We start from the raw sequence: 114,545 nt of genomic DNA, 5'->3' as shown, positions 1-114,545 counted from the left end.
AAAAACGTCATCATGCTTTGTGACAGTGTCTCTTGCTGGCTTATGGGGCAGGAGCAGACGCGGGACCGCCTCTGTAAAAAACTACAGATCAAAATGGGCGAAACCACGCCTGACGGTGAATTCACCCTTCTGCCGATTGTCTGCCTCGGGCATTGCGACCACGCGCCTGCAATGCTGATCGGCAAGGAGCTTTACGGCCCTGTCCGCCCCGAGGATATCGATGCCATCATCGATGATATCAGGAGCAAAAATCATGACCACGCCTAACCCGGAAAAGCAGCCGCTCACGGCGCTGGTCAACCGTGAAGCACCTCTTGACCCCGCGCAATATGAGGCGCGCGGCGGTTGGCGGGGCATTCGCCGTGCCCTGTCCATGTCTCCCGATGACGTCATTGAGGAAGTCAAAAATTCAAAATTGCGCGGGCGCGGGGGTGCTGGCTTTAATACGGGCCTCAAATGGAGCTTCGTCCCGAAAGAACCTGCGAAAGACCGTCTCAAATATGTCGTGGCCAATGGCGATGAGATGGAGCCGGGGACTTTCAAGGACCGCATCCTTGTCGAGGGCAACCCGCTTCAGTTGATCGAAGGCATGATGATTACCGGGCACGCCATTCAGGCGGATCACGGCATCATCTTTCTGCGCGGGAATATCATCTGGGGCTTGAGCGGCTGCAGAAAGCGGTCATTCAGGCGCGGGAGGCCGGGTGGCTCGGGAAGAATATTCAGGGCTCCGGATTTGATTTTGATATTCACGTCCATCCCAGTGGCGGGCGTTATATTTGCGGTGAGGAGACGGCGCTGATCACCGCGCTGGAAGGTCGCCGCGCCAATCCCCGCAGTAAGCCGCCTTTCCCGCAGGTGGGCGGTTTGTGGGGTGCGCCGACCGTCGTCAATAATATTGAGACATTCAGCAATGTCCCCCCAATCCTCGCGAACGGCAAGGAATGGTATCTCGGCCTGAGTAACTGTGAAGATGGCGGCACCAAACTTTATGGTGTCAGTGGGCGGGCGAAAAATCCCGGCGTGTTTGAGCTTCCGCTTGGCACGTCCCTCGGGGTGATCCTGAATGATTATGCCGGTGGGATGCAGGATGGCTATAAGCTGCGGGCCTTCCTACCCGGTGGCGCGTCCACGGCGTTTCTCGGGGCGGAGCATGAAAATATCCTGATGGATTATCCATCTCCGGAGAAAGCGGGCAGCCGTCTCGGCACGGGTCTCGCGATCCTTCTGGATGATCGGACCTGCCCGATCGGCATGTTGAAAAATCTTGAGCATTTCTTTGCACAGGAATCCTGCGGCTGGTGCACACCCTGTCGTGACGGTCTTCCCTGGGTGGAACGCCTCCTGACCGTTATTGAAGATGGCCAAGGCACGCAGGAGGATATTGACCGCCTCCATGACGCAGCGCGCATGATCGGGCCGATGGGCCGCACTTTCTGTGCGCATGCCCCGGGCGCGATCGCGCCCCTTTCAAGCGGTCTGACGCTCTTCGCAGAGGATTTTCAAAGACATATCCGCCAGCAACGCTGCACCTTCTCGCAAGGTCGTTCAGCCGAGCAGGCGGCTTAGGAGTACCGGCCCGATGGCTAAAATTACGATCGATGGCCGCGAAGTTGAAACGCGGGAAGATCAGAACCTTTTACAGGCATGTCTGGAGTCAGGCGCGGATCTGCCTTATTTCTGCTGGCATCCGGAGCTGGGTTCCGTCGGCGCCTGCCGACAATGCGCCGTCAAGCAATTTGCGAACGCTGAAGATACGCGCGGACGCATCGTCATGGCGTGCATGACGCCTGTGACGGAAGGCGCCATTATTTCGGTCGCAGACCCGGAAGCGAAGGAATTTCGCGGTGAGGTCGTTGAATGGCTGATGACCAATCACCCGCATGATTGCCCGGTTTGTGAGGAAGGTGGCGAATGCCATCTTCAGGACATGACGGTCATGACCGGGCATCGCGAGCGCCGCTACCGCTTTGATAAGCGCACCCACAATAATCAGGATCTCGGCCCCTTCGTCAAACATGAGATGAATCGCTGCATTGCCTGTTATCGCTGCGTGCGGTTTTACAAGGATTACGCGGGCGGTGGGGATCTCGGCGTTTTCGCATCGCATAATAACGTCTATTTCGGACGGCATGAAAGTGGCACGCTGGAGAGCCCTTTCAGTGGTAATCTGATCGAGGTCTGCCCGACCGGCGTCTTTACAGACAAGCCGTTCTCCAAGGTCTACAGCCGTAAGTGGGATATGCGGGGTGCGCCTTCTGTCTGCACCAATTGTGCCTCCGGCTGTAACACCATCATTAGTGAGCGCGCGGGCATCGTGCGTCGTACGGTCAATCGTTATAATAATGACGTGAATCGGTATTTCCTCTGTGATCGCGGTCGGTTCGGTCATGGCTGGGTCAATGCCGAGACGCGTCTGCGTGCGGCCGGCTATGTCGTCAATGGTGAGATGGCCGCGGCGCCCGTCCAAACCGTGCTGGAAGAGTTCGGGCGCATCGCATCCGGCGCAAAGCTTCTTGGTATCGGGTCGCCCCGCGCGTCGCTTGAGTCCAATTTCGCGTTGCGGACACTTGTCGGGCGGAGAATTTCTCGTCCGGCATGGCGGAACCGCATCATCATCTCGTCAATCTCGCGGTCGAGCTGATGCAGGAAACGCCGGCAAAAGTTGCGACGATGGCGGAGATGGAAAAATCTGACGGTGCTGTCATCCTTGGTGAGGACATCACGGCGACGGCGCCACGTATGAGTCTCGCCCTTCGGCAGATCAAACGTTCCGCATGTAATAAAGCGGCGGATCAGGCCCGCGTGCCGCAATGGCTTGATGCCTCTGTGCGCACTCTGGGTCAGGACACAGTCTCACCACTGATGGTCCTCTCCCCCGCCCAGACGGATCTCGATGCTTTCGCGGCCGCGACCTATCGTGCGCTTCCGGAGATGATCGCGCGGATCGGTTTCGCTGTGGCGCATCAGATTGATGGCGGCGCGCCCGATGTCGTCGGATTGTCGGAAGATGAAGCGGCGCGGGCCAGCGCCATTGCTGAACTTCTGATGGGCGCAGAGCGGCCTTTGATCGTCTCAGGGCTGCAATATGCTTCGGAAGCGCTGCTTCATGCGACTGCCAACATCGCGCGCGCTTTGACAGCGCGGGGTAAGTCACCCGCCATTGCCTTCGCCATGCCGGAAGCGAATAGTGTCGGTATGGCCCTGATGGGTGGCCTGTCGCTTGACGAAATTTGCGCCCAGGCAAAGGGTGCGACGTTGATCGTCCTCGAAAATGACCTCTCCCGTCGCCTTGATGATGCGCGCTTCAACGCGCTGATTGATGCAGCGGAAAAACTGGTTGTGATCGAGCATTCGGTGACGCCGACTGCCATCCGCTCCGACATCACCGTGCCTTCCGCCAGTTATGCAGAGTGCGAGGGGACGCTTGTCAGCGCTGAAGGGCGGGCGCAGCGTTTTCTGCAGGTGGTTTATCCCGACGCCCCCATCCAGGTGGCATGGCGGTGGATCGCTGATTTTGCGGAAGCGGCGCAGATCAGTGACTTCCCCAAATGGAAAACGCTGGATGATGTCGCCAGTGCGCTCAGCCGGGACATTCCCGCCCTGAGCCGTGCTTCCGAAGCCGCGCCCCATGCGGATTACCGCTTTGAAGGGCGTCAGCTCCGCAGCCAGACGGATCGCGTCAGCGGGCGCACCGCCATCCGCGCGCATATCAGTGTCAAGGATGTCGCGCCGCCCCATTCATCGGATACGCCTCTGGGCGCCACGATGGAGGGTTCCTACGGCCCCGATATGCCGGGGAGCCTCGTGCCCTATTACCGCGTGCCGGGCTGGAATTCCGAGCAGTCTCTCAACCGTTTCCAGCAGGAAATCGGTGGAGAGATGCGCGGAGGGCCGAGTGGTGTTCGCTTGATAGAGCCTCGTGCGGCTCAAGCGGGTGCCTATCGCGGCACGGCCCCTGATGCCCCGACGGCCCGCCCGGGCCAGATGTTGGTTCTGCCGGAATATCGTGTCTTCGGGACGGATGAGCTTGCACCTTTATCGCCGGCCATCAAGCAGCGAGCTGATGAGGCGTTCCTGCGCATTTCAGGCCAGGTGCCAGCGGGTGCAACAGCGGTCCTGAAGCTTGACGGGCAGGAAGTCACGCTACCTGTCCGGGGCGATACGTCCCTGCCGGAAGGGGTCGTGACCTGCCCACCGCATATGGCCGTGCGCGCTTGGAGCACACCATCATGGACCGAAATTGAACTCAGATTGCCAGCGCAACTGGATGCAGCGGGGAACGGCTGATGACTTTCCCGATTTATGTCATGATTGTCGTCACCGTCTTCGCCGTCCTTGGCGTCGCGGCTGTCTCAACAATGGTGGAGCGTCGCCTCCTCGGGTTTCTACAGGATCGCCCGGGCCCCAACCGGTGCGGGCCTTTTGGGTCTCTCCAGCTTCTGGCAGACGCCATTAAAATGCTCTTCAAGCAGGACTGGGTGCCGCCTTTCGCGGATAAGCCGGTGTTCCTGCTGGCCCCGATTATCGGGTTTCTCTGCGTTCTCCTCTCTTTCGGCGTTGTGCCGATCACGCCGAGCTGGAGCATCGCTTCGGATCTCAATGTCGGCGTTCTGTTCGTCTTCGCGATGGCAGGGCTGGGTGTTTACTCCGTCGTGCTCGCCGGTTGGTCATCTAATAATAAATATGCCCTGTTGGGGGGGATGCGCGCGGCGGCCCAGATGATCAGTTATGAAGTGTTCATGGGCCTGTCCGTCATGGGCGTGGTAATGCTTACCGGCTCTTTCAGCCTGCGCGCCATCGTCGATGCGCAGACCCATATGTGGTTCATCATCCCGCAATTTCTGGGCGCGGTGATTTTCTTCATCGCCGGTATCGCTGAAACACATCGTCTGCCTTTCGACCTGCCGGAGGGTGAAAATGAAATCACCGCAGGTTTCCATACTGAATATTCCGGTATGAAGTTCGGCATGTTCTACCTGGCGGAATATGCCGGTATGGCCATGACGTCGGCGCTTGTCACCACACTTTATCTGGGTGGCTGGCATGGTCCGTTTCTGCCGCCTTTTATCTGGTTTGCGCTGAAGGTTTTCCTGCTGATCTGCTTCTTCATCCTGCTCCGCGCCGCGCTGCCGCGCCCGCGTTATGACCAGCTGATGGCTTTCGGCTGGAAGGTGCTTCTGCCGCTATCGCTGTTGAATATTGTCGTGACCGGCGCAGTTATTTTGCTGCGCGCAGGCGGCTGAGGGCTGCATCATGTTTGGAATTATCCGCACAATCTGGCTCACCTTCCTGCACTTGTTTCAGCGTAATGAGACGGTGCCCTATCCGGAGGTCAAGCCCTATCTGTCGCCGCGCTATCGTGGTCGCATCGTTCTCACGCGTGACCCGAGCGGGGAGGAGCGCTGCGTTGCCTGCAATCTTTGCGCTGCCGCCTGCCCGGTTGACTGCATCTCCCTTCAGAAGGGTGAGCGGGATGGACGCTGGTACCCTGAATTCTTCCAGATCAACTTCTCTCGCTGCATTTTCTGCGGCTTTTGTGAGGAGGCGTGCCCGACTTACGCCATCCAGCTCACGCCGGATTTTGAGATGAGTGAGTATGTGCGCCAGAATCTCGTTTATGAGAAAGAAGACCTGCTCATCAGTGGGCCGGGGAAGGTACATGATTATAGCTTCTATAACGTGTCCGGGCTTAAGATCCCCGGCAAAGACAAGGGCGAGGCAGAGCATGAAGCCAAACCGATCGACCTTCATACATTGATGCCCTGATTATGAATTATCTTCTCGAAATATATGGGTTGGTTGCCATCTGCGCTGCGGCGATGGCGGTCACCCGGACGATCGCGGTGCATGGCCTGCTTTACATGGTGGTGTCGCTGATCGCGCTCGCCTGTGTATTTGACCAGCTTGGCGCCCCGCTTGCAGCGATGCTTGAAATCGTGGTCTATGCAGGTGCCGTGATGGTTCTCTTCATCTTCGTGGTGATGATGGTTAATCTCGGCCAGTCCGATCAACAGCGTGAGAAAGCGTGGTTGGCCCCGCATGTCTGGGCGGGCCCTGGTGGGTTGGCGGCGCTTCTGATGATCGTGCTTGTGACGAGCTTCCATCGGATGAGTGCGGCGGATACGTCCGTGATCAGTGACAGCCACGCTGTCGGGCCTGACCTGGTCGCTTACAGTCTTTATCGGCCCTACCTTCTGACGGTTGAGCTTGCCTCATTTCTGTTACTTGCAGGGCTGGTCAGCGCCTATCACATCGGCCGCCGCATCGGGAAGGATAGCTGATCATGACCGCCAGTGATCCCAATCTGGGCCTCATCATCGCCGCATTCCTTTTCAGTATCGGTCTCTTCGGCGTCATGGTGCGTCGCAACCTGCTTTTCATGCTGCTCTCAACGGAAGTCATGCTGAATGCGGTCGCGCTCGCCTTTATTTCAGCGGGGAATAAGTGGCATCAGGCGGATGGCCAGATCATGTTCATCATGATCATCGCTTATGCTGCCGCCGAAGCTTCGGTGGGGTTGGCAATTGTTTTAAGGCTGCACGCGGCAGGGCACGCAACGCTCGACGCCGACTCGTGCAACCGTCTGAAAGGTTGAGGCAATGGCATCGTTGCTCCCTGTCATCATTCTGTGCCCGCTGATTGTTTCGGTCATTCTGATCCTGACGGGCGGTCGGTTGTCGGCGCGGCCGACAACGTTGCTTGTCGGGGCCGGGATGGGTTTGTGCGCCCTTCTGTCCATTTATGTTTCCTGTGACTTCCTGACCGGCCCGGCGTCTAATGGCGCGATTCATACGACCCTCTGGAACTGGATCAGTGTCGATAATTTCTCGGCGCAGGTCGGGCTGACGCTGGACAGGCTTTCCGTCGTCATGCTGCTTGTCGTGTCCTGTGTGGGCTTCCTCATCCTGATCTATGCCTGCGCCTACATGCATGACGACAAGGATATCGGGCGTTTCTTCGCCTATATGACGCTGTTCGTCGCCTCCATGTTGCTGCTGGTTCTTGCTTCCGACCTCACAGTGCTGTTTGTTGGATGGGAAGGCGTCGGGCTGTGCTCCTACCTCCTGATCGGCTTCTGGTATCATGAGCGGCCAAATGCCCTCGCGGCGCGCAAGGCTTTCGTGGTGACGCGTATCGGCGATGCGTTGTTTCTTCTCGGGCTCTTCGTTTTTGCGACGGCGGCGGGCACGCTGGATATTCCCTCTCTCATCCATGCTGCACCTGGACTGCCGCATCAGCTTCTGACGCTGGGCATGTTCTTTCTGCTCGGCGGTGCCATGGCAAAATCCGCTCAGGTGCCGTTACAGACGTGGCTCCCTGATGCGATGGCGGGGCCGACGCCCGTTTCCGCCCTGATCCACGCGGCGACAATGGTGACGGCAGGGGTGTACCTTTTGGCGCGCCTCCACGCTGTCCTGCTGCTGACGCCCGCCGTCATGCATGTCTGCGCCGTTGTCGGCTTTGTCACGATCTTACTGGCGGCGGGCAGTGCGCTTGTCCAAACTGATATCAAGCGCATCCTTGCTTATTCGACGATGAGCCAGCTTGGCTATATGTATCTCGCGATTGGCTGCGGTGCGTGGCATGGTGCGATTTTTCATCTCGTGACCCATGCATTTTTCAAAGCGTTACTGTTCATGACGGCGGGCACAATCATCCTGCGCCTCCATCATGAGCAGGATATTTTCCGCATGGGGGGGCTGCGCCAGCGTATGCCGGGTGTGTTCGCCGCTTTCCTGATCGGTTCCGCCGCGCTGGCTGGTTTACCTCTGGTGACGGCAGGTTACTTCTCGAAAGAAATGATCCTGCAGGACGCATTTAATGTGGCGCCGCTTTATTGGGCGGGTGCGCTCCTGGGTGCGTTCCTGACGTCGGTTTATATTTTCCGCTGTGTCTTCATCGTCTTCTGGGGCGGCACACGTACGCATGATCACGGGCGCACGGGCCTGGCCATGGCGCTGCCCATGTCGGTGCTTGCCATCCTCTCCATCGCGGGCGGATGGATGCAGATCCCGGACGCGATTTACCCCGTTCATCTGTTTACGAACCTGCTGCGCCCTGTACTCGGCCCCATCGCGGAGGAGCATGGCAGCGCGCTGCTCATTATCGGGTCAATTGTGCCCTTGATCGGCGTGACGATGGCGTGGTTTCTCTGGCGTCCCGGAAACCAGGCGCCGCAGCCGGCTGGCGGCGTTCTGATCGAAACGCTGCGCGCGGATTGGGGCTTTGACGCGGCTTATAATGCGGCCGTTTCTCGTCCCTATGAAATCGTGGCGCGCATCAATCAAAGTGACTTTATTGACCGCTTTTACGGTTTGGTGGGGCTGATGGTTTACAGCCTCGGTTGGTTGTTCGCAAAATTTCAAAACGGTCAGGTCCGTCGTTACGCGTGCTGGGTAGCTGCGGCGACGGTTGTGGCCCTGTATCTGGCGGTATAACGATGCTGGCACTTCCTGCTCTCGTTCTCATTCCCTTCATCGGCGGGCTCCTGGCCTGGCTGGCCGGCCTCAATGGGGGGATGCGCCTGCCGCGATTCATCAGCGTTCTGACGGTTCTGCTGATGGGTGTGCTTTTGATCCCGTTCACTTTTCATGGCCAGCAAGGCTGGATGGCGCAGTTCCTCATCCCCTGGATACCGGCTGTCGGTATCAATTGTCATCTCTCCTTGGATGGGTTGAGCCTCATTATGTTGTGGCTCAATGTCCTAATTGCGCTGCCCTGCATTTTATTGCCCTGTGCGCAGGTCAAGGACCGCGGCGGGCTGTTTCAGTGCCTATTATTGATGACAGTCGCCGGTATGAGTGGCGTCTTCCTCGCGACTGATCTCATGCTGTTTTTCTTCTTCTGGGAGATGATGCTTCTGCCGATGTTCGCGCTGATCATCATCTGGGGCGATGAGAACAGGGGACGCGCCGCGCTCAAATTCTTCATGTTCACGCAGGGTAGCGGCCTGTTGATGATGCTGTCCATGATCGGGCTGGTGCTGCTGCATCAACATGAGGCCGGGGTCGTGACATTTGATTACGCGGATCTCGCGGGCACCGCGGCCTCGTCCCGATGGTCCTACGTGCTGATGCTGGGCTTTTTCATCGCTTTTGCTGTCAAACTGCCAATGGTGCCTTTCCATGCCTGGCTGCCCGATACTTATGCCTCGGCGCCCATCCCGGCGACATTGCTTTTGTCAGGTGTGATGGCCAAAACGGGCGGTTACGGCCTGATCCGCTTTGTTTGGGAGCTTTTTCCTTCAGCGGCACCATTGATCGCGCCAGTCGCCATGACACTTGGTGTGGTCGGTCTCATCTATTGTGCCTGGATTGCTTTCGCGCAGAATGATCTGAAGCGGCTGATCGCTTATTCCTCTGTCAGTCACCTCGGCTTCATCCTGCTCGGCATCTTCTCCGGGACAAAAATCGGGCTGGAGGGTGCGGTCATCCAGATGGTGGCGCATGGCCTCAGCACAGGCGCGCTTTTCATCATGGCGGGACTATTGGAGGACCGCCTCCAAACGCGCGACATGGGCAGAATGGGCGGCTTATGGCCTGCCATGCCGCAATTTTCCGGTCTGGCCATGTTATTCGCAGCGGCCTCGCTCGGCTTACCGGGTCTGGGCAATTTCATCGGGGAATTTCTGACGCTGCTCGGCACCTGGTCGGTCAGTCACACGATGGCGATTATTTCCGCATCAGCGCTCGTCCTCTCTTCAGTCTATTCTCTGACAATGATGCTCCGCATTTTTTACGGGCCGAAAAGCTCAGATCAGGCGCGTCCGCTCGGGCCGGTGTCCTACCGGCATGTTTCCCTCCTTGGCGGCGCGGCTGTGCTGTTGATTGCGCTTGGCGTCTATCCTCAGCCCGTGCTTGACCGTTCCAATCCGGCGCTCCCGGAAATGGCCCGTATCGCACAGGAGCAGCAGGTTCCATGATGGCGTCCTCCATGTTGACTCAAACGACTTTTCCTAATGGCGTGCTCGTCCTCGGTGCGGGCAGCCTGATCCTGATGGCGCTTGTCGCCATACGGCGTCACGTCATGCGCGATGCTGTCATTTCAGCCCTGATTCTGATCGCAGCGGCCTTCAGCCTCGCCATGCCGCAGATCCTGCCGCATCTTGAGGGGTTGACGCTGTTCCGGCTGGATTCATGGAGCACCTTTACCAGCCTGCTGATCATATTCTGCGCGATATCCGTCATCCTCATGGCGCCGGTCAAAGCGAGCGGGGGTGATGCGCAGACGGGGAGCGAATTTTACATTCTGCTTCTTATTTCCACCCTCGGTGGCGTCGCCATGACGAGCGCGGTGTCGATCGTCACGTTCTTTATCGGGCTGGAGACGTTAAGCCTGTCTCTCATCGGACTGATCGCCTTTAATAATCGCAGCCTCCTCGCCGGTGAGGCGGGGATGAAATATCTGATCCTCTCCGGCGTCGCCTCAGGGATGATGCTTTTCGGCTTCGCGCTGATCTACGCGGAAACAGGTTCACTCACCTTCCGCTTTCCCAATCTGGACAATATCCCGTCACCGGGCATCGCTTATGCGGGGCTCACGCTTCTGCTGACGGGGCTGTTCTTCAAACTCTCCGCGGTGCCATTCCACCTCTGGCTCGCTGACGTGCTGGAAGGCGCGTCCATCCCGGTTGCGGTCATTATTGCGGTCACCTCGAAAGTCGCGGTGTTTGCAGCGATGATGCGTTATTTCTCGACGATCAATCTTTTCGCGCCCGGTATTCTATATGACGAAATCGCGATTGTCGCGATCCTCAGCATGGTGGGTGGCAATCTGCTCGCCATCGTGCAGAAAGACCTTCGTCGCCTGATGGCCGGGTCTTCCATCGCCCATATTGGCTACCTTCTGGTCGCATTCCTCTCGCCAATGCCTTATGGGTTCCCGAGTGCGGCATTTTACCTGGCGGCCTACACGGTTTCGACTTTGGCCGTTTTCGCCGTGATGGCGGGTGTCATGCCGCAATCCCGCGATATTCGCCAATGGCATGGGCTCGCGCGCAAACGGCCTTTCGCGACGCTGGTCATGTCCATTGCGCTCGTGTCGCTCGCGGGTATTCCGCCTGTCGTCGGGTTTTTTGCGAAATTCTATGTTGCGGCGGCAGGGCTCGCAGCCCATCGCCACTGGCTGCTTGCGGCGCTGGTCATCAGCAGCGTGATCGGACTCTTTTACTATCTGCGCGTGATATTTGTCATGATGACGCCGGGCCGTCATGATGAAACGCATGAACTTGCGCCGCAAAGTCCCAATGTTTCCAATGTGGCGCTGATCACAATCCTCGCTTGCTTGACCGTCATGTTGGGAGCGCTGCCGAACGGGCTGATTTTGCGAAGTCAAAGCCTTGAAATCGGTGCTCCGCCCCTTGCGGCGTCGCCGACCCTTTCTTCCTACCAGACGAAGCATCCACGTGCTTTGTCCGGGCCGGAGTAATGAAGCATCAAGCCGTGTGCGGTGCGTGGGATAAAAAAGGGCGTCGGGGTGATGAAATATGCACCGTGACGCCCATTTTATTTTGCGGATAAGTTAATGCTCATCAAAGGGTGGTGCCCCGGCCTTCATAAGCCCATGGAAGCGAAAGACGGTTTCCTCATCCGTCTGACCCCGCCGGGCAGTGTCCTCAAATCGGGGCAGCTTAACATCATCGCGGAAACCGCCGCGCGATACGGGCGTGGCATTGTGCAAGTCACAATGCGCGGCAATCTCCAGATTCGCGGCCTCCGAGCGCAGTCCGTCGCCACATGCCAGCGGATTTTGATCGACGCTGCATTATCCGATCCCGCGCCATCTCTCGAACGGATCCGTCAGTCTGTTCTGATGTCTCCGCTCCACGCAATTGACCCGGAATGCGCTCCCGAGACGGCGGAAATTGCCTCGCGACTCATGGCGGCGTTGGCGCAGCATCCCCTGCCAGACAGCCTGCCGCCCAAATTCTGCTTTGGCGTTGATGGCGGGGGTTTTCTCCCTGTCGGTTCAATGGTGGCGGATATCACGGCCAGCTGCGCGGGGCATGCGTGGCATGTCCATTGTGGCCAGGAAACCCGCATTTTAGAGGCACCGAAGGTCGCGGCGGCCATGATGCGGTTCGCGGCTGAATATGCCATCTCCCAGCCAGGATGTCGCATTGTAACGCCTCGGACGGTTAGTGCCGCACCCCTGCACCGGCTTATCGGCAGACTTCCCGCAGGCTGGCGCGGCTACGGCGTTGCGCTTGGCCTGCTCAAAAGCGATGACATACATCAGATCGCGGAAAATCTGGATGAAATCCGACTTCTGCCAGGCCGCGGCTTCATGACGCCAAAAGCCCTTTCCATGCCCTGTCTGGTGACGGACCCTGATGATAAGATGGCACAGATTTTCGCATGTTGCGGCGTTGAGGGGTGCACGCACGCGCACATGGACACAATACGGGATGCCCGTTATTTTGCCGATGCTCTGACGGCGAAGACGCGTCTGCATGTTTCAGGTTGTCGCAAAGGCTGCGCTCATCCCGGCAAAGCCGATGTGACGCTAGTGGCGGCTGAAAACGGTTATACCGTCATCAAAAACGGTAACACTCAAGGCGCTGAGACGCATCAGATCATGACGCGGGAGGCGATCGGGACTATGCTGAAATCGCAAAGTGAAGCGGATGCGCTGCGCAAATGAATGACCCGATGACTGATTATTTGCGTGACGGTGCGTCGATTTATGCCGAATCATTCCGCATCATCCGTGCGGAAGCGGACCTCTCACGTTTCACGCAGGATGAAGCGCGAGTCGTTGTGCGGATGATCCATGGTTGCGGCATGGTGGGCATCGCGGACCACATCGTCTTCTCAACGGATTTCTTTGAGAAGGCGTCCCGGGCCTTACAGCAAGGTGCCCCCATTCTGTGTGATTCGATGATGGTGGCGCAGGGTGTCACGCGGGCGCGCCTGCCTGCGCGTAATGAAGTCATCTGCACCTTGCGCCATCCCGATGTGCCGGATCTCGCACAACGTATCGGCCATACGCGCTCGGCCGCCGCTGTTGATCTGTGGCTTCCTCAGGCGGAGGGTGCGCTGATCGTGATCGGCAACGCCCCGACGGCGTTATTCCGCGTGATGGCGCATATGCGCGCAGGCGCCATGAAACCAGCCGCCATTATCGGTATGCCCGTGGGTTTCGTTGGCGCGGCGGAGTCCAAGGAAGCGCTTACGGAGGGGGCTTATGGCCCGCACGCCATCGTGCGGGGCCGTCTCGGGGGGAGCGCGCTGGCGGCTTCCTGCGTCAATGCGCTCGCCTCGCCTCGGGAAGATTGAGCGCGCAGAACGCTCTTTAAACAGCGCAGAATCCCATCAACGTCGGAAAGTTTTGATCCCGCTCGATCTGTGATAAATGAGCGCTGCATTCACCGTCATTGCCCGTGGGGTTCAGCAAAATTGGCACAAATCTCGGGCGCTTCAAAACCATGACGGGAAAATTGGTCATTATCGGTGTCGGGCCGGGGGACCCGGAATTGCTGACCGTGAAAGCCGCGCGTCACATCGCATCCGCCCCGATCATCGCTTATTTCTGCGCGGCAAATTGCGCCGGACGTGCTTACAGGACGGCGAAGCACTATATCGGGCCCGACGCCCACCTCCTGCAATTTGTCTACCCGTTTACGACAGGGGTCGCGGTCACGGATACGCGCTACACACGTGAAATCCGCGAATTTTACGATCATTGCGCCCGGGAAATGGCAGCGTGTCTCGACGAGGGGCGTGATGTCACGCTTTTATGCGAGGGAGATCCCTTCCTATATGGCTCCGCGATGTATCTTCATGACCGACTGGCCGGGCGATATGAAAGCGAGATTGTGCCCGGTGTCACGGGTATGAGTGGATGCTGGTCTGCAGCGCGCCTGCCCATGGTGCATGGCGACGATATTCTAACCGTATTGCCCTGCACGTTGAGCGAGGCGCGCCTGCACCAGCTCATGCAGGCGGGCGATGCGTTTGTTTTTATGAAATTAGGGCGCAACATGCCAAAATTACGGCGCGTCCTGACCGCGTTGGGCCTTGCGGCGTCAGCAATATACGTGGAGCATGGCTCACGGCCTCAGCAACGCATTGTACCTTTCCCGCAGGCGCCTGAACGCGCGCCTTACTTCTCCATGGTGCTTCTGCCCGGGCGGAAACGCGTGCGATGAGCCGGCTTTACGTTATCGGCATCGGGCCTGGAAGCCTCGACCTCCTAACGCCGGAAGCGCGGGAGGCGCTCGGCGCGGTAACGGATGTCTATGGTTACGGGCCTTACCTCAAGCGTATTCAGCATATGGGTGCGTTTGCGTGCCATGCTTCCGATAATGGCGACGAGGTGGCGCGCGCGCGTCAGGCCCTGGCAGTTGCGGAAGAAGGTGGCGTGGTTGCCCTGATCTCCGGGGGGGATGCCGGTATTTTCGGCATGGCGAGCGCGCTTTTTGAAGCGATAGAGACGGGCCCGGCCTCCTGGCGTGAGACTGACGTTAAAGTCGTGCCAGGCGTGACAGCCGTTCTTGCGGCGGCTTCACGCCTGGGGGCGCCGTTGGGCAATGATTTTGTCGTGATGTCCCTGTCCGATAATCTGAAGCCGTGGGCCGTTATTGAGAAACGCCTCATCGCGGCGGCGCAGGGGGATTTCGTCATGGCACTTTACAATCCAAAGTCACGCGCGCGACCTGACCAATTGGCGAGCGCATTTGACTGCCTGCGCAAAATCCTTCCGCCGGAGACAGAAGTCGCCTTTGCCCACCATGTGACCCGCCCGAATGAACATCTGGAATTATCGACCCTCGCCGCCTGCAAGGCCCATCGGGCCGATATGGCGACGCTGATCCTGATCGGTGCGCGATCCACACGCCGCGTAACGCGACCCGGCGGCAGGGCGTGGCTCTACACGCCGCGCAGTGTTGCAGAAACGTAAATCACATCTGCCGCGATTCTAGGTGGACTGAAGCAAGCCGCGCCACCCATTTTATCGCACCCTCGACCGTGCTGACTTCCCCAATGGGAGGGAGAAGAGGGCGGTTGATCATGATCACGCGCAGTCCAAGCCGACGGGCAGCATCCAGTTTTGCGGCGATGGCGGGTGCGCCACTATTTTTCGTGACAAGCACATCGATTTTCAGTCGGGTGAGGAGGGCCAGCTCATCTTCCAGCTTGAAAGGCGGGCGCGCGATGATCGTCTCAAAGAAGCGCGGAAGATCCTGTGAAACCGGTTCGATCGACCTCAGAAAATAATAGTGCTGCGGCGCCTTTATAAAAGGCGCGACATGCTGCCGCCCCGTTGTCAGCAATACCCGACGCGGCTCCACGCCGAGCGCCGGGACCGCGTCATCCATCGAGGCGACATCCACCCAATGATCTCCCGGCTGTCTCTGCCATGCGGGTCGACCGAGTCGCAGAATGGGGCGGCATGTTGCCGCGCACGCTGTGGCGGCGTGATGGCTGATGCGCGCGGCGAAGGGATGAGTCGCGTCAATCACAGCGGCAATATTCTCTCGCTCGAGATAAGCAATCAGGCCCTCGACACCGCCGAACCCGCCGAGGCGTGTCTGACCCTGAGGGAGATCTGGCGCTTGCGTTACCCCCGCGAGAGAAAATATAAAACGTGCCTGTTGCGGGAAATGCGGATCTTCAGCAAGCAGACGCGCCTCTCTTGTGCCGCCCAATATCAGGATTTTCATGTTCTCTGTCTCTATCACCTCTCCTCCATGCCCCGTCTCGCATTGATGCTCAAGGCGTTTCACGTTTGACGATGCCGGCCCCCTGGTTGAGCCTGATCGGAATCGGTGAGGACGGCATGGCCGGGCTGACGCCTCCAGCACGCGCGCGATTGGAGAAGGCCCGACAGGTATATGGCGCAAAGCGTCATCTGGCGCTTATCCCGCATATGCCGCAGACGGACTATGTGGCGTGGACAGGCGATTTGCGGCAGGTTCTCGTCGATATCCGCGCGCGGAGACAACCCGGTACGGTCATCCTGGCTTCAGGCGATCCTTTCCTGTTCGGCATTGGCACCATGATGGCGGAGATTTATGACAAGGCCGAGATGGATGTGTTTCCCGCCATCTCAAGTGTCGCACTGGCATGTTCCATTATGCGTTGGTCCACGCAGGAGACACGCGTGCTCTCCATCTGTGGGCGTGATCCGCTTTTGATCCAGCCTCATTTACAGGATGATGCCCGCCTGTTGATCCTGAGCGCCGATCGACATTCCCCCGCGCAGATATGCGCGCAACTTCGCGAGGGAGGTTTCGGGGAAAGTGATGTCACCGTCATGGAGCATCTTGGGGGTGAAAAAGAGCGGGTTCAGCATTTCATCGCCGCTTCAGGGCCACCCGATGACATTGCGCCGCTCAATTTACTGGCGGTTCACATTCATGCCCAGCCCGGGGCACGCATTATCCCGCTCTGTGCCGGGCTGGAGGATGGGTTTTACCTGACGGATGGTCAACTCACCAAGCGTGAGATCCGGGCCGTGACGCTCAGCAGTCTTGCCCCGCAGCAAGGGGCGTGTCTATGGGATATCGGGGCGGGTTCCGGCTCTGTCGCCATTGAATGGATGTTGCGGCATCCAGCCAACAGCGCCATCGCCTTCGAGAAAAACAACTCCCGCCTCGACATCATCGCGGAAAATGCGCGTCGGATGGGTGTGCCGTCACTCCGCATATTGGCGGCGTGTCTGCCGGATAATGTCCCAGCATTGCCCAGACCGGATGCTATTTTCATCGGGGGGGCGTTAGCGCGCCGCACATGTTGCAATGGGCGCATGACCAGTTGCGCCCCGATGGGCGATTGGTCTGCAATGCCGTCACGACGGAAGGCGAAGCGGCTTTACTAAAGGCGTTTCACCAATGGGGCGGGCAGCTCAACCGCATATCGATTTCTCGCATTGAGGCGATCGGCGGGTTCCACGGCTTTCGGCCCGCCATGCCGGTCACGCAATATCGTCTGGTCAAATCGTGAAAATTTTCGGTATTGCCTGTCGTGTCGATGTTCATGATCCGGCCATATGGGGGGCGCTTCATGCCGCCAAGCAGCGTTGGGGCCTCCCCGATGGTCTGGCTTATCCCTTTTTCCGGCGTGATCATGAAACGTTGCAGACGGTATTGCGACAAACCGGCCTGCCTGTTTTTGAAATCGATGCGCTGAAACTCGCCTCCGTACAGCATTTATGCCTGTCACACTCGCAGCTGGCACGCGACAAGGTCGGGTTTTCCGCCGTGGCGGAGGGTTGTGCGCTGGCGGCGTTAGGGGAGGGCGCCGTGCTGGCCGGGCCGCGACTTATCGCGTTCTCCGTGACATGCGCCTGCGCATCCTCGGTAGAGGAACCGACATGACGGTGCATTTTATCGGGGCGGGGCCGGGCGCGGCGGACTTATTGACGCTTCGCGCTGTGAAGCTGCTGCGACAAGCCCCGATCTGCCTCTATGCCGGGTCCATCGTGCCTGAAGATGTCCTCGCTTTCTGTCGCGAAGATGCCCGCCTCATTGATACGGCGCCTTTGTGTCTTGATGAGATCGAAGCCGAATATGTGGACGCCCATCGTCTTGGGAAGGATGTTGCGCGGCTCCATTCCGGTGATCTGTCAATTTACAGTGCGATGACGGAACAGATCAGGCGTCTGCAGAAACATGGCATCCCTTACACCGTCACGCCTGGTGTCCCCGCTTTTGCCGCGGCGGCTGCACAATTTGGTGTTGAGTTGACTGTCCCGCGCGTGGCCCAGACCGTCGTTCTGACGCGCATTTCAGGCCGCGCCTCGCCGATGCCCTCCACGGAACAGCTTGCAACCTACGCGGAAACAGGGGCGACACTGGCCATTCACCTCGCCATCCATCGCCTTAACGAGATCATTTCCAGTCTACGTCCTATTTACGGCGGTGACTGCCCCGTTGCCATCATCGCACATGCCACCACCGCGCAGGAGCGCCGCTTTACAGGAAGCCTCGCGACAATTGCCGAAATCTTCGCGCGCGCGCCGGTGACGCGCACAGCAATTATTTTCGTCGGCCGGGCCCTGGACCCGCATGCGACGCAGGAAAGCGCCCTTTATCACCCCGATTATCGGCGGCAATTCCGGCCCTGAGCGTGGGGCATCGCGCCCGGCTTATCCAGCCTTTTACTGCTGAAAGTCTGTGACAGACACTTCCTCAACAGATCGGAAATCCACGCACGTCCCGTCACTCGAGTGCGACGGATAGCGCCCGTCTAGCCGGAGCGCGACGGGCGGAGGGCGACATGATGCTGGAAAAACACACAGTCATAAAATTCTTTTAATTTGATACTAAGAACCATTTGCAAAAACCCCCTTGCTGGATAAAAAACGAGCCAGATGCATTTCGGCGCTTCCCGGCGAATCATGGCCGCCGAATGCCTTAAAAACGAACTCCAGTAAGGTCAGGAAACGCAAATGGTTGATTATCAGGCGCTGCGAAGGACGCATGGCAAAGCGTCACGCTCAGGGAAGGCGCAGCACGGACCCAAACTTTCAAAATTGTTAGTTCTGGCCCTGTCAGCCGGGGCAGGCGCCCTTGAGGTGGGGGAGTCTGAAGCAAGATCCGACTCGGAAGACCGCAACACCAGCCAATCCGCCACTTCTTTACCGGACCTTGATGTCCAAAGTCACAAATCATCCTTCGTTGCGGATATGAGCAACACGAATGACACGCTTCTGCATGTTGATCGTATGCCCGCCAGCGTGTTCGACACGCCGCAGCAGATTAACGTTGTTCCGCATGAACTCATTCAGCAGCAGCAGATCTACACGCTTGATCAGGCCCTCTCAAACGTCCCCGGAATTACAATGTCGAGCGGTGAAGGCAATGGGGGCCCGGTAGGGGATCAATTCCGCATCAGGGGCCAGCAGGCGCGCGGTGATATTTACCAGGATGGGCTGAAAGATTTCGGCGTTTATGTGCGCGATGTGTTCAATACGGACAATGTCGAGGTCATCAAAGGTGCGAGCGGTCAATATTTCGGCGCGGGGAATGTCGGCGGCATCATCAATAATGAGCTGAAACACGCCAATCTCAAATCAGGCGGCAACGCGACACAGGCCTTCGGAAGCGGTATGCAATATCGCGGGACGGTTGACGCGAATTATCGCCTCGGAGAGCATGAGGCGCTGCGCGTCAACGGCATGTATAACAAGCAGAATGTCGCAGACCGCAACAATATCCGCACGGACCGCTATGGCGTCGCTGCGGATCTCGGGCTCGGGCTGGGGACGAAGACGACCTACCACCTTAATTATCAGTGGCTGGGCAATCGCGGCATGTCAGATCAGGGCGTCGGCATGTTACAGGTCGGTAAATTGTACCACCCGGCGACGGAATATGGGCTTGACCGAAAGACGAGTTACGCGCGCGACTTCAACCGCGATGACTCAAATATCCATATGGTCACGTCACAACTCAGTTCCAAAATCTCAGACTGGTTGACGCTCAGTAACAATACGCGCTTTTCCCATTATGACCGTGATTTCTCCGCGACGGCGCCGGGGGCCTGCACGGTCAAAACGAATTGCGCACCCACCTTCCTTGCAGGTGGCAACCCTGTCATGTCTTACGGCGCCGGGGGTGGGATGGGCTATCTCCAGAATGGTTACGGCTTGCAGAACGTCACCATGGGCAAGGCCAAGTTCAAAACCGCTTTCCTGACCCATCACCTCAATGCGGGTGTTGATATTCAATATACGAAGGATGACCGCAAGTATGCGACTTTCATCAATCGCGTGAATAATCAGGGAATGCGCGCGCCGCAATTCAATTATCCGCAAACCTATCTGACCTACCCTTCCTCAGGCGATCGCACGGCGGATTTCCGGGATCTCGGCCTGTTTATCGCAGATAAGATCGACCTCTCGAAAAAACTCTCTCTTTTCGGCGCGTTGCGCTGGGATGATTATCAGTCAAGTTACTGGAGCTCGGCTGCCGCAGCGAGTGGGGTGCAGCGCGGTCACAATAATTCCTTCAGCCCATCCGCGAGCCTCATTTACAACATCAATCACCGCGTCAATCTCTATTTTACTTTCTCCCGCTCCTATAAACCTGTCGGTACGGATGTTTCCGCACAGACAACGCTGAGAAATGTCAGCGACACGCCCACAAATGGCGTTGATCTGAAACCCCAGCGGTCAGACCTTTTTGAGGTCGGCAGCAAAATGAACTTCTTCAACCGGCGGCTTGGCATGACCGTCGCTTTATTTCAGATCAACCAGAACAACTCCTTCACCTTCGATGAATATGGCGGCATTCTCACCGGATTCTCCGATGCGGGCACGGGCCGTCTGATCCGCGGGGCGGAATTGTCAATGACGGGCAAGCTTACCGATAAATGGGACGTTTATGGCTCTTACGCCTACATGACCGGCACCATTCAGAACAGCGATGCCTACCGCAAAAACACGGCCCCACAATTGCCGCACAACACCTTCTCCATCTGGAGCACTTACGATATTTCCAGCCTGATTCTGCCGAAGAAATGGGGGCGTCTGTCTGCAGGTGGCGGGGCGCAATATGCTTCGGCTTACTGGGCGGATAATGCCAACACAGCGCGGATGCCTTATAATTTCTTCCTGAATGGCATCATTACTTATGATATTGGGCGTTACCATGTGCAGTTTAACGCTAATAACCTGACCAACCGCGTCAATTACGGCTCAGCTTTCAATGCCAGCCGCGCTGTGCCGCTTCCGGGCCGCACCTTTATCGGGTCCGTCGGTGTCGCTTTCTGACCTGCTGGAAGCCGCCCTTCCGCCATTGCGGGAGGGCGATGCAAGTGCCGCACCGGCGCTGGATTGGCTCGATACCGCACCTTATGGTCCGCCCCCGCCGGAAGCGTCTATTCAGGCGCTTCTGGTGCTTGGCCAGAAGCAGCTTGACGCTGGCGCGATGGATCAAGCCCTCATCTTTTTCGAAAAAGCGGCGCGGTCCCGGCATCCGCAAGCGGTGAATATGCTGGGACGCGCCTATGAGCGCGGATGGGGTTGCCAACGCCACCCCTCCCGCGCCGCCCGGCTTTTTCAGCAGAGCGCAAGGGGCGGTGACGGGTGGGCAATGTTCAACCTCGCCGATTTGACTTTGAAGGGTGAGGGATGTGCCCAGGATAATATCCTGGCCCTAAGGCTCTATATGGCGGCGGCCGGAAGAGGTGTCGGCAAGGCGCTGAATATGATCGGGCTGATTTGCGAGCGTGGCCTGTGTGGCCGGCGTGACCCGGCCCAGGCATTTGAGCTTTACCTTGGCGGGTCCGAAGCGGGTGATGGCTGGGCGGCGTTGAACGCGGCGCGGTGCCTCCTCGCGTCAGGCGCGCGGCGAGAGGCGGTCGCGCAAATGCGCCGGGCCGCTGAAATGGGGCGAAGCGAGATGGTGAAACATTTAGGTGATCTGGTCGCCGCGCATCCGGGCCTCGCGGCGATCTGTGCGGAAGACGTAATTCTGGGCCCCCTGAGTTTGTCCGTCTCGGCGCGGCGCGGGTCGCTATAATTCAGCCCATTGCCGAAGGAGGTTATGATACGTGTTGGTCAGGCCCAACACGGCCGGGTTGTCGTCCGAAAGAAGCTTGCGTGTCTCGATGATCGAACAATCAAATTCGTAAAGCAGGCCGCGTTTGGCGTCATCCCGCACCATGGATTGAGACCAGAAAAATGACGCCCAGCGACTCCCCCTGGTAATCGGAGAGACACGATGCAGGCTGGATGCGGGATACACCACCATATGCCCCGCCGGCAGTCTGACCGAATGCACGCCATACGTATCCTGAATTTCCAATGCGCCCCCTTCGTAACTGTCAGGGTCGGAAAGGAAAATCGTGGAGGACACATCTGTACGGATCCGCATCCCCGCGCCCGGAATAGGGCGAACGGCATTATCGACGTGGTAACCGAAATGCATGCCCGCGTCATATCGGTTGAAGAGCGGTGGGAACACGCGGTAGGGGAGGGCAAAACTGTTGAATGACGGGCTGCGACCCAGCGCTTTCAAGATAAGCTCTCCCAATGTCTCGCTGACTTCCGAGTCCTGCGGGATCTGGAGGTTCCGCTTCGCCTTCGCCGATTGCTCCCCCGCCGTCACGCGTCCATCCACCCAGGGCGATGCTTCCAGAAGCTTGCGGCAATAAGCGACTTCCTCCGCGGTGAGGATGTTGGGGATGGTGAGGAGCATGTTCTATTCTCAACGGGCAATTTGACACTGTAAGTGCGTCGCATTCTTAATTAACCCGTTGTGGGGGTGGGGGCAAGGGGGTCGTTAAGCCTGAGACGTATGTTCTCACAACGTCCCTCTTGCATTCCAAAACGCGGACTCATATTATCCGCGTATGTCACTTTACGGCGCAAGCACTGAATACGTCCTGCACAGCCTCCTCTGGCTGGTGGATCACCCGGAACCTGTCAGCAGTCTTGACCTGGCGGAATTACAGGGCATTCCGGCGGCCTTTATGGCCAAGTTACTGCCCAAACTGGAGAAGGCCGGTCTCCTGCGTGCGTCGGAAGGGTTACGGGGTGGGTATCAGCTTGCGAAATCCGCCGAAGCGATATCCGTATTGGACGTCGTCGATGCGGTGGAGGGCGAGAAGCGCCTTTTCAATTGTCAGGAAATTCGCGGTCGCTGCGCCTTGTTTGAAGACCATCCGCCCTCCTGGGCGACGCAAGGCGTTTGCGGGATCCACCATGTGATGTTGCGGGCGGAACAGGCCATGCGGCAGGAGCTGGCGCAGACATCCCTTGCAGCGCTTGCAAAATCCGTTCGGGGCAAAGCCCCGCCGCCATTTCTGGATGCGGCACAATCCTGGTTTGCGGAACGGGCGCAGACCCGTCGCACCAGTAAAGTCAGGCAGCAAAGACGGTCAGCCCCTCGCTGACCGCCCGACAAAATAGGAAAGTTGAATATGCGTAAGTTCATTGCTCTCGGCGCGTTAGCCGCCAGCTTCTGGGCCCCGGCCCTTCATGCGGAGACGAAAGTCACCCCCCTCATCACCCGAGACCTGCAAGGCATACCGGGTAAGGAAGGCGCGATGCTGACGGTGGATTATCCGCCTGGCGGGTGGGACCCGGTGCATCGGCATCATGCCTCTGTCTTCGTCTATGTGCTGAAGGGGAGCGTCGTGATGCAGGTTGAAGGCCATGCGCCGGTGACGCTCAAAGCGGGTCAGAGCTTCTTCGAAGGGCCGGATGATGTCCATATCGTCGGGCGCAATGCCAGCCAGACCGCGTCCGCGCGCTTTGTCGCGTTTTTCGTCAAAGATAAGACGACCCCTTTTGTCATGCCAGCGCATTAAAACAGGATATCGCACCATGAAAATTTTCGTTGCCGGCGCCAGTGGCGCTTTGGGGCGTCCGCTCATCACGCAATTGCGCGCGGCCGGGCATGAGGTCTGGGGTATGGCCCATCGTCCCGAAAGCCTTACGGCGCTGGAAAAGCTTGGCGCGCAAGGCGTTAAAGGTGACGCGCTTGACCGTGAAGCGATCTTCACGCTCATGGCGCAGATCCGCCCGGATGTGGTGATCGACCAGTTGACCTCCCTTCCGGCCAGCCCCTTTGACCTGCCCAAGCGCCTCCCGGCGGATCGCACTTTGCGCCTGGAAGGGGGCGGGCATGTCTTCGCGGCGGCCAAGGCCAACGGCGTAAAGCGTTATATCCAGCAATCTTGCGGGTTCTACCTTGAGGGCGGCGACGGGCTGGCGACGGAAGACTCCCCCCTCAAAATCAACGCCCCCGGCTCGATCAGCGACAGCGCCCGCATGTATGCTGCCTTGGAAGACCGGGTTTTGAATGCCGCCCCGATGGAAGGTGTGGCGCTGCGCTATGGGTTCTTTTACGGGCCAGGCACGTGGTATTGGCCGGACGGGGCTTTCAGCCAGCATGTGGGGCGGGGTGAAGTGGCGCTGGCCGGGGAAGGGCGGGGCGTATTCTCCTTCATTCACGTCGATGACGCCGCCCAGGCCACCGTCGCCGCCCTGACCGCCCCGGCGGGGACTTATAATGTGGTGGATGGCGAACCAACAAAAATCGCCGACTGGCTCCCCGCCTACGCCCAATGGGTCCATGCCCCACCCCCACCCCGCCTCGACACGCAGGAAGCGCTGAAGCTGCTGGGTGAAGAAGGGGTTTACTACCAGAACGAACTTTCCGGCGCGTGCAACCGGAAGGCGGTGGAGGTGCTGGGCCTGCGACCGCGGCGGTTGGTTTGGTTGGGGTGAGGGGGATGGACTGAGGTGATGGGACCACTTCGAGCTGATGCCGATTAACGCTGCACGACGATCCAGTCGGAGGCCACATTTGCAAAGCGATCACGTAGATTTAAATGCCGCCACAAGTGCTTGAGTTGAAGAACGCGGCGTTCAACGGATACTGACCAAACGCCGCCTCTTCAAAGCAGGTGCAAAACGTGTTAAACCGAAAAATTAAACGGCATAAAAGCTTAGATCGCTTTGTTCTCGTGGTTCAAAACGGCAAAAGATAAATCGGTCAGTGTTCTTACGCAAAAAAAAGTTCAGGGAGCATTTCGATTGTGAGAAAAATTCTAAAAATATTATTGTCAATCACGGTCGTTTTGATCACTTTTTCTTTCTTTGTAAATGAAAAATCTGATCCACACAGCCGAGAAGAAGAGGGGAAAGGTGGTTCTACAAGTAGAGTTGTGAAAGACGCGCTTTATGGTCAACAATTATCGGACGAAAAATTTGAAAAGTACCATAGTGACCTTTATCGATTATTTTCTCTTGCGAGGAAGTGTGAAGCGCGAGAGCCTGACGAGGAGGACGACTCGATGTCTTGCGAAACAGCGAATCTGCTTCTCCTAAGTTTGTCTGCGGATGGCGTTTGTTTGAAAAATCTGGACAACATGGACTGGATTACTTGCAAACCGGGGTCGGAAATCGATAGAGAGTATCCAGGTAAGACGATCAAATACTACACTACTGACGGTAACAAAGAACATGCGGCTGAAGAATTGATCGATCCTGGCGGCAGGTTGGCAATGTTTTGCCCTGAAGGCATCGAAGAAAAAGCGATCACCGATTTCACGAAAATAAACGATCCTTACGCCTTCAAAAACAAGTGCGTTATCATGTCGTTTCCGACCGCAGGCAAAATGCAGTGGCTTGATGAAAGAACCATGCTCATTTCACCCCATATGTTAGGGGGTTCGGCTGTCATCTTGAGCAGTTCTAAACACCCCAAACTTGGGAAGAAGGGTGTATTTCTGATAGGTGATCCCGTTCAATACGATAGTGCCTCAGGAACTCTGGAGACGGCAATCTCCTTTCATTTGATTTCGTATCCCATACGCCGGAGAATGAAAAATTCAGCGAGCCTTAAACCCGTTGAAAACTACCCCGGAGATTAGCAACGCTACAGTGAATCGATTTGAGAAGGGGTTACAATATGACATCATTAAATTCGGTCTGTCATTGAGGGAAGAGAGCAAAGTGGTAATAGTGCGAGCTTATAGATTTTCTTCGAAGGTAGAAAGCTTGGACTTTTTGCATTATTTGTTTGAAGATGAAAACCGGAGAAATATCGACGAAGTGATGTATCTTGCGGCGAAGTACGTAAAACATGATATGGAAATATACCACTTTTTCATAAGTGAAGGGGAGAAGTTGCTTTCTGTAAATTGAACTCTAGCGTTAGGTATTTTTAGAAGGTAGTAAAGGGAAACTGCTTCCCATGATATTTTTTGGTCAAATCTGTGACAGATGTAGTTCTTGGGAATGGTAAACAATTTGAATTCGGATAAATCATTTTGCCTCCTACAATTCCACGTCAAAAATGCGTCAATTCAGGGAAATTGAAATCGACCGTTTGCAGATGCTAATTAGAGACGGAGGCCGTAAAGCCATTCTCTTGTGCTCCAACGGAAGGATGACGCTTGAACGATGTCGAACATAAAGAAATCCCGCAGGTGCTTCCAAATCAGACATCCGAAAGCCAAATCGTTGTTTTGAGATCCCGCAGTCTTCAAAAACAAAATGAGTATAAAAAATCGGCTCACATCCTGGTAACCCGAGAACCAAGTTTTCACCACCAACCATGGTGCGAACTATGGGACTTGAACCCATACGCCCCGAAGGACTCGAGATTTTAAGTCTCGTGCGTCTACCATTCCGCCAAGCTCGCTTTGCAGCTCGCCGTCTAGCATGGGCGGGGGTTTGCGGAAAGTCTCTTTATCGCGCCAGAAGCGCGGCTGTGTTCTTTTTTAGCCATGTCTGATGATGGCGGCGCTGCGTGTCAAACTGATCGACGAAATCCCAGAAATCCCGGCTGTGATTAAAGTGTTTCAGGTGCCCCAATTCATGGATGATGATACTGTCCCGCACCGCCTCCGGCATCAGGATCAGCCGCCAGCACAGCATGATGCGCCCTTTTGAGGAGCAACTGCCCCAACGGCTGCGCGTGTCGCAGATGGTGATGGCGCGGGGCGTGACGCGCATGCGTTCCGCCCAGATGAAAACGCGCGGGGGCAGTGCCCATTTGGCCTGGGTCATGAGAGGGTGGGTCTCGCGGCTCATAAGCCCGGTTCAGGCGCGTCGCGGCGCTTTGGGCGCCCGTTTTTTCGGGCGTGGTCGCGCGGATGCGGGGGGGCGCAAGGGGTCCTCTCCCGGCCAATCAACAATATGGCGCTCCAGCGGGCCGGCATAGCGTTCACTGATGATCCGCCCACGGCCGGAAATCCCCGCCTGGTGCACCGACTCCCGATTGCCGGTAAGGAGGGGGTGCCAGTCCGGTAAGGGCTTTCCCTCATCCATCAGGCGATAGGCGCAGCTGGGGGGCAGCCAGTCAATTTCATGCACCATTTTCGGCGTCAGGGCGATGCAGTCCGGTACTTTCCGAAAGCGCTCCGCATATGACGCGCATTGACATGTATTGAGGTCGAGAAGGCGGCAGGCCACGTCGGTAAACATCAGCGTATCCGTATCTTCATCCCGTAATTTATGCAGGCAGCACAGGCCGCAACCATCGCAAAGCCGTTCCCATTCAGAGGGGGATAATTCTGAAAGACGTTTTGTCTCCCAGAAACGCTCAGTATTTGTCATCGTCAGTCACAGGTCCAGTTCAGGCCGAAATGCGAGGCTTGCCGACGCTGAAAACCATGTTTTTACGCTTAATTCAACGCCAGACGATACAGGCAACGCTTGTGAAGAGGATAAGAAGCGCGGACATCATGGCGGCGCGACAATAAAAAGGCAGGAAATCAAGTCGGAAACGCTGCCATCTGGATGCGCCCAATCCCCGCGCTGTGCGGGTGCTCGTCGGGTCACGCTGGCGCTGCCGCGCCGCGAGTGGCAGCAGGCACAGAGGCGCGGCGGAAATCCCGGCCAGGTAAAAACTCATATCATCCCGCGTCACGCAGGCAAGCTGCACCAGCGTGATCGCCATCGCCATACCGGGTAGAAGAAGAACCAGGCAGAGAACCACCGGCGCCTGACGGTGCAGGACACGCGAGATGATCAGAAGCAGGCTGAAACTCGCGATACCCAGAATAAACACGACCACATTTTCGAAGCCTCTCATCGTGACTCCACCCATTGTGCAAAACGCTGCTCAAGCGATGTGCCGTGACGCAGCCAGAAACCATCATCAATAACGAGGAGCGGCGGCGACGCAGTTTCAAGGTCGCTCGGTACCGTCAGATGCGGGGGCGCGGCCCGCAATTGCCATACCGCGGCATTATTTTCCGCTGTGCTGCCATCATGCGGCACCGCTGCCACGTAATTTTCGGCAAGCATATTGTCCGTCGCAAAGGAATATCGGTCCTCTCGCGTGGTGCTGCGCAAAACGAGGATGGATTGCGTCGGCATCAGGCCCATCAAGGCTTCACCATCCTGGATGATGCGCGCGGCATCGCGTGCGTCGCGCCACCATGTCAGGTAAGGCCGGATCTGGTCGAGTTTCTCCAGCGCACGGCTGACACCTTCATCCGTTGCCAACTCATGATAAATATCTTGCGGCTTGACGCCATCAGCCAAAAGGGCAACTTCCATCGTCAGACGCGGTGAGAGAGGGAGAGCCCGCTTACCAGGGTGGCGCGCAATGTTCCAGAAATCACTCCATGACAGACTTGCATGACCCAGGCGCTGACGGTCCCATAAAAGCACGTCACGCACTGCGCCGACTCCGACACTGCAGGGTGATGTGCCGCGGGCGGAGAGCGGTCGCTCCGGCGCGATGACACGTAGCGCGCCACTTAAACAGTCCGTGGCGATCCGATAAGCATCGTCAATGATGATCGGCGGGGAACCGGCCGTGACCGTTGAGGTCTGATAATGGGAAGATCGTGGTTCAATGAAATGATAGGGCCCGACGGAAATCATCAGTGACGGCATCGCGGTGAATAAGGGAGGGACCTGCACGGTAAAGGTGGGCGTTTTAACCGAAGGTGACGTCAAGGCGACATGCCGTGATTTACGATGCCGTGCTTTACGGACGGGTCGGCATGGCTTGTGATGGTCATTGCGCCCGCACCGCGCGCCATGCTGAGCGCTCGCCGTCTCGGACGATAAGCCGAGGCTAAGCGGGAGGGCGAGTATCGCGCATGACATCAGGAAAAGGGATAATCCCATCCGGCAAGGAATCAATTTCAGCTCCTCGCCACCTGCATGTGGTCCCGCCTTGAAGGCCGGGCTGGAGTCAGCACGTTACAGTGCACCGTAAGGCGCATCTCTTCAGTGATTGGCGTCGAGAACTGGTACATGGCTGACCCTCTCGTGCCCTCCTTTTAGCCTTCACCGGGCTCGTCATAGGGGAAGGCGCGCGCATTCCCTGCAATCCATGCAAGGTAGACCTTCTGGCCCGGTTGAATGGATGCGGAATATTGCATCGGCATGCGCCTGATGTCCACTTCCGTTCCATCACTGAGCTTGCAGCGCAGATGAATATGGTCCCCATTATGTCGTATATCCTGGATAACGGCCTCGAGCGGTGCCTGATCTTCCTCATCAAGTTGCGCGCCCGTCAGTGATAGGGCGATTTTCTCAGGCCCGACGCACAGAGTGCAAAGGTGATCCTGCTCCACCTCATCCGACGACTGGGCGGAAACCATCGTGCCACAAGGGAGGCGGATCTCCGCAACATCATCAATGTTTCGGACAACATAGCCCGTCATGAGATTGGCGTGGCCGAATATCCGGGCGACATGGGGGGAGGCCGGGCGGTCCATTAATGTCGGCGCATCCGCACATTGCTGAAGTGTCCCGCCACGCAGCACGGCGATACGCCCGGAGCCGAAAAATGCCTCGTCCCGCAGACGCGTTAAATGCAGGATTGTCAGGTTGAGGGCGCGTTGCAGCATCATTACCGACTTGGCGCACCGCGCACGCGCCTCATCACTTAGCCCTTCAAAAGGGCGATTCAGGATCAGAACGTCAGGCGCATAGGCGAGAAGCCTGCCGAACCGCGCCCGAAACTGCATTTCATCATCCGATGCGTCCGGGCGCAGATGCGTATGGGGGTCGAAGCCAAGCAACGCGCCTATCCTGCCGATGCGCTCCCTGATTGCGGCCGGTTTCTCACGGCGTGCGCGGAGGGGGAGAGCAATATTATCGTAAATGGAAAGGTGATTGAGAAGCCCATCCCGCCTGTCAAGCGCCCCGACAGCGCGTTGATCCGGAGGGAAATGCGTGCATTCGATTTCGGAAATGAGAATCCGCCCCGCGGGCACCGCAATCTGGCCCATGATGATGTCCGTCAGGCGGTCCATGATGGCCGCGTCGTCGCTCAAAACGGTCAGGTGCTCATATGGCTTGACTTCGAGCGAAAATGGGCCTGAACTCGCCGTTAAACAAATGTCGTGCAACGCGAGAGATGCAGCATCCTGCTGCTTCGGGTCATGCATGAAACCTCGGCATTCTGTCGCTCGTTTTGAAGGCTTGGCCGAATATCGGACCCGACCCATCCTTATCAGGAGAATTGCGATGAGAAAGCATAACGTCAAGCACCTCGCCAAGGAAACAACTCAATCCGCGCAGGAGCAGATTGACTCACTGAAATCGCAGCTGGAGCAGCTCCTGAACGGACGAATCAACCCCGCCCTGCTTGTCGCCGCAGAGAAAGCAGACCACGCCGTCGCCAACGCGCGCGAGATTGGTCACGCACAGGTTGAGAAGGTCGAATCGCGCGTCCGCGCCCGCCCGGTCCCTGCGATGGTGATTTCCGCCCTTGTCGGATTTGTTTTGGGCCGACTTTCCAGATAAATGGTTTTCCGTTACCTGATGACTCGCAGGGGTCACCATCTGCGTGACAGATGATGCGCCCACCTCATCGGGTGTAAAGCCCTTCATGAAGCGTCAGAAGAAGAGAGTGAGCGAAACATGAAACTCATCGACGTCGGGCAGGAAGCCGTCAAAGCGCAGGGCGATGTGATGCAGCGTGTCGCGGCGCGATGGGGGCGGCGCGCTGCGTGGTTCGTGCTGGCGGCGATCTTCGGTGTGTTTGCGCTGGTCTCCCTTCATGCTGTCCTGTGGGCCGGTGCGCTGGTCGTTCTGCATTTCAACCCTCTCACGGCGGCAGTCACGGTGCTGGGCATTGATGTCGTCATCATGTTCATTTTCTTCCTGCTCGGTACGAGGCATGTTGCGGACCCGCTGGAATTCGAGGCGCGCCTGCGCCGGGATCGCAAATTTGCGGAACTGCGCCAGACTCTTGCTCTTTCCACCTTTATTGGTTTGCTCATAGGCCCGGTAGGGCGGTTTTCGGGACGTCAGGCTTTCAAGGTTGCACGTAATATCTTTTTTCGCCGCTGATCATCTGTTTGTGCCGGGCGCGAAACCGTTCGGCCTGAAGCGATCATTGTCGCTTTCCAACGTCATAAATGTTATAAAGCCGCGCATTACCTGTTTCAGGATCATCCTGGAAAGAGAGATCGCCGCGCGACGCTTACGGCTGAATGAGCAATGCAGGCGGGAAGAGAGAGGTCGCGCGACGCGGTCCAGTCATGCTTGCTGAGTTCAATCTGTTCGGCGTTCTGATCGCGCCCATCGCCATTTACGCCCTTTTCGCCATCCCTCTGACTTTGATGCTTCGCTTCATAATCTGGCGCGTTGGTGCTATGTCGTGGTTCTGGCATTGGCCACTTTTCCAGATTGCGCTTTACATTTGCGTCCTGTGCCTGATGGTTGTCTATGTCTGAAACCCTTACCGGAAGACGCCTCTCGTTATCGCGTGACGTCGCAACGCGGAGAGAATTTTTATCATGAAAGCGCTGATCCGGGTGGCGTTGACCGCTTTCGTCCTCATCTGCGCCGCGATGCTCTTCTACACTCTGTGGCAGACTTACATGATCGCGCCCTGGACGCGGGATGGGCGGGTGCGCGTCTATGTGGTCAAGGCCGCGCCGGAAGTTTCCGGGACGGTTGTCAATGTGCCGGTCCGGGATAATGATTACGTCCATAAGGGTGACCCGCTTTTCGTCATTGATCCGATCCGCTTCCGCCTGGCATTGAAGCAGGCAGAGGCTGAACTCGCTGCGGCTCGGGAAGACCTCAAATTAAGGCAGAGCGATGCGAAGCGTCGGCGCGGCCTCAATGGGATCGTCTCACGGGAAGAGCAGGAAATTTACAATTCAAACGTTGAGACACAGATCGCGGCTGTCAATGCGGCTTCCGCGCGCGTGGATACGGCTCGCCTCAACCTTCAGCGTTCCATTATTTATGCATCGGTTGACGGTTACGTCACCAATCTTAATCTCCGCGTCGGTGATTACGCCGTCGCCGGCCAATCACGGATCGCCGTTATTGATGCCCATAGTTTCTGGATCAATGCTTATTTTGAAGAAACGAAAATGTGGGGCGTGCATGTCGGGGATGTCGCGCGCGTCAAACTGATGGGCTATCGTGACATCCTGCCCGCGCATGTTGTCTCCATCGCCCGGGGCATTAATGATCAGAACGGCCAGCCGGACGGCCTTGGCTTACAGGATGTCAACCCGATTTTCACCTGGGTGCGTCTAGCGCAGCGTATCCCCGTGCGTGTGCAACTCGACAATGTCCCGGATCATATCATCCTCGCCGCCGGTATGACCTGCACGGTGACAGTGGGTGAGCCGGGGAGGGGCCAACGCGGGCGTCTGACATCGTGGTTACAGAACCATTTATGACCATGCGCGCACGCCACCGGAAAGGGTTTGCCAGCCTCATTCTGGCGTCGGCTTTGGGACTAACTGCCTGCACGGTCGGCCCTGATTACAAGCCCGATAAAATGGAGCTGCCGGACCGGTTTACAGAAGCCCCCCATCAGGCGACGCCCGCCGATATCGCCGCGAATGAAGCCGCGTTGCGGAACTGGTGGGCCGCTTTCGGGGACCCGACATTGACGGATCTGGTGCAGCGGGCCATCACCGGCAATTACGACCTCAAAATCGCCGATCAACGCATCATTGCTGAGCGCGCCTTGCGGCAACGCGTTGCGTCCTCCTGGTACCCCCAGCTTGACATCAATGCGGGCGGGGGCACAAACCGCTACTCAATCGCGATCGGCAACTGGCCCCTCCGTCCGGGTAATCCGGCCAATCACCCACAGGCTTCCGTGCTGACCTACGGCGCGACGGCAAGTTGGGAAATTGACGTGTTCGGGCGCATCCGGCGGGAGGTGGAGGCGAGTGACCGCGCCATTGACGCCAGTATTGAGGCGCGCCGGGCCACCTTGATGGTGTTACTTTCCTCCGTCGCGCGGAATTACATCTTCCTGCGCGGCACGCAGCTCAAACTTTCCATTGTCATGGCCAATGTTGTCCGCGCGGAGGACGCGCTGCGCGTCACACAGCAACTCTACCATGAGGGCGTCAGCAACACGCTTCAAATCGCGCAGGCGCAGAGTGAGCGCGATCGGGAGCGGGCGGAGCTTGAACCCCTTCAGCTCAAATGTGAAAAACTGATCCACGCGATCAGCGTCCTGCTTGGGGAAATGCCCGGGGAATTGAGGGCGCGTCTCGATATCCCGATGGAGACGCTGCATCGCAGGCAAAGCTGGTACCTTCTGCCGCGCGTCCCGACCCTACCCGCGACACTTCCGTCAATCGTGGTGGCCAATCGGCCCGATATCCGCCAGGCGGAGCGGGAATATGCCGAGGCCACGGCTGAAATCGGTGTTGCTGTCGCCCAGTTATACCCGCAATTTTCGATCCCGCTGACGTTCAATCCCAGCGCTTCCGCCATGTATCAGGCCTTCCAGATCAATGCGATGAGCTGGAGCGCCTTGCTGATGGCGAGCCTGCCCGTGATGCATGGCGGGCGCTTGACCGCCCAGATCGCCGCGGCGCGGGCACGGGCGGAAGCCAGTCGTCAGGCTTACCGCAAATCTGTGCTGACGGGATTTCAGGAAGTCGAAGATGCGTTTTCCTCCTGGACGCATGATGCGCAATGGGTGACAAAACTTCACCGTGCCGCCCGGGAAAGCGCCATCGCGTCGGACCGCGCCCGCCGGCTTCACGCGGCGGGGCTGATCGATTTTCTGAATGTTCTGGCAACGCAGCAGGCCATGTTGGACGCGCAAAATCGTGAGGCGGATGCGCGTATTGCCAATGTCCTGGACGCTGTCGACCTCTATGTCGCCATCGGTGCCGGGTGGCAGGATAATGCCCTGCGCAATACGCAACTCCCCGTCAGTGTCACGAAGCAGAACGCTTTATCCCGCGCTTTCTCACGTTGAAAAAGGCTTGATTCAGGTCCGCGATATGCCGACATTAGTTTGTAATTCCAGTGTTCTGGATGGTGGGGAGGCGAATCCGCTTGAGTGACTTATACGCTGCATTAGGCGTGGCCCGAGGGGCATCGGATAAAGACGTCCGCAATGCGTACCGCAAGCTGGCGAAGCAATATCATCCCGACCATAATGCCGGTAAACCGGAGGCCGAGGAGCGTTTCAAGAAAGTCACCGCAGCCTATAACATCCTGGGCGACAAGGAAAAGCGCCAGCGTTATGACCGCGGTGAAATCGATGATGAGGGCAATGAGCGCGCGCCTTTCGGCTATGGCGGCGGCGGGTTTCGCGGTGGCGGGCCGCGTCAGGGTGCGCAAAGTTCCTCTTTTTCGGAAGAAGATCTCGGGGCTTTCTTCTCCGACATGTTTCAGGGCGGGGGCAGCCCTTTCGGTGGCGGATTCCATCAGGCTGGCCCGCACATGCGTCGGCCCAGACGCGGCGCTGACCGCACCTACACACTGCGCATCAGTTTTGAAGATGCTGTTTTGGGCACCTCGAAACGCATTTCCCTGCCCGAGGCCGGAACGGTCGATGTGCGCATTCCCGCCGGTATCGAAGATGGCAAAGCCCTACGCCTGAGCGGCAAAGGTGCGCCCGGGACCGGTGAAGGCGCACCATCCGGTGATGCGCTGGTGACGATCCAGGTGGCGCCGAGCACGATTTATACGCGCGAGGGCCGTAATCTGGCGGCATCCGTGCCTGTCGACCTGGCAACCGCCGTCCTTGGCGGTAAAATCCTCGTGCCCACGCCTCAGGGGCCTGTCACCATGAAGGTGCCGCCGCATTCAGACACAGGCGCGAAACTCCGCCTCAATGGTCGAGGCGTGGCAGCACACGGTACGCACAAGGCTGGTGATCTGCTCGTGACATTGCAGGTTAAAATTGGCCAGGTTGATCCGGCGCTGGAGGACTTCCTGCGTAGTCGCTCTGGCGCGGAAGGTGCGGCATGACATGAACGACGCCTCTGAGGCCGAGGCTGCGAGAACGGAACGACGGGATGAGGTCATCTCTCTCGTGGCGGCATGTGTCTTCACTGTGTTTCTGGCCATATTGACGATCCATGCCATGATCGTGTCCAATGTCGGGTCCGAGTTTTAAAGTTAACAACCGAGAGGCGGTCCCGATCATATGAAGGCAGAGTCCAGCAAGCCGCCCTCTCGGGAGCAATCTTTCTCCGTCGTTTTCGCCGTCGAATTATGGGAGCGGTTTGGTTATTACGGGATGCAGGCGATCCTCGCCGTCTATCTCGTGCAGAATCTCGGCATGACAGACCGCACGGCGCTCGCGATTATGGGCGCTTTTTTTGCGCTCACTTACATCACGCCCGTTTTTGGCGGCTTTCTGGGTGACCGCGTCATCGGTCCGCGCCGCGCGATGTTATGGGGGGCCGCGATCCTCGCCGCCGGCTATTTTGTTTTGGCGCTGGCCGATGCGCATCGGGCGTTGCTTTCGATGGCCATGGCGTCCATCTCCGCGGGTAACGGGCTTTTTAAACCGAATGCGGCCAATCTCGTGCGGCGCATCTATCAAGGCGATGACAAAAAGCTCGACGGCGTTTTCACGCTTTATTACATGGCCGTCAATGTCGGCTCGACCCTGTCCATGCTTTTCACGCCCTGGCTGCGGGACCGTTGGGGACAGGAGAGCGCTTTCCTCACCTGCTCAGCTGGGTTGGTGATCGGGATCATGTGGTATCTCTCCCGGCGACGCTGGCTGATATCTGCAGGCGCCGAACGCGACCAGCATCGATTGCCGCTTTTGACTTTAATGGGCCTTCTGGCGGGGTTTGTCGCGTTGATCGCGGCGCTAAGCATTGTCATCTTCAGCCCTGACCTCGCGCGGATCTGCGTCTGGGGGGCGTGTCTCGCTGTCGCCATTTATTGGGGCATCCTGTTTTACCGCACGGAGGCGGCGCAGCGCCCGGGCCTTAAGCTGACTTATCTCCTTGCGCTGCAGAGCATGGTCTTCCTTATATTTTATCAACAGCAGGTGACTTCCCTGACGCTTTTCGCGCTGAGAGCGGTGGATGGACGTTTTCAGATTGGTGGGGTGACATTATTCCGCTTCTCAGCAGGGCAGTTTCAGGCCTTGAACCCGATTTGGATCATGCTCGTCAGTCCCCTATTAGCACGATTCTATCACGCGGCGGCGCGGCGCAACCATCCGATCTCACTGGCGACTAAAATGTTGATCGGTTTCATCCTGGTGACAATGGGGTTTTTTGTGTGGTGGCAGGCCGCGTCGCTGTCGACAGGGCGGATTTCCGCCTGGATCATGGTGTTGGGCTACGGGCTTATTTCCGTCGCGGAGCTTCTGACAATGGCGCTCGGCCTGGCGGTCATCGCGCGTTATACCGCCGCGCGCTCAAGTGGGTTCATGATGGGATGCCTCTATCTGCTTTGGGGTGTCGCCATGTATCTCGGCAGTCTCGTCGCCATGCACGCGGCGATGCCGGGCCCGAACCTGCCGGATGTCGTGGCATCCCATATTTATGGGCTTCTTTTCCGTGATCTGTTTATTGCGGGATTAATGGCGACGCTTTGCATCGCCGCCTTACTGCCTCTGGCCAGGAGATGGGACAAAGCTCATCTTTCCACCACCGGCGCGCCGCTGGATGAGGCCGTGCAGGAGGTCGCTGGCATTCCCCTTTAAGCCACACGTCGGCAAACTCGTGTTTCAGACTGACGTTTAGACAGCAGGACGCTGCCGCCCCGTAATCGTTTCCCTGATCGCTTTTCATTGACGGTCGAGAGACTTGACCTGACACGTTTCAACGGTCAGAAGGCAACCGGACTGGGCGACCCGGATGATGGATGCAGGTCGGGCGACGACAACCGAGATGGGCGACAGATGCGGTTTATTGAAACATTCGACCCGACATCTTTCGGGGATACAACGGTAAGCTTCCTCAGCGCGTTTTTATTCGGGACGCTGATCGGCGCGGAACGGCAATACCGGCAACGCAGTGCCGGGGTGCGGACCAATGCGCTCGTGGCCCTCGGCGGTGCAGCCTTCGTTGACCTGGCCCAACGTATTGGTGGGGAGGTCGAATCCCTCCGTGTCATCGCTTATGTTGTTTCGGGCATTGGCTTTCTGGGTGCGGGGTCCATTATCAAGGAAGGTGCCAATGTGCGCGGCCTCAATACGGCGGCCACTTTATGGTGCTCCGCAGCGGTGGGGGCCTGTGTCGGCAGTGACATGCTGGCGGAAGGGTTTCTGCTGACGTTTTTCGTGATCGCCGGTAACACGATTTTGCGTTCCGTCGTCCGATTTGTGGACCGCCTGCCGATCCGTTCCCGCACAATTGAAGCCGTCTACGGGATCACAGCGCGCACATTGGATGAACAAGTGTCCTCCGTTGTGCAGAAGCTCCAAACCCGCCTGGAGGCCGATGATTACGTTGTCGGCAAATTGACCGTCCGAGAAGATGGCGCGGACCACTCCGAAATCGACTTCAACCTGCTGACCTCGTCAAATGATATTGATGTGCTGAAGAAAATCGTTTCCGAAATGGCGGATGACCCGGAAATTTCTGAAATCAGCTGGACGGTCAATGCGGAGTGAGTCTGTTGGTGAACATGTTGTCCGGGGCGCAGGGTGCGGCAGCCCCCTCCCTCGCGCCCAAAAAAACCGCAAAGAGGGACTGGACTTGCTCCCCGCTCTCATTTAAATCGAAGCCAGCTGTGTGGCGGATGTAGCTCAGCTGGTAGAGCGCCGGTTTGTGGTACCGGTGGTCGCGGGTTCGAGCCCCGTCATTCGCCCCAGCCTTTCCCTGGTATATAAAATGCGCTTCGTAGCGCGGTTGTGACGCGCCACCCCCTATCGCGACATCATCTCAACTCAGACGCGTCCATAGCCGAAACTGTTTTTCGGCACGGGTGCGAGGCGGCAACAGCCCCATCCAGCCTGGCTCATATCCGGACTGCCATCGTCAAGTGCTGGCACCAGGTCGTTAGTGGGTAACAGCACATAAGTGGGGAAGCTCATTCCCGGCGCATCAATCATGAGATTGCGCCAGATCCGCCCTTTCACAAAAATGTCTTTGAGTGTCCATGTGCCGTCAAGATAAGCGGAACTGTCGACAGCATTGGCTTCTGTCCATCGCGTCTGACTGGAGAGGCGCAATTTGCCGCTCTTTTCCCCGGGTCTGCCGTAAAGCACCAGTTCAATCGCGACCTGACCCTGCGGGGTTGAAAGCGGTTGATAACCCTGCCAGTCGCCAATAATCGGCCCGCGCATGACGGCGCAGCCCATGAGAGACGATAGAGAGAGAAGAGCTGCCCAGCGTAAACATGTCGTCTTCATCCGCACGCCTCCGTTTAAAAGAGGCGTCCGAGAAACCCGAACGCCTCAACGCCGTCGATTCTTGCCGGAGAATAGGAAGCGCAAACCCTCTTCCAATTCAATCGGCGTGACACGCAATATTTTTGACATGTCTGAAATGGAAAAGCATCTATTTTCGGTCAATCGGTCAATTTCCGCCTTTGTCACGTGCGGCACGCCAGGGATGAGGCCAAGGATCGGGATCAACGCTTTAAGGAGAAAAACCGGCACCGATATGATCGGACGCCGCCGCAGACCCGCCGCCTTGACCACCATACGCAGATAATCGCGATAAGCCACATCGCGCGGCCCAGCAATAACGATAAAGGGGGGCAGATCATCATGTCCGGACCCGGCCATCAGCTCAATCGTCGCAATCAGGGCCAGGGTGACGTCACCCTGAAAAATCGGCTGGATGCGCATTCGCCCGAATTTCGGGAGGGGAATGACAGGCAGTCTTTGCAGGATGCCGACTAGACGACGCGTTGTCACATCCGCCCGGGCGCCATAAATCATGCTGGGGAGAAGCATGATATTCGGCACGCGGCTTTCCGATAAAAGGTGGATCGCCTTGCGGATGTCATGTGCGAATTTATCCGGGAAGCGTGTGAATAACCTTGTGCTGCCCATGGCGACGAGGCGCGAGTCCTCTGGCATGGCGGCCAATACTGCGGAAGTGTAGCTCGCATTCGCGGTATTGACGATGATTTCCGCATCATGCAACGCGGCTTCCAGCGACGCCGCATCACCGTTGAGATCGGCGAACCGGGCGGGTTGCACCCCTTCCGGCAGATTGCCCTCGCGCCGTATCACCGGGATGACAACGTAACCGCGTGCAATGAGGGCCTCGCACAGTGCGTAACCCGATCTTCCAAGCGCCCCGATGACGTGGATACGAAGCGCGCTCACGGTGTCGTCGTCACCGTCCAGTCGGACGGACGCAGAATTTGATCGAATTTGACGCTTCGGTCGAGTGTCGGATCCAGTTCAAGGGGCTTTACCGGCGAGAAAATTAACCGGAGGGTGCGACCGTCATGATGATTCAGGAAATCCGACAATTTAGCCCATCCGGGCGTTTCCCGAATGGGTCGGGACGTGTATTGCGAGAGCAATCCGCGCAGGAAAGCAGGTGAGAAGGTCGATTTCTCCAACCTCGTGCCCAGACCATATTTTATCAGGCCGAGATCCCGATAGGCCATGTAGGCGTCCATAAGCCAGTAGCTCGGTATTTTCGAGGTGGTGGGCGGACGCATTGATATCGTTCCGCCCAGATTAAGCGATGCGAAGTAAGGGGCGGTCAGATTGAAATGCGCATTCAGAACCTGCGTGCGCCTGTTGCACGTTGCCTGATAGGACATTGAGAGGGAAGTCAGGTAGATGGGCAGGATAAACCCGTTAAGCCCTACATCTGTCTTGATCTGCATGGGCGGCGCGACGGTTCTGAGAATATCGCCGTCAAGAGTTGTCTCGAAATGAAACGGGTCGATATGCCCGCGAAGATTGCCCTGGGAAAAAACCAGTTTTCCGAATGACGATCTGCCTGTCAGAGTCGGGCAAAGGGCGGTGAGGTCTGACGTTGGCAAACCAAGCATTTTTCGTATTTCATCAGGCGCATCGAAGGCGACGTTCCGCAGATAGGCGATCTCGACTTCAGCGACCTCACGGCTCGGTGTCCCATCCGGCGGGGGACGCCCCCTGAGGGAGGTGATCCGGATGTTTCTTGCCTCCGTGATCGTGCTGACGGCGTGGTTAATGCCGCGAAGATCGAGCCATGCCGCCTTGAATGACATGGAATGGCGTGCTGCCGTTGCGGCGGCGACTCCGTCCGGTCCGTCGCCTTGGTCCGTGACGGCCCGCCCATGCAGATGGTCCGTCGTGAGCTGGCCAAGACGTGTCGCGATAAGCGTTTTGACATCAACAGGGTGATGATCATCCGCGTCTATCGGGGGAAGGGTGACATCGCGCAGGCGTAGTCCGTCCGCTTCAGCGCGGATCTGCAGCCAGGAGGCGCCCATACGTTGCCGCAATTCAAAATGCGGTCGGATCGCCGTCATGAGCTTAAAATGAAGCCCCGTCCGGGGGGCGCCGGACGGGGCATTGATGAGGAGACGATCGGCGGTGAAAGTGACATGCGCGTCAGAAATCTTAACCTGCGTGAAAGCAGCACCGCGGAATAATATGCGTGGATAAGCTTTTTTATAGGTAAAGGTCACGCCGGGCGGCAGATGCGCGTAAAAATTGGATATTCCGCGTTTCAACTCAGCATTGGCCTCATGACGCACGCCGGCATAACCAAGTATGACAAGTGTCCCACACAGACTTGTCAGCAAGACGGGTCGCTTCACCGGAAGATGTCCTTAAGGCCTATCAAAACTGGGATCATGCTAGCGGTGAAGAGGCGTATCGACAACCTGCTTACCGCGTTTTAATGAGGTAATATGTTACCACAGGCGATTTCGGCTTGATTTACCGCCGGTTTTGGCGCCTGCCGCACAATAAAATCGCTTGACATGCGGCGTTGATACGTCGATAAGCGCGCACCGATACCAACACATGCTGCTGGATTAACTGATACATGAAGACGACCCCTTCGCTAAAGCCTGCCGAGGTGAAGAAAGGCTGGGTCCTGATCGATGCTGAAGGGCTCGTTCTTGGCCGCCTCGCCACCATTATTGCAAACCGCCTGCGCGGCAAGCATAAACCTCAATTCACCCCTCACGTGGATTGCGGCGACCATGTCGTCGTCATCAATGCCGAGAAAATCGTCCTGACGGGCAATAAGGTCGGGCAGAAGCTCTTCCATTACCACACAGGGCACCCTGGCGGCATTAAAGAGCGTACGATCACGCAGCGCCTTAACGGCCCCAACCCGGGGAGTGTTGTCGAGAAAGCCGTTGAGCGGATGATCACGCGCGGGCCATTGCAGCGCGCGCAGATGAAAAATCTGCACGTCTATGCCGGCGCGGCGCACCCGCATGATGGACAGCAACCCGTCAAATTGGATGTTGCGTCCCTCAACCGCAAGAACACCATTAACGTGATCAAGGTCTAAGAGATGTCTGAAACTCAAGAGCTTACGGGATCTCTGCAGGATCTGGCTGGTCTTGCACCGGCCGCACAGGCAGCCCCGGTTTATGAAGTCAAGCGTGATGCGCAGGGTCGTTCCTACGCGACGGGACGTCGTAAAGACGCTGTTGCGCGCGTATGGATCAAGCCTGGCAGCGGCGAGATCATTGTGAATGGTCGCCCGGTGACAACTTATTTTGCGCGTCCTGTCCTGCGTATGCTGATTACTCAGCCCTTCCTGCTGACGGATCGCTATAATCAGTTTGACGTCTATTGCACCGTGACAGGTGGTGGGCTTTCAGGCCAGGCGGGTGCTGTGCGTCACGGTATCTCCCGTGCGCTGACATATTATGACCCGGCCCTGCGTAGCATCCTGAAGGTTGCGGGCTTCTTGACCCGTGACAGCCGTGTGGTTGAGCGTAAAAAATATGGCCGTGCGAAGGCCCGTCGTTCCTTCCAGTTCTCGAAGCGCTGATCGCGCCTCGGTTCCGTCTGGATCTATGTTTCGGAAAACCTGTCCTTTATGGACAGGTTTTTTGTTTTGGGTCATGATGCGTTAATCAATCTCGGGCGCAGCACATCCTTTAACCACCCTCTGCGTGGCCTGAGCGGACACCGCGTCCACGATGTGCAGCGCCGTTAAAGGGACAGTCATATGAATCATTCTCCCGCGACCAAAGATGCGCAAGACACGTCAGCAACACACGCCTTCACGGTGGAACATGCGACCAACCCGCTCGATGACGCGACGCGGGAGGCTGCTCTCGAAAACCCGAAATTTGGCAGTCATTTCACCGATCACATGGCGATTGTGTCTTACACGGCGGCGCGTGGCTGGCATGACGCCAAAATTTGCCCGCGCCGCCCGCTGATGCTGGACCCGGCAGCTTCCGTCTTCCATTATGGACAGGAAATTTTTGAGGGCATGAAGGCCTATCGCACGCAGCACGGCGATATTGTCACGTTTCGCCCCCGGGAAAATGCGCGGCGCTTCCGGGATTCCGCCCGGCGTATGGCGATGCCGGAACTCCCGGAAACGCTGTTTATGCAGAGCCTGGAGTCGCTCATGGCGTGTGACCATGCGTGGGTACCGCAGGGCAGGGGGCAAAGCCTTTATATAAGGCCGTTCATGATCGCGACGGAGGCGCTTCTGGGCGTGCGCCCGGCACGGGAATATCAGTTTATCGTGATCGCCACCCCCGCCGGTAATTACTTCGACAAAGCCTGCGTCGATATCTGGGTGACGGAACATTTTGCGCGCGCCGCGATGGGCGGCACGGGCGCTGCCAAATGCGGCGGGAATTACGCCGCCGGGCTGATGGCGCAGCGTGAAGCCGCGGAGCAGGGTTGTGATCAGGTCCTGTTTCTCGATGCGGCCACACGTCAATATGTCGAGGAATTAGGGGGGATGAATGTCGTGTTCGTGCGCGATGACAATACACTTGTCACGCCACGCCTGACGGGCACGATCCTGCCCGGCATCACCCGCGATGCCATCACCACCATCGCCTCATACCTCAATCTCGCGGTGGAAGAGACGCAGATTGCAATTGATGATATCTTTGAAGGTGCGCAGTCCGGGCGTTACCGGGAGGCATTTGCCTGCGGCACCGCGGCGGTGGTCAGCCCGATCGGGCGGTTGAAACGTCGGGACCATATTGTCAGCTTCGGAGATGGGGAAAGTCCCGGGCCCGTCACGTCGTCCATTCTTGAAAATTTGACGGATATCCAATATGGGCGCAAGCCAGACCCTTATGGTTGGGTTGAGACACTTTTCCGCGCTTAGAGGAGCTTATGGCGTCAGAATTGCCGATGCCGCGCCCATTCCCGCATGATCCGCCCACGTCAGAGCACGATATGACATTGTCGCAAACATCGACGCGGGAGGCGCTTGGCCGTCAGATCAAGCGCGCCCATCGTGGCGCTTCCGCACCGCTGATTATGGGCATCCTCAACACGACGCCGGACTCATTTTCGGATGGCGGTGTTTACACGCAGGAAGCATCGGCCGCCCGGCGCGCTTTGTCCATCGCGCAGGAGGGGGCGGCTATTATCGATGTCGGAGGCGAGTCGACCCGTCCGGACTCCAATCCGGTCCCGCTGGAAACAGAGCGCGCCCGTATCGCCGCCGGTCTTGAGGCATCCGTCAGGACAGGTTGCGCCGTATCCTGCGACACCTACAAGCCCGACATTGCGCGTTACGCCGTGCAGGCAGGGGCCGTGATGATCAATGATGTAGGCGGGATGACCATCGACCCGGCAATGAGGTGCGTTGCCGCTGAGTCCGGCGCCTTGATCGTCATCATGCATGGGCTACGTGAGACGCTGGCGGGCGACGTTACTGACGGTCTTTCTGTTTTTTTCGAGAAAGCCATTCATGACGCCCTTGCGGCCGGTGTCGCGCCGGAAAGTATCATTCTTGACCCGGGCATCGGTTTCAACAAGTCGGACGCACAGAATATTGCATGTTTCAACGCCCTGCCGGCCCTACGACATCGCTTCGATATGCCGCTCCTCGTTGGTATTTCCCGTAAGTCCCTTCTGGGCCGCCTGACGGGGCGCGATGTGCAGGGCCGCCTCCCGGCCTCTCTGGCGGCGGCGACCATCGCGGCGCGTCAAGGTGCGGCGATCATCCGGGTGCATGACGTGGCGCCGCATGTTGACGCAATGCGTGTCACCCACGCTCTAAGCGCGGTTACGTCAGGGCGTCACGAATGACGGTCGCCACGATCCGTCTTGAAGGCCTCACTTTTCAAGCGCGCCACGGCGTGTTCAAGGAGGAGCAGCGCGACGGTCAAAAATTCGTCGTCGATGTGACACTGAGCGTCATGGTCGATGACGCGATACGCGACGATGATCATGAAAAAACCGTCTGTTATGCCGCGGTCACGGATTGCATTGCCGACATCATGATGACGCGGCCCTACCGTCTGATCGAGACAGTGGCGGATCGCATGGCGCGCGCCTTATTATCGCGTTTTGAGAAAATCAGTGCGGTAACGTTGCGTGTGTCGAAACCCGACGCCCCCATCGCCGCCACTTTTGAAAATGTCTCTGTGACGGTGACACATGATCGTATGCGACCCGTCGGGTTTTCTCTTGGGAGTAATCAAGGCGCACGGGCTGAAATCCTGCATGACGCGATCACGCGGCTCGGGCTGGAGGACGGGGTGCAGGTCACCGCGATTTCCCCTTTATATGAGACGCAACCCTGGGGAAAAATGGATCAGCCCGCCTTCCTCAATCTCTGTGTGATTGGGCGCACGCGACTGACGCCGCATGCATTGCTGCGCCTCTGTAAAGAAACAGAGCGCCAATTAGGCCGTATGCCGGGGGAGCGCTGGGGGCCGAGGCTGATCGATATTGACCTTCTCTTTGTCGGGGATTTTCATGTGCAGGATCATTTACTGACTTTGCCACACGCGCATTTGTCGAAGCGGGCCTTTGTCCTTATCCCTTTGGCGGATATTGCCGCCGATGTGAAGATTTCTGGCAAAACCGTGCGTCAATTGCTAAATGAACTGCCTCGAGAAGCTGGCGATGTCCGCCCCTATCGTCAATTTGAGGATGACGCATGACGAAAACCCTTGCCGCGCGCACGTCCGCGCCCGCACTGCGCACCATTGAGGTGCCGGAAGATGCGACGAAAATCATCGAGCGGGCTGTGCGCGACATTCTGGGCGCTATCGGTGAATCGCCGGATCGGGAAGGTCTGTTGGAAACACCCGCCCGTGTCGCGCGCATGTATCAGGAAGTGTTCAGCGGCCTGCTGGAAGACCCTTGCGACCATTTGCAAAAGGTGTTCAAGGCGGATCAGCATGATGAAATGGTGGTGGTGCGCGATATTGGTTTCCACTCCATGTGCGAGCATCACCTCCTGCCGTTTTTTGGTAAGGCGCACATCGCTTATCTGCCGTCGGAGGGTTGCCTGACGGGCCTCAGCAAGCTGGCGCGCGCCGTCGGTGTCCTGTCTCGACGACCTCAATTGCAGGAGCGTCTGACGGCGCAGATTGCCAAAGCAATTGAGGATGCCCTGAAGCCTCAGGCGATCCTCGTTGTGGTGGAGGCGGAGCATATGTGTATGGCGATGCGCGGCGTCAAAAGCGCTGGCAGCCGGACGCTGACCTCCGTCGCACGCGGCTTGTGGCGACATGATGCAACGGCGCGGGCGGAGGTGGCGGCGCTTCTACGCCCCTGAAGCCGGCCGTCAAATCCGGGCGCTGGCCCCCACAAAGGCTTGCCGGGGTGCTGCTGATGTCAATGATGCGACATATCGATCAGACAATCCTCATTGCTTCCGGTGCCTGAGCTGACTATTGTGCACACGTTATGTATCCGACTTCATCCGTGAAAAACCCGCCGCCTGAGTCGGCTCTGGCCCCTATCGCGCTGGGTGACGTGCGCATTGAAGTGCCCGTTATTCTGGCGCCCATGTCGGGCGTGACGGATTTGCCCTTCCGCCAGCTTGCGCGGGAGTTGGGTGCGGGCCTCGTCGTCTCGGAGATGATCGCTTCCTGGGCAATGATCCGGGAAAATGAAAATACCCTGCGCATGGCGCGCATGGCGGATAACGGTCCTAACGCGGTGCAACTTGCGGGTTGTGAGGCGGAGGCCATGGCCGAGGCGGCGAAATTATCGGTCGATCAGGGCGCGGACATCATCGACATTAATTTCGGATGTCCCGTCAAAAAAGTGGCGGTCGGGCAGTCGGCCGGTTCCGCCTTGATGCGAGATGAGGTCAGGGCCGCGCGCTTGTTGGAGGCAACGGTCAAGGCCGTCAATGTGCCGGTTACCCTCAAAATGCGCATGGGGTGGGACCATACTACCCTCAACGCCCCGCGCCTGGCGCGCATCGCGCAGGAAGCCGGGATCAGGATGGTTACCGTCCACGGCCGGACGCGGCAGATGTTTTATAATGGCCGGGCGGACTGGTCATTCGTCCGCCAGGTCAAGGATGCCGTCAATATCCCCGTGATCGTCAATGGTGACATTATTTCGGTGGCCGATGCCCGGCAGGCCCTGGCGCTGTCCGGCGCGGATGGAGTCATGGTCGGGCGGGGCTGTTATGGCCGTCCGTGGCTCCCCGCGCAGATCGGCGCGGCCCTGACAACCGGCCAGATCATGCCGGACCCTTCACTTGAGGAAGAAAAAGCGATCATCCTGCGGCATTACGCCAAGATGCTTGCCCATTTCGGGGAGCAGCCGGGCCTCCGCCTCGCACGGAAGCATATCTCGTGGTATTCCGCCGGTCTGCCTTCGTCAGCGCAATTCCGTGCCACGATTAACCGAATCGACTCGGAAAAAGAGGCTTTGCGACTGATTAACGCATTTTACGATAATGCAATCATGTCCGGCGCGTGTCGTCGACGTGATGAGGACACCGATTCACCCGGGCCCGCCGACCCGGACATGGCGGCGCAAATGAAGCCGCTTATGTCACGGGACGCATTTTCGGCTGACCTCAGTCTATGAAACAGGGCTCGATCCATGGCGCTCATCCCCTCGCAAAATCCATCTGCGCCATTTCCTGACATGGGCTTGCCCTTATGACGCCGCCCGGCGCTTCGCCTGCCGGTTTCAAGGCCGCGCCGTTAAAGGACCGCGCGACTTATCTTGCGCATCATTGGGTGGGCGCTTCAGAACCGACTGAATTTCTCAGAGCATCACTGGAACGCCATCTGGACGCACCTGACCCCGTCCTCATCCACGGGGAATGTGGCGTTGGGCGCACTTTCGTGGCGCGGCTTCTCCACGCTTTTATGGACCCGGTAAAATCATGGCGCATCATCAGCCCGGGTGAGGATCTCTCACGCTGCCTGAATGGAAGGGATCAAGGCGTGCTCTTTCGGGAAATCGAGGCTTTCTCCCTCGATGAGCAGGATGCCATCGCCCATTGGCTCGAAAATCGGCCGCAAAATAAAGTGCGGGTCTTCGCAACCTCGGGGCTGACGTCCCATCAGGTGCGCCAGCATGTTTTCATTCACGAGAAGCTTGCCGCCCATTTTCTTCCCGAGATGGTTGAGGTGCCGCCCCTTCGCGCCCGGCTTGAAGATATTCCGGCCCTTTGCCAGGCTTGGGAAAAGACCGAGATGCTCTCAGGTCGACGCCTGTCGTCAGACGCTATTGCGTGGTGTCAGGCAAGGCATTGGCCGGGCAATATCCGCCATTTGCGTCACGTTCTGGGCCGCGCGGCGCGCGTCAGCAAGGAGAGGATATTGACGCGTGAGGCACTGGCAGAATCCGACGATGCATGCAGCGCCGCCTATGCACGTCCGGCACAAACCATTGAAGATCTCGTCAAGCGTTACGTGGACATGCTGGTCGGGGACGGGCGCGATGCGGGCGACGTCCATACACGCATCATTGCGGAGGTCGAGCGCCCGATGATCCGGCGCATTCTGGAGGTCACGGGCAAGAACCAGCTTCGTGCCGCGCAGCTCCTTGGGCTTAATCGCAATACCTTACGCAAAAAACTTAAAACGCTCGATATCATGCTGGATCAGCTCTGATGGCGGGTTGGACCCTGGCGCCATATTTGCGTGGTCAATGGCAGAATTTGCTCTCGCTTATCACAAGACGGCAGACGGCGTTGATTCTGATCGTCACTTCAATTGTCCTGGTTTCGACAACATTCATCGTGCTGGCGGGCGGGATGTCGATTACGCACCGTCCCGAAATCGAGGGGATGATTTTCCTCCTCGACATTATTGTGCTGGCCTTCCTGACAATGACAATCGTGTCACGCCTTCGTAAAATGCTTTCGGAGCGAAGGACAGGCCTCGCCGGGGCGCGCCTGCATGTGCGGTTGATCGCCCTTTTCGGCGTTGTCTCTGTTGCGCCCGCTGTCGTGATCGGGACAATCGCGGCCCTGTTTTTCCATTTCGGTGTGCAGATCTGGTTTTCCAACCGCGTCAATCTGGCATTAAGCGAGGCACGCGATGTCGCGGCAGGCTACTTACAAGAGCATAATGAGAATATCCGCACAGAAGCCTTCGCGATGGCGAACCAGCTTATCATCACGGAAAATGACGATATGCTCCGCCACGGCGCCTATGCGCCGGTCAATAGCGGGGAGTCGGGTCATTATGAGCTCGATTTTCTGCATAATTCGGCGCGTTTGGCGTCCATGCTGGATTTTGAAGCGACCGAACGTGGCCTGACGGAGGCCGTTGTCTACGATGCCTACACCGATAAAGTCGTGGCATCGGGAGGGCTGGCCGCCTTGCAGGGGCGCACCTTTAAGTTACCGCCGCGGGAAACCACGTCCCTCGCGCGCTCCAGCGACGCCGCCATCCTCGACGCGCCGGATGAGAAGACGGTGCGTGCCGTGGTGAGTCTGGGTTCGACAACCGGCCTGATGCTGGCCATAACCCGGCCTGTAGATGCCAAGATCCTCGGCCATATGCGGCGCACAAATGCCGTCGTCAGTGAGTATCAACGCCTCAATGCCAATCGCTCGGCGATCCAGATCAGTTTCGTGCTGATCTTCGCGCTTCTGAGCCTTCTCGTTCTTACGGTCGGCATGTTGACGGGGCTCGTCCTCGCCAATCAGATCGCGCGGCCACTCGGGTTACTGATTATCGCCGCCCGACGGGTCAGCCTCGGCGACCTGTCCGTCCGTGTGCCTGAGGGGAGGCGGTCCCGTGATCCATCGCGGGATGATGAAGTCGGCATTCTCTCCCGCGCGTTCAATCGCATGACCGATCAGGTCTCCGCGCAACGGACGGCCCTCATTGAGGCGAACGAACAGATCAATGAGCGTCGCCGATTTACCGAGAGCGTGCTGGAAGGTGTTTCGGCTGGCGTCATCGGATTGGACGCCCGTCAGGTGATTGAACTGCCGAACAAGGCCGCCTCAACCCTTCTTCAGCGCGATATTGATGGTTTCATCGGGCGGCACCTTCAGGAATGCGTGCCGGAATTCAGCGAAATCCTTGATGCTGTTCGCGATACGCCGGGACAGGTGCGCCACGCTGAAATCCAGATCGACACGCAGGGGGGGGAGGAAGTGCTCGGCGACGGGCCGCGTGTCGGGGCGCGGGGCAGAACGCTCCTCGTCCGCGTCGCGCGGGAGCAGAAAGGCGCGGATGTTGCGGGATATGTGGTGACCTTTGACGACATTACAGCCCTGCAATCTGCTGAACGTAAAGCGGCCTGGGCGGATGTGGCCCGCCGGATCGCGCATGAAATCAAAAACCCGCTGACACCGATCCAACTTTCCGCAGAGCGCCTGAAACGCCGTTTCATGAAAGAGATTTCCTCCGACACGGAGACATTCGGCCTTTGCGTCGATACAATCGTGCGTCATGTCGGCGATATTGGACGCATGGTGGATGAATTTTCAGCCTTCGCGCGAATGCCGGCGCCAGAGTTAAAGGAAGCGGATCTGGGACGTCTCCTGCGGGAAGCAATCGTCCTGCAGAAAAACGCACATCCGGAGATCGCATTTGAAACGTCCGGACTGACGGCGAAGGGGCCGATGGTCACGTGTGACCGTCGGCTGATTGGCCAGGCACTGACAAATCTGCTGCAAAATGCTGCGGATGCCATCACCATGTCATCGCAGGATCGTAGAGCCGCCGATATGGGTGAGGAAAGTGCCGATAGCTTGCGAAAAGGCGAGATAAATGTTGCACTTCGGGTCGAGCCCGCGCATGTTGACATCATGATTTCAGACGACGGCACCGGCCTTCCGGAAACGGATCGACACCGTTTGACGGAGCCGTATATTACGCATAAGCCGAAAGGCACCGGCCTCGGCCTCGCGATCGTAAAAAAAATAATGGATGACCATCACGGTACCATTTCTTTAGAAGATCGGGGTGATAAGCAGGGGACAATCGCGATTTTGACCCTTCCCCGTCATAATGTCTTGGGTCAGGGATAAGTGGTGCGTTCGATGCTGAGACCATTGATGGAAAGCACTTATGGAGCATGAAATCCTGATCGTCGATGACGAGCCCGATATTCGGATGCTCATCGACGGAATTCTGCGAGATGAAGGTTATGAAACGCGGGTTGCCGCCAATGCCGACCAGGCCCTAGAGGCTTTCCGCACGCGCCGTCCTTCCCTGATTATTCTTGATATCTGGTTGCAGGGCTCCCGCCTTGATGGCGTGGCTCTGCTGAAAATGATCAAATCGGAAGAGCCGACCCAGCCTGTTGTGATGATTTCCGGCCATGGCTCCATCGAGACTGCGGTCGTCACCCTTCAGCACGGCGCGTATGATTTCATCGAAAAGCCCTTCAATGCAGAGCGACTCGTCGTCGTCACGCGCCGCGCGCTGGAAGCTGCAAGGCTGGAGCGGGAAAATGCCGAGTTGCGTCTGCGCACAGGCAGTGACACGGCCTTGTTCGGCAGCGGCGCCGCCATCAGCGCCGTGCGCGCGCAGATTGAGCGCGTGGCGCCCACAAATTCACGCGTTCTGATTTCCGGTCCCGCAGGGTCGGGGAAGGAAGTCGCCGCCCGGATGATCCATGAGCGTTCAAAACGCGCTTCCGCGCCTTTCATCGCGCTGAATTGCGCCACGCTGGCGCCAAGCCGGTTTGAGGATGAGCTTTTCGGCGTGGAGGGGCAAAGTGACGGTTCGGCGCGACGCACGGGTGTGCTGGAGCGCGCGCATAAGGGGACGCTCCTCCTCGATGAAGTCTCTGACATGCCGTTGGAGACGCAGGGGAAAATCGTGCGCGCCCTGCAGGATCAGGCTTTTGAACGTATAGGCGGTGCGGCGCGCGTCAAAGTCGATGTGCGAGTACTGGCCTCGACCAACCGTGACCTGTCAGCTGAAATTGCGGCCGGGCGCTTCCGGGAAGATCTCTATTATCGACTTGCCGTCGTCCCGATCCGCATCCCCAGTCTGCGGGAGCGTCGGGAGGATATTCCCGGCCTCGCGCAGCATTTCCTGAAACAATATGCCGAGAATTCAGGCCTGCCGCCGCGCGAATTATCGGTTGACGCCATGGCAGCCCTCCAAGCATATGAGTGGCCTGGTAACGTCCGGGAACTCCGGAACCTCGTTGAGCATCTTCTGATCATGATGCCCGGCAGCGGCAACGACCTTATCCGAGCCGACATGCTGCCATCGACCGTCAGCCAAGGTGCGCCGTCCATGGCGCGGATGGATTCTGACGCCGATGTCATGGCATTGCCGTTGCGTGAGGCGCGCGATCTGTTCGAGACGCAGTATCTTCACGTGCAGCTGATGCGGTTCGGGGGGAATATCAGCCGGACGGCCAGTTTCGTCGGCATGGAAAGGAGCGCGCTGCATCGCAAGCTGAAACAACTCGGCGTGTCACATGACGACCGCAACCACCCAACAAATCAAGGGTAAATTTCTTTTCGGCATGGAGCCGAACCCCATCATATGCGTTTCGATTGCGAAAGCCCTGGTGACAGGGTCGCAACTCATCTAACAAATAGGCACGAACTTGGTCAAAGCAACAAAATCCTCCGCCTCCCCTCGACATGAAGGTGAGTCCGTTCAAGACAGTTTTTTGCAGTCGGTGGTCAAGACGAGAGCCAAACTGACGATCTTTCTGGTCAATGGTGTCAAGCTTTCCGGCCATATCACGCAATATGACATGAACACGATTATCCTGATGCGTGATGAGCAATCCCAATTGGTCTATAAGCACGCGGTCAGCACAATTCTGCCCGGCTCGCCCCTCCCAAATTTCTCTGAGGATGATGTCATCCACGATATTTGAGGGTTAACGCGTTTTGGGCTTGATTGAAACGGCGCCACCCGCTGGGCGCGCAGCGGTGATCTTCCCCGCTGACAGGACGTCTCTCCGCGCTGAGCTTCGCGGGGCGGATGCGCGTCTTGAGGAAGCTGTCGGCCTGACACGCTCAATCGGCCTCGATATCGTCTTTCAGCAGGTCATGCCGCTTCGGGCCGCGCGGCCTTCAACATTGCTCGGCGCCGGGCAGGTTGAGGCGCTTGCCGCCAAAGTGCATGAGGGGGGATTGATGTTACTGTCGTCGACACGCGGCTATCCCCCGTTCAGCAGCGCAATCTTGAGAAAGCGCTGAATTGCAAGGTGATTGACCGAACGGGGCTGATCCTCGATATTTTCGGGGCGCGCGCGGCGACGCGGGAAGGTGTGCTTCAGGTTGAGCTGGCCCATCTCGCCTATCAGAAATCCCGTCTTGTCAGATTATGGACCCATCTTGAACGCCAGCGCGGCGGGTTCGGCTTTCTCGGCGGGCCGGGTGAAACGCAGATGGAAGCGGATCGCCGCATGTTGAGCGAGCGCATGGTCAAGCTCAAGAAAGAGCTGGATCAGGTGCGGCGGACGCGTGGGCTGCATCGCGCGGCCCGCCAGCGTGTGCCGTTCCCGGTCGTGGCTTTTGTGGGTTACACCAATGCCGGTAAATCGACGCTGTTCAATGCGCTGACGGGTGCCGATGTTCAGGCGGAAGATCAGCTTTTCGCGACGCTTGACCCGACAATGCGTTCGGTCACGCTGCCTTCCGGGCGTCGGATCATCCTTTCCGACACTGTCGGATTTATCAGTGACCTCCCGACGGAGCTTATCGCCGCTTTCCGCGCGACGCTTGAGGAAGTGGCGGAGGCGGATGTCATTGTGCACGTGCGCAACGTGGCCCATCCTGACAGCGACGCCCAGCGTGAAGATGTCATTCAAGTATTGAATAATCTGGTGCGGGATGGCGTGCTTGATGAGACATGGCCCGAACGTGTCGTTGAAGTCCTGAATAAATCCGACATTCTTGGCGGCGTCCGGCATGTCGCGCATGTCGGCGGGGCCGTGCCCGTGTCAGCGTTAACGCAGGAGGGCCTGCCCGATCTGTTAAGCGCCATTGATGCGCAATTGACAGCGCATTTGCCCGTCATCCACGTCAAACTCAGTATCCAGGATGGTGCCGCCATGGCGTGGCTCTATGAATATGGCGATGTCATTGAAAGAACGGATGAGGAGGCGGTTATTCGCCTGACGGTGCGCCTTTCCGATAATGACCTTAAAAGGTTTGAACGCAGCTTTCCCGAGTATCTCACTTTGATTGCCTGACCTGGCGCCACCGGAGGGGGAAGACGCTGGCATGAATGAGGAAACGCCCCTCTCATCCTCACATCTCAAAAAACTTGTGACAGCCTGCATCGGGATCGCGCGAGACGTGTCGCAAAATCTGATCATGCCGGGCTTCGGGCGTCTCCGGCCGGAGCAGATCCGCGTTAAATCAACGCCGCGTGATTTTGTGACAGAAATTGATGAGCAAGCCGAAGCATTCATCGAGGCGCGCCTTCGACAACTGGTTCCCCATGCATTGATTGTGGGGGAAGAGGCGGCGGCGAAAAATCCCGACCTCGTCAATGAGCTGGCCCATGCGTCCCTTGCCTTCACGATTGACCCGATTGACGGCACTGTCAATTATGTTGAAGGGGTCGCGGCCTTTGGCGTTATGATTGCCATCATCTCACATGCGGCGCCGGTTGCTTCCATTATTTTCAACCCGGTCTCAGGCTGCGCGATGTTGGCGGCGCGGGGCGCGGGTGCGTGGCAGGTCGATGCGGACGGACGGGAAACGCCTCTCCATTACGCCGCGCCTCCCCATCATGCGGGCAGCCTCCGCGGAAAATTATCCTGGTCCCTTTACGCCGTCGATCTGACGGAGAAAGCGGCCTATGTCGCGTCAGCTTTTGAGCGGCTTTGGGATCTGAGATGCGCCTCCGTTGAATATATGATGGCGGCATCGGGACATGCGCATATTTTATATTATCGCAAAGTCATGCCGTGGGACCACTGTCCCGGATATGTCCTTCTGACAGAAGCGGGAGGTTTCGGCGCACTTCACCATGGTGAACCTTATCGCATCGGGCACAAGGCATCCGGCCTGCTCTACGCACCGGATCAACAAGTGTGGCAGGAGGTCGCCTCAGCACTGGGTCTGATCGAAAGGTGACATGCTTGACTTGAAGGATTTTTCGGCGGTGAATACATCTTGATAAACCAGATAATGGTTTAAGCGGAGGTACGAAAATGCCAGTACAAGATCCTGTTTTATACGCCGTATGTGATGGAGAGAAGGCGCGTTTCATGCGCTATGACGGTCATCAGATGCGGACAATCCACCGACTGGACGCGCACCACCACCCTGAGGAAGATGGCTCGCTGGCGACATCGATCAAAGAGCCGAAATCCGACCCGAAAGAACTGACGAAGGAGCGTTTTGCACGCACCATCGCCGCGGAAATCGAGAAAGTCCTCGCGCAGAATGCCGCGCTCAAGGGCCTCGTCCTTGCCGCCTCGCCGCATGTGCTTCATGATTTGCGGGTCATGCTGTCAAAGGCGACAATGAGAAAAATACTGAAGACGGAGAGTAAGGACCTCACCAACATCCCCGACCACGAAATGTTTTCCCATTTTGACCGCCCGGCAACGGGTTGGCCGCAATTGCCGCGTTAAATGAATATTTCGGCGCGCGGGATGGTTGCCCCCGCGCCGAAACCATCGTCAGACGGCCAGGAGAGGCTCGTCAGATTGCTCGGCGATGATGTCATGCTGGCGGGCGCGAAGGCCCTTTACCTCCACATCAACGCCGCGCGCCTGTAACTTGCTGACAATTTTCTCCAGCTTGGCGACGGCCGTAATGTCCCAGAATGTCGCCCGGTCCACATCAATGACGATTTTCTTCGCGGATGTCTGAAAATCAACCGCGTCGAAAAGCATGTCGGATGACGCGAAGAAGATCTGCCCTGAGATTTCGTAAGTTTCCTCATCACCCGCGCGCTCATGTTTGACGTTGAGCATGTTCGTCGCCCGCCAGGCGAAGAACACGCCGCTGAGCAGCACGCCCGCAACAACGCCTGCAGCGAGGTCCTGCGTGCTAACCGTCACCAGGACTGTGACGATCATCACCACCGTTGATAATTTGGGGTGGCGCATCAAATCCCGGAGAGATCCCCAGGCGAAGGTGCTGACGGACACCATAATCATAATGGCGACAAGCGCGGCGAGCGGCACAAGGGCGAACCAGCGATGCAGCACATCCATCAGGAGAAGCAGAAACGCACCGGCTGCGAAAGTTGAGAGGCGTCCGCGCCCGCCATAACGCAGGTTGCCGACCGTTTGACCCACCATGCCGCACCCGCCAATGCCGCCAAATGCCGCGACGAGCATGTTGGAGACCCCAAGCCCCGTGCACTCCATCCGCTGATTGCCATGCGTATCCGTATGCTCATCCACCACCCCGGCGGTCATGAGCGACTCAAGCAGGCCGACAGCGGCGATGGCCAGCGCGTAGGGGAAGATGATTTCAAGCGTCTCAATATTAAACGGCACATGCGGCCATGTCAGTTGCGGGAGCCCGCTTGGCAGCGCGCCGAGATCAGCAACCGTGCGGACCGGCATGGGATAGAAGATGGTGATCAGCGTCAGAACAATGATGCAGATCAGGGGGGAGGGTATCGCCGTAAAAAGGCGCGGCACGAGATAGATGATGGCCAGCCCGATCGCGATCAACGCGTAAGTATGCCAAGTGACGTGCAGCATCTGCGGCACCTGTGCTGAAAAAATGAGGATGGCCAGCGCATTGACGAAGCCCGTCCGCACCTCATCGGAGACGAAGCGCATCACGACATGCAGGCGGAGCAGACCGAAGCATAATTGCATGAACCCGGCCAGCATCGTGGCCGCGAACATATATTGGACCCCGTGATGATGCACCAGCGCACCGACCACGAAGGCGATGGACCCTGCCGCGCCGGAGATCATCCCCGGTCGACCACCTGTCAACGCGATCGCGATGCTGATGACGAAGGAGGCGTAAAGCGATATGGCAGGCGACACGCCTGAAACATAGGAAAAGGCGATGACTTCTGGAATGAGGGCAAACGTGCCGACCATTCCGGCCAGCACCTCGTTCAGGGGTGAGAAAGCCCACTGAGCACGGTACTCAGACAGTTTCACGTTAAATCTCCGAAGATAAAAGGGGGGTCGTTGTATTCAGGCCCAACGGGGCAATGGCGGGGGCATCATAATGATTTTTGTTCAAAAAGCAAATTTGGCAAGTAAGCGCTTTAACTTGCGCCTTCCCTGAGCCTGTCGGTGCGCAGTGGTTTGCTCCATCAGGGATGGTGAATGAACGGCAGGCGCCGCGACGGAAAAGCCAACGTCTCATTCGTCGCAACAAAACAATCCTGATTGGAAAAGCGTAGCAGGCAACGAAATGTTCATGATTGGATTGATCAGGCGGAGGCAAATGCCCGGCGACCATTTTATAGGTGACCACGCTTCATAAGCATTCAATACGGACGATGATCTTGATAAAATAGGTGTGGGAGGAACAAAATGAAAAAAAAACATTTCCCTATTTCCATCTTTTTAATGCCTGTCATAACTTTCAATATTTTAAGCTCGGCCTGCTTTGCGCAAGGCGACACACGCCTAAATGCCAACCCGGTTGAGAAATCGAAAAAAGCTTTTGAATTTGAAGGGTCAGCTTATCTCACGGGCGATGACTCACCCGTTATGCGGTCGGAGATCAATCAGCCGAATGGCGTCGCCGGGCTTAATGCGGGGGGTAACGTGACAGCTCCGGTCACGACGTCCGTTTTGCAGGTCGGTCAAACCTTGGACAAAATGTTTACGCCGATACTGGATGCAGACGTTGAGGGCGAAGCGCTCTCCACTGGGTTTGAAGCCTCTGTCCTTGGCGGCAACCTTATCAATTTGCCGCACTCTCCCTACGGGCAAATGGCCACGCAGCCGCACAACCTTGTCGTGCATGGCTCCACAATTGGCCCGTTCAATCCGGGCTGCGTCCTCTGCCTCTTCATGGAGCCGGTAGATGGCCGGAGGGCTGCGATCTCCGCGGAGGAATATCGGGACGGTTATGTTTCAACGCATGATGGTGTCATGCTTTATGGGCAACCTGCCAATGCGAATGCACGTCTGATACTCCCTGTAACACGTTATTCAGCTCATGATGTCACGCTCTGCACGCCCCTCACCGCGACGGAGAGGGCGCAGATCCATAAGGGCATGTATATTGTGACCAATTCTGTCCCTGAAGGGACGGTGCAGTCAGCGATCGGGACGAATTCCACCTTACCGGCATTCCGAAATTTATCGGGCCTTGTTGCAGGCGTCAGCGACGATGGGCTCAGCATCTTCGTTTATGGATGGGCCACTGAAATGACGCGGGCCGACGGAACGGTTCCATCGACGACATCTTTGGACAAAGTATGGGATCCTGGACGTACAACACCAGTCATATATATCGGCGCTTCCAATAAAACTTTCTTCCACAACGCCTTCATGTCGTATGATGGGCAGAACACCGCTGAAACAGGCGCCAGTTCCCTCATTCATGCCATGGAATGGGCGGAGATTGACGAAAATATCGTCAATGAGCCGAGAGATTATGCGGTCAGCTATCATGGTTTGACCATGACGACCAATGCAAGCTCACCCAGGAAACTGACAGATGACAGCTATCATCTTCTCCTTGCCGGGGGGCAGCGAACCTACATAAAAATGGACCCTCAATGGTGGACCATACCCATTATGTCGGATCCGATCTTCGTAAATGCTGTGCAGGGGCCGGGTCTGAAAGCTGGCTCAACCAATATGATAGCCTCATTCAGTCAATCCACGAATACCGGTCAAAATACCTGGCAGGCCCATCACATGATGCGTCTGAATTTTTACAACACCCGGATTAATGATGACCAATCGGGGACTGATTATACGAATATAACGACGAATATAGGGGTCGGCGTAGATGGAACATCGTCACAACTCGGCACGATGCAGGAACACATCGCGCTGAACCCGGCAGAATACCGTAATGGCATCTCCCTGTGCAGTTACATTGTCTGCGGGCTTAATGTCGATCGGGATGGCCTGACGTGGCACACGCAGGATGTACATGTCACCGATGGTAAAGCCGTCTTTCTTGGCGATGAGAGCAAAAAGGATATCGGCTATCTCTTTGGTCGATTAAATCCTTCTTCCGGCACGCCTGATCTGCACATCGTTGTTCCGGCGAATAATCAAGGTGTCGGATCCGTCATTGTCGATAGTGCTTTGGATGTCAACGGAGAGGCATCCTTCGCTTCCCTGTCCGTGCACGGTGCGGCCAACTTTGAAGAGGGGACGGCGATCTCAAAAGGGGCGGCTTACGCATTGAATTCAAACGCAGGCAAAACGCTGTTAGGCGCTGATAAGGTCGGGAATATCGTTTTGACACAAAAAGATTCTCGCTCCGGTGGAGGCCTCGCGCCCGCCTCTTACAGCTTGTCGTCTCTGCCGCGTTCCGGCCCGACAGATGGGGTCAGGGTTTGGTGCAGTGATTGCCTGTTAAACGGTATCCGAGGTGTAAATGCATATTGGCACAGTGCAAATCAACATTGGACGGATGGTCAGAACAACGTTCTTGTAAACTGAATTTTCGGGGATGGCTGCCTGACGGGCAGTCATCTTCAACATCCCATCTCCATTTCCTGATAAGTGCTTGATTTAAACGACGGCAGGCCCGCTGCTGAATCGGGCACAGTTTTAACGCGAAGTAAGATTTTCGTGATATCGCGGGAACCGCGATGTTCTCCCCGGACTTAAATGGCTGCAATAAAAAGGGGAGATCTGGACAATGGCACGCGCGACGAAAACAGCTTCAAAGTCGGCTCCCAGGAAAAAATCGCCTGTTAAGACAAAGCCTCCTGAAGCTGAAAATGAGGAAGCGCTCATCACCCTGACGCCGAAAGGCCGGGGGGCCTTATTTGCGAGTGTTGCGGCGCTTGCCGGATTGATGTTCGGGTTGGATACGGGCGTCATCTCCGGTGCGCTCAAATTTCTGTCAGATGACCTTCATTCCAATCCGCGCCTTGATGAGTGGATTGTGTCCTCCCTCATGTTGGGGGCGGCGGCAGGCGCAATTGCGGCCGCCTTTATCGCCCAGCGAGCGGGGCGCAAATCGGCGATGCTGGTGGCGGGTTTTCTGTTCCTCCTCGGGACGCTGCTTTGCGCGCTGGCCCCGAATGTCAGCATCATAATCGGGGGCCGCGTCGTTCTCGGCCTCGGCGTCGGGCTGGCGGCCTTTTCCGCGCCGCTTTATATTGCTGAGATCTCGCCGGAATCGCAGCGCGGCACGATGATCTCGATTTACCAGCTCATCGTCTGCGGCGGGATGCTCCTTGCTTTCCTGTCGGATAGCCTGCTGGCCTATGGCGGGCATTGGCGCTGGATGCTGGGCATCCTGCTTGTCCCGACCGTGATCTTCATCATCGCGATGTTGCAGATCCCCTATTCACCTCGCTGGCTGGTCGCCGATGGGCAGAAGCGCAGGGCGCGCGCCGTTCTGATGCAGATACGCGGTGGCCTGGCAGAGTCAAATCGCGAGATCGCCCGGATTGAGCAGCAGCTTCGGAAAGAGGAATCGGATGGGCTGATGCTGCTGAAAACCAATCGTGGCTTCCGTAAGACGTTCTCTCTCGGTGTCGCGCTTCAGGCTTTGCAGCAACTGACTGGCATTAATGTCATCCTCTATTACGCGCCGCATATTCTCGAAAAAATGGGTTTTTCCACCGCGGCATCCATCTGGTGCACGGTGATTTTCGGGGCGGTCAATCTCACGGGCGTCGGGCTTGTCATTTACTTTATCGATCGTGTGGGTCGCCGTCCCCTTTTGATGATCAGCACCTTGGCGGCCGCCATCATGTTGGGCGGTTTCGGTTTTGTCGCTTATCTGGGATTGCCGGGGATGATTTTTAAAGTGACCGAGATCACGCTTCTTGCCCTTTTTGTCTTTTTCTACGCTGTCGGCTCCGGGCCGATGCCGTGGACGCTTTGCGCTGAAATTCAACCTTTAAGAGGCCGCACCGCCGCCATCGCGGCATCAACTTTTACCAATTGGGTGACAAACTGGTTGATCGCCAATATTTTCCTGTCTGTCATGGCGGTGATCCATGATTACGGCGTTTTCTGGCTGCTCGCCGGTTTCAATCTGATTTTCTTTTTCGTCACAGTGTTTTTCGTGCCGGAGACGAAGGGTTGCTCGCTGGAAGACATTGAGGAAAATCTCAATCAGGGAAAGCGTCTTCGCGATATCGGCGCTTGAGAAATGACCTCACCAATCTGGCCCCGACATTTCGCCTGTCAGCAAACCGCTTCCCTCACTTTTTCAAATGCCGCTTCCTCAGCTTGGGAAGGTGTGCACGGATGTTGATCGACCCGGATACCGCGCTGCGCGAGAAGGGTGCGGATCCGTTCGACGCAGATTTCCAAATCGTCATCCGCGAAGGGGCAGGTGTTTTTCCATAAGGCGTCTTCAGCGGTTTCTTCATTCAGGACACGCACAATGCCGGCCTGAACGAGGGATTGATGCCATCGCTCAAAATCCGTGCCGCCGGCAATGACACCTTTTTTGATTAAAGCGCGGCGCCATCGGGGAAAAACGGCGCAGGATGCGGTTTTGAGAAGGTGGTTGAGCGTTTTACGCACTGGCAGGGGGTAGAGCCAGGTCGGCAAACCGGAACGTATGAGATCGGCCAGAAGGGACGCGCTGTCCGCCGTGACAATCACGCGCGCACTTTCAGCCAGAACATCCCGCACGCGGCGCCGGGCAATTGAGATGCCATCCCGCCGACATTGAGCCTGCATATAAGAGGCGATATCCGGCGGTGTCCGACAACTGAAAATGACCTGAAGCGCTTCACCGGCACGGTGGGCAACAATTTTGGCCAGGCGCAGCATCTCGTCACATTCACGCCGTCCAAGTGCGTGATGGGCTGTCTTCCCGCTCAGGATCAACGTCGTCTTACCCTTCCGCGCGGACGGGGTGTTGGCGCCTGCACGTTGGGTCGGCTGAAGTGACGCGCCATTCAGCGGCAATTTAAGGTGCAGCACATTATCGGCTTCAGGGTAATCATCCTGCGGCATGATGATGACGAGATCGAGCCCGGATGTCGGGTATAAACGTGGCCGTCCCAATTGAATCAAGAGCGGTTTTTTATCAAAACGTTTATGCAGGGCCAGTCCCGGCTTCAGCGCTTTACCGAAGGACAGGATGATGTCGGGCGTGGCAGGGGGTGTCGTCCAAGGGGCAATCACCTTAAATGGCATGGCCAGGGCGTGTGCGAGGGCTTCACATTGTTTTCGCTCACCTTCCCGCTTCGTATCGATAATTGCGATCACGCCGGATACTCCGTCCCTCTGAGGAAATATTGCCCCGCCCCGCCTTTTATAAAATGAAATTTAAATCGGATAGGGTTATTCATGGAGGTGTGTTGCAAAATAAACGTGAGGTGTCGCAGGCGTCTGAAATATCGCGTGCGGAGAGGGGCGGGGCGCCGCGTCATAAAATTCTCCAGAGAAACGGGCAAATGTCGCACGTCAGAACGGGGCGGGTCGAGGCCGCATATTATGTCGCGCTGACCGTTTAAAAATGGTTTTTCATCGATGTGACGGCGATCGTCACTCCATCAGGCTGACGGCATGACGCGCGATGCATGAAAGGTCGCGGCGCAAGATGTCCGGAATCCGTTCGCAAGTGTAAGGAAGCGTGAAACTTCGGAAACAAAAACTTAAGGAAGGAAAGAGTGTTTCATTTGACGGCAAAAAATAGATCATATATTCCATTGATTGTGATTAACTTCACACGGGATCTGTGATCCCGCTCGCCTTACGTGAAGCGCCATCCCCGCGCGCGACGGCCCTTTACGTGAAATTGAGCGAGCGGGGCGCGGCCCGGATGTCACTGAGGAGTGGATCTGAATATGAAAACGCATCTCCTGACCATGTCACAAGCCCTCATCCGCGCCATGATTGCGCAGAAGATTGAGACTGATGGCGAGGTCGTGCCCTTCTTCAAAGGCGTCTGGGCCATATTCGGCCATGGTAATGTGGCCGGGCTGGGGGAAGCGCTCTACGAAAAACGCGCGGAGATACCGACTTTTCGGGCGCATAATGAGCAGGGAATGGTGCATGCTGCGACCGCTTTCGCCAAGGCACAACGGCGCCAGCAAGTGATGGCCTGCACGAGTTCTATTGGACCGGGCGCGCTGAATATGGTAACGGGCGCCGCTGTGGCGCATGTTAACCGCCTGCCGCTTCTTCTGCTTCCCGGTGACGTTTTCGCCAATCGCATCCCTGACCCTGTCTTGCAACAGGTCGAGGATTTCGGGAATGGCGTGGTCTCGGCCAATGATGCCTTTATCTCGGTTTCCCGATATTTTGACCGCCTGACGCGGCCGGAACAACTGATCCCCGCCTTCCATCAGGCGATGCGCGTCTTGACCGACCCCGCTGAATGCGGGCCTGTCACGCTCAGCCTGTGTCAGGATGTCCAGGCTGAAGCTTTCGCATATCCCGACGCGTTTTTCAGGGAGCACATCCACCGCATACGCCGTCAGGCGCCCGACGCACGTGAGCTTGCGGACGCTGTGACGCTGATCCGCCAATCACGTAAACCGCTTATTATCGCTGGTGGCGGCGTGCTCTATGCCGGGGCGGAACAGACGCTGGCGGCGTTCAGTCACGCCCATGGCGTCCCCGTCGGGGAAACGCAGGCCGGCAAATCCTCCCTGCCGACCGCGCACGCGCTCAATATGGGCGGGATCGGTGTCAGTGGGGGCGCTGCCGCGAATGACATGGCGCAGGAGGCCGACCTCATCATTGCGGTCGGGACGCGCCTGCAGGACTTCACCACCGGGTCCTGGGGGTTGTTCAAAAACCCGGATATGAAAATCATCGCGCTGAACGTCCAGCCCTTCGACGCGGTCAAACATGATTCCGTGCCTGTCATCGCGGATGCGAAAATCGCCCTGGACCAGATTGCAGCGGCGCTTGAAGGTTGGAAAGCAGACGCTGGCTGGACGCAGCGTGCGCAGGCGGCGCGTCAGAGATGGCTTGAAACGGCCGACACCTATCAGGCCGCTCCGAAGGAAGAGGCGCTGCCAACCGATGCTCAGGTTATTGGCGCGGTGCAACGTGTCGCGGAACCGACCGATACGGTCGTTTGCGCGGCCGGGGGGCTGCCGGCGGAATTGCAGAAACACTGGCGGCCTGCGCAGCCGGGCGGATACCACATGGAATACGGGTTTTCCTGCATGGGCTACGAGCTTGCCGGGGGGATCGGCGTCAAAATGGCGCAGCCGGAACGTGACGTCATTGTGATGGTGGGGGATGGCTCCTACCTCATGCTGAATTCCGAGATCGCCACGTCCGTCATGTTGGGGCAGAAACTGATTATCGTTCTGTTGGATAATCATGGTTATGGCTGCATTAACCGTCTTCAGCAGGCGACGGGGAGTGCGCCTTTCAACAATCTCTGGGTCGACTCACAGCATATGGCGCAGTTCCCGCAGATTGACTTCGTGCAACATGCGCGCGGACTTGGCGCCCTTGCGGAAAAAGTCGCATCGCTGCCGGCCTTGTCCGAGGCGATTTTGCGCGCGCGCAAGGCGGATCGCACGACGGTGATCCTGATCGATACCGACCCGAAACCGACCACGGAGGAGGGTGGCGCATGGTGGGATGTCGCCGTGCCGGAAGTGTCATCGCGCCCGCAGGTTCATAAGGCGCGCACCGATTATGAACGCGCACGCGGGGCGCAGCGTATCGGAAATTGATCACGGATGTTTTGAGGTCTGTTTGAGAAGGACGGGCAATATGGCGATCAAAATCGGCGCGAACCCCATCATTTGGTCAAATGATGACCTTCGATCCCTCGGGGCCACCACGTCGCTTGACACCTGCCTGAGTGAAGCGCGGCTTGCGGGTATTGAGGGCATGGAAATGGGGCATAAATTCCCGACTTCCGCGCCTGAGCTGAAAAAGGCTCTTGCACCGCATCATATGGCGTTCATCTCCGGTTGGTGGTCAACCAATCTGCTCGTCCATGATGAGGCGGCGGAAATCAAAGCCATTTCCGCCCATCTTCAGCTGCTAAAGGAAATGGGGTGCAAGGTCTGCATCGTCTGCGAGACGTCGAATTCCATCCAGGGGGCGTTTGACACGCCGCTTTCACAACGTCCTGTGCTAGATGATGCAGGCTGGTCGCTTCTAACCACGCGCATGACGCGGTTGGGGGATTATGTGGCCCAGCATGGGATTGACCTTGTTTATCATCACCATATGGGGACGGTGGTGCAGTCAAGGCAGGATATCGCCCGGTTTATGGATGAGACCGGCCCTTCCGTGAAGCTCTTGCTCGATACGGGCCACGCTTTATGGGGTGGTTCCGACCCCGCCGAACTGGCACGCACCTACCGAACACGCATCAAACACATCCACGCCAAAGACCTCCGCCCCTTCAAACGCGCGCAGGCGGATGTCTATGAATGGAGCTTCCTCCGCGCTGTCCTCTCCGGCGTCTTTACCGTGCCGGGCGATGGCGGGATCGATTACCGCCGGATCTTCGCGGAACTGCCGGATTATGATGGCTGGGTGGTGATCGAGGCGGAACAAGACCCACAATGCGCCAACCCGCTGGTTTATGTTCGGATGGGGCGGAATTATTTGGTGGATGTGTTGGGGGGTGGGTGAGGATAAATGTAAAGTCGGTGGCTGATTTTCACGCGCTCAACGCGTCCGAAGTTGATCAGAACAACGACACGTTTATCCTTCATTCAGATCATCGCTGCCTTTCAGGGCTATTTCAAAGACAAATTTTTTGAATCAAAGTATTGTGGATTCTTGTTCAAGGGGTTTATAAGGTTCGAAATATTGGTGATGGTTACTTACGGACATTGGGCTCAGGTCGCAGTTTTGCGACGAAATCCTTGTTGGACATTAAGACGACTGGGCTTTGTCAAAACTCAACAGTCGTCTGCCGCTTAATTGAGTGCAATAATGAACGTTTCAGCTTTCATAAACGTGTGTCATCAGCGTCGAGATTAAAGGACCTAAGTTGCTCGCCTTTGAGGAATTCATTGATTGGTCCTTACCTTTCAATTATTGATCATTGATATCAGACGTGCAACGAAGACTAACATTCAGACTCTGAGAGCGCATTAACTTTCGTCTTTACTTGAATCATCGAGGAACTCAGTGGCAATTACCGATTTATACTTCAAACGTAAGAAGCGTGAACGGGGAGAAATATCGGACGTATACTCATACGATCAACTCCCAAATAGTCTCAAAGTACAAATAATCAAAATCATTTGGGATGTCGTGGGCGACGTCAATTCTCCTTACGGCGATGCGAGTTTCCAATTCTACAAAGATATCGATTCGATCTTATCCAGGGAGCTAGGTCGTTTCTCGATAAGTCGTGGAGCTGACAGCCTGCAAGAAGACTTGTTCAATTTTTTCTTGGAAGAGACCGACTTAGAGTTGAGTCTCAGTTTCGTCGAACTCGTCTTCAGCAACATGCGCTTCGTGAGGTCGAGGCCAATTTACCCCAGTCCAATGGGGTCACCGTTAACTGTGGCGGGCGCGGTAGAAGAATTGAACGGTAGATTTGATGAGCACGGCATAGGTTATAAATTCGAATCGGACATGATAATTCGCGTTGACTCGCAATTTATGCACTCTGAGGTTGTCAAACCTGTTCTCAAATTGTTGAGCGATCAAAAATTCAACGGTGCCAATAATGAATTCATAAAGGCTCATGAGCACTACAGACACAAAAGATACGAGGAATGCATTAATGAGGCGTCTAAAGCCTTTGAAAGCACAATGAAGTCAATCTGCGCGAGTAGAGGTTGGAAAGTAGAATCAACCGACGCAACAAAAAAGTTGGTCGAAACTTTATTCAAGAATCAGCTTCTGCCGGAGTATCTAGAGACCTATTTTACATCGCTGCAAACTTTGTTGAGAAACGGCGTGACTTCCGTCAGAAATAAGACTGCGGCGCATGGCCAAGGTCCGGAAATCAGAGATGTCCCCGAGTATTTAGCGCGATATACTCTACATCTTACGGCATCCAATATCTTGTTTCTTGTTGATGCTGCGCGACGGTAAAGAGCCGATTTAACACGTGTGCGACAGCATCTTCGAAGTTCCGGTAATTCTGCGACTTCGTTTACGACTATTTGGTAGGTCGCGTTCAACGAAATCTCGTGACCCCCAACCGATTTTCGTGACCCCCAGATTTGCCCCCAAATTTTTCTGCTTAAACGGATAAATTGGGGAAATCTTGGGAAAGCTATTCCATTTAGGGGAATGTTTTTCAAGCTTTCCGGGTCATGCAGCTTCAGGCCCTAAAACGCCTTTGGCGGAGAGAGAGGGATTCGAACCCTCGGTACGCTATTAACGCACACACGCTTTCCAAGCGTGCGCCTTAAGCCGCTCGGCCATCTCTCCAGCGCTGGCGGAAGATAGCAAACTTCCCGTCAAGCGCAAGGGGTTCTTGCGGCTTTTACAAACCGGGTGATCAATTCAGCGGATTTCACGCCCGGGCGGGTTTCCACGCCGGAGGAAACATCGATGGCGGGCGCGCCGGAGGTGGTGATGGCTTCAGCGACATTTTCCGGCGTCAGCCCCCCAGCAAGCAGCCAGTTTTGCGGTGCTTTCCAGCTTTTCAGCGGTGCCCAGTCCATGATGCGGCCATTCCCGCCGGGCCGACCATCTTCCGTCCGTGCCGCAGGTTCAATCACGAGGCCGTCACAAAGGGGCGCGTCGGGCAGGTCGGAAGGGGTGGTGACGGCGATGGAGACCCATACCGGCAAACCGAAGCGCTGCCGGATTTCCGCCGCCCGCTCAGGCGAGTCGTAAATCTGCAAAATTGACAGAGGTGCGGCGGCCAAAGCGCCCGCGATCTCATCATCGGAAGGTTTGACGAACAACCCCACCGCGCGGCGCACCGCCGAGTCTCCGAAGCGCGTCAGCAGCGCGCCAACCTCCTGCGGCGTCACGAAGCGCGGGGATCGCGCGTAAAACACAAAGCCGATCCAGTCCGCCCCACTCTCCAGCGCGGCGGCGACGTTTTCATGATCTTTCAGCCCGCAAATTTTGATGCCGACACTCATGTTGCGGCCAGAATCTCATCCTGAATGGCGCGGGCGGCCTTGGCGGGGTCAGGAGCCTGGGTGATGGGGCGACCAACGACTATCCAGTCCGCCCCCATTCGGGCGGCTTCACCGGGCGTCATGACACGTTTCTGATCGTGGCTCTGGCTCCCGGCCGGGCGGATGCCGGGGACGACCAATGTAGGTTCCGCCCCGAATTTCTGACGGATCGGCGTGATTTCCTGCGCGGAGCACACCAGCCCATCGGCCCCAGCCCGCAGGGCGACGTCCGCGAGGCGCAGCACCTGTTCCGCCGGCGTGGCGTCAACGCCGATCTCGCGCAAACCGGCCGCATCCATACTCGTCAACACCGTGACGGCCAATAGGGCGGGGCGGTTTTCAGGGGGGTAAGCCGCATCAATCGCCTCACGGGCCCGCGCAATCATCTCACGCCCACCCGAAGCGTGGATTGTGAGGAGGCAGGCATTGATAGAGGCCAGACTTTTCAGTCCATGGCTCACCGTGTTCGGGATGTCGTGCAGTTTGAGGTCCAAAAAAACGGGTTGGGTGCGGGACAAATCCCTGGCCGCATCGAATCCGCAGCCATAGACAAACTCCATCCCAAGTTTGATCGCATCCACCACACCCGCAAGTTGTGCCGCCCAGTTCTTCGCTTGGGTGATGTCGGCTGTGTCTATGGCGGCGATGAGGCGGGTGCGCGGCGTGGGCTGATCGGGGGGGCTCACGGATGGTAAATCGTGGTGGCGGCGTCCAGGGGCTCCGTCGGTGCCGGTTGCGGCATCGGGCGCGGCGCGGCGCCAAGGCGCTCATGCAGGTTGACGAGCTGTGTCTGGAGGGTCTGGACCTGTTGCTCAGCCTTGCGGGCGCGTTTGCGCTGACGAAATCCGCCTACTGATGACATGGCGGCGCCAAAAAGCGCACTCGCCATGCCGACGACAAGCACAAGGATACCAACTGGCAATTTGATGTCGAAATTAATTATTTTCGGCGTGGCCGTATCAAGATTGCTGAGGGCAAAAATAATCAGTATGACGAGAAAGATAATAATAAAAAGCAGGCGCAACATCGTCTCACTCCGCAGGTAACCAGATGAGAAACATCTCTCCAGCCGACACGGTTGCAACCTAACCTGAGCCGCTTCGGTCATCAAGTCTTCGTGTCAGGTGACGCCTCGCATGCCAGGCTGAAAGGATCTTTTCACCCCCGTGACCCGGCGTCCGCCTCAGGTGGGCGCTTGATATTTCGGGCTTGAAGTCTTGATTGAATGCATCCTGTTTCCGCCGGTCACCAACCGTTAAAAAATCTGCATAAACTGGGCGCGATGGGTTGTTTGGCCAAAGCCTTTCGCGATATCAATTGCAGCAAAACAATGTTCGTCTGGGTTTGACGTCAGGATGTCGATCCGATAGCCCGCGTGGCGATCTGCAGGAAAGGAATGTGGTTGGATCAGGCGCAGGAACATAAGCCGCTATGGGCGGAGTTTGACCTCACCTGGTATCGCCAGCGATACCGGCAGGAAATCATCAATATCGCGGGTGATGTCACTGATGAAAATCTGGAGGCTTTCTGGCGCAATTTCGGTTCAGCCTACGGACATTCGCCCAATCGATATTTCGATGAAGTCTTTTACCGCCGCAATAATCGCTCCGTCGGGGATGGCATTCATCGGGGCATCTTCGTGTCGGGATTTCAGCATTATGATGAGATCGGCTTCCAGGAATGCGCGCCGCACTGGATGTTCGATGAGACGGGTTATTTCATCCATAATCCTGATCTGACCATGCGTCGCCTCAAGGATGAGGGGCTGCGCAACGGTTATGATCATTATCTGCGTTTCGGCCAGAAAGAGCAACGCGTCAGCACGCCGTTTTTCGACCCTGATGTCCTGCGCATCTCACTTTTTCAGGCCCGGCAGGCTTATTTCAGCCCGCAGGGTGAGTTTACCCGGTTTCAGGAGGATGCGACCGTCGCATCGCTGCGATGTTCATGGTATTTTGATCCAGATTGGTATCTTGAGCATTATCCCGACGTGCAGGAGATGATCTCGGAAGGGGCGTATTTCTGCGCCTTGCAACATTATCTCTCAAATGATTCACCGACAGCCTTCAACCCCAATCCTTATTTTGACGATGCCTGGTATTGTGCAATTTACCAGGATGTGGCGACTGAGGTCGCGCTGGGTAAATTGCGTAATGGTTATGAGCATTTTATCCGCTTCGGCCTCAAGGAAGGGCGTTTGCCGATGGAGGGGGCGGTTCTGCAACCCCAATCCATCTGCACCATGCGGGATAACGCGTTCCTCTCCTTCGTCCGTACCGAGGGCGGGACGTCGGCGCCGGAAATCATCCCGCCCATGGCCCCTGATGCCCGCGCTGAGGTGGTGGTGCGGCGTCGGGCCGTCTTATTCGGCCAACTTAATCGCTCCCCGCTCGATTTCCAGACGGGTCGTGCACCGCGCCTGACCATCATCATCCCGGTCTATAATGATTTCGCAGGTTTGGTCGATACGCTGACCGCGCTCCACGGGGCGCGGCATTTATCATTGCAGATCCTGCTCATTGATCATTCAGGGCACCGGTTCCTCACCCAACTGGACACGCTCGCGCGCGGCGTCGAGATTATCCGGGAGGATGGTGCTGACCCGGCCCATGTGCGTGCGCAGCTCATCTCCCGCATCCACACCGATAAAATACTCTTCCTTAAAACGGGTCTCGTCGTGTCGGAGGCAAGTGCGCTCAGCATCATTGATCAGTTCGATTCCGAAGCAGATCTCGCCGTCATCGCACCTCTGATCCTCGATCGCAATGGCAGGGTTCAGGAGGCAGGCCAGCATCTTTGGCGCGACGGAAGTTTCTACAGCTTCGGGGAGGGGGCGGAAAGCACGTGCCCAGCCCTGCAATGTCGGCGACCCTGTGACTCTGTCGGCGGGGATGCTTATCTCTGCCGTAAGGAAAGTTTCGTCAGGGCTGCGCATGAAGATGATTTCGCCAAGGCCGGATACCGCTTCGCGACGCTGGGCGCCCGCCCCAGGGAGAGGAACGTCGCATGCCGGATTATTTATGACCCGCGCCTGGTCATCCATAATCTGTCCCGCGATGAAGGTTTCGAGGTGCAAGGCGATGGGGATCGCGCTGAATTCATCAAGCAATATGGAGATTTTTGCGCCTACCGACCGGTGAAAGCCGCGCATTCTGCCACTCTCGGTGCCTCTATCAAGTCGTTGGGGCGCCGGGTGGTGATCATCACCGATGATCTGCCGGAATATAAGCCCTATGCGGCTTCCCTGCGTCTGGTTTCGACCGTCAGAGACATGATCGTCCTCGGGCTGGAGGTCACAATTTTCGCAATTTCGCCCCGTGGGGCACAGGATGCGAAACTTCGAAGTTTCTTCGACGCCGATGTTGAGATGGTGCAGGCCTCTGCGGATGTGACATTGCAATCCTTCCTGAAGGCGCGCGCGCGTTGCTTTGATTATGTCTGGCTCGACGGGCTGCAACTCGCCCCTCAAATATGGGGCGCGTTGACGGCGGCGCAGGATGGTCTTCCGCTGACAGGTTACGTCTGCGATGCGCGTCAGCTTGCCTTTGAGACAGGCACGCGCAGGACACCGATGATGGGTGCGCGGGACGGATGGGAGACCCTGCCTGAGGCGGCGGTTTCAAGGGAGGAAGAACTCACCCGCCTCCTCTGGCTCTTTCAAGCCATCGTTGTCGCCAGTGAGCGTGAGGTCGAGACCCTGCGGAAATCAGGTATCGAAAAATGTTGCAGCCTGCTGATCGGTGAGCAAAGGGAGACCTCAAAATCCTTCAGGGAGCGTGCTGATCTCCTCTTCGCCCTGCCGGTGCTTGAGCGGGGCGACGTCGGATATCGCGCCCTGCACTGGACTTTACGGGAGATCATGCCGCGACTTGAGGAGAAACTGGGCTACCCGGTGCAGCTGCATGTCAGCGCGGTGCCTGAAAATATCTCTCTGCTGACCAGTCTGCGTCATTACATCCATCTCGGCGCGCCCCTGGAAGGGAAAGCACCGCTTGAAGCGCTCTGCGACACGGCGCGCCTGATGATTGACCCGTCAGATGCCTCACTTTCCCTCACCGCGGAGGCGGAATGCGCCTTGGGTCGTGGCCTCCCCGTCATCGCTTCCGGTGAAGGGTCGGAGAATGGCGTCGTCTACGTGTCCAACGCGCCGGAACTCTTCGTTGAGGCCATCGCCACGCTTTATGAAAATGAGGAAGCTTGGGACGTCTACTCTGAATATGCGCGCCGCGACGCGCCACAGAGAGAGGATAATCTCGCAAATCTGAAAGCGATCCTCATGTCGTCCAAATCGCATGAAAAGGATTGGTAGTATGTCGCAGATGTTGGCGCAGGTTCTTGAGGAAATTGATCGCACGCAGGAGGCGAGTCTCGCCCGGCTTGAGACATTTCTCAGAATTCCGAGCATCTCAACCCGACCGGAGCATAAGGCGGATTGCCGCCGGGCCGCTGATCACCTTGTCGCGGACCTGACATCCATCGGGTTCGATGCAAGGACGGAAGACACGCCGGGTCATCCTATGATTGTCGCTCATACGGCAGCAGGTCAGCATGACAACGCCGCTCACGTGCTTTTCTACGGTCATTATGATGTGCAACCGACCGACCCGGAGGATTTATGGCGTCATCCGCCGTTTGAACCGGTCATTGAAAATCAGGATGGGCGCAAAGTCATCGTCGCGCGGGGGGCCTCGGACGATAAAGGCCAGGTGATGACATTTATCGAGGCCTGTCGCGCCTGGAAGAAACTAACGGGCAAGCTTCCTGTTTCGGTGTCATTTCTGATTGAGGGGGAAGAGGAGAGCGGCGGCGAAAATCTTCTGCCTTTCATGAAGGCGCACCGCGATGAGTTACGCGCCGATATCGCCCTCATCTGCGATACAGGTATGCCGGATCGGACAACGCCCGCCATCACGACCAGCCTTCGGGGCCTGCTGGCCGAGGAAGTGACGGTAAATTGTGCGCGGCATGACCTGCATTCCGGCATGTTTGGAAACGCCGCGCGCAACCCGGCAGAGCTCTTAAGTCGCATTATCGGCTCCCTTCGGGATGCGTCCGGGCGCGTTGTTCTTGACGGTTTTTATGACGGCGTCACAACGCCTTCTCCCGAAATCCGTGCGCAATGGAAATCCGTTTTCCCCGATGACAAGGCGATCCTTCAGCCGCTGGGTCTGACAGATGCAGCGGGCGAAAGCGATTTTTCGGCAATTGAGCAGATCTGGGCGCGGCCGAGTTTTGAGGTCAATGGCATTACCAGCGGTTACACGGGAGAGGGCTTCAAAACCGTTATCCCGGCCAAAGCGACGGCCAAAATCTCCTTCCGCCTCGTGCCGGGACAGGACCCGCAGAAAATCCGGGAGACCTTTCGCCACCACGTAAAATCCATGCTGCCCCCGGATGCGGAGGTGCAATTCACATCGCACGGGGGGTCATCCGGCTCACAATTGGCGCAGGCCGGTCAATTTTTGGAAAAAACCCGCGCGGCCCTTCAGGATGAATGGGGTAAACCGGCTTTGATGATCGGTTGTGGCGGGTCGATCCCCGTCGCGGGGGAGGTCAAGGAGGCATTGGATATGGATGCGCTGCTCGTGGGATTTGCCCAGGATGATGACCGCATCCATTCCCCGAACGAACAGTACGGGCTTGAGCAGTTCCATCGCGGTATACGGTCCTGGGTGCGTATCCTTGCATCCTTTGCCGCCTGAAGCGCGCATGACGACCCGCCCGCCTCTTCCGCCGATTGCCATTACGATGGGCGACCCTGCCGGGATCGGGCCGGAACTGATCGCCCCACTTTGGCGATCCCTGCGTCAAAGTGGGCCGGGTTTCGTCTGGTTGGGCGATCCACGCCTTCTGCCGGCAGATGTGCCGCGTGAAATCGTCGAGTCACCGGACGAAGCGCTTGCATGTTTTGCCGCGCGCCTGCCCGTCATGCCGGTCACGCTACAGGAACGCGTGGAGGCCGGGCGCCCTGACCCGCGCCATGCCCCCGCGATCATTGCGTCGATAGAGCGCGCGACCCGCCTGGCGCGGGAGGGGAACGTCGCGGCCATCGTCACCAGCCCGATCAGCAAGCATGTGCTGAAAGATGCGGGCTTTGATTTCCCCGGTCATACGGAATATCTCGCGCATTTATGCGATGTGTCCGGCGCGGAGGTGATGATGCTTGTCTCGCCGCATCTTCGTGTGGTGCCGGTGACGATCCATCTCAGTCTGCGTGACGCCATCGCGCAGTTGAACACGCAGCTTATTGAAAAAATCGGCGCCACCTTGATCAACTCTTTACAGAGAGACTTCAATATCAAGACGCCGCGTATCGCGGTTGCGGGGCTCAACCCCCATGCGGGCGAGGTCGGGTATATGGGCGACGAGGAAGCCCGCATCATTGCGCCAGCGATCACAGCCCTTCGTCGATTTGATGCGGAAATTACCGACCCGTTGCCGCCAGATACGATGTTCACGCCGCAAATGCGGGGGACGTATGATGCCGCGCTTTGCATGTATCATGATCAGGCCTTGATCCCGCTGAAAACGCTGGATATGGCCCATGGTGTCAATGTCACGCTGGGACTGCCCATTATAAGGACATCGCCCGACCATGGCACGGCTTTTGACATAGCCGGGCGTGGCATGGCAGATGGGTCAAGCTTGGTTGAGGCTGTCCGGCTGGCGCATAAACTGGCAGCGCACCGACGCCGCGCGTGACGGGGATTTCGTATGATTCGTCTCGGTATCAATATTGATCACGTCGCGACCTTGCGGAATGCGCGGGGCGGCACCCACCCAGACCCCGTTCGTGCGGCGCTGGAGGCGGTGAGACATGGTGCGGATGGGATCACCGCCCATTTGCGGGAGGATCGGCGTCACATCCGGGATGAGGATATGCGGCGTCTGAAGGCCGCGCTGACCGTCCCTCTTAATTTTGAAATGGCGGCGACGGATGAAATGGTCGCCATCGCCAGCGCTTTGCGCCCTCATGCCTGTTGCCTGGTGCCGGAGCGGCGGCAGGAAGTGACGACGGAAGGCGGGCTGGATGTCGCCGGGCAGAAAGATGCGCTGGCTCCCAAAATACGGCGCCTTCAGACGGCGGGCATCCGTGTCTCGCTATTCATTGATCCGGATGCGGCGCAGATCCACGCGGCCGCAGCGCTGCACGCGCCGGTTATTGAGCTCCATACAGGGGCCTACGCGGAAGACCCGTCCGAGGGCGCTTTAACGCGCCTTCAGGATGCAGCCGATCTGGCAGGCGCGCTGGGGATCGAACTCCATGCGGGACACGGGCTCACGACAGCGAATGTTGGCGCCATCGCGCGATTGCCAGGTTTGAAAGAGCTGAATATCGGCCATTTTATCATTGGTGAGGCCGTTTTCGTCGGATTAGGGCAGGTTATCGCTGATATGCGCCATGCGATCAGAAAGGGTAGAGGAGAGACGGATCATGACCGCCGCAAGTGAAATCCCGCCGGTCATCGCGCTTACCGTTGATGAAACGCTTCCGCCGCGGCAGGCTGTTCTCTGGCCGTCCCTGTCTTTGGATGAATGTCGTGTTGAGGGCGATGCAGAGGCGCGCCATTACGGCATGAAAATCGATGGAGAGGTCATTTGCTGCTTCTCAATATTTGATATCGGCAATCACGGCGTGCGCTTGCGCAAATTCGCAACGACGGCTGCACATCAACGCAAAGGTTATGGCGGCTATCTGCTGGCGCACGTTATGCGCCTATTGCAGGCGGAGCAGGTGGCTGCGGTTGTGCTGGATGCCCGCCTCACAGCGGCGCCATTTTACGAAAAACACGGCTTTGCCGCCATCACGGAGATATTCAAAAAATCAGGTGTCGCGCACGTACGGATGGAGCGCCGCTTGACCTGAGACCGTAACCCGGCGCGCCTTGGCCTCCTGAAGGTCCGTTTGTCATTTTGCGGGTTTCCGGGGGGTGTCTGTTGCAACAATGGTCGGGGCTGGTTTCAAAACGGGCACTTCCTGAGCGGAATAAATTGCGGGCGGATGGCGGACGCAGCCGCGGACAATCACGGCGCAGATCCCGTCTGAGCCGACCACTTCATCCGAGTCACCTGTATAATGCACTTCTGAGACCCGATCATAATCCAGACGCATGACCGCCGTGCAATTCGTCCCTCCGCCGCTCAGGAGGTTCTGGATCAGATTGGCGATATCGCCGACCGGGATGAGTGTGACGCCGGAAGCCGTCTCTGCGGCTTTTGACCCCGTATATTGATAGAGCTCAATATGGTCGCCAATTTTTTCCTTTTTGGCGGGGACGCCGGCGCAGGCTTGTAATTGCTGCGATGACAGCCCGACCAATCGCGATTCTGCCAATCGTGCATTGCGCGAGTCAAAAAAGCCGCATCCGTTAAGAACCGTGAGGATCGCAGCGGCCATGAAATATGTCGCGTGTCGCATCTGGGTCCTTTTAGCCAGTGTCAGGCTTTTAAAAGCCTGAAGGCTGGGAAGTTGCGTCTCAAAGGGTAAATCGCCGTGATCCGACCCTATACGTTATCAAGATGATGACGCCGTGCGTGTCGCGCGTGTTTGCGAGAAATCGTCGAAAGGCCAGACTTTACCCGACAGGTTCATCTTCAGACGCTTGGAGGCAATCCAGACGCTGGAAGGTGTATTTTATGTCGTGAGAGCTGCGGATTTTCTCCATCGTGCCCTGCTTCCATGCCGTATTGCCCTCACGGCAGACCTTCGCCCCGTTAAACGGACTGTATCGTGCGATTGAAATCAACGCCAGCCCACCGGATGTATCATAGGCCATGCGGAGGCGGATGGCGCGACGCAGAATCGGAAAAGCCGTCTCTGGCGCATGATCCATAAGGGCGCGCAGGTCGGACCGTGGTAAGACCGGATCAGCCTTGGCGATCGCCTGCGCGACAACACGCCAGCGATTCTGCTGGGTCAACGCGGTCGCCGCAAAGGTGGCGCCTCGGTTTGCCATGACATCGGCGATGACACGGGGCGTCGCCAGCACATCCGAATGTGCATATTGCGGCGGGCTCGGCAGGAGCAGTGAATTTATGGCCGCGATAAGCTTGATCATGGGCCCTTATCGCAGGAAGGGGATGGCAAGCTCAAGGCGTAAATAGGGCCAAAAGATGGCATCGTCTCAAGGGGAGGGTTTCGGACAGGCGGGAGATGCTTTAAACAGGCGTCTTCACGCATGCAGGAAAAAATTTGACATGGCTATTATCACGTCATCTGAAATTCAACGTCTGCAGGAGACGTTGCGGCGTCTTCTGGGGTCGCCGCGCCTTACCGTTAACGCACCACCGCGGCCCGGCCTTTCCGTTGAGCTCGCCGCAAATGGGGAAGTGATCGGGACAATTCATCGGGATGAGGATGAGGGCGAAGTTTCCTACGCGATACATATTACCGTGCTGGAGGAGGATCTTCCGCCGGCAAGCTGAAGGCGCGCCGCGCCGTCGACGCATCCGTCACGCGGGCTGTGCCGCCTGATGTCGGGCCGTCTCAGCGTAAATTCTGGTGCTCCGGCGCGCGCGATGGCATATTGGTGGGATGAGCATCGGCATCCCGCATCGCGCCTCTCTGACGGCAGAATTTTCTCTCGCAAAACGCGGGCCGTGTCGTGCGCGGCGATGTTTTTCAAATTTCCTGATGCTGCTCGCCATGGGTTTCCTCATTACGCCCGCCGCGTCAGACGCGTCCCCATCCCGTAAGAAAGCGGGGCGCCATCACTATGTGGCGCATGGCGGCCATGTCACAAACAAGCCGCATGCGCGCCGGAAAGTGTCGCGCCGCGCGGCCAAACACGTTGCGGCGCACGCATCAAAGCCCATTCCTCGACCGAAAGCGAAGCAGACAGCGCTTCCAGCGGCGCCGGCCGCTCCTGGCAGCGCGACGGGGAAGGCCGCCATGGCCGCGACGGCCCCCGCGGCGGCGGCCCTCAGTGCGGAGGCGCAGGCGGAAAGGATGCCGTCAGATAAAGGCTCCCAGACCGGACTGCCACTGCCGCGCTTTGCGGCCTTACGGTCTGATAAAGTGTTTTTCCGGCGTGGACCGGGCCAGCGATATCCCATCGAGTGGATTTATCGTCGACGCGGCCTCCCCGTTAAAATTGAGCGGGAATTTGATGTGTGGCGCCTTGTAGAAGATAGTGACGGCGTCAAAGCCTGGGTGCATCAGGCCACTTTATTCGGCCAGCGGCATTTCGTCATTCCATCCGTCAATGCTCCGCTGGAAGCGGGCGCACATGTTGATGAAAAATCATCCCCCACACATGCTGACCCGCAAATCGTCGGTTACCTGACGGAGGATGAAATGCAGGCCCATGCCCAGCACGAGGCCAGGCTGTATCATAATCCCGATGCGCGATCCCGTGTTGTGGCGGTGCTGCGGCCCGGCGTCGTCGGGCGCCTGCGCGTTTGTGCAGCCGCTTCCGATTGGTGTCAGGTTAATGTAAAGGGTTATAAAGGCTGGTTAGAACGGAAAAATATCTGGGGACTTCTCCCCGATGAGGTTCTGAAGCCGGATTGAGCTTAAAAGGCGAATACGACGTTGATACCGGAGACCTTGATGACGATTTCTCGACCCACAGCGCATGTCCTTTCAGGAGGAGCTGTTAAAAAGCCTGGCCTGCGACGTACGAAAATCGTGGCCACGTTGGGTCCAGCCTCCTCAACTTATGAGATGATCCGGGCGCTGGCTGTCGGTGGCGTCAATATGTTCCGTCTCAATTTCTCCCACGGCACGCATGAGGATCACGCCGCCCGGCATAATATTGTGCGCGATGTCGAGGCGGAACTGAAACGCCCGCTGGCTATTCTGGCCGACCTTCAGGGGCCGAAACTTCGTGTCGGCACCTTCGCGGAAGGGCGCGTAAAGCTCGAGAAGGGCGCCAGATTCCGCCTTGATCTGGATCGTGCGCCAGGCGACACGCATCGCGTCTGCCTTCCCCATCCGGAAATCATCGAAGCGGCGCGACCGGAGAGCCATCTCCTACTTGACGACGGCAAAATGCGGTTGCGTGTGCTGTCCGGTGACGCGTCGCATCTCCTGACAGAGGTTGAAGTGGGCGGCTTTCTCTCCGATCGGAAAGGCGTCAACGTCCCGGATGTGACCTTGCCAATTCCGGCATTGACGGAAAAAGATCGCCGGGACCTCGATTTCGCGCTCGAGCTGGGCGTTGACTATATCGCCCTCTCATTTGTGCAGCGCCCGGAAGATGTACTCGAGGCCAAAGAAATCGCCAAAGGTCAGGCATGGATCATGACCAAGCTGGAAAAACCCCAGGCTGTGGCGCGACTGAGCGAAATCATCGCCGTGTCGGACGCTGTCATGGTGGCGCGCGGCGACCTCGGCGTTGAGTTACCGGCTGAGGAAGTCCCGATTGAGCAGAAGCGCGCCATCGCGGAGGCCCGCTTCCAGGGTAAACCGGTTGTGGTGGCGACTCAGATGCTTGAGAGCATGATCAGCGTGCCGACGCCGACGCGCGCTGAGGTCACGGACGTCTCCAATGCGGTTTATGACGGGGCGGATGCGGTGATGCTTTCGGCGGAGAGTGCCTCTGGCCAATATCCGCTTGAGGCTGTCGGCGTGATGGCGCGCGTGACCCGACGCATTGAGCAGGATCGGGAATGGAGCCCGCAGGACGAGGCTTTCCGCCCCGATAGTGACGGCACGGTCAATGGCGCGATTGCCGAGGCGGCCTGGCAGGTTGCGGAGTCGATTTCCGCGGCTGTCATCGTCGCCTATACGGCGAGCGGGCTCGGCGCCCTCCGCATCTCGCGAGAGCGACCGGAATGTCCCATTCTGGCCTTGACGCCGAACGATGATGTCGCGCGTCGTCTTAACGCGGTGTGGGGCGTTTATGCCATGTCAGTCGGGCAGGAAATGCCCGTCCTTAATGTCGAAGCCGTGGTGGATCAGGCGGTCGAGCTGGCCGTATCCGAGGGTTACGCCAAGAAGGACGACAAACTGGTCCTTCTGATGGGGCTTCCCTTCGGCACGATGGGCGCGACCAACACGTTGCGCGTTGTCACCGTTTGACTCCCGCGCCTGCGGCGTAAGCGGCCTGCCCGGGGCCGCGATGTAATCCGCTCCCGCAACGCCTGCTTTCAGCCGACTCTCAGAGGGGGCGCGCTGGCAGGTGTGCGGTGAGATGCGTGGAATCCTGCGCTTCTCCACTATCCACCAGGCTTTTCCGAATGCGCCGCCCTCTCTCTATGGCATCGATGATGCGTGCCTCATCATCATCACGGATGGCGCGCGCCAGATCTTCAACATCATCTTGAAAACGCGCCAAAGTCTCTAAAATAGCGTCTTTATTGGAGAGAAAGATATCGCGCCACATTACCGGGTCCGAACCGGCGATGCGCGTGAAATCCTTAAAGCCGGAGGCGGCGTAATCCAGCACGGCTGTGCGGTAGGTTTCCGACATTTTATCAGCCGTATCGCATATCGTGAAGGCGATCAGATGCGGGAGGTGGCTGACAATCGCGCAGATGCGATCATGCTCCGACGCTTCCATCATGCGCGTCTTTGCGCCAAGCGCCTGCCAGAAAGACACGAGACGATCCACATCCGGTTTTTTCGCCTGCGAGGTGGGGGTGACGAGGCACCAGCGATTTTCAAAAAGTGCGGCGAAACCGGCCTCAGGTCCGGAAAACTCCGTCCCCGCCATCGGATGGGCCGGGATATAAGAGATATCCTCCCGCAGATAGGGCGCGATGTCCGCGATAACGGATTGTCGTGTGGACCCGACATCAGTCAATGTGGCGCCAGGTTTCATGTGAGGGAGGGCGAAACGGGCCGTTTCAGCGATGTGGCTGACGGGCGTGCAAATCACCACGCAATCCGCGTCCTTGACGGAAGCGGCAATATCCGGCGCGTAAAAATCGGCAAGTCCCAGCGCGCGCGCGCGCACGACGACATCGGGGGCGATGTCGTAAGCTGTGCTGTGCGCCGCTATTCCTGGCTTTTCCCTGACGCCGCGCAGGATGGAGGCGCCGATCAGGCCGATGCCCAGAATGCAGATTTTATTATAGATGGCCATGATCGGGGCTTAACAGCCTGAGCGTCCGGGTCAAGTCCTTAGATGAGGCAAAGGTTACGGTTCAGTGGAAAGCTGGGCGTCATCCGCGTGCAGGTTACGGAGACTTCGCCACTCATAGATCTGCCAGATGATGATGACGGGGATGCCGATGGCCAGGTCACGCCCGCGCCTGAGGAGGGAGATCACCACCCCGTTATCGGCACTGACGCCGACGAGCAGGCCAAGGGCAATATAAGCGGCCTCTTGAACGCCCAAAGCGGCAGGGACGACAAACGAGGCAGACATAATGCCGCAGACAATGCCTTCTATGGCAATGGCCGCAATAAAGCTGATCGGCGCGCCAAGAAGATGCAGCGCGAGATAAGTGATTCCGGCACCTCCGACCCAGGCAAGCAGATGCAGGAAAGCGCTGAGGGCGACGCGGCCGGGGCGCGCCCATAAAGCTTCCAGATAAGATTGAAACTGATGAATATTGTCGTTGATCAGCGCGCCCCAACTATGAGTGATGTGATTGCTCAATGCCAGGCCAAGGCGGCGCAACAGCGCACCACCCTTATGTTGTGTCCAGATGAACCCCGCCACGCCGAAGGCGATGATGCTGATGCCAATGAGGGCGGGCACTGTAAATTGGGCGGCGCCGCTGTGACGCGTCAGGCACAAGACCGCCAGCAGGACGAAAGCGATCTGGCCAAGCACTTCAGTTGTGATGTCAACGATATTGGTGGCGGCGGCTTCGGCAAGGCCGATCGGCGGCTTACGACTGCGCGCCGGGCGCTTTTTACAGGTGGCCCGGACACCGACAATCATGCCGCCTAACTGAGAGAAGGGGAGGCAATTACCGACAGCATCCCGGACGGCACGTGCGCCGATGGCCCGGCCAAGGCCCAATTGGGGGCAGGCCGCGTACCACGCGACCCCTAGAAAAACATTGACCGCCAATTGCGCGAGGACAATTTCAACAAAGCCCCAGGCACCCAGATGTGCAAAAGCATCCAGAATGGGACGCACACCTAGTTTGGCCATGATCACTGTGATGACAGCGACGCCCAGGAGGAAGAAGAGGGAGCTGATTGTCTTCAAAGAAAAGGGTCGTCCGACTTGGTTAAAAGGCGTGGACACGCTGGTGCTGTCGCCAGCTCAACCCATTGCCTCAGACAGATACCGTCAGGGGATGCAGCCCCGAAACACCGGGCTGGCTTTACACCATATTGACGGCGGATGTCATCCTGAAATTTCACTTTACTTTACTTTCTTAACGGTTCGGTTGCCTTAGATGACTTTACTGGTATTCTACGACTCCGACGATTTTGATGAGATTTAGGGCGGGCGATGACGGATTATATCTTTGTTACGGGCGCCACAGGGTTTGTTGGCTCTGCCGTCGCGCGCCAATTGAGCGCGCGTGGGTATCGACTGAAACTGCTGGTGCGAAATGCGGCAAACCGCGCAAATATCGCGGATCTGAACGCCGAAATCGTGACGGGCGATCTGCTTTCCCCGCAGAGCTATGCCCACGCCCTCAAAGGTTGCCGCTATCTCTTCCACGTCGCGGCTGATTACCGCCTTTGGGTGCCGGACCCGACGACGATGATGCAGGCCAACGTTGAAGGCACGCGGCAACTTATGCTTGCCGCGCTTGAGCACGGGGTGGAACGGATCGTCTACTGCTCCTCCGTGGCGGCGCTGGGGTTGACGAAGGATGGACGCCCCGCCGACGAGACGACGCCCGTGTCGGAGCACGATATTATCGGGGTTTACAAGCGGTCCAAATTCCGGGCGGAGCAGGAAGTTCTGCGCCTGGTCCGGGAACGTCAGCTCCCGGCTGTCATCGTCAACCCGTCCACGCCGGTCGGGCCCTGCGACATCAAACCGACACCGACCGGGCAGATGATCCGTGACGTGATCGACCAGCGCATGCCCGCCTATGTCGATACAGGTCTCAACATCGTGCATGTCGATGACGTCGCGCATGGACATTTGCTTGCGCTTGAGAAAGGCAAGATTGGCGAAAAATATATTCTCGGTGGTGAAAATCTGATGCTGGATCGATTTTTCTCCCTGATCGGGGAAGTCGCCTGCGTCAAAGTGCCCAAAATCAAACTCAAGCAGTCCTGGCTGGTGCCTGTGGCGATCATCTCAGAATGGCTGTCCCGCGGTTTCGGGATCACGCCGCGCGTCACGCGGGAAACACTTGCCATGTCGCGCAAGAAGATGTTTTTCTCATCCCTCAAAGCGCAGCAGCATTTGGGATATGCGCCCCGTGCCGCGCGGGAGGCGGTTATTGAGGCTGTTGCATGGTTTCGTGCCCATCCGGTAGAAAAACGTTAGGACTCGCCTTCAGGTGATTTCCGTTGCGTGACGGGGTGGGCGCAGGCGGTTTCTACGTCTGCCTCGAAGCTGGTAAGCGTGGGCCTCACTTTCCTGCCTGGCGCACGACGCTTCACGCGGGTTCCTGCGTAATATTGCTGGTAAAAATGAGGGAAAAATATGCCATGTGACGCGGATCTGAGCTGGGTTGGCCCCGATGTTACCTCCGGTAAAGGGGCGGGGGATGAGAATTTCCCGGTCGGCACCTTGCTGATTTCACGCCAGCATCGCGGTCACGTCATGGCTTATTATCATTTTGCGCGCTGCATTGATGATATTGCCGATGACCCCACCCTTCCGCCCGATCAGAAAGCGGCGCGCCTCTCCGCGATGAACGCCATACTACATGGGGCCGACGCGCCGACCGGGCGTCGCGATGCGGCGACGGCGGAGACCCTTCATCAACATTTCAAGAAGCTCGACCTTCCCTATGAAGTCGCGTCCGACCTGATCACGGCGTTTCAACAGGATGTCACGAAATCCCGATATGCAAATTGGGCGGAACTGGTCGATTACTGCCGTTACTCGGCCAATCCTGTCGGGCGGTTCCTGCTGCTGCTGCACGGCGAGTCAAAGGATATCCTCCCCCTCTCTGACGCGCTCTGCACGGCTTTACAGGTTATCAACCATCTTCAGGATGTGTCGACCGATCTCAAGCGTCTTGATCGCTGTTATCTCCCGCAGGACTTCCTCTCGCAGGAGGGGGCTGAGGCGCGTGATGCGGCGCTTTCGCACAGCAAGCCCGGTTTGAGACGGGTATTTGACCGTATGCTGGATGAGGTCGACTCCCTGAATGATCAGGCCGCGACCCTGCCCCCCTTATACGCAATCGACGCATGCGAATTTACACGGCGATAATCGTCGCACTCTCCCACCATCTCGCACGCCGTCTTCGACGGGAAGACCCCGTCGCGAGCCGTGTCAAACTCTCAATATGGGACGTGGTACGGTCTTTGGGGACGGCCAGCCGCCGCCTTATCTGACGAACGCCGGCAACATCAAACCGCGTGTCACCAGGCGTCTTTTCCGACGCGTGCCGACATTATCCGAAATCCAGACGCCTTCGACGCTATTTGGCGTTTTGCCATTCTGTGGTGTAAAGGAGGGCGGATCATGCTTTGATTCTCCGTGTCAACGCCGCGTCCTCTCAAAGCGGATTATTTAACCATTCGGGGTGTTCTTTTGACTGGATCACGTATTGATCGCGTGTTGGGGTGTCACGCAGCAGATCTGGCGGCTGTCGAGGCGATCGTCACGCGGGCAGGGACTTCCTTTGCTAAAGGAATGCATATCCTTTCACGCGAGCGCCGGTACGGCATGTTTGCGATTTATGCATTCTGTCGCGAGGTTGATGACATTGCGGACGGCGATACGAAAGTCGAAAATCCAGTTGAGGAGCTTGAGGCGTGGCGCGCCCGTGTCGCACACATCTTCCAGAATGAGACTCAGAATGCGCTCGATCGGGTTCTCGCCGCGGCAATTCAGGAATTTGATCTGCAACAAAAGGATTTCGACGCTGTCATCGACGGCATGCTGATGGACGTCCCTGATCCGATCATCGCGCCGGATGAGGCGGCGCTTGATCTATATTGCGATCGTGTGGCTTCCGCCGTAGGTCGCTTGTCCGTGCGGGTTTTCGGTGAAACGTCTGAGGAGGCGGATCAAGTCGCCCACCATCTGGGCCGTGCCTTGCAGATGACCAATATCCTGCGGGATATAAAAGAGGATGCAGACCGGGGACGTTTATATCTGCCGAAGGAATTGCTGACACGTTTCAAAGTCCCGGCTGACCCTCAGGAAGCGCTTTATGCACCCGGCCTTGACGGTTTGGCGCGCGTCCTGGCCAAACGCACACATGACCATTATCGCCTTGCGTGGGCCGCCATGAAGAAATGCGGAAAAAAACCAATGCGCCCCGCGGCCATGATGGCGGCATCCTACCAGCCTATTCTTCATGCGCTTGAGAAACGAGGTTGGACACAGCCGGAAAAACCTGTGCGCGTCAATAAGGCGTTAAGGCTGGCGCGGTCGCTCATTGTCGGATTCCGTTAGACATTATGCCGGTTGTACACGTTATCGGCGGGGGGCTGGCGGGTTTATCCGCTGCCGTTGAATTTATCGGCAACGCCAATGTGCGCGTTTATGAAAGCGCCAGAAGCTGCGGGGGGCGCGCCCGATCTTTTTACGACAAAGCCCTGGATCGCCGGATCGATAATGGCAACCACCTTGTGCTGTCCGCCAACCGCGCAACATTCCGCTTTCTGGGGCTGATCGGTGCTTATGACGGCCTGACCGGGCCCGGCGCACCGATCTTTCCGTGGCACGATGTGGCGACAGGCGAGTCCTGGGTATTGCGCCTTAATGAGGGACGCTTTCCATTCTGGGCATTTTGCCCCTCTCGACGCGTGCCGGGGATGCGGTGGCGTGACCTCGCCGTTATGTTGCGGTTATTGCGTTGCCAACCGGATGACGTGGTGACGTCCTGCCTCGGAGACGATGCTCTATCCCGCCGGTTACTGGCCCCGTTTGCAGTTTCCGCACTGAATACACCGATCGACGCGGCGAGGGCGTTGCTTTTAAAAAAAGTTGTTCAGGAATGCCTTTTGAAAGGCGGCCGGGCATGCCGGCCTTTCTACCCCAAAATTGGCCTGTCAGAAACATTCGTGACACCGGCAGCGGCCCATCTGACGCACATGCGCGCTGAAGTGAGGACCGGGTGCCGCGTGACGGGGTTGCAAGTCCAAGAGGGCCGGGTGCGTGCATTAGAGGTGGGCGCGGAAGTGATGGAGGTCGCCCCGGACGATCAGGTTGTAATCGCAACGCCAGCGCCCGTGGCGGCCGGCCTGCTTCAGCCCTCATGGCCTGAATTGACTGTGCCTGACGCATTTCAAAGCATCATCAATGTGCATTTCGCCCTTCCGACATCCGCGACTTATCATGGCGCAGCCGGACGGGCCGGATTTACCGGCGTAAATGGCGGTATGACGGAATGGATTTACCTGAAGCCGGACCTCCTCTCCGTAACGGTCAGCGCGGCCAATCGATATCTGTCAATGCCGCAGGAGGCACTCACGCAGCAGATCTGGCAGGAGGTGCGCCAGGTTATACAGCCCCTGACCGCGACAAAATTGCCACAGGACGCGCCGCAAGCACGCGTGATTATCGAGAAACGTGCGACGTTTGCGGCAAGTGTGGCGCAGGATAAACGACGTCCCTCAACAGTAACGCCATTATCAAATCTGGTGCTTGCGGGGGACTGGACGCAAACCGGGTTGCCATCAACCATTGAGGGCGCCATTCGTTCTGGGGTAGAAGCCGCGCGCATTCTCAACCAGCGAAGAATGTTCTGAACGATAGTAAGATGTTTGATAAGGGCGAAGAAAATATGTTGGTTCATTCTGAACGTCCCGCCAATGGGTCGCGGCACCCATCAGCGAGTACGGACATGAATCAGGTTCAGTCGGCCATCAAGTCGGCGCATAGTGTCTTGACGCAGAAGCAGAAAAAAGACGGGCACTGGGTGTTTGAGCTGGAGGCTGATGCGACCATCCCCGCGGAATTCATCCTGCTTGAGCATTTTCTTGACCGCATTGATGAAGATGTCGAGCAACGTATGGGCGTTTATCTACGCCGCATTCAGGGGAAGCATGGGGGATGGCCCCTTTATCATGACGGCGCATTTGATATCTCTGCTTCGGTCAAAGCCTATTTCGCGCTGAAGGCCATCGGTGATGACGTTGACGCGCCGCATATGCGCCGTGCGCGTGAAGCGATCCTGGCCCATGGGGGTGCTGAGCGCTCCAATGTCTTCACACGGTTTCAGATGGCGGTTTTCGGCCAGGTGCCATGGCGCGCCACGCCGGTCATGCCGATTGAACTGGTGCTGATGCCGCGCGCGGGGTTCTTCTCCATCTGGAACATGTCTTACTGGTCCCGCACGGTTGTCACGCCTCTTCTTGTTGTGCGCGCGGTGGAGGCGCGGGCGGTCAACCCCCGCAATATTTCAATTCAGGAGCTTTTCGTTACCCCGCCGGAGAAAATCCGGGATTGGAATCACGGGCCTTTTCGCTCCGTCTGGGGACGGCTCTTTACCGGGATCGACAAGGTCATCCGCCCCATCGAGCCTTTCATGCCCGCCAAATTGCGGAAAAAGGCGATCCAGGCGGCGCTCGATTTTATCGAGCCTCGGTTAAGTGACGGGGGACTGGGCGCCATTTATCCAGCCATGGCCAATGTCGTCATGATGTATCGCGCACTCGGTGTCAGCGATGATGACCCGCGTGCGCGCCAGGCATGGCAGGCCCTTCTGGACCTGATTGTGACCCATGGCGCTGAATCTTACTGCCAGCCCTGCGTGTCGCCTGTTTGGGATACGGCGCTGACCGGGTTGGCGATGGTGGAAGCCTCAACGGGAAGCCGCCCGACCGCGCCTGAAGCAACACGCGACATGCTCGGCAAAACCGCTGCCTGGCTGCGTGAGCGGCAGATTCTGGACGTCAAAGGCGATTGGGCGATGAATACGAAAGCGCGGCCAGGGGGCTGGGCTTTCCAATATGATAATGATTATTACCCGGATGTTGATGACACGGCGGTTGTCGGGATGTTATTGCACCGTGAGGACCCGAAGGCCAATAAAGAGGCCATTGCCCGTGCGCGGGAATGGATCATCGGCATGCAGAGCAGCAATGGCGGATGGGGCGCATTCGACGTTGATAATAACCTCGATGCGCTGAACCACATCCCGTTTGCTGACCATGGCGCGCTTCTTGACCCCCCCACGGCGGATGTTTCCGCGCGTTGCATTTCCTTCCTCTCACAATTAGCGCTGCCGGAAGATCGCGATATTATTGATCGCGGCGTCGCCTATCTTTTGCAGGAGCAGGAGAAAGATGGCTCCTGGTTCGGCCGTTGGGGTACGAATTATATTTACGGCACATGGTCCGTGCTCTGCGCCCTGAATGCGGCCGGGCTTGATCATGACCACCCCGCCATGCGCCGGGCCGTGTCGTGGCTGGAGAGTGTCCAGCGGGAGGATGGTGGATGGGGCGAGGATTGCGCCACGTTTGAAGGTGCTCCCCCGGGGCAATATCATGAAAGCCTGCCATCGCAGACAGCCTGGGCCACCCTTGCCCTGATGGCGGCGGGCCGCAAGGATAGTCCCGCTGTGGCACGCGGCATGGCATTCCTCGTCGCCGCACAGGGTGAGGATGGTGAATGGCAGGAAAAACCGTTCAACGCGGTTGGTTTTCCGAAAGTCTTTTACCTTCGATATCACGGTTACCGGCAGTTCTTCCCGCTCATGGCGCTTAGCCGTTACCGCAATCTTGCCGCGAGCAATTCCGGCAAAGTGGAATACGGGTTTTGAAACTCGGCATTCTTGTCGGATTGAAGGCGGAAGCCCGGTTGATACGACCCGTCTTCCCGGATGCGCTGATCGCGGTCAGCGGCGCCACGCGACAAGGGGCCATGCGGGGCGTCGAGACGCTCCGGCGCAGCGGGGCGGCGGCATTGCTTTCCTTCGGCTGTGCGGGCGGCCTGTCCGCCGAAGCGCGGGTTGGGGACATTCTGACGCCCGATTGGGTGCTTGTGGACGGCCAGCCGATTACCTGCGACATTGATCTGCTCGGCACGCTGGGGCTAGACCGCCGGGGCGCCTCATCAGGCGGGCTCTACCATAGTGATGTGGCGGTGACGCGCGCGGCCGACAAGCACCGCCTCTGGATGGAAACGCATTGCCGCGCCGTGGATATGGAAAGCGGCGTCGTCGCGCTTTCCGGTCTGCGGTTCTGCGTGCTTCGCGTCATCTGCGATGATGCGGCGCGGGACCTGCCGAGAGCGGTTGAAAGCATCATGGGGAACGGAGGCATTTCATTCTTCCGCATCATGACATCCCTCATCATGTCGCCGGGCCAGATCCCTGACCTGATGAGGCTGGGCGGTGACGCGCGCAAGGCCCGCCAATCCATGGCCGATTATCTCGGAACAAAATAAAAGCGGGTCGCCGCAGCGCGCAGAATTTAACCACGGGCGCGGTGCGCCGACCGTTACATCCCCTCACCTAAAAGAGACCCGCTTTCAGCGCGTTGCCTTATGTTGCGTTTCGAGGCGCTTCATCCAGACCTGATGCACCTTTTCTGCCGAGTCGGGCCGTTTATGCTGCGGCGCTTTCACATTCGGCCTGACCTGTTTTTTCCCGAGTGAGGGGGCGGCGCCGGATGCCGGGTGGATGGACACGTCATTCAAAGCCTGCTCACACTGGCTTCCCTTACCGACGCCAAATTGGATTGTCGGCAGAACGAGCGCTGGCGGAAAAGCGGCGGCCAGCGCCGCAGTCGCTGCGGCCCGCCCGATAATTTCAGCACCTGGCAAGACGGAGGGCGCCCGAAGAGAGCCGGTGATATTGACCTTGCCCGGGAGGGACAGGATCGAGAAAGATGTGCTGCGGGTCGTTACGTGGTAATCAAGTTTCTCGGACCGGAGATTAATGGTGCCGCCGCCAAGCGTGCGCGTGTCATCTGTCTGGAGCAGGAAAGCCCGGGTGGAAAGCACACCGTTATTGAGCGGCAGATCGGCGACGAAGCATTTGAGATCCGTCTTTTCGGGTAAGCCCAACGCGGAAAGCAGCGCGCTTCCCAACTTGAGACCCAACAGATTGGGCAGGAGCGCGGTGATCTCACCCCCCCGATCAATCACGAGCGAGACGCCTCCATCGCCATTGCCGAGAAGGCTGGCAATGGAATTTCCGCGGGCGGAAAGTTTCGCATGTCCGCCCATGCGCCCTTCACTATCCTTACCGCCCAGCCCCTGGAGGAGCTTACCAAGAGGGAGGCTCTTCGCATCGACGGCGATATTGGCCGCAAATTGCTTCGATCCCGCTGGTTTAAGCGTGCCCTTCAGGAAAAGCTCGCCCGACCCGATTGCGTAACTCAGGCGTTTAATATCAATCGCGCCATGATCAATGATGACATCCGCATTGATATTGTCAAAAGGCGTGTTTTTATTTTGAATATGATCGCCGTGATAGACGAGATGCGCATTGACGGCATTGAGTTTAGGAATGTTGATCGGGTCCGCGGGTAGGAATTTGCCGCGTTGCGCCTGCGCCTTATCCTCTGCTTTGCCCGGCTTGGTTCCGATAAACCCGCCGAGATCGGCGAGATCAACATTTTTGGAATGCAGACGGGCATCGACGTAAGGCGGTTTATCGCGCGGGCTGACAGCGATTGTGCCGCCAATATCTGAGTTGCCCATACGCCCGGCGAAATTGCTGAAGCGAATCATCTCGGCGGAATAAGCAAGCTGGCCTTTAACATCAAAAGGCGGGGTGTGTGGAATGGGGATGCCCGTCAGGCCGTAAAGCAACGCCATGTCCGGCCCGGAGAAATGCAGAAGCAGGTCCGTCCCTTTAAAATGTAATGGGTCTTTGACGACGCCCTTCAGATCAACGCGGGTCGGACCGTTATCGATGCGCGCCTCAATAGGGTAGGGACGTGTTTCATGCGTCAGGTCCTTCAGCGACCCTGCTTTTACTTGGGCGGTGATGGGCGCATTATCATACCGCCCCTGCGCTTTGATCAGAATATCCCGATCCCCGTCCTGCCGCGGGTCGGATGTCGCGATGGCCACTTCCATGTCCGCTTTAGGTTTGGCGAGCGCAACGTTGATCTTACCGTCAGAGACGATCAGATCCCCGATTTTCGGGAGGGAAGACGGGTCAAACGGCTTTTCATCTTTTGGCGCGGGTTTGGATGAGTCACTGAACTGATAATTCGCCGTGCCATCTGCTTTGGAAGCCAGGTCTGCCCGCGGCGTGTCGATCCTGATGAGGGGCAGCTCTTTTCCATGGCCGGTCAGGTAACGCCAGACATCGAAGGATACCAAGATGTCTTTGATCGACACGAAATCATTTTTCCGATCCTTGAAAGCGTCAGGTTGGGCGATCCGCAGCCCTTCAACCTCAAGCGATGTTGTGCGCCAGGGGCGTAGATGGAGGTGCTCTATCGTAACTTTCCGGCCCAACGCCGCCGAGGCCTGTTTCTCAACCAATGGGATAAACCAGTCACCCCGGGCGAAGAGGATGAGAAAGACGATGATAGCGGCAAAAATATACAGGATGAGCATCGGCCAGCTTTGCCAACGATTCGTGCCGGATGTGCCGGATTTCTTAAAGAGGCTCATCATTATCCCGTCCCTCTTGGCCCTGTTGCACGCGCCTCCTGGTGAAAACCTGATAGCCACCCCGAAGCGCTGAAAACGCTTGAAATTTTGTAAGAGTCGGCTTGACGATCAAGTCATCGATTCAGGCCCACTTTACCATTACGAACTGCGTTTTATAAGGTTGCGCTCAGCGCCCCTCTGACGATGCGGGAAAATGACAATGAAGGAAGGGCGTGAGGGACCGGCTACCTGCGCGGCGCCTTGTTTCTTTCAACTGAGGTGGGCACCCTTTCTCCACGTTTCAGAGACACCATCGCGTCATTAACCTTCGTCGGGCGCGATGACGTGATCAATCCATTTTAAGGGCGGCCAGGAAGGCTGATTGCGGGATTTCGACCTTGCCAAACTGGCGCATCCGCTTTTTACCCTCTTTCTGCTTCTCGAGCAGTTTCCTTTTCCGGGAAATGTCACCGCCATAACATTTGGCCGTCACATCCTTCGAAAGCGCCCCCAGCGTTTCTCGCGCGATAATGCGGGAGCCGATTGATGCTTGAATCGCGATTTTGAAAAGCTGCCGGGGGATGAGTTCCTTCAATTTGGCGCAAATGGCCCGCCCCCGCGTCTCTGCCACTGCGCGATGGGCGATGAAAGCGAGCGCATCCACAGGTTCCTGATTCACGAGGATGGAGATGCGCACCAGGTCACTCTCCTCATACCCGTCCATCTGGTAATCGAAGCTCGCGTAACCACGGGTCAGGGATTTGAGGCGGTCATAGAAATCGAAAACGACCTCATTGAGGGGCAGGCGGTAAACGGCCATGGCCCGCGCCCCCACGTAGGTCAGGTCGATCTGGACGCCGCGGCGCTCACTGCAAAGGGTCAGGACACTGCCAAGATATTCATCCTGCACCAGGATCGTCGCTTTGATCCATGGTTCTTCCAGAGCGGTGATTTTGCCGGGGTCCGGCATATCGGCCGGGTTGTGCAGTTCTTCAACCGTCCCATTGGTAAGATGCATCCGATAGACGACGGAAGGCGCCGTGGCGATGAGATCAAGATTAAATTCCCGCGAAAGGCGTTCCTGGATGATCTCAAGATGTAGCAGCCCCAGAAAGCCGCATCGAAAGCCAAAGCCGAGCGCAGCAGAGGTTTCCGCCTCAAAGTGGAATGACGCGTCATTAAGGCGCAATTTGCCGAGGGAATCGCGCAATTTATCAAAATCATCGGCATCGACGGGGAAGAGCCCGCACCACACAACCGGAATGGAAGGTTTAAAGCCGGCCAGTGGTTTTTCTGCCGGGCGGCGGTCAAGCGTCACTGTATCCCCGACCGCCACATCAGCCACGGTTTTGATGGCGGCATTGATATAGCCCATCTCACCCGGGCCAAGCGCCTCAACCCCCGTCATTTTCGGCAGAAATACGCCGACCTGATCAACATGGTAGGTTGAACCTGTCTGCATCATGCGAATTTTATCACCGCGTTTCACTGTGCCCTGCAAAATGCGCACGAGGATGATGACGCCGAGATAAGGGTCATACCAGCTATCGACGAGCAGCGCCTGCAAGGGTGCTTCCGCATCGCCCGTCGGGGCGGGAAGGCGCGTGACGAGCGCTTCCAGAACGCCTTCAATATTGAGCCCGGTCTTGGCTGAGACTTCAACCGCGTCATCGGCAGGGATGCCAATGACCTCCTCAATCTGGTCGCGCACGCGCGCCACATCTGCGGCGGGGAGATCCACTTTATTCAGGACGGGGACAATCTCGTGACTCGCGTCAATCGCCTGGTAGACATTGGCGAGTGTCTGCGCCTCCACCCCCTGCGACGCATCCACAACCAGAAGCGACCCCTCACACGCGGCGAGACTGCGACTGACTTCATAGGCGAAATCCACGTGGCCCGGCGTATCCATCAGATTGAGGATGTAAGTCTGACCATCCTTCGCTGGGTAAGAGAGGCGCACGGTCTGCGCCTTGATGGTAATCCCACGCTCCTGCTCCAGCTCCATATTATCAAGGACCTGGTCTTTCATTTCCCGTGAGGTCAGGGCCCCGCAAGATTGTATCAGCCGGTCGGCCAATGTCGATTTACCGTGATCAATATGCGCGATGATCGAGAAGTTACGGATCAGGGAAAGGGGCGTGCCGGTCATGAGCGGATAGATAAACGCATTTGCCGCCCTTGTCATTACCTATGCGCGGAGACAGTTGAAGCCTTGCCGGGCCTTTTACCGGTCTGTCAGGCGGAATTCGATGCGGCGGTTTCTGGCATAGGCTTCAGGCGTGTCATGAGGGTCAAGCGGTTGATAATCCGAAAAACCTGTCGCCGCCAGATGATGCGGGTCTATTCCGGCGGCGATCAACGCCTTGACGACCGTTGTCGCCCGTGCGGTAGAAAGCTCCCAATTACTGACGAAACTGGAATGGATCGGCATTTTATCCGCATGGCCATCGACCCTGAGGATCCACGGAATGTCTTTAGGGATGCGCCGCGCGACAGAGTGCAGCGTCTCTGCCAGAACCGTAATTTCCTTCCGCCCTTCCGGCGTCAACTCTGCACTACCGGTCGGGAATAATATGGCGCTTTGAAGCACAAAGCGATCTCCCACCACGGAGATGCCTTTCTGGTTTTTCAGCACCTTCTGAAGTTTCTCAAAAAACTCGGAGCGGTAGCGGTTCAATTCATTCACTTTGTCCGCCAGCGCGACATTCAGTTTTTCACCCAGATTGGTGATTTGTTGGTCGCGCGCTGCAATATCTTTCTGCGAAACATCCAGGGCCTGGTCGATGGCGTTTAGTTGTGCGTTCAGTTCGGTAATCTGCGCCTGCAATGTCGTGAGGGTTGCGACACTTTCTGCCGCGGAGGCGTTCGCCGCCTGCTGCGCCTCGTCACGTTCCGAGGAAATAGACGCGACCATCTCCTTGAGCGCGACATTGCGCTTCTCTGTCAGCGACAAAGTGTGCTGCAGGGCGGCGACTTCCCGCTTCAGCGTGTCGAGACTATGTGTGCGGCGATTTAACGCAGTGGCGAGAAATTGCTGGCTCAGCACAAAGACGAGCAAAACAAATGTCACGACCATCAGTAACGTCGATAAGGCATCGACATAACCGGGCCAGGCATTCAGCTCATGCGATGCCTTGCGGCGAGACCGCCTTGCCATCAGGAGGGTGCGCCGGGCTGCGGGTTGTCGTGGCTCCCTGCGGCGACGGTCTTCGCCAGAAGGCGCAAGCCATTGCGCACTTCCCCAACGAGGTCATCCCGGCCCGACGTGATGGCGCCGGAGAGCGCCGCTAATGTCGCGTCAAGCCGCTCCATGCGACGTGATATCGTATCGCCTGCGTGGTCCGCGGATGATTCGGACAGATTTTGCTCACTCATGCGTTTCAGATAGGGGCTGACAGCGGCATTTGTATCGGCGACACGCTGAAGTGCGCGTTGATTGGCGGAGATCGTTTCCGCGTTCTGCCGCATATTTTCCTGTAAACCCGCCATGAGGGCGACAAGCTGAGTGCGCGTCTCCTCATTTTTCCCGAGCACGCGTTGAAGGCTTTCGAGATGTTCCGCCGTCTGCTCAAGCAATGCGCTGACATAAGCCGGCACGGCAGCCCCGTTACCATCCGTCGCGACGGGCGATGCCGTGTGCGTATGGCCGACGAGCCATTCTTCCATCTCATTAAAAAAACGATTCTGGGCCTGACCTGCTGTCAGGTCGAGAAAACCAAGGATCAGCGCACCCGCCAGCCCGAACATTGAGCCGGAAAAAGCGGTGGCCATCCCGTGCAAAGGTTGCGCCAGGCCGATTTTGAGCTGGTCAAACATGACGTCGAGATTTTGGTCCCCCGCCGTCAAGCCGCCAATCACCCCGGCAATGGCGTTGACCGTCAGTAAAAGCCCGTAAAACGTCCCCAGCAAGCCAAGAAAGATCAGCAAGCTCGTCAGATAACGGGAAATCTCCCGTCCCTCGTCCAGACGTCCGGATAAACTATCCAAAGCCGCCTGACTGGCCTGAAAGGACAGGCGCACACGATCACCACCCGAACTCAACGTGATCAGCCGCGCCAAAGGGGCGAGAAGGCGCGGCGGGTCCGGTTGCACGAGTGCGGAACGGGATTGACGCATCGTCTCCGCCCATTTCACCTCCGGGAAAAGACGTGAGGCGACGCGGATATTCCACAATATGCCGATCAGCAGCACGGCAAGAATAAAGCCATCCAGCACTGGATTGGACATGAAGGCGCGATATAACGTCCCGTGCAGCACAAACGCGATCAGCCCGACCAGCGCAAGAAACAGAATCATTCGGGCAAGGTAACGATGCGGTCGGGTCATGGCGTGGTCTTTTGCGGCTTGTGCGGGTAGTAGGCCTCACCCGGCGGGGCAGGCGCGGCACCGACCGCGATGATCTCGAGCTTGTCCGGCGGCGCGATATCCCCTTTGGGCAGGCCCTCGGCGCGTGGATAGATTCGCGTTGTCGCCACACCGGCCTTGATCAGCACGGACCGGACGATCAGCGCGCGCGCCAGTGATATGCGCCGTGGGACGGACGGGTCATCCGCCTGCCCACTCGCATAGGACCGTATCGTAATGCGCAATCCCGGGTCTTTCGCCAGCGAGGTGGCATATGCCTTCAGGGCCGTCAGCATGTTTTCATTCAGATTTGCGCTGCCCGGTTGATAAACCAGCACCATACCCTGCGCTGTCTTCCGCACGCGGCCCTGCACTTTCGGGTCGATAATGACGGGGGCGGGCGCGACGGGCGGGTGGGTCTCGACCGCGACAGGGGGGGGCGCGATGACGACAGATTTGGGCGGCGCGGGCGGCACGTCAGGTGGCGGCCCCACGCGTCGTTCGGCCTCGCGATGGGAGGGTGGCATAGCTGGCGCGCCGTTCGACCCGGCCGCGCTGCCTGAACGCCCATTTGGCGATGTTGCCGTGGCACCTGGCTTCTGAAGGTCAGACGAATAAGCGGGCGTGCGTTTCACACTCTGTTGCCGTGGCGCCGGTTTCACGGGCGCGACATGATCGAGGGCGTCGAAATTTGTCGAAACCTCCGCCGAGGCACTGCCTATATTGACACAAAGCGCGCTGATCGCGACCGCAAGGCCGTAATGGCGCGGACGATGCCTGAAAAGGCAGGGCATCGGACCGCTCGATAGGAACCTGCTCGATTTCATGCGATCATCCCGCTTTATTCAGAAAGGGATTGCAACACCGTTAGGCGTAACGGTCCATGCAAATGACTATTTCCAGCCACGACATTGACGTCCTGGTCAAAGTCGCTGATTTCCTGCCCCTCCGGGGTGGTGACGTAACCACCGGCTTCCTTGACGAGTAGAATGCCCGCGGCGCAATCCCACGGCTTGAGCCCGATCTCCCAAAAACCTTCATAGCGCCCTGCGGCCAGCCAGGCGAGGTCAAGCGCTGCGGCCCCGAAACGCCGGATACCCGCCACTTGCGGCATAAGGCGCGTGAGCACGCGAAGGAAAGGCGCGCGCAGCGCCTCCTGCACTTTGGCAAAGGGAATGCCGGTGGAAAAAACAGCTTCCGACATGACGCGTCGTGCTGAGACGCGCAGACGGCGATCGTTAAGGAAAGCACCCACGCCTTTCTCCGCCCAGAACATCTCATTGGTTGCAGGGTTGTAAACGATGGCGGCCGCGATTTCCGTCTGCCCATCCGAGAAACGGCGTTGCAAAGCGATTGAAATGGCCCATTGCGGGATGCCGTGCAGAAAGTTGGTCGTCCCGTCCAGCGGGTCAACAATCCAGCGCCATGACCAGTTATCACCACCGGAAGCGCCGCTTTCCTCCATCAGGAAAGCATAGCCCGGTCGCGCTCGCGCCAGCTCCTCGCGCAAAGTCGCTTCAGCACGCAAATCGGCCTGCGTGACGAAATCACCCGGTCCTTTGATGCTGACCTGAAGTTGTTCCACTTCTGAAAAATCCCGCAACAGGCGCTTGGCCGCCTTGAGGGCAGCATTTTGCATGACGGTGATGTGCGGGGAGAGGCGCATAAATAACGAGTCCTGATAACGAAAAGACAAGTGAAGATGCGGCGCCCTCGTTAAAGCGCGTCGCTTTTAAGATTTTACTTTGCGCGCTCGACGTAGGAGGCGTCCTCCGTCCGGACAACAACTTTCTCCCCCGCTTCAATAAAAGGCGGCACCATGGTTTTGACACCGTTGGAGAGGACGGCCGGTTTATAGGAGGAGCTGGCGGTCTGACCTTTCACGACAGGGTCGGCCTCGACAATTTCCAACGTCACATTCGGCGGAAGCGTGACGCCAACCGGGTCACCTTCAACCAGTTTGACGTTGAGCGCCATATTATCCTGTAAAAAAGGCAGTTGATCCCCGAAGAAATCCTTATGCAGCACGACCTGCTCAAATGTTTCAGGGTCCATCAGGACGATATTATCGCCATCCTCGTAAGAATAAGTATAGTCCTTATCCTCTGTCATCAGGCGCTCAACCGTGTCCGCTGTCCGCCAGCGTTCATTGGTTTTATTGCCTGTCGTGAGGTCGCGCATTTCAACCTGAATAAACGCGCCGCCTTTGCCGGGTGTGATGATCTGTTGCTTCAAAACACTCCATCGACGTCCGTCATGCTCAATGACTTGGCCGGCGCGGATCAAGTTAGCCTGCTGTTTCATAAAATCTTACTCTCTGGGACGTGTCGATCGGGTTCAGGTCACTGCCATAGCGGCCCGCGGAGGTTTTTTACGCTTCTCGCGGGGTTTGGGCAAGACGGCGGAAGCACGGAGTACGTGCATGGGCGGTAGGCAGAGCGGCTCGCGTTGGGAGACCTGTCAGAAATCGCTGTTCGGCCATTTGTGATGGCGGCCCTTCGGGTCCGTGACGCCCTCCAGCATTGCCGGACCCGCCTCAAGATAATGCGGCCCTAGCGGCACTTTGCCATATCCGCCGGCAATGTCCATCACATAAGTCGGCCAGGCAAGGCCCGTCACGCGCCCGCGTAAACCGCGCAGAATTTCCAGCCCTCTCTCGACAGGCACACGGAAATGCTCTGTCCCCGGAGCCGGGTCAAGATGATGAAGGTAATAAGGTTTGACGCCAAGCTGCACCAGTCGCCGCAATAACGCCTCCATCACCACCACCGAATCATTGACGCCGCGCAGCAGGACGGACTGGCTCAGCACCGGAATGCCGCGTTTCCGCACATGGCGCAGTGCCTGGGACGCCGCTTCGGATAATTCGGCGGCGTGATTGACATGGGTGACGAGCCAAAGGGCCTTCTCTGTTGAAAGCGCGTCCAGAAGGGCCGGAGTCATTCGGTCAGGGTCCGCCACTGGCACGCGGGAATGGATGCGGATAATGTCAATATGCGCCATGTCAGAGAGGGCGGAAATAATGTGCGCCAGGCGGCGGGGGCTGAGCATGAGGGGATCCCCGCCCGTCAGGATCACCTCCCGCACGTCCTGATGCTGACGGAACCAGTCCAGCGCGGCTTCAAGTTCCGCATCCGTCAGCAGACCCCCTTCCGCGCCGACGCGTTCCCGCCGGAAGCAGAAGCGGCAATAAATGGGGCAGATCAGAAGCGGCGTGAGGAGCGCGCGATCCTCATAACGATGCACGACACCTTTCACCGGCGTATGACGCGCATCGCCAATCGGGTCCGCCATTTGAAATGCGGCCTGATCAAGCTCTTCCACACGCGGGATCACCTGCCGACCGATCGGGTCGTCGGGGCTCTGGATGAGCGCGCGGAAGGCCGGTGTAATCGCGACATTGTAACGCGCCTCAACCGGGCGCAGAGGGTCCATCATGGCGGGGCTGACAAGGCCGGCCTCGACCAATGCGGCAACATCCCGTATGGAACTGGGTTTGGCGTTTCCCGACATCTCGGCGCGTCTTTAACGCAAGTCTCGACGGAGGTAAATGAAACGATGCGCTCCCGCCCCTCCGTCGCGGATCGATTGCCGCTTCTGCGCCGCCGCATGTTGGTGATCAAGGCGATACGCGCTTTTTTCGAGGCCCGGAATTATCTGGAAGTTGAAACGCCTTATCTCGTGCTCAATCCGGGTGAGGAAGTGCATCTGAAATGTTTCGGCACCTCCCTGATGACACCGGACGGGCAAAACCTGCCGAGATACCTCCACACAAGCCCCGAATTTGCGATGAAGCGCCTCATGGCGGAATTGAAATCCCCGCTCTTTCAGCTGGCGCGTGTCTGGCGAAATGGGGAGCAGAGCGCGACCCACATGCCGGAATTCACCATGTTGGAATGGTATCGGCCTCACGCATCCCTTTCCGATTTGATGGATGAGACAGAGGCGCTCATACGCTGTACCTGTCCGCCGATCTTCTCCTATCTCGGTCATGAGATCGATCTCACTCAGCCGTTTGAGAGGATGACGGTAAATGAGGCTTTTCAGCGTTATGTCGGGGTCGATCTCCTGTCCATCGGTGAGGCGGCACCCGTGCTGGCCCGCGCGGCCGGCACCGAATTAAGGGCCGGCGAAAGCTGGGAGGATCTGTTTTTCCGGCTTATGCTTGAGCGCATTGAGCCGCAGATCGGGCGCGCGCGGCCTTGTTTCCTGACAGATTGGCCCGTGGCCCAGGCCGCTTTGGCCCGCCGTGACCCTGAGGATGATCGCGTTGCCCTGCGCTTCGAGCTTTATCTGGCGGGCATTGAACTCGCCAATGCTTTCGAGGAATTGACCGACGCGGTCGAGCAGCGGGCGCGTTTCGAGCGTGATCGTGCGCGCCGCATGGCATTGACGCCGGATCAGGATTGGCCCCTCGATGAGGCATTTCTGGCCGCCCTCCCGGACATGCCGCCCTGCAGTGGCATTGCTTTGGGGGTGGATCGACTCGTCATGCTGGCCGCCTCCACGACAGAGATTGCAAATATTCGTTGGATTGAATAACGTAACTGGCAGTGTCATACGTCCTGAAGCGCTCTGGACCGGGTTTGCCGCGTCAGGCGTTTCATCGTGATATGACAGGAAAGATGGTGGCATTCTGATGCGATTGTTACGATTTCTGCCGGTCATCGGGGTGTTTGCCCTCTCAGCCTGCGCGACGCCCACATTGCAGCAACGCAAAGTTCTCGATTCCATGATCGGCAGGTCCGATGTGGATGTGGTTCGGGCATTCGGTGTGCCCTCCCGAAGCTTTGAGGCGGGTGGCCGCGTCTTCCTCGCTTACATTGATAATCAGACGGATTATACACCCGGAAGTGGCGGTTGGGGCTGGGGTTTCGGCGGCGGCCCTTGGGCCGGCGGATGGGGTGGCCCTTGGGGCGGCGGTCCGTGGGGTGGTGGCTGGGGCGGCATGTATGTGCCGCCGACAGCTTATAACGTGTCCTGTCAGACGACCTTTGAATTGCTCAAAGGGCGTGTTGTCGATTGGACGATGCGAGGTGATGGTTGTTGAATACGCCTTCCAGATATCCTGACATAATCCGCAATCTTTTCAGGCGTTGCGCTGGCCTGTCAGGGCTCGGCGCTGTCCTGCTGACAGCATGTTCCGGCACGGCGCACCTTTCTGACGGCAAGGACAGCCCGCAATCTGCCCTCCCGCGTAAAAGTGTCGTCACGACGAAAATTCTGCCGACAACCGACCCGGATGTGACGTTCGCGCAGTTTCATCGGGAGAAAATTACTTCGCCCATCGCTTATCACACCCCGCCCGTGTCAGCTTTTCGGGATCGCCCCTTCAAAGACACGCTCAGCGCATCGCTCGAAGCTGCGGACTATATTTTTGCATTGAAGAAAGCGGGTTGGTTTCCCCTGTTGGGCGGTGACATCTCCCTGACGATTCTCGTGCCTTCCAATGAAGCGATGGAAGCGGATGCGCGTTTTGCGGACCGCACGATTTTCCAGCCCGGCCATGAGGCGGCGCTGCGACATGCGCTGGGTGAAACGATCCTAATTGGCACCTGGGACAAGCCGCATATCATGGCGGCCCTTAAACGTCACCGCGCCACGACGCTTGCGCTCCGCACGATTGACCATCGTTTCATCAATGTGTCGATGGACGCACAAACCCGTCAACCGGTCTTTATCGGGGCAGGCGGGAAAGCCCTTATCCTTTGGGGTGACGCGACGGAACAGACAAATGGTGTGTTCTATATCGCAAAGAACCTTATCGACCCTGTATCCCCAACGCCGAGAGCTGGGCGCACAATGTCGCAAAGGGCGCATTGAAATCAAGCCGTAAAAACAGGAAATCAACCCCGAGCCGGGTCAATGCCTCCACCTCATCTGCCGTTTCGATATTTTCACATACGAGCGGCAACTCCGTCATTTCCATCCACCAGGCGGCGAGATCTGTCTGATTGGCGTTGATGGCAATGTAATCAGCGCCAGCTTCACCAGCCTGCATGGCGGCGTCGCCACTCTCGCCACAGGAGACGCCAAGCTGCGTGTCAGCGGGAAGGCGCTTCCGTAACATATCAACCGGGTTGGAGGCGTTGCTGATGTGCACCCCGTCACATCCTAACGATGCAACGCCCTCCGGCCAGTCTTTCAGCATCAGAGCGATATTGGTTTGCAGGCAATGCGCCTGTAGGGAACAATCAGGTTTTTCACTCTGAGGTATCCGGGATTTTGCGGGATCATGCGGGATATGGTGGGATGAAAAACCCTTGATGCGCTTGGGTTTTTAGCGGGTCAAAAAGTTATCCACAAGCGTTAGCAGTGAAAAACCTCTGTCCGGCGGTTTTTGCCAAAAATCGGATTTTGGGCAGCCAGGTTTTTCGCTTTTGGACGAAACGGCAATTTACGTTTTAAGGTCGTTTTAGAGCTATCCCTAAAATCGAATAAGGGTCGGTTTCACGCGGTTTTAAGCGTGTGCAGGTTAGTGCCGATCGGAAGGCGCGATCAATCAGAAATGGCCGTTTTTGAGGCAATTTAGTTTTGCTAACATGCAACTGGCTAAATTTTCTGGTTAATTTTCTAACATGTTGATTTAGGTGAGGAATTCACACTTATTCACAGAAAATTTTTCGTGTTATCATGCAACTAATTTTTGTGTGATATTTTTTCCCCGGTGTAACATGTCCGCACCTTCAGATTGCCTGAAAACGGTAGATCACACGGCCGATGATGACGGCGGGATACTCGCTGCGGGGATCGCCCCACTTCAGCTGATCACTGCCGATATCTTGTGAAGGGTATAGCTTGTTGTCTGCGATCAATGTCGCCCCTCCTGCAATAGGATAGGCGACGCGCCTGACCGTGATGCGTCCATTGATCATGATCACGTGGAGCCCGGATACTACCTCGTTCGGTGTCGTGTCGACGAGGATGAGATCGCCGTTACGCAGAGTGGGCTCCATCGAATCCCCACTAACTTTAACGACGATCGAAGTTTCGGTTTGAACGCCTAAATCGTCAAGGAAGCTCTTAGTCAACGACATGTACTTTGACGCGGCGTTTCCTAATCCTGCATTTTCGTCGCGAGTGAATGCGCCTGCATCAAAATATGTCAGATATTTTATAACATTTATTCCGTCGTCTACCCCGTTTTCAGAGGCAAAATCAGGCCTTTTCCCTGGGCATTGCAAGTCTTCGGGGTGCTCTGTAATACCTGCAAGCCATTCTAAAGAAACCGAACAAACCCGGGCAATTTTCACGGCGGCCGAAAGCTTCATTTCACGACCGTAAACATAGCTCGACAAGCTGCTCGTCGGAATATCGGCCATCATCGACACGGCAGTGACGCCACCTTTAGATCTTACCGCGTCGCGTAGTCTCTGGAGTGCCAAGTTTTCCGAAGGTGGAAAGATCGCATGCTTCGCTGTGTGATAGCGCTTAGCCATGTCGGCTCATTTCCCGAAACCTGCATAAAAATAGGATTTTATCTACCATCGTGTAAAATTCGCAGAAAGTTGTTGACGACTTTCCACGATCGTGTAATCTCACCCCATAAACCCGTCGCAACCTAGTTCCGCAGGAATATGGGTAAGACGGGTCAAAAAAAATGGCTGCCACCATTAGTTGATAAAGAGGAGTTCTCATGCTGGATAAAACAACCGAACGGAGCCTTGAAGGTCCTATACACCCGGAAGATATCAAGGCGGCGCTCAGAAAAAAACACGGAACGCTCAGCGCGTTCTCATGGAAAATCGGAAAAAACCCCACAGATATCTACTCCACGTTTCATAGGCCCGGCTATTCCATCCCGGTTGAGCGTGCGGTTGCAGACGAACTCGGTCTGCAACCGCAAGACATTTGGCCAGACCGTTACGAGCCTGACGGCACGCCGCGTCCGTACGGTCGGCGCAACTACCTTAAAGCCCGGGTCATTAACGATCTCCGTCAAAACGAGGCCTCAAGATGAACATGCTCATAACAGAGGTTGAAATCAAAAGCGTGTTTATAGGCGAGAGGTTGCGGGCCGTCGACCCTGACTACGTTGCGCTTCTCGCCGCGAGTATAGAGGAGAATGGTTTACGACAACCAATAGAGGTCCGTAAATCCGACGATGGTGGATATTTGCTAATTTCCGGGGGACATCGTCTCGAAGCTGTCCGAAGCCTCGGTGAGACCAAAATTCCGGCGATCATTGTCGAGGCTTCTGAACTCGAAGCGCAATTGCGGGAGATCGACGAAAATCTTTTCAGGCGCGATCTGTCCGCTTTGGACCGCGCAACGTTTTTGGCGCGCCGTAAAGAAGTTTACCAAGAGCTGCATCCCGAAACGCGGGCTGGTGGAGATCGGCGTTCGAAGCAAATGCGCAAGGTTGAGCATCAGGCAACTGATGATGACGATCAAATGGATAAGGTTGACCATTTGATCCCTTCATTCTCTGACGTGACTGCTGATCGCTTGGGATTATCCCGTCGAACGATAGACCGCGCCATCGTCCTGCATAAGGCAATCCTTCCGGACGTGCGCGAGAAAATAGCCAGCACCTGGCTTGCCGATTCGGGCGCGCAGCTCGATATGTTGGCTAAGCAAATGCCTGAAAATCAGCGCCGGATAGCGGACCTGATTGTCGAGCAGGGCATCCGTGCGACCGTTGCTGACATCATGCGACAGCTTGAAGAAAAACCGCCTGCACCGAAGCCGGGTAAAATGGAGGTCTTCCTCGGGCTATGGCGTAAATGTTCCGCGCGGGAACGACGTGGGATTGCCGAGCTCGTTTCGCAAAATTTTCCTGAAGTCTGCTTCAGGACAAGTTGGGATTTTGCGGATGACGAGCAACAAGCCGCCTTCATCAATATCATCGCGCCGAAACTTCCCGGATTTCGTGCTGGAGACGCGGCATGATCTATGCGAAATCGCAAATGAGCCTTTTTGCCTGGCAGCCACCGGAAGCTGTCGTGGCTTTTGACCCGCAGCTTATTCGAGCTAACTCATTTTCCGGGCGGATATCGCGCGCGATTTCAATATCTCTGGATGAGTGCGGACGTCCTCGTGAGGACGTCGCGCGCCTGATGTCCCGTCATCTCGGGCGGGATGTCTCGTTGAACATGCTCAACGCTTACGCAAGCGTGGCGAGAGACAACCATCAGATCTCAGTTTCACGATTTGAGGCGCTGCTCGCCGCGACGAAAGACAGGCGTCTGCTGGAATTTTTTGCGGCCGACCGCGGCTGGGCCGTGATCGACCGCCGACATCTGCCGCATATCGAACTCGCAGCACTTAACGAGCACAAGCGCGAGGTTGCACGTCAGGAACGCGCCGTGCGTGCCAGAGCGTGGAGGGCGTGATGGTGACGGTTGGACAGCGACCCTGGCTAACGATGACCGAAATCGCAGCCCTGAAACTGCCGGATATGCCGGACAGCCGTCAAGGCGTCTTGAAAAAGGTCACGGTGGAAAATTGGCTGGAACCTGAAACCGAAGGTCAAGCCTGGCGGCATCGGGAAGGCCAAGGCGGGGGTATGAGTTCGCGCTCACCATCCTCCCGCTTCGCGCTCAGATTGAGGCGGCGCGGTCCCTCCAGGGACTGTCGCGCGACCCGGTTGCCGCTGCGGAAAGTGAGACGATCGGGAAACGGAAGAGGGCTGCATTATGGAAGCATTACGATACTCTACCCAATAAACTCAAAGACAAGGCGCGCAACGCTTACCGCATTCTTGACGCGGTGGAGGCGTTGGTAAGTGCCGGGCAGCGAAAATATGTGGCCATGATGTTGATTGCCTCGCAGGAACGGGTTTCCATGCGCACGATTCAATTCTGGTACAAGCGTGTGCGCGGTCTTAATAAATGTGATTGGCTGGCGGCGCTTGCGCCGAATTATGCCAGGCCGAGCGAACGCATGCACTGCCCGTGTGAGGCATGGGACATACTCGTCTCTGATTATCTTCGTCTCGAGGCCCCAACCTTCGCCAGTTGTTACGCACGGCTTGTGAAAATCGCGGAGGCGCGTGGTTGGACGCTGCCTTCCAGGCGGACGCTATTAGCTCGTATCAACGCCTTGCCGGTGCCAATGCGCGTCCTCGCCCGCGAAGGCTCGGAAAAGCTCAAAGCACTTTATCCTGCACAGAGGCGCGATCACAGTGTGTTTCATGCGTTGGAGGCGGTCAATGCCGACGGACACAAGTTTGACGTGTTTGTTGAATGGCCGATTGGTGACGAAACCCGCATCGTGCGTCCGGTCATGGTCGGGTTCCAGGATATCTTTTCAGGCAAAATCCTGAGCTGGCGTATCGATATCTCGGAGAATAAGGAAACTGTGCGTCTCGCCTTCGGTGACATGGTTGAGCGCTACGGAATACCCAAACTCTGTTATCTCGATAATGGGCGCAATTTTGCCTCGAAATGGCTCACTGGCGGCGTCCCAAACCGCTACCGCTTCAAAGTGCGGGATGAGGAACCTCTCGGCATCCTCCCCCAGCTCGGCGTCGAGGTCCATTGGACGAAACCTTATAGCGGTCGGTCGAAGCCAATTGAGCGTGCGTGGCGAGACATCGCCTCCGACATCTCTAAGCATCCGGCTTTCGCCGGAGCTTATACTGGAGCGAGCACGACAGCTAAACCTGAGAATTACGCGAGCAAGGCTGTCCCGCTCGAGACATTCATCTCGGTCGTTGCTGAGGGTATCGCTGATCATAATGCTCGCACGGGTCGGCGCTCCGACGTGTGTAAAGGGAAATATTCTTTCGATCAGGTTTTCGAAGCGTCATATCGACGCTCCGTGATCACCAAAGCCTCTGCGGAGCAGCGTCGTTTGTGGCTTCTACCGGCCGAACAGATCACTGTCTCCCGCCGGGACGGCGTGGTTGAAATTGAGGGTAATCGCTATTGGGCCGAATTCCTTGAGGAGCATCGCGGGACCAAGGTTGTCGTCCGGCTGGACCCGCAGGATTTACAGGCTGATATTCACGTCTATCGCATGGAGGGCGTTTATCTCGGCGCGGCGAAATGTGTGGCTAAAACCGGCTTCGCCGACAAGGATGCCGCGCGGCGTCATCAGCAGGCTTACAAAGCTTATGCACGGGCTAATCGCGATCTCGCGGAAAAGACCAAAAGGCTCAGCGATGAAGAATTGGCGGCGGTTTTTGCCAGCCTCCCGAGGGAGGAAGAGCCGCCAATGGAGAGCACCGTGACGCGCATGTTTACCGCACCACAGGCTCAAGGCAATACGGCGCTGGCGACTCAGTTTATGGCTGAGGCTGAGGCGCGGGAAATTGAGGAGGAGGAAAGTGACGAAAACATTCTGCGCTTTTTGAAGCGATCCAGGTGACGACACGGGCCTGCCAGCCCGTGCCGCCGTTGTCCCATGCTGGAGTTGGAAAAATGCGACTAAAGAATGCTACCTCAAAAGTCTTTCAAAGTGCCCTCAAAACAGCCCAATACACGGGTTCGATTGAAATAGTCATAGCTGAAGAAACAAATCTACAGGAAGAAATATCTGATTACATAAGTAGAAATGAAAATGCCTGGACTTTCTCGGCTAACGATTTACCGAAGTCACCAGCAGCATTTTGGCAAGGTATCGCTAATGGAATCGGGGACGTCGAGCAGTCAAATCGCAATAAAATGGTCAATGTTATCCGCCACCTCAAGAAGGTTGGCGGCGAATGTCTCTTTATCATCAGTGACGCGCAAGAATTGTCGTCGATGATTATGGGGTCTCTTACAAATGTGAGTTCCTTGAAAGTGATAGGACTCGTTTTTATTGGAAATCGCAAAATTGGAACGCGTTTGCGGCAATCAAACGTAAGTTACACGACTTCATATATTGATAATATAGAGCAAGAAAATGGGCCTGCCAGCTCGGATCGAATGCTGACCCCGCAAAAAGCAATTTTTCGAGATTAGATGGTGGCAGCACGGGCCTGCCAGCCCGTGCTGCCGTTGTCCCATGCTGGTTTGTCAGAGACAGGAAATTTTTATCATGCTGGAACAGAAAATCAATAGCCTCTCCGCGCCCCCCGTACCGGGCGCGCCGAGTGAGATGGCACAGCGACTTAAAGCGCATATGGAGGAAGCCGGGCTTAGTTATGCGCAGGCCGCCATCCAGACCGGGATCCCGAAAGGCACTCTCGGCTCCTGGCTCTCCGGCACTTATAATGGTGTCGCTGAAAACATCGCGACAAAAGCCGAAAAATACCTGGAAAGCCTGAGTGTCCGCGCAAAATTGGCCCAGATGCCGTCAGAGCCGAAATTTGTTGAAACACCCTCATCAATCGCGTTTCGGGCGGTTTTCGAATATGCGCAATCAGGCCCTGATATCGGACTGATAACCGGCAATGCGGGTGTTGGTAAAACGCTCACAGCGGAAAAATACGTCGAATCAACTCCGAATGTGTGGCTGATGACCGCCGACAGCTCCATGCGCAGCCCGACGGCCGTGCTGCGTGAGCTGACCGAGATTGTAGACGCGAGCGAAAAGCGCGGCCCGCGCATGATGGCGTCACTAATCGCGCGGGTAAAAGGAACGCGGGGCCTCATCATTGTTGACGAAGCTCAAAATCTCCAGACTGAAGCGATTGATCTCCTCCGTACGATCAATGACCGAGGGCGGATCGGCCTGGTCTTTATGGGAAATGAACCCCTCAAGGGCCGCATTGAGGGCATGGGTCGGGCAACGTCTCATGCCCAGATCTTCAGCCGCATCGGTATGCGTAAAAACTGCCCCCTCCCGAAAATCAACGACATCTGGCGCGTGCTCGATGCCTGGAACATTCAGGACGAGGGCTTACGCAAATTATGCCGATTTATTGGCACGAAAGCCGGCGGGCTGAGGGGGATGACTAAGACCATTCGCTACGGCTTCGTCCTGGCCGGGGCGGATGGCCGGACTGTCCTTGAACAGAACGACATTCAGAAAGCCTGGAAAAGCCTCACAGGTGAAGAACTCCAATCCTATCGCAGCCGGGAGGGCTGACCATGACCCAACCTCAAATCAAAACCCGAGCGGAAATCCAAGAAGAGATCATTGATGCTTATTATCGTCTTACCGAGAACGCGACGGCGCAAGTCGATATCAGTATCGAAGTGCGGCGCGCGCTTCGGGAGATGCTGCACGCATGGGATGACGACCTTACCGTCGCTGACCTCCGGGAGCATCTGGAGGAATATTGGTCATGAAAGCTGAGCGATTGACCTCAAATCAACATGCCGTTTTATGGCTGCTCCAGCGCTATGAGATCGGCACTTTTGAGACGGGCTTTCGGCGTCTGGGCTGGACGCCGCCTGATGGCGCGAGCCCTCTGCGGATTACCTGCCCCGCGCAGGTGCTTCAAACCTGCCTTAGACGCGGTTTTGTTAGAATGGAGGGTCAAAAAGCCAGTTTGACAGATCGTGGCTATGACCGGGCGGCATCATTTTACACGAAGCCGCTGAGTGTTCAACGCTCAGTCCTGCCGGGCGCGGTGCAATGGCTGACGGACGCGCAATTAGCGGCAATTTCGCCCTGGTATCCTGACACTTTTCGGCCGCGCCTTGACGATCGGAAAATTTTGAGCGGCATCGTGCATGTGATCCGGCATGGCAAAATGTGGGGGCAGGTGCCCCCCGAATGCGGGCAGGAATTACAGGTTTATCGTCGCTTTTTGAAATGGTCGAAAAGCGGCGTGCTGGATGCCGTCTTTGCCCACCTGCGGACGCGGCGAGCTGACGGAAGCATTTGCCTGGTCATCACGCCGGAAATGCTGCTGCGCCATCCCGGCACCCGGCAGGGCGTCATGGCCGGATGGTATCCGTCCATCCTCGCGCCCGAGGAGTTGGCCGCATGAGCATCTTACGCGCCGTCTCATCGGACGATCTGGATCTTGTGAAAGAGCTACGCGCCTTGGGTGACGCGCTTTTGCAGCAGGAAAAGGGGATTTATCTGACCGCCTATGAAGCCCGCTTCCTCGGCGTGTGGGCGATCTCCCAGGCACGCAGGCAGGCGCGGCGCAATAAAGCCCATGAGAAATCAAAAGAAGAACAGGCTGACAAAGTCATGAATAAGCCTCTCACGGATCACTTTCGCGCTCCGTCATCCCACCATGTCAATAATGTGAAAGGCATCATCTGATGACCGAAATCTCCCCAGTCAGAACCCTCCGCGATGCGGAGGGGCGTGACATCCCTCAAACGTCGATCCGGCCGGAGATCGTCATTCAGCACGATACCGCGATGAAGCTCGCGGCGCGTTTTCAGGCACTTCATGACCATGTGCAGTCTGAAAAAGCCGCGATCTTTGCCGAGATTGACGCTTTTCAGGCGCTCATTTTCCAGGAATATAATGTCAAACTTGGCGGGCGCGTCGGCGGATTGACGCTCGTGAGCTTCGACGACCAGGTGAGGGTCGAGACGTCGCGCTATCATTACCAGCAACTCACGCCCGCATTACCGGCGGCGCAGGCGCTGATCAATGAGATACTCGACGATTTGACGGAAGGCGCAACGGCCGACCTGCGCGCGCTGGTTTCGGCCGCATTCCAGAAGGACGAGCGGACCGGGCGCATCAACGTCCAGCGCATCCTGGACCTTAAACGTCTCAGCCTCAATCACCCGAAATGGCCTGACGCTGTGCGCGCCCTGAACGACGCTGTGGCGTCGGCCGGGTCGAAAATGGCCGTGCGCTGCAAAGTCCGGCCGGAAGAGGGTGTGCCCTACGAGCAGATCGTCGTCGATTTTTCCCGTGTGTGAATGAGAGAAGGAGATCATCTGATGAGGACTTCAACCCTGTCTTTCGGTGCGACTGTGATCTTCATTGGCGGGCTGCTGATCGGCGCCGCATCCCAGAATCGGCGTGACCCATGGCGTAATGACCGAGAGATGCTGATCCGCATGGTAGAGCATGGCGCAAAGCCGCTCGACGCGGCCAGTGCGCTGCTTCTTGTCGGGCAGAACCGCAACCCCCGGGAGGCAGGTCATGCGGCTTATCTCGGTGAGCTACCATGAGCGGCGTTGACCCGACCCGACGGGCGATTTACGCGAAATTGCAGATCGCCCGCAAGCAGCTCGGCCTCGATGAGGAGATTTATCGGGAGATCATGACGCGGATCACGGGCAAGAAAAGTGCCCGTGACTGCTCGCTGACGCAGCTTGAGGCGCTTTTAAGGCACTTCCGGTCAATCGGCTTCCGCGCGCGGCGTGCAAATAACCGTGCCGAAATCCGCAAGATTTACGCGATCTGGACCGACATGGGGCCGAGGCTGACGTCGCGCGGGTCACGGGACGCGTTGCGTCATTTCGTCAAACGTCAAACGGGCGTGGATGCGCCTGAATTTCTCTCAGCCGGGCAGGCGCAGCGTGTCATTGAGGCGCTTAAATCCTGGCAAGATCGGATCGGGGCCTAAACTCATGGCCATGAATCCTCCACCCTCCATCGCGTGGCTCGTCCGGGAAATTGGTGAGGATGCGACGCTGCGCTTTATCGAGTCAGCCGGGGGACAGCGTCTACGCGTGCCGCGCGATGTCTCCCGGGCGCGGGCGATGCGGGAATATGGCGACGATGTACTTGAGGCACTGGTGCGACGCCATGGTGGGGTCAATTATCAAGTGCCGCTCGTCAAATCCTGGCGTGCGCATATGCTGGCGAAACGCGGCCTGAGCAATAATGAGATCGCGCTGCGCATGGGGATCTCATGGCGGCAGGTGCCGAATCTACTTCGGTCCGACCCCACGATTGACCGCACCTTCAAAAACCCCGGAAATGCTGATCAATTGAGGCTTTTTGACCTCGACGACGATTACTGAGTCGAAAACACACAGCCTGAATGGGAAGATGTCGCTCGCCTATTCTAAGGGCATGCGAAGAAATCTCAAAGCCTCTCTCAAATTCACTCTCGCGCGCGAAGGCGGCTATCAGTGCGGGCGCGCCGATCGTGGCAATTGGACGGGCGGTAAACTCGGTGTCGGCCAGTTATCCGGCACGAAGTACGGCATTTCAGCGATGCTGCTCAGTGAGATACGGGGTGAAGCTGTTTCCGCTGCCACGATGAAGGCATTGACGCCTGATGTTTTCTTCGACGTCGCAACATCGCGTTTCTGGAATGTGCTGGATTGTGACGCACTGCCTGACGGCGTCGATTTGATGCTGTTCGATTTCGGCTTCAATAGCGGGACCGAGCGCGCGGTAAAGCAGCTTCAGCAACTCCTCGGCATGAGCATGGCAGCTCAGGATGGCGAAATGGGTCCGGCCACATTAACGGCTCTCCACGAAGCGTCCACCGCAACAATCGTGAGTTTTTTATCCAAAAAATATCTGGAGCAGTTTCAGTCCTGGCTTGACCTGCCTTCCGGGCAGGTTTCGATGACATCTCTCATTGATGCTGTGGGCGAGCAAAGCGCGCGGGACAACCTCATCATTTACGCGCTCGCCTCGCAACAGGAGGCGGCTTACCGAAGCTTTAGGACTTTTAGGACTTTCGGCCAAGGTTGGCTGACACGTCTGACGGAACGCGTGGCGGAAGCCCATCGGCTTGCCCAGGCTGCCGACGGCGCACTGGCGTAATGTATGACGTTCTCGAACATTGGTTCACCATTTTGGGTGCCGTCGGCGGCGCGGCCGGACTTTATGCGATGGGTCGGCATCGAACGATTACCGAGCGCGTCGATGCGCTCGAGGATGACATCAAAACATCATTGAGAAGGCTGGAGGATGATGGCGAGCGCACGCGGGAGCTGCTGCACGTCATCATTCGCGGTCATATGGGAGATCATAAATGAGCGTGAAAGTCAGCATCGAAGAAGACCGGCGTAAAAAAGTGATCGACGCGCTGGCCCAGATGCGCGACGGCCTTCTTTCCGAGGACGTTATCCTGCGCGCGGTGCTCCAGACCGGGCGTGATACGGACCGCGACACAATGCGCGCAGACCTCACCTTTCTCGAGCGGGCCGGGTGTGTCCTGGTGACAAAGCTGGAAATCATCAATGGCGAGATCTGGCGGGTTCAGTTGACCGATGATGGCTTGCGGGCCTCGCAAGGCCACCTTCTCGTCGCGGGCGTCGCCCGCCGCGTGGTGAGGTGATGCGCTTCCTCCGGCTGATCATCATCTTCTTTTTCGTCGAAGTTTCATGGGAGTTGCTCACCATGCCGCGACCATCTTCCGTGTCAAAACTTCCCCACGAAATCCGTGACGAAATCGGTCGGCTGCGCGGAGAAGGCTACTCCATTGACGAGATTCTCGCCGCCCTGCGAGAGCTGCACGCGACGAAGATCAGCCGTTCAGCATTGGGCCGCCATATTCAGAACATGGACAGGTTGGGCGTCAAACTGCGTCAGAGCCGTGGCGTGGCGGAAGCGCTTGTGCGGCAATTTGGGGAAGAGCCCGCATCGCGAACGGCGCAGGTCAATATTGAGCTTCTCCACAGCGCCATCCTCGACCTCTACCTCGCAGGCGAGGCGAGCGATGAAGACGGCATTGCAGCACTCAAGGGCAATCCGCAGGGGTTGATGTTGCTGGCGAAGGCGCTTGACCATCTCACAAAATCGGCCAAGGCGGACATTGAAAATCGGAAAGCCATAGAGGAACGCGTTGAAAAGGGCCTCCGTGCACGTGCCGAGAAGCACGTGGTGAATGAAGCGAAAAAGCGCGGCATCTCCGCTGAGACTGCGCGCGCCCTGATGCAGGGGGCTTTCGGGGTTGAAAATGACGGAAGGTCGTAACCCCACGCTCTCGACCAGCCTCTTCCTGCCTTATCAGTCGGGAATGATGGCGGCCGTCATGAAGTATCCAGTCGTCGTCGTTGAAAAATCCCGACGCACCGGCATGTCATGGGCCGCCTCATTTATCGCGGACCTGATTGCAGGATTATCGCCCGAAGCGGGCGGCATGGACGTGTTTTATATGGGTTATAATCTGGAGATGGCGCGGGAATTTATTGATTACTGCGCCGACCATGCGGGTCAGATGCAGGTTGTGGCCGGTCAGGTCCAGGAAAGCTTTTTCCGCGACCCGGACGCGCCGGAGAAGGACGTCAAGGTTTTCCGAATCGACTTCGCGGCCGGGCATAAAGTCCTGGCGTTGCCCTCCATGGCGCGTGCCCTGCGCGGCATGCAGGGCCTCGTTATTATCGATGAAGCGGCCTTCCATGATGATCTCGCGGGCCTGATGACCGCAGCTCTTGCTCTCCTGATGTGGGGAGGCAAGGTGCTGATTATCAGCACGCATAATGGGGACAGCAACCCGTTTAACATCCTGGTCAATGACATCCGGGCGGGCCGAAAGCCTTATCATTTGCTGCGCACCACCTTTGACGACGCTTTGGAACAGGGGCTCTACCGGAAAATCTGCGCCAAGACGGGGGTCACGTGGTCTAAAGTGGCGCAATCTGCCTGGCGTGATGAGATCGTGGCATTTTACGGCTCCGGTGCTGATGAGGAGCTGTTCTGCATCCCGTCGCCATCCACCGGGGCTTATATCCCGTTGCCGCTCATTGAAGCCCGGGCTTCCGCCGATATTCCCGTTATTCGTTGGGCGCAGACGGCAGAATTTTCCCTTTGGCCGGAGGCGCAGCGCGCTCAGGAAACAGCCTCATTCATTAGTGAAAAAATTAACACCACCTTGGAAACGTTGGATCGCGAGCGCCCCTATGTGTTCGGTGAGGATTTTGGCCGATCCGGTGATTTAACCGTCATCTGGGTTCTGGGTATCGCCCCGGACATGCGGCGCGAGACGGCGCTCGTCGTCGAATTGCGGAACGTGCCCTTTGATGAGCAACGACGCATCCTCTTCGCTATTCTTGACGGGCTGCCCCGGTGGCGTGCCGGAAAAATGGATGCACGCGGCAACGGGCAGTATCTCGCGGAAGTCACGGTGCAACGTTATGGCAGCCGCGTTGAGGCCGTGATGCTCTCTGAGGGGTGGTATCGTGAGCAGATGCCGCCCCTCAAGGCGGCGATGGAAGATGCGGCACTCACCTTACCGCAGGACCGTGAAATCATTGACGACATCCGTCTCTTACAAGTCGTACGCGGCGTTGCGCGCGTGCCGGACCAGCGTAAAGGCGGCAAGACGGCCCAGCGTCACGGCGACGCCGCCGTGGCGTTGGCCATGGCCTACGCCGCAAGCCGCGCTGATGTCATCGAATATGCCTATACAAGTCAGCCACGCGCCTGGGGAACCGAGTTGTCGGGGCCGCCGGTCGTGTGGCCGATCGAGCGGGAGCTGGCCGAAGAACGGTCAGGGACCGCGCAACATCGATGGAGGTTGAGATTATGATTTCGGGAATCGGCAATATTATCGGGATTATCAAGCACGCAATCGTCGCGCTAGGCGTGGCGATCCTCGGCTGGCTCGTCTGGCAAACGAGCCGGAAGAAGCAGGCCGATGCGACTGCGAAACAAACCGTTAAACAGGCGGAAGCGCAGGCCGCCCATGATGCGGCCGTGATCGACACGCAGGATCGTATGGCGCAGGCCGAAGCGGAAAAGCCTGTTAGCGACGATGCGCTCATGGCGCGTCTCGATGCCGGGACGATGTGATGCGGTTTAGCCGCTTCCTCCCTCTTGCCGCTGTGACGCTGCTTTCGGGCAGCGTCACGTCATGCGCGCCGCGCGTGCAGAAATTTATATTTCCGACATGCCCGC

The 114,545-nt window shown here is 57.5% G+C and carries 114 protein-coding genes, 3 tRNA genes and 3 pseudogenes (1 of these 120 running past the window's edge); 89 read left to right on the top strand and 31 right to left on the bottom strand.

From position 1 onward, the window contains the following. The 15 genes and pseudogenes from nuoE to cobJ form a co-directional block, all read left to right on the top strand. On the top strand, positions 1–267 hold the 3' portion of the coding sequence (gene nuoE, locus CGLAMM_RS04155; RefSeq protein WP_394818796.1) for an NADH-quinone oxidoreductase subunit NuoE. 252 nt of this gene lie to the left of the window's left edge; only the last 267 of its 519 coding nucleotides appear in the window; its start codon lies beyond the left edge, outside the window; its stop codon occupies positions 265–267. Continuing rightward, positions 254–1,569, top strand: a pseudogene (gene nuoF / locus CGLAMM_RS04150) (NADH-quinone oxidoreductase subunit NuoF). Before nuoE ends, nuoF begins: the two are co-directional and overlap by 14 nt. A gap of 13 nt (positions 1,570–1,582) precedes the next feature. After that, positions 1,583–2,644, top strand: coding sequence for an NADH-quinone oxidoreductase subunit G (locus CGLAMM_RS04145; RefSeq protein WP_418115413.1), 1,062 nt, complete (start codon positions 1,583–1,585; stop codon positions 2,642–2,644). Next, entirely contained in the window at positions 2,599–4,290 is a 1,692-nt protein-coding gene (locus CGLAMM_RS04140; RefSeq protein WP_418115412.1) for a molybdopterin-dependent oxidoreductase, read from the top strand. The genes CGLAMM_RS04145 and CGLAMM_RS04140 overlap by 46 nt, the downstream gene beginning before the upstream one ends. Continuing rightward, on the top strand, positions 4,290–5,246 hold the full coding sequence (gene nuoH / locus CGLAMM_RS04135) for an NADH-quinone oxidoreductase subunit NuoH (protein WP_394818793.1): 957 nt from the start codon (positions 4,290–4,292) through the stop codon (positions 5,244–5,246). The genes CGLAMM_RS04140 and nuoH overlap by 1 nt, the downstream gene beginning before the upstream one ends. A 10-nt stretch (positions 5,247–5,256) precedes the next feature. Beyond that, positions 5,257–5,769 (top strand): NADH-quinone oxidoreductase subunit NuoI, encoded by a 513-nt coding sequence (nuoI, locus tag CGLAMM_RS04130; RefSeq protein ID WP_319806807.1) that lies wholly within the window; start codon positions 5,257–5,259, stop codon positions 5,767–5,769. 2 nt (positions 5,770–5,771) lie between these two features. After that, positions 5,772–6,284 (top strand): NADH-quinone oxidoreductase subunit J, encoded by a 513-nt coding sequence (gene nuoJ / locus CGLAMM_RS04125; RefSeq protein WP_394818792.1) that lies wholly within the window; start codon positions 5,772–5,774, stop codon positions 6,282–6,284. Between the two features lie 2 nt (positions 6,285–6,286). Beyond that, positions 6,287–6,598 (top strand): NADH-quinone oxidoreductase subunit NuoK, encoded by a 312-nt coding sequence (nuoK, locus tag CGLAMM_RS04120; protein WP_394818791.1) that lies wholly within the window; start codon positions 6,287–6,289, stop codon positions 6,596–6,598. Between the two features lie 4 nt (positions 6,599–6,602). Then, positions 6,603–8,441, top strand: a complete 1,839-nt coding sequence (nuoL, locus tag CGLAMM_RS04115; protein WP_394818790.1) for an NADH-quinone oxidoreductase subunit L — start codon at positions 6,603–6,605, stop codon at positions 8,439–8,441. A gap of 2 nt (positions 8,442–8,443) precedes the next feature. Then, positions 8,444–9,925, top strand: a complete 1,482-nt coding sequence (locus CGLAMM_RS04110) for a complex I subunit 4 family protein (RefSeq protein WP_394818789.1) — start codon at positions 8,444–8,446, stop codon at positions 9,923–9,925. Next, a complete protein-coding gene (locus CGLAMM_RS04105) occupies positions 9,922–11,430 on the top strand; it encodes an NADH-quinone oxidoreductase subunit N (RefSeq protein WP_394818788.1) in 1,509 nt (502 codons plus the stop codon). The genes CGLAMM_RS04110 and CGLAMM_RS04105 overlap by 4 nt, the downstream gene beginning before the upstream one ends. A gap of 135 nt (positions 11,431–11,565) precedes the next feature. Then, on the top strand, positions 11,566–12,645 hold the full coding sequence (locus tag CGLAMM_RS04100) for a hypothetical protein (RefSeq protein WP_418115411.1): 1,080 nt from the start codon (positions 11,566–11,568) through the stop codon (positions 12,643–12,645). Positions 12,646–12,653: 8 nt separating this feature from the next. After that, entirely contained in the window at positions 12,654–13,280 is a 627-nt protein-coding gene (locus CGLAMM_RS04095; protein WP_418115410.1) for a precorrin-8X methylmutase, read from the top strand. Between the two features lie 149 nt (positions 13,281–13,429). After that, positions 13,430–14,152: a precorrin-2 C(20)-methyltransferase gene (locus tag CGLAMM_RS04090; RefSeq protein WP_394818786.1), complete on the top strand. Its 723-nt coding sequence runs from the start codon at positions 13,430–13,432 to the stop codon at positions 14,150–14,152. Continuing rightward, on the top strand, positions 14,149–14,904 hold the full coding sequence (gene cobJ, locus CGLAMM_RS04085) for a precorrin-3B C(17)-methyltransferase (RefSeq protein WP_418115409.1): 756 nt from the start codon (positions 14,149–14,151) through the stop codon (positions 14,902–14,904). Before CGLAMM_RS04090 ends, cobJ begins: the two co-directional genes overlap by 4 nt. A gap of 1 nt (position 14,905) precedes the next feature. On the opposite strand, the gene CGLAMM_RS04080 is transcribed toward cobJ, so the two are convergent. Beyond that, positions 14,906–15,730: a cobalt-precorrin-6A reductase gene (locus tag CGLAMM_RS04080; RefSeq protein ID WP_418115408.1), complete on the bottom strand. Its 825-nt coding sequence runs from the start codon at positions 15,728–15,730 to the stop codon at positions 14,906–14,908. 8 nt (positions 15,731–15,738) lie between these two features. Here CGLAMM_RS04080 and cbiE point away from each other — a divergent pair, with 8 nt between their 5' ends. The 5 genes from cbiE to CGLAMM_RS04055 all read left to right on the top strand — a co-directional run bounded on the left by cbiE (position 15,739) and on the right by CGLAMM_RS04055 (position 21,472). Then, complete coding sequence (gene cbiE / locus CGLAMM_RS04075) at positions 15,739–16,824, top strand: precorrin-6y C5,15-methyltransferase (decarboxylating) subunit CbiE (RefSeq protein WP_418115469.1); 1,086 nt, start codon at positions 15,739–15,741, stop codon at positions 16,822–16,824. A gap of 121 nt (positions 16,825–16,945) precedes the next feature. Next, positions 16,946–17,323, top strand: coding sequence for a cobalamin biosynthesis protein (locus CGLAMM_RS04070; RefSeq protein WP_394818782.1), 378 nt, complete (start codon positions 16,946–16,948; stop codon positions 17,321–17,323). Next, complete coding sequence (gene cobM / locus CGLAMM_RS04065) at positions 17,320–18,072, top strand: precorrin-4 C(11)-methyltransferase (RefSeq protein WP_394819079.1); 753 nt, start codon at positions 17,320–17,322, stop codon at positions 18,070–18,072. The genes CGLAMM_RS04070 and cobM overlap by 4 nt, the downstream gene beginning before the upstream one ends. A gap of 324 nt (positions 18,073–18,396) precedes the next feature. Further along, positions 18,397–20,721: a TonB-dependent receptor gene (locus tag CGLAMM_RS04060; RefSeq protein ID WP_394818781.1), complete on the top strand. Its 2,325-nt coding sequence runs from the start codon at positions 18,397–18,399 to the stop codon at positions 20,719–20,721. Continuing rightward, a complete protein-coding gene (locus tag CGLAMM_RS04055; protein ID WP_394818780.1) occupies positions 20,708–21,472 on the top strand; it encodes a tetratricopeptide repeat protein in 765 nt (254 codons plus the stop codon). Before CGLAMM_RS04060 ends, CGLAMM_RS04055 begins: the two co-directional genes overlap by 14 nt. Here the strand turns inward: CGLAMM_RS04055 and CGLAMM_RS04050 are convergent. Next, complete coding sequence (locus CGLAMM_RS04050; protein WP_394818779.1) at positions 21,467–22,150, bottom strand: Fe2+-dependent dioxygenase; 684 nt, start codon at positions 22,148–22,150, stop codon at positions 21,467–21,469. The genes CGLAMM_RS04055 and CGLAMM_RS04050 overlap by 6 nt on opposite strands. A 154-nt stretch (positions 22,151–22,304) precedes the next feature. Between CGLAMM_RS04050 and CGLAMM_RS04045 the strand changes: the two genes are divergently transcribed. The 4 genes from CGLAMM_RS04045 to CGLAMM_RS04030 all read left to right on the top strand — a co-directional run bounded on the left by CGLAMM_RS04045 (position 22,305) and on the right by CGLAMM_RS04030 (position 25,334). Further along, positions 22,305–22,847 (top strand): RrF2 family transcriptional regulator, encoded by a 543-nt coding sequence (locus CGLAMM_RS04045; protein WP_394818778.1) that lies wholly within the window; start codon positions 22,305–22,307, stop codon positions 22,845–22,847. A gap of 27 nt (positions 22,848–22,874) precedes the next feature. After that, a complete protein-coding gene (locus tag CGLAMM_RS04040; RefSeq protein ID WP_418115407.1) occupies positions 22,875–23,264 on the top strand; it encodes a cupin domain-containing protein in 390 nt (129 codons plus the stop codon). Between the two features lie 16 nt (positions 23,265–23,280). Continuing rightward, entirely contained in the window at positions 23,281–24,186 is a 906-nt protein-coding gene (locus tag CGLAMM_RS04035) for an NAD-dependent epimerase/dehydratase family protein (RefSeq protein ID WP_418115406.1), read from the top strand. Positions 24,187–24,497: 311 nt separating this feature from the next. After that, positions 24,498–25,334 carry a hypothetical protein gene (locus CGLAMM_RS04030; protein WP_394818775.1) on the top strand — a complete coding sequence of 279 codons (837 nt, stop codon included), beginning with the start codon at positions 24,498–24,500 and terminating at the stop codon, positions 25,332–25,334. 687 nt (positions 25,335–26,021) lie between these two features. On the opposite strand, the gene CGLAMM_RS04025 is transcribed toward CGLAMM_RS04030, so the two are convergent. The 6 genes from CGLAMM_RS04025 to CGLAMM_RS04000 form a co-directional block, all read right to left on the bottom strand. Beyond that, positions 26,022–26,107: transfer RNA gene (locus CGLAMM_RS04025), tRNA-Leu, on the bottom strand. A 47-nt stretch (positions 26,108–26,154) separates the two neighbouring features. Further along, on the bottom strand, positions 26,155–26,499 hold the full coding sequence (locus tag CGLAMM_RS04020) for a M48 metallopeptidase family protein (RefSeq protein ID WP_394818774.1): 345 nt from the start codon (positions 26,497–26,499) through the stop codon (positions 26,155–26,157). A 9-nt stretch (positions 26,500–26,508) separates the two neighbouring features. After that, positions 26,509–27,024 carry a YcgN family cysteine cluster protein gene (locus tag CGLAMM_RS04015; RefSeq protein ID WP_394818773.1) on the bottom strand — a complete coding sequence of 172 codons (516 nt, stop codon included), beginning with the start codon at positions 27,022–27,024 and terminating at the stop codon, positions 26,509–26,511. Between the two features lie 73 nt (positions 27,025–27,097). Continuing rightward, entirely contained in the window at positions 27,098–27,502 is a 405-nt protein-coding gene (locus tag CGLAMM_RS04010; protein ID WP_394818772.1) for an ABC transporter permease subunit, read from the bottom strand. Beyond that, entirely contained in the window at positions 27,499–28,551 is a 1,053-nt protein-coding gene (locus CGLAMM_RS04005) for an extracellular solute-binding protein (protein WP_418115405.1), read from the bottom strand. The genes CGLAMM_RS04010 and CGLAMM_RS04005 overlap by 4 nt, the downstream gene beginning before the upstream one ends. 155 nt (positions 28,552–28,706) lie before the next feature. Then, on the bottom strand, positions 28,707–29,822 hold the full coding sequence (locus CGLAMM_RS04000; RefSeq protein ID WP_394818770.1) for a TOBE domain-containing protein: 1,116 nt from the start codon (positions 29,820–29,822) through the stop codon (positions 28,707–28,709). A 79-nt stretch (positions 29,823–29,901) separates the two neighbouring features. On the opposite strand from CGLAMM_RS04000, the gene CGLAMM_RS03995 reads away from it, so the two are divergent. The 10 genes from CGLAMM_RS03995 to CGLAMM_RS03950 all read left to right on the top strand — a co-directional run bounded on the left by CGLAMM_RS03995 (position 29,902) and on the right by CGLAMM_RS03950 (position 37,446). Further along, positions 29,902–30,180 carry a hypothetical protein gene (locus CGLAMM_RS03995; RefSeq protein ID WP_319806840.1) on the top strand — a complete coding sequence of 93 codons (279 nt, stop codon included), beginning with the start codon at positions 29,902–29,904 and terminating at the stop codon, positions 30,178–30,180. A 117-nt stretch (positions 30,181–30,297) separates the two neighbouring features. Then, entirely contained in the window at positions 30,298–30,729 is a 432-nt protein-coding gene (locus CGLAMM_RS03990; protein ID WP_319806841.1) for a hypothetical protein, read from the top strand. Positions 30,730–30,920: 191 nt separating this feature from the next. Further along, positions 30,921–31,115, top strand: a complete 195-nt coding sequence (locus CGLAMM_RS03985; protein ID WP_394819078.1) for a DUF1656 domain-containing protein — start codon at positions 30,921–30,923, stop codon at positions 31,113–31,115. A gap of 63 nt (positions 31,116–31,178) precedes the next feature. Beyond that, positions 31,179–32,081: an HlyD family secretion protein gene (locus CGLAMM_RS03980; protein ID WP_394818769.1), complete on the top strand. Its 903-nt coding sequence runs from the start codon at positions 31,179–31,181 to the stop codon at positions 32,079–32,081. 2 nt (positions 32,082–32,083) lie between these two features. Then, on the top strand, positions 32,084–33,631 hold the full coding sequence (locus tag CGLAMM_RS03975) for an efflux transporter outer membrane subunit (protein ID WP_394818768.1): 1,548 nt from the start codon (positions 32,084–32,086) through the stop codon (positions 33,629–33,631). A gap of 80 nt (positions 33,632–33,711) precedes the next feature. Then, positions 33,712–34,632, top strand: coding sequence for a DnaJ C-terminal domain-containing protein (locus tag CGLAMM_RS03970; protein ID WP_394818767.1), 921 nt, complete (start codon positions 33,712–33,714; stop codon positions 34,630–34,632). Between the two features lies 1 nt (position 34,633). Then, positions 34,634–34,780, top strand: coding sequence for a hypothetical protein (locus tag CGLAMM_RS03965; RefSeq protein ID WP_394818766.1), 147 nt, complete (start codon positions 34,634–34,636; stop codon positions 34,778–34,780). 30 nt (positions 34,781–34,810) lie between these two features. Then, entirely contained in the window at positions 34,811–36,334 is a 1,524-nt protein-coding gene (locus tag CGLAMM_RS03960; RefSeq protein ID WP_394818765.1) for a peptide MFS transporter, read from the top strand. A gap of 87 nt (positions 36,335–36,421) precedes the next feature. Continuing rightward, complete coding sequence (locus CGLAMM_RS03955) at positions 36,422–37,246, top strand: MgtC/SapB family protein (RefSeq protein ID WP_394818764.1); 825 nt, start codon at positions 36,422–36,424, stop codon at positions 37,244–37,246. Positions 37,247–37,370: 124 nt separating this feature from the next. Next, positions 37,371–37,446 (top strand) — tRNA-His (locus CGLAMM_RS03950). A gap of 76 nt (positions 37,447–37,522) precedes the next feature. Here the strand turns inward: CGLAMM_RS03950 and CGLAMM_RS03945 are convergent. Genes CGLAMM_RS03945 through CGLAMM_RS03935 form a run of 3 tightly spaced genes read right to left on the bottom strand, consistent with a single transcriptional unit; the run spans position 37,523 to position 40,350 of the window. After that, a complete protein-coding gene (locus CGLAMM_RS03945) occupies positions 37,523–37,987 on the bottom strand; it encodes a hypothetical protein (RefSeq protein ID WP_394818763.1) in 465 nt (154 codons plus the stop codon). A gap of 45 nt (positions 37,988–38,032) precedes the next feature. Beyond that, entirely contained in the window at positions 38,033–38,914 is an 882-nt protein-coding gene (locus CGLAMM_RS03940; protein WP_394818762.1) for an NAD(P)H-binding protein, read from the bottom strand. Further along, complete coding sequence (locus CGLAMM_RS03935; protein ID WP_394818761.1) at positions 38,911–40,350, bottom strand: hypothetical protein; 1,440 nt, start codon at positions 40,348–40,350, stop codon at positions 38,911–38,913. The genes CGLAMM_RS03940 and CGLAMM_RS03935 overlap by 4 nt, the downstream gene beginning before the upstream one ends. Before the next feature lie 230 nt (positions 40,351–40,580). On the opposite strand from CGLAMM_RS03935, the gene rplM reads away from it, so the two are divergent. From rplM to CGLAMM_RS03865, 14 genes and pseudogenes are all read left to right on the top strand, one after another. Next, positions 40,581–41,057 (top strand): 50S ribosomal protein L13, encoded by a 477-nt coding sequence (rplM, locus tag CGLAMM_RS03930; RefSeq protein ID WP_394818760.1) that lies wholly within the window; start codon positions 40,581–40,583, stop codon positions 41,055–41,057. Between the two features lie 3 nt (positions 41,058–41,060). Further along, positions 41,061–41,546, top strand: a complete 486-nt coding sequence (gene rpsI, locus CGLAMM_RS03925; RefSeq protein ID WP_319806851.1) for a 30S ribosomal protein S9 — start codon at positions 41,061–41,063, stop codon at positions 41,544–41,546. A 180-nt stretch (positions 41,547–41,726) separates the two neighbouring features. Continuing rightward, positions 41,727–42,857 (top strand): branched-chain amino acid aminotransferase, encoded by a 1,131-nt coding sequence (locus tag CGLAMM_RS03920; RefSeq protein WP_394818759.1) that lies wholly within the window; start codon positions 41,727–41,729, stop codon positions 42,855–42,857. A gap of 26 nt (positions 42,858–42,883) precedes the next feature. Next, the gene (gene folP, locus CGLAMM_RS03915; protein WP_418115404.1) at positions 42,884–43,789 is read left to right on the top strand and encodes a dihydropteroate synthase; all 906 of its coding nucleotides are present in this window, start codon (positions 42,884–42,886) and stop codon (positions 43,787–43,789) included. Then, complete coding sequence (gene folK, locus CGLAMM_RS03910; RefSeq protein WP_394818757.1) at positions 43,786–44,649, top strand: 2-amino-4-hydroxy-6-hydroxymethyldihydropteridine diphosphokinase; 864 nt, start codon at positions 43,786–43,788, stop codon at positions 44,647–44,649. Before folP ends, folK begins: the two co-directional genes overlap by 4 nt. After that, positions 44,646–45,269: a GTP cyclohydrolase I FolE gene (gene folE / locus CGLAMM_RS03905; protein ID WP_394818756.1), complete on the top strand. Its 624-nt coding sequence runs from the start codon at positions 44,646–44,648 to the stop codon at positions 45,267–45,269. The genes folK and folE overlap by 4 nt, the downstream gene beginning before the upstream one ends. Positions 45,270–45,400: 131 nt before the next feature. After that, positions 45,401–46,543: a tRNA dihydrouridine synthase DusB gene (gene dusB, locus CGLAMM_RS03900; protein ID WP_394818755.1), complete on the top strand. Its 1,143-nt coding sequence runs from the start codon at positions 45,401–45,403 to the stop codon at positions 46,541–46,543. A gap of 74 nt (positions 46,544–46,617) precedes the next feature. After that, positions 46,618–47,580: a helix-turn-helix domain-containing protein gene (locus tag CGLAMM_RS03895; RefSeq protein WP_394818754.1), complete on the top strand. Its 963-nt coding sequence runs from the start codon at positions 46,618–46,620 to the stop codon at positions 47,578–47,580. Then, positions 47,580–49,958, top strand: coding sequence for a sensor histidine kinase NtrY-like (locus CGLAMM_RS03890; protein ID WP_418115403.1), 2,379 nt, complete (start codon positions 47,580–47,582; stop codon positions 49,956–49,958). Before CGLAMM_RS03895 ends, CGLAMM_RS03890 begins: the two co-directional genes overlap by 1 nt. A gap of 40 nt (positions 49,959–49,998) precedes the next feature. Continuing rightward, positions 49,999–51,402, top strand: coding sequence for a nitrogen assimilation response regulator NtrX (gene ntrX, locus CGLAMM_RS03885; RefSeq protein ID WP_418115402.1), 1,404 nt, complete (start codon positions 49,999–50,001; stop codon positions 51,400–51,402). Between the two features lie 97 nt (positions 51,403–51,499). After that, positions 51,500–51,778, top strand: coding sequence for an RNA chaperone Hfq (gene hfq / locus CGLAMM_RS03880; RefSeq protein WP_418115401.1), 279 nt, complete (start codon positions 51,500–51,502; stop codon positions 51,776–51,778). A gap of 13 nt (positions 51,779–51,791) precedes the next feature. Next, a pseudogene (gene hflX, locus CGLAMM_RS03875) lies at positions 51,792–53,101 on the top strand (GTPase HflX). Between the two features lie 31 nt (positions 53,102–53,132). Next, positions 53,133–53,993, top strand: coding sequence for an inositol monophosphatase family protein (locus tag CGLAMM_RS03870; protein ID WP_394818751.1), 861 nt, complete (start codon positions 53,133–53,135; stop codon positions 53,991–53,993). A 77-nt stretch (positions 53,994–54,070) separates the two neighbouring features. Further along, positions 54,071–54,496, top strand: a complete 426-nt coding sequence (locus tag CGLAMM_RS03865; protein WP_418115400.1) for a host attachment protein — start codon at positions 54,071–54,073, stop codon at positions 54,494–54,496. Between the two features lie 48 nt (positions 54,497–54,544). Here CGLAMM_RS03865 and CGLAMM_RS03860 read toward each other — a convergent pair whose 3' ends face one another. After that, a complete protein-coding gene (locus CGLAMM_RS03860) occupies positions 54,545–55,999 on the bottom strand; it encodes a SulP family inorganic anion transporter (RefSeq protein WP_418115399.1) in 1,455 nt (484 codons plus the stop codon). Positions 56,000–56,380: 381 nt separating this feature from the next. On the opposite strand from CGLAMM_RS03860, the gene CGLAMM_RS03855 reads away from it, so the two are divergent. Together CGLAMM_RS03855 and CGLAMM_RS03850 are read left to right on the top strand one after the other, a co-directional pair. Beyond that, positions 56,381–58,480 carry a hypothetical protein gene (locus CGLAMM_RS03855; RefSeq protein WP_418115398.1) on the top strand — a complete coding sequence of 700 codons (2,100 nt, stop codon included), beginning with the start codon at positions 56,381–56,383 and terminating at the stop codon, positions 58,478–58,480. 202 nt (positions 58,481–58,682) lie between these two features. Beyond that, positions 58,683–60,149 (top strand): sugar porter family MFS transporter, encoded by a 1,467-nt coding sequence (locus tag CGLAMM_RS03850; RefSeq protein ID WP_418115397.1) that lies wholly within the window; start codon positions 58,683–58,685, stop codon positions 60,147–60,149. Positions 60,150–60,187: 38 nt separating this feature from the next. Here CGLAMM_RS03850 and CGLAMM_RS03845 read toward each other — a convergent pair whose 3' ends face one another. After that, the gene (locus CGLAMM_RS03845; RefSeq protein ID WP_394818747.1) at positions 60,188–61,225 is read right to left on the bottom strand and encodes an ELM1/GtrOC1 family putative glycosyltransferase; all 1,038 of its coding nucleotides are present in this window, start codon (positions 61,223–61,225) and stop codon (positions 60,188–60,190) included. Between the two features lie 581 nt (positions 61,226–61,806). Between CGLAMM_RS03845 and iolD the strand changes: the two genes are divergently transcribed. The 3 genes from iolD (at position 61,807) to CGLAMM_RS03830 (ending at position 65,998) form a co-directional block, all read left to right on the top strand. Continuing rightward, a complete protein-coding gene (gene iolD, locus CGLAMM_RS03840; protein WP_394818746.1) occupies positions 61,807–63,660 on the top strand; it encodes a 3D-(3,5/4)-trihydroxycyclohexane-1,2-dione acylhydrolase (decyclizing) in 1,854 nt (617 codons plus the stop codon). Then, entirely contained in the window at positions 63,623–64,576 is a 954-nt protein-coding gene (gene iolE, locus CGLAMM_RS03835) for a myo-inosose-2 dehydratase (RefSeq protein ID WP_394818745.1), read from the top strand. Before iolD ends, iolE begins: the two co-directional genes overlap by 38 nt. Positions 64,577–65,080: 504 nt before the next feature. Then, the gene (locus tag CGLAMM_RS03830) at positions 65,081–65,998 is read left to right on the top strand and encodes an STM4504/CBY_0614 family protein (RefSeq protein WP_394818744.1); all 918 of its coding nucleotides are present in this window, start codon (positions 65,081–65,083) and stop codon (positions 65,996–65,998) included. 251 nt (positions 65,999–66,249) lie between these two features. On the opposite strand, the gene CGLAMM_RS03825 is transcribed toward CGLAMM_RS03830, so the two are convergent. The 4 genes from CGLAMM_RS03825 to CGLAMM_RS03810 form a co-directional block, all read right to left on the bottom strand. Continuing rightward, positions 66,250–66,340 (bottom strand) — tRNA-Ser (locus CGLAMM_RS03825). A gap of 29 nt (positions 66,341–66,369) precedes the next feature. Next, positions 66,370–67,005 (bottom strand): phosphoribosylanthranilate isomerase, encoded by a 636-nt coding sequence (locus CGLAMM_RS03820; protein ID WP_418115396.1) that lies wholly within the window; start codon positions 67,003–67,005, stop codon positions 66,370–66,372. Further along, positions 67,002–67,730, bottom strand: a complete 729-nt coding sequence (gene pyrF / locus CGLAMM_RS03815; RefSeq protein ID WP_394818743.1) for an orotidine-5'-phosphate decarboxylase — start codon at positions 67,728–67,730, stop codon at positions 67,002–67,004. The genes CGLAMM_RS03820 and pyrF overlap by 4 nt, the downstream gene beginning before the upstream one ends. Next, entirely contained in the window at positions 67,727–68,152 is a 426-nt protein-coding gene (locus CGLAMM_RS03810; protein WP_394818742.1) for a LapA family protein, read from the bottom strand. The genes pyrF and CGLAMM_RS03810 overlap by 4 nt, the downstream gene beginning before the upstream one ends. 294 nt (positions 68,153–68,446) lie before the next feature. Between CGLAMM_RS03810 and CGLAMM_RS03805 the strand changes: the two genes are divergently transcribed. The 5 genes from CGLAMM_RS03805 to CGLAMM_RS03785 are packed head-to-tail and all read left to right on the top strand — an operon-like array spanning position 68,447 to position 74,911. Then, complete coding sequence (locus tag CGLAMM_RS03805; protein ID WP_394818741.1) at positions 68,447–71,353, top strand: hypothetical protein; 2,907 nt, start codon at positions 68,447–68,449, stop codon at positions 71,351–71,353. Between the two features lies 1 nt (position 71,354). Continuing rightward, positions 71,355–72,746, top strand: coding sequence for a M20/M25/M40 family metallo-hydrolase (locus CGLAMM_RS03800; protein WP_418115394.1), 1,392 nt, complete (start codon positions 71,355–71,357; stop codon positions 72,744–72,746). A gap of 7 nt (positions 72,747–72,753) precedes the next feature. Next, positions 72,754–73,746 (top strand): 4-hydroxythreonine-4-phosphate dehydrogenase PdxA, encoded by a 993-nt coding sequence (gene pdxA, locus CGLAMM_RS03795; RefSeq protein WP_394818740.1) that lies wholly within the window; start codon positions 72,754–72,756, stop codon positions 73,744–73,746. Positions 73,747–73,758: 12 nt separating this feature from the next. Beyond that, the gene (locus CGLAMM_RS03790) at positions 73,759–74,496 is read left to right on the top strand and encodes a pyridoxine 5'-phosphate synthase (RefSeq protein ID WP_394818739.1); all 738 of its coding nucleotides are present in this window, start codon (positions 73,759–73,761) and stop codon (positions 74,494–74,496) included. Then, on the top strand, positions 74,480–74,911 hold the full coding sequence (locus tag CGLAMM_RS03785) for a GNAT family N-acetyltransferase (protein WP_394818738.1): 432 nt from the start codon (positions 74,480–74,482) through the stop codon (positions 74,909–74,911). The genes CGLAMM_RS03790 and CGLAMM_RS03785 overlap by 17 nt, the downstream gene beginning before the upstream one ends. A 42-nt stretch (positions 74,912–74,953) precedes the next feature. Here the strand turns inward: CGLAMM_RS03785 and CGLAMM_RS03780 are convergent, their stop codons facing one another. Then, on the bottom strand, positions 74,954–75,463 hold the full coding sequence (locus CGLAMM_RS03780; protein ID WP_418115391.1) for a hypothetical protein: 510 nt from the start codon (positions 75,461–75,463) through the stop codon (positions 74,954–74,956). A gap of 157 nt (positions 75,464–75,620) precedes the next feature. Continuing rightward, entirely contained in the window at positions 75,621–76,103 is a 483-nt protein-coding gene (locus CGLAMM_RS03775) for a hypothetical protein (protein ID WP_394818736.1), read from the bottom strand. 139 nt (positions 76,104–76,242) lie between these two features. Between CGLAMM_RS03775 and CGLAMM_RS03770 the strand changes: the two genes are divergently transcribed. The 3 genes from CGLAMM_RS03770 (at position 76,243) to pyk (ending at position 79,069) form a co-directional block, all read left to right on the top strand. Further along, positions 76,243–76,470, top strand: a complete 228-nt coding sequence (locus CGLAMM_RS03770; RefSeq protein WP_319806879.1) for a DUF3126 family protein — start codon at positions 76,243–76,245, stop codon at positions 76,468–76,470. A gap of 76 nt (positions 76,471–76,546) precedes the next feature. Further along, complete coding sequence (locus tag CGLAMM_RS03765) at positions 76,547–77,557, top strand: SH3 domain-containing protein (protein WP_418115388.1); 1,011 nt, start codon at positions 76,547–76,549, stop codon at positions 77,555–77,557. 39 nt (positions 77,558–77,596) lie between these two features. Further along, positions 77,597–79,069, top strand: coding sequence for a pyruvate kinase (pyk, locus tag CGLAMM_RS03760; protein ID WP_394818734.1), 1,473 nt, complete (start codon positions 77,597–77,599; stop codon positions 79,067–79,069). Between the two features lie 79 nt (positions 79,070–79,148). Here pyk and CGLAMM_RS03755 read toward each other — a convergent pair whose 3' ends face one another. Together CGLAMM_RS03755 and CGLAMM_RS03750 are read right to left on the bottom strand one after the other, a co-directional pair. Next, a complete protein-coding gene (locus CGLAMM_RS03755) occupies positions 79,149–80,075 on the bottom strand; it encodes a prephenate dehydrogenase/arogenate dehydrogenase family protein (RefSeq protein WP_394818733.1) in 927 nt (308 codons plus the stop codon). Positions 80,076–80,129: 54 nt separating this feature from the next. Then, positions 80,130–81,155 (bottom strand): lysylphosphatidylglycerol synthase domain-containing protein, encoded by a 1,026-nt coding sequence (locus CGLAMM_RS03750; protein ID WP_394818732.1) that lies wholly within the window; start codon positions 81,153–81,155, stop codon positions 80,130–80,132. Positions 81,156–81,404: 249 nt separating this feature from the next. Between CGLAMM_RS03750 and hpnA the strand changes: the two genes are divergently transcribed. The 6 genes and pseudogenes from hpnA to CGLAMM_RS03720 all read left to right on the top strand — a co-directional run bounded on the left by hpnA (position 81,405) and on the right by CGLAMM_RS03720 (position 88,433). Further along, positions 81,405–82,403: a hopanoid-associated sugar epimerase gene (hpnA, locus tag CGLAMM_RS03745; RefSeq protein ID WP_394818731.1), complete on the top strand. Its 999-nt coding sequence runs from the start codon at positions 81,405–81,407 to the stop codon at positions 82,401–82,403. 159 nt (positions 82,404–82,562) lie between these two features. Beyond that, a pseudogene (hpnC, locus tag CGLAMM_RS03740) lies at positions 82,563–83,425 on the top strand (squalene synthase HpnC). 199 nt (positions 83,426–83,624) lie between these two features. Then, complete coding sequence (gene hpnD, locus CGLAMM_RS03735; protein ID WP_418115385.1) at positions 83,625–84,494, top strand: presqualene diphosphate synthase HpnD; 870 nt, start codon at positions 83,625–83,627, stop codon at positions 84,492–84,494. Positions 84,495–84,499: 5 nt separating this feature from the next. Next, the gene (gene hpnE, locus CGLAMM_RS03730) at positions 84,500–85,792 is read left to right on the top strand and encodes a hydroxysqualene dehydroxylase HpnE (RefSeq protein WP_418115383.1); all 1,293 of its coding nucleotides are present in this window, start codon (positions 84,500–84,502) and stop codon (positions 85,790–85,792) included. 95 nt (positions 85,793–85,887) lie between these two features. Further along, positions 85,888–87,807 carry a squalene--hopene cyclase gene (gene shc / locus CGLAMM_RS03725; RefSeq protein ID WP_418115381.1) on the top strand — a complete coding sequence of 640 codons (1,920 nt, stop codon included), beginning with the start codon at positions 85,888–85,890 and terminating at the stop codon, positions 87,805–87,807. Further along, positions 87,804–88,433, top strand: a complete 630-nt coding sequence (locus CGLAMM_RS03720; RefSeq protein ID WP_394818728.1) for a nucleoside phosphorylase-I family protein — start codon at positions 87,804–87,806, stop codon at positions 88,431–88,433. The genes shc and CGLAMM_RS03720 overlap by 4 nt, the downstream gene beginning before the upstream one ends. Before the next feature lie 84 nt (positions 88,434–88,517). Here CGLAMM_RS03720 and CGLAMM_RS03715 read toward each other — a convergent pair whose 3' ends face one another. From CGLAMM_RS03715 to CGLAMM_RS03680, 8 genes are all read right to left on the bottom strand, one after another. Then, positions 88,518–90,623 (bottom strand): AsmA family protein, encoded by a 2,106-nt coding sequence (locus CGLAMM_RS03715; protein ID WP_418115379.1) that lies wholly within the window; start codon positions 90,621–90,623, stop codon positions 88,518–88,520. Positions 90,624–90,948: 325 nt separating this feature from the next. Next, positions 90,949–92,751, bottom strand: coding sequence for a translation elongation factor 4 (gene lepA / locus CGLAMM_RS03710; protein ID WP_418115378.1), 1,803 nt, complete (start codon positions 92,749–92,751; stop codon positions 90,949–90,951). Positions 92,752–92,826: 75 nt separating this feature from the next. Further along, positions 92,827–93,759 carry a peptidoglycan -binding protein gene (locus CGLAMM_RS03705; protein ID WP_394818726.1) on the bottom strand — a complete coding sequence of 311 codons (933 nt, stop codon included), beginning with the start codon at positions 93,757–93,759 and terminating at the stop codon, positions 92,827–92,829. Further along, entirely contained in the window at positions 93,759–94,928 is a 1,170-nt protein-coding gene (locus CGLAMM_RS03700; protein WP_394818725.1) for a flagellar motor protein MotA, read from the bottom strand. The genes CGLAMM_RS03705 and CGLAMM_RS03700 overlap by 1 nt, the downstream gene beginning before the upstream one ends. After that, a complete protein-coding gene (locus CGLAMM_RS03695) occupies positions 94,925–95,773 on the bottom strand; it encodes an OmpA family protein (protein ID WP_394818724.1) in 849 nt (282 codons plus the stop codon). Before CGLAMM_RS03695 ends, CGLAMM_RS03700 begins: the two co-directional genes overlap by 4 nt. A gap of 14 nt (positions 95,774–95,787) precedes the next feature. Next, complete coding sequence (locus tag CGLAMM_RS03690) at positions 95,788–96,612, bottom strand: inositol monophosphatase family protein (protein ID WP_394818723.1); 825 nt, start codon at positions 96,610–96,612, stop codon at positions 95,788–95,790. 74 nt (positions 96,613–96,686) lie between these two features. Then, on the bottom strand, positions 96,687–97,250 hold the full coding sequence (gene efp, locus CGLAMM_RS03685) for an elongation factor P (protein WP_394818722.1): 564 nt from the start codon (positions 97,248–97,250) through the stop codon (positions 96,687–96,689). 156 nt (positions 97,251–97,406) lie between these two features. Further along, positions 97,407–98,459 (bottom strand): lysine-2,3-aminomutase-like protein, encoded by a 1,053-nt coding sequence (locus CGLAMM_RS03680; protein ID WP_394818721.1) that lies wholly within the window; start codon positions 98,457–98,459, stop codon positions 97,407–97,409. Positions 98,460–98,504: 45 nt separating this feature from the next. Between CGLAMM_RS03680 and epmA the strand changes: the two genes are divergently transcribed. The 3 genes from epmA (at position 98,505) to CGLAMM_RS03665 (ending at position 100,769) form a co-directional block, all read left to right on the top strand. Next, on the top strand, positions 98,505–99,488 hold the full coding sequence (epmA, locus tag CGLAMM_RS03675) for an EF-P lysine aminoacylase EpmA (RefSeq protein WP_394818720.1): 984 nt from the start codon (positions 98,505–98,507) through the stop codon (positions 99,486–99,488). Between the two features lie 97 nt (positions 99,489–99,585). After that, positions 99,586–99,996 carry a hypothetical protein gene (locus CGLAMM_RS03670; protein ID WP_394818719.1) on the top strand — a complete coding sequence of 137 codons (411 nt, stop codon included), beginning with the start codon at positions 99,586–99,588 and terminating at the stop codon, positions 99,994–99,996. Continuing rightward, positions 99,993–100,769, top strand: coding sequence for a hypothetical protein (locus CGLAMM_RS03665; RefSeq protein WP_394818718.1), 777 nt, complete (start codon positions 99,993–99,995; stop codon positions 100,767–100,769). Before CGLAMM_RS03670 ends, CGLAMM_RS03665 begins: the two co-directional genes overlap by 4 nt. Here CGLAMM_RS03665 and CGLAMM_RS03660 read toward each other — a convergent pair. Together CGLAMM_RS03660 and CGLAMM_RS03655 are read right to left on the bottom strand one after the other, a co-directional pair. Continuing rightward, positions 100,708–101,163: a thiamine phosphate synthase gene (locus CGLAMM_RS03660; RefSeq protein WP_394819074.1), complete on the bottom strand. Its 456-nt coding sequence runs from the start codon at positions 101,161–101,163 to the stop codon at positions 100,708–100,710. The genes CGLAMM_RS03665 and CGLAMM_RS03660 overlap by 62 nt on opposite strands. A 469-nt stretch (positions 101,164–101,632) precedes the next feature. After that, complete coding sequence (locus tag CGLAMM_RS03655) at positions 101,633–102,385, bottom strand: S24 family peptidase (protein WP_394818717.1); 753 nt, start codon at positions 102,383–102,385, stop codon at positions 101,633–101,635. 197 nt (positions 102,386–102,582) lie between these two features. On the opposite strand from CGLAMM_RS03655, the gene CGLAMM_RS03650 reads away from it, so the two are divergent. The 19 genes from CGLAMM_RS03650 (at position 102,583) to CGLAMM_RS03560 (ending at position 114,440) form a co-directional block, all read left to right on the top strand. Beyond that, positions 102,583–102,906 (top strand): helix-turn-helix domain-containing protein, encoded by a 324-nt coding sequence (locus CGLAMM_RS03650; RefSeq protein WP_394818716.1) that lies wholly within the window; start codon positions 102,583–102,585, stop codon positions 102,904–102,906. Then, positions 102,903–103,838 (top strand): ParB/RepB/Spo0J family partition protein, encoded by a 936-nt coding sequence (locus tag CGLAMM_RS03645; RefSeq protein WP_394818715.1) that lies wholly within the window; start codon positions 102,903–102,905, stop codon positions 103,836–103,838. Before CGLAMM_RS03650 ends, CGLAMM_RS03645 begins: the two co-directional genes overlap by 4 nt. Then, positions 103,835–104,281 carry a hypothetical protein gene (locus CGLAMM_RS03640; RefSeq protein WP_394818714.1) on the top strand — a complete coding sequence of 149 codons (447 nt, stop codon included), beginning with the start codon at positions 103,835–103,837 and terminating at the stop codon, positions 104,279–104,281. The genes CGLAMM_RS03645 and CGLAMM_RS03640 overlap by 4 nt, the downstream gene beginning before the upstream one ends. Before the next feature lie 451 nt (positions 104,282–104,732). Next, complete coding sequence (locus tag CGLAMM_RS03635; protein WP_418115375.1) at positions 104,733–106,259, top strand: transposase domain-containing protein; 1,527 nt, start codon at positions 104,733–104,735, stop codon at positions 106,257–106,259. Continuing rightward, the gene (locus CGLAMM_RS03630; protein WP_394818712.1) at positions 106,256–106,837 is read left to right on the top strand and encodes a hypothetical protein; all 582 of its coding nucleotides are present in this window, start codon (positions 106,256–106,258) and stop codon (positions 106,835–106,837) included. Before CGLAMM_RS03635 ends, CGLAMM_RS03630 begins: the two co-directional genes overlap by 4 nt. Positions 106,838–106,913: 76 nt before the next feature. Further along, positions 106,914–107,906 carry an AAA family ATPase gene (locus CGLAMM_RS03625; protein ID WP_394818711.1) on the top strand — a complete coding sequence of 331 codons (993 nt, stop codon included), beginning with the start codon at positions 106,914–106,916 and terminating at the stop codon, positions 107,904–107,906. A 2-nt stretch (positions 107,907–107,908) separates the two neighbouring features. Next, positions 107,909–108,109, top strand: coding sequence for a hypothetical protein (locus tag CGLAMM_RS03620; protein WP_394818710.1), 201 nt, complete (start codon positions 107,909–107,911; stop codon positions 108,107–108,109). After that, positions 108,106–108,756 carry a transposase gene (locus CGLAMM_RS03615; RefSeq protein ID WP_418115372.1) on the top strand — a complete coding sequence of 217 codons (651 nt, stop codon included), beginning with the start codon at positions 108,106–108,108 and terminating at the stop codon, positions 108,754–108,756. Before CGLAMM_RS03620 ends, CGLAMM_RS03615 begins: the two co-directional genes overlap by 4 nt. Then, positions 108,753–109,040 (top strand): hypothetical protein, encoded by a 288-nt coding sequence (locus tag CGLAMM_RS03610; RefSeq protein ID WP_394818707.1) that lies wholly within the window; start codon positions 108,753–108,755, stop codon positions 109,038–109,040. The genes CGLAMM_RS03615 and CGLAMM_RS03610 overlap by 4 nt, the downstream gene beginning before the upstream one ends. Continuing rightward, positions 109,040–109,657: a DUF3164 family protein gene (locus tag CGLAMM_RS03605; RefSeq protein WP_394818706.1), complete on the top strand. Its 618-nt coding sequence runs from the start codon at positions 109,040–109,042 to the stop codon at positions 109,655–109,657. Before CGLAMM_RS03610 ends, CGLAMM_RS03605 begins: the two co-directional genes overlap by 1 nt. 21 nt (positions 109,658–109,678) lie before the next feature. Further along, on the top strand, positions 109,679–109,912 hold the full coding sequence (locus CGLAMM_RS03600) for a hypothetical protein (protein ID WP_394818705.1): 234 nt from the start codon (positions 109,679–109,681) through the stop codon (positions 109,910–109,912). Continuing rightward, positions 109,909–110,310 carry a gp16 family protein gene (locus CGLAMM_RS03595; RefSeq protein WP_394818704.1) on the top strand — a complete coding sequence of 134 codons (402 nt, stop codon included), beginning with the start codon at positions 109,909–109,911 and terminating at the stop codon, positions 110,308–110,310. The genes CGLAMM_RS03600 and CGLAMM_RS03595 overlap by 4 nt, the downstream gene beginning before the upstream one ends. 4 nt (positions 110,311–110,314) lie before the next feature. Next, positions 110,315–110,710, top strand: coding sequence for a hypothetical protein (locus tag CGLAMM_RS03590; protein ID WP_394818703.1), 396 nt, complete (start codon positions 110,315–110,317; stop codon positions 110,708–110,710). A gap of 52 nt (positions 110,711–110,762) precedes the next feature. Then, positions 110,763–111,467, top strand: a complete 705-nt coding sequence (locus tag CGLAMM_RS03585; RefSeq protein ID WP_394818702.1) for a glycosyl hydrolase 108 family protein — start codon at positions 110,763–110,765, stop codon at positions 111,465–111,467. After that, the gene (locus CGLAMM_RS03580) at positions 111,467–111,682 is read left to right on the top strand and encodes a hypothetical protein (RefSeq protein WP_394818701.1); all 216 of its coding nucleotides are present in this window, start codon (positions 111,467–111,469) and stop codon (positions 111,680–111,682) included. Before CGLAMM_RS03585 ends, CGLAMM_RS03580 begins: the two co-directional genes overlap by 1 nt. Beyond that, on the top strand, positions 111,679–111,984 hold the full coding sequence (locus tag CGLAMM_RS03575; RefSeq protein ID WP_394818700.1) for a hypothetical protein: 306 nt from the start codon (positions 111,679–111,681) through the stop codon (positions 111,982–111,984). The genes CGLAMM_RS03580 and CGLAMM_RS03575 overlap by 4 nt, the downstream gene beginning before the upstream one ends. A gap of 62 nt (positions 111,985–112,046) precedes the next feature. Next, on the top strand, positions 112,047–112,622 hold the full coding sequence (locus CGLAMM_RS03570; protein WP_394818699.1) for a phage protein Gp27 family protein: 576 nt from the start codon (positions 112,047–112,049) through the stop codon (positions 112,620–112,622). Further along, entirely contained in the window at positions 112,606–114,177 is a 1,572-nt protein-coding gene (locus CGLAMM_RS03565) for a hypothetical protein (protein ID WP_394818698.1), read from the top strand. The genes CGLAMM_RS03570 and CGLAMM_RS03565 overlap by 17 nt, the downstream gene beginning before the upstream one ends. Continuing rightward, a complete protein-coding gene (locus tag CGLAMM_RS03560) occupies positions 114,174–114,440 on the top strand; it encodes a hypothetical protein (protein ID WP_394818697.1) in 267 nt (88 codons plus the stop codon). Before CGLAMM_RS03565 ends, CGLAMM_RS03560 begins: the two co-directional genes overlap by 4 nt. Positions 114,441–114,545 lie beyond the last annotated feature (105 nt).

This window comes from Sorlinia euscelidii (genome assembly GCF_036452135.1).
Classification (GTDB): Bacteria; Pseudomonadota; Alphaproteobacteria; order Acetobacterales; family Acetobacteraceae; genus Sorlinia; species Sorlinia euscelidii.
This window is presented reverse-complemented; position numbering and strand designations above follow the sequence as displayed.

Coding starts and splice junctions, on each gene's coding strand:
- CGLAMM_RS04015 (WP_394818773.1), bottom strand. CDS start 27,024: ATGACAAATACTGAGCGTTTCTGGGAGACAAAACGTCTTTCAGAATTA.
- CGLAMM_RS04035 (WP_418115406.1), top strand. CDS start 23,281: ATGAAAATTTTCGTTGCCGGCGCCAGTGGCGCTTTGGGGCGTCCGCTC.
- CGLAMM_RS03640 (WP_394818714.1), top strand. CDS start 103,835: ATGATCTATGCGAAATCGCAAATGAGCCTTTTTGCCTGGCAGCCACCG.
- CGLAMM_RS04005 (WP_418115405.1), bottom strand. CDS start 28,551: ATGGGATTATCCCTTTTCCTGATGTCATGCGCGATACTCGCCCTCCCG.
- CGLAMM_RS03895 (WP_394818754.1), top strand. CDS start 46,618: ATGACGCCGCCCGGCGCTTCGCCTGCCGGTTTCAAGGCCGCGCCGTTA.
- CGLAMM_RS03595 (WP_394818704.1), top strand. CDS start 109,909: ATGAGCGGCGTTGACCCGACCCGACGGGCGATTTACGCGAAATTGCAG.
- CGLAMM_RS03715 (WP_418115379.1), bottom strand. CDS start 90,623: ATGATGAGCCTCTTTAAGAAATCCGGCACATCCGGCACGAATCGTTGG.
- CGLAMM_RS03580 (WP_394818701.1), top strand. CDS start 111,467: ATGTATGACGTTCTCGAACATTGGTTCACCATTTTGGGTGCCGTCGGC.
- rplM (WP_394818760.1), top strand. CDS start 40,581: ATGAAGACGACCCCTTCGCTAAAGCCTGCCGAGGTGAAGAAAGGCTGG.
- ntrX (WP_418115402.1), top strand. CDS start 49,999: ATGGAGCATGAAATCCTGATCGTCGATGACGAGCCCGATATTCGGATG.
- CGLAMM_RS03620 (WP_394818710.1), top strand. CDS start 107,909: ATGACCCAACCTCAAATCAAAACCCGAGCGGAAATCCAAGAAGAGATC.
- CGLAMM_RS03755 (WP_394818733.1), bottom strand. CDS start 80,075: ATGGCCATCTATAATAAAATCTGCATTCTGGGCATCGGCCTGATCGGC.
- CGLAMM_RS04010 (WP_394818772.1), bottom strand. CDS start 27,502: ATGAGAGGCTTCGAAAATGTGGTCGTGTTTATTCTGGGTATCGCGAGT.
- CGLAMM_RS03680 (WP_394818721.1), bottom strand. CDS start 98,459: ATGTCGGGAAACGCCAAACCCAGTTCCATACGGGATGTTGCCGCATTG.
- CGLAMM_RS03770 (WP_319806879.1), top strand. CDS start 76,243: ATGGCTATTATCACGTCATCTGAAATTCAACGTCTGCAGGAGACGTTG.
- CGLAMM_RS04140 (WP_418115412.1), top strand. CDS start 2,599: ATGGCGGAACCGCATCATCATCTCGTCAATCTCGCGGTCGAGCTGATG.
- CGLAMM_RS04020 (WP_394818774.1), bottom strand. CDS start 26,499: ATGAGCCGCGAGACCCACCCTCTCATGACCCAGGCCAAATGGGCACTG.
- CGLAMM_RS03700 (WP_394818725.1), bottom strand. CDS start 94,928: ATGACCCGACCGCATCGTTACCTTGCCCGAATGATTCTGTTTCTTGCG.
- pdxA (WP_394818740.1), top strand. CDS start 72,754: ATGACGACCCGCCCGCCTCTTCCGCCGATTGCCATTACGATGGGCGAC.
- hpnA (WP_394818731.1), top strand. CDS start 81,405: ATGACGGATTATATCTTTGTTACGGGCGCCACAGGGTTTGTTGGCTCT.
- CGLAMM_RS03645 (WP_394818715.1), top strand. CDS start 102,903: ATGAACATGCTCATAACAGAGGTTGAAATCAAAAGCGTGTTTATAGGC.
- CGLAMM_RS03560 (WP_394818697.1), top strand. CDS start 114,174: ATGATTTCGGGAATCGGCAATATTATCGGGATTATCAAGCACGCAATC.
- folE (WP_394818756.1), top strand. CDS start 44,646: ATGACGAAAACCCTTGCCGCGCGCACGTCCGCGCCCGCACTGCGCACC.
- nuoL (WP_394818790.1), top strand. CDS start 6,603: ATGGCATCGTTGCTCCCTGTCATCATTCTGTGCCCGCTGATTGTTTCG.
- CGLAMM_RS03850 (WP_418115397.1), top strand. CDS start 58,683: ATGGCACGCGCGACGAAAACAGCTTCAAAGTCGGCTCCCAGGAAAAAA.
- shc (WP_418115381.1), top strand. CDS start 85,888: ATGAATCAGGTTCAGTCGGCCATCAAGTCGGCGCATAGTGTCTTGACG.
- CGLAMM_RS04105 (WP_394818788.1), top strand. CDS start 9,922: ATGATGGCGTCCTCCATGTTGACTCAAACGACTTTTCCTAATGGCGTG.
- CGLAMM_RS04060 (WP_394818781.1), top strand. CDS start 18,397: ATGGTTGATTATCAGGCGCTGCGAAGGACGCATGGCAAAGCGTCACGC.
- CGLAMM_RS03650 (WP_394818716.1), top strand. CDS start 102,583: ATGCTGGATAAAACAACCGAACGGAGCCTTGAAGGTCCTATACACCCG.
- CGLAMM_RS03865 (WP_418115400.1), top strand. CDS start 54,071: ATGCCAGTACAAGATCCTGTTTTATACGCCGTATGTGATGGAGAGAAG.
- CGLAMM_RS04095 (WP_418115410.1), top strand. CDS start 12,654: ATGACTGATTATTTGCGTGACGGTGCGTCGATTTATGCCGAATCATTC.
- dusB (WP_394818755.1), top strand. CDS start 45,401: ATGTATCCGACTTCATCCGTGAAAAACCCGCCGCCTGAGTCGGCTCTG.
- CGLAMM_RS03600 (WP_394818705.1), top strand. CDS start 109,679: ATGAGGACTTCAACCCTGTCTTTCGGTGCGACTGTGATCTTCATTGGC.
- CGLAMM_RS03695 (WP_394818724.1), bottom strand. CDS start 95,773: ATGAAATCGAGCAGGTTCCTATCGAGCGGTCCGATGCCCTGCCTTTTC.
- iolE (WP_394818745.1), top strand. CDS start 63,623: ATGAACGCGCACGCGGGGCGCAGCGTATCGGAAATTGATCACGGATGT.
- CGLAMM_RS04040 (WP_418115407.1), top strand. CDS start 22,875: ATGCGTAAGTTCATTGCTCTCGGCGCGTTAGCCGCCAGCTTCTGGGCC.
- CGLAMM_RS04000 (WP_394818770.1), bottom strand. CDS start 29,822: ATGCATGACCCGAAGCAGCAGGATGCTGCATCTCTCGCGTTGCACGAC.
- CGLAMM_RS03575 (WP_394818700.1), top strand. CDS start 111,679: ATGAGCGTGAAAGTCAGCATCGAAGAAGACCGGCGTAAAAAAGTGATC.
- pyk (WP_394818734.1), top strand. CDS start 77,597: ATGACGATTTCTCGACCCACAGCGCATGTCCTTTCAGGAGGAGCTGTT.
- CGLAMM_RS03980 (WP_394818769.1), top strand. CDS start 31,179: ATGAAAGCGCTGATCCGGGTGGCGTTGACCGCTTTCGTCCTCATCTGC.
- nuoI (WP_319806807.1), top strand. CDS start 5,257: ATGTTTGGAATTATCCGCACAATCTGGCTCACCTTCCTGCACTTGTTT.
- CGLAMM_RS03610 (WP_394818707.1), top strand. CDS start 108,753: ATGAGCATCTTACGCGCCGTCTCATCGGACGATCTGGATCTTGTGAAA.
- CGLAMM_RS03995 (WP_319806840.1), top strand. CDS start 29,902: ATGAGAAAGCATAACGTCAAGCACCTCGCCAAGGAAACAACTCAATCC.
- CGLAMM_RS03585 (WP_394818702.1), top strand. CDS start 110,763: ATGCGAAGAAATCTCAAAGCCTCTCTCAAATTCACTCTCGCGCGCGAA.
- CGLAMM_RS03690 (WP_394818723.1), bottom strand. CDS start 96,612: ATGCGCCTCTCCCCGCACATCACCGTCATGCAAAATGCTGCCCTCAAG.
- CGLAMM_RS03570 (WP_394818699.1), top strand. CDS start 112,047: ATGCCGCGACCATCTTCCGTGTCAAAACTTCCCCACGAAATCCGTGAC.
- nuoK (WP_394818791.1), top strand. CDS start 6,287: ATGACCGCCAGTGATCCCAATCTGGGCCTCATCATCGCCGCATTCCTT.
- CGLAMM_RS03655 (WP_394818717.1), bottom strand. CDS start 102,385: ATGGCTAAGCGCTATCACACAGCGAAGCATGCGATCTTTCCACCTTCG.
- cobJ (WP_418115409.1), top strand. CDS start 14,149: ATGAGCCGGCTTTACGTTATCGGCATCGGGCCTGGAAGCCTCGACCTC.
- nuoH (WP_394818793.1), top strand. CDS start 4,290: ATGACTTTCCCGATTTATGTCATGATTGTCGTCACCGTCTTCGCCGTC.
- CGLAMM_RS03790 (WP_394818739.1), top strand. CDS start 73,759: ATGATTCGTCTCGGTATCAATATTGATCACGTCGCGACCTTGCGGAAT.
- folP (WP_418115404.1), top strand. CDS start 42,884: ATGCCGCGCCCATTCCCGCATGATCCGCCCACGTCAGAGCACGATATG.
- CGLAMM_RS03820 (WP_418115396.1), bottom strand. CDS start 67,005: ATGAGTGTCGGCATCAAAATTTGCGGGCTGAAAGATCATGAAAACGTC.
- CGLAMM_RS03605 (WP_394818706.1), top strand. CDS start 109,040: ATGACCGAAATCTCCCCAGTCAGAACCCTCCGCGATGCGGAGGGGCGT.
- CGLAMM_RS04090 (WP_394818786.1), top strand. CDS start 13,430: ATGACGGGAAAATTGGTCATTATCGGTGTCGGGCCGGGGGACCCGGAA.
- CGLAMM_RS03975 (WP_394818768.1), top strand. CDS start 32,084: ATGCGCGCACGCCACCGGAAAGGGTTTGCCAGCCTCATTCTGGCGTCG.
- iolD (WP_394818746.1), top strand. CDS start 61,807: ATGAAAACGCATCTCCTGACCATGTCACAAGCCCTCATCCGCGCCATG.
- CGLAMM_RS03625 (WP_394818711.1), top strand. CDS start 106,914: ATGCTGGAACAGAAAATCAATAGCCTCTCCGCGCCCCCCGTACCGGGC.
- hpnE (WP_418115383.1), top strand. CDS start 84,500: ATGCCGGTTGTACACGTTATCGGCGGGGGGCTGGCGGGTTTATCCGCT.
- CGLAMM_RS03800 (WP_418115394.1), top strand. CDS start 71,355: ATGTCGCAGATGTTGGCGCAGGTTCTTGAGGAAATTGATCGCACGCAG.
- CGLAMM_RS03985 (WP_394819078.1), top strand. CDS start 30,921: ATGCTTGCTGAGTTCAATCTGTTCGGCGTTCTGATCGCGCCCATCGCC.
- cbiE (WP_418115469.1), top strand. CDS start 15,739: ATGCCGGCCCCCTGGTTGAGCCTGATCGGAATCGGTGAGGACGGCATG.
- CGLAMM_RS04110 (WP_394818789.1), top strand. CDS start 8,444: ATGCTGGCACTTCCTGCTCTCGTTCTCATTCCCTTCATCGGCGGGCTC.
- CGLAMM_RS03990 (WP_319806841.1), top strand. CDS start 30,298: ATGAAACTCATCGACGTCGGGCAGGAAGCCGTCAAAGCGCAGGGCGAT.
- CGLAMM_RS03590 (WP_394818703.1), top strand. CDS start 110,315: ATGGCCATGAATCCTCCACCCTCCATCGCGTGGCTCGTCCGGGAAATT.
- CGLAMM_RS04050 (WP_394818779.1), bottom strand. CDS start 22,150: ATGCTCCTCACCATCCCCAACATCCTCACCGCGGAGGAAGTCGCTTAT.
- CGLAMM_RS03855 (WP_418115398.1), top strand. CDS start 56,381: ATGAAAAAAAAACATTTCCCTATTTCCATCTTTTTAATGCCTGTCATA.
- CGLAMM_RS03890 (WP_418115403.1), top strand. CDS start 47,580: ATGGCGGGTTGGACCCTGGCGCCATATTTGCGTGGTCAATGGCAGAAT.
- efp (WP_394818722.1), bottom strand. CDS start 97,250: ATGAAACAGCAGGCTAACTTGATCCGCGCCGGCCAAGTCATTGAGCAT.
- nuoJ (WP_394818792.1), top strand. CDS start 5,772: ATGAATTATCTTCTCGAAATATATGGGTTGGTTGCCATCTGCGCTGCG.
- CGLAMM_RS04145 (WP_418115413.1), top strand. CDS start 1,583: ATGGCTAAAATTACGATCGATGGCCGCGAAGTTGAAACGCGGGAAGAT.
- folK (WP_394818757.1), top strand. CDS start 43,786: ATGACGGTCGCCACGATCCGTCTTGAAGGCCTCACTTTTCAAGCGCGC.
- rpsI (WP_319806851.1), top strand. CDS start 41,061: ATGTCTGAAACTCAAGAGCTTACGGGATCTCTGCAGGATCTGGCTGGT.
- CGLAMM_RS03705 (WP_394818726.1), bottom strand. CDS start 93,759: ATGGCAAGGCGGTCTCGCCGCAAGGCATCGCATGAGCTGAATGCCTGG.
- cobM (WP_394819079.1), top strand. CDS start 17,320: ATGACGGTGCATTTTATCGGGGCGGGGCCGGGCGCGGCGGACTTATTG.
- CGLAMM_RS03565 (WP_394818698.1), top strand. CDS start 112,606: ATGACGGAAGGTCGTAACCCCACGCTCTCGACCAGCCTCTTCCTGCCT.
- CGLAMM_RS04045 (WP_394818778.1), top strand. CDS start 22,305: ATGTCACTTTACGGCGCAAGCACTGAATACGTCCTGCACAGCCTCCTC.
- epmA (WP_394818720.1), top strand. CDS start 98,505: ATGCGCTCCCGCCCCTCCGTCGCGGATCGATTGCCGCTTCTGCGCCGC.
- CGLAMM_RS03870 (WP_394818751.1), top strand. CDS start 53,133: ATGAATGAGGAAACGCCCCTCTCATCCTCACATCTCAAAAAACTTGTG.
- CGLAMM_RS03785 (WP_394818738.1), top strand. CDS start 74,480: ATGACCGCCGCAAGTGAAATCCCGCCGGTCATCGCGCTTACCGTTGAT.
- CGLAMM_RS03810 (WP_394818742.1), bottom strand. CDS start 68,152: ATGACCGAAGCGGCTCAGGTTAGGTTGCAACCGTGTCGGCTGGAGAGA.
- CGLAMM_RS03670 (WP_394818719.1), top strand. CDS start 99,586: ATGCGATTGTTACGATTTCTGCCGGTCATCGGGGTGTTTGCCCTCTCA.
- CGLAMM_RS03780 (WP_418115391.1), bottom strand. CDS start 75,463: ATGCGACACGCGACATATTTCATGGCCGCTGCGATCCTCACGGTTCTT.
- CGLAMM_RS03635 (WP_418115375.1), top strand. CDS start 104,733: ATGCGCACGATTCAATTCTGGTACAAGCGTGTGCGCGGTCTTAATAAA.
- CGLAMM_RS03960 (WP_394818765.1), top strand. CDS start 34,811: ATGAAGGCAGAGTCCAGCAAGCCGCCCTCTCGGGAGCAATCTTTCTCC.
- lepA (WP_418115378.1), bottom strand. CDS start 92,751: ATGACCGGCACGCCCCTTTCCCTGATCCGTAACTTCTCGATCATCGCG.
- CGLAMM_RS03965 (WP_394818766.1), top strand. CDS start 34,634: ATGAACGACGCCTCTGAGGCCGAGGCTGCGAGAACGGAACGACGGGAT.
- CGLAMM_RS03615 (WP_418115372.1), top strand. CDS start 108,106: ATGAAAGCTGAGCGATTGACCTCAAATCAACATGCCGTTTTATGGCTG.
- CGLAMM_RS03775 (WP_394818736.1), bottom strand. CDS start 76,103: ATGATCAAGCTTATCGCGGCCATAAATTCACTGCTCCTGCCGAGCCCG.
- CGLAMM_RS04100 (WP_418115411.1), top strand. CDS start 11,566: ATGGAAGCGAAAGACGGTTTCCTCATCCGTCTGACCCCGCCGGGCAGT.
- CGLAMM_RS03945 (WP_394818763.1), bottom strand. CDS start 37,987: ATGAAGACGACATGTTTACGCTGGGCAGCTCTTCTCTCTCTATCGTCT.
- CGLAMM_RS03920 (WP_394818759.1), top strand. CDS start 41,727: ATGAATCATTCTCCCGCGACCAAAGATGCGCAAGACACGTCAGCAACA.